The organism is Variovorax sp. Root318D1 (assembly GCF_001424835.1).
GTDB lineage: Bacteria > Pseudomonadota > Gammaproteobacteria > Burkholderiales > Burkholderiaceae_C > Variovorax.
This window is the reverse complement of sequence record NZ_LMCQ01000024.1, coordinates 1-112,687: the sequence shown is the minus strand read 5'-3', so window position 1 is coordinate 112,687 and position 112,687 is coordinate 1. Positions and strand designations below refer to the sequence as shown.

Below are 112,687 nucleotides of genomic sequence, written 5' to 3'. Positions count from 1 at the left end.
GGGGAGAGGGCAGGGGTGAGGGTAGGCGGCGTCCCCACGACAAGCTGCTGCCCCCTCACCCTGACCCTCTCCCCAAGGGGCGAGGGAAAGGAGAAAAAACATGGACATGGCCGTTGAAGCCGGAGTGATCAAGCAGCACCTGATCGACCCCGAGATCTGCATCCGCTGCAATACCTGCGAGGCCACCTGCCCCGTCAACGCGATCACGCACGACGACAACAACTACGTCGTGCGGGCCGACATCTGCAATGGCTGCATGGCCTGCATCTCGCCGTGCCCCACGGGTTCGATCGACAACTGGCGCACGATGCCGCTGGTGCGCGCCTACTCGATTGAAGAGCAGCTCACATGGGAGTCACTGCCCGCAGAGCTTTCGCCCGAAGAGCTCGAAGCCGCGGGCGTGTCCGCCGAAGCGGCTGGCGATGCAGCAGCCGCCGTGCCCGCGCAGACCCAGGCGCAAGCCCAGGCCGCGGTCGAATCCGTCGAGTCGGTTTTCAACTCGGCGCAGTACGGCGCCACCGTGCCCCCATGGTCGGCGGCGCACGCCTACACCAACCTCTTTCCGCCCAAGTCTCCGACAACTGCCACCGTGGTCGGCAACTTCAACTGCACCGAGGCGGGCTTCGACAGCGAGACGCACCACATCGTGCTCGACTTTGGCGTGGTGCCGTTCCCGGTGCTCGAAGGCCAATCCATCGGCATCGTTCCGCCGGGCGTCGATGCCATTGGCAAACGCCACCATGCGCGCCAGTATTCGGTCGCCAGCCCTCGCAACGGCGAGCGGCCCGGCTACAACAACGTCTCGCTCACCGTGAAGCGCGTGACCGAAGACCATCAAGGCCAGGCGGTGCGCGGACTGTGCTCCAACTACGTCTGCGACCTGAAGGTGGGCGACACGGTGCAGGTGGTCGGGCCTTTCGGTTCGTCGTTCCTGATGCCGAATCATCCCAAGTCGCACATCGTGATGATCTGCACCGGCACCGGCAGCGCACCGATGCGCGCCATGACCGAATGGCGCCGGCGCCTGCGCAAGAGCGGCAAGTTCGAAGGCGGCAAGCTCATGCTGTTCTTCGGCGCGCGCACCCAGCAGGAGCTGCCGTACTTCGGCCCGCTGCAGTCGCTGCCCAAAGACTTCATCGACATCAACCTCGCGTTCTCGCGCACGCCGGGACAGCCCAAGCGCTACGTGCAGGACCTCATGCGCGAACGCGCCGCCGACCTGGCCGCGCTGCTGAAAGACGGCGCAAGCCACTTCTACGTGTGCGGACTCAAGAGCATGGAAGAAGGCGTGGTGCTCGCTTTGCGCGATGTCGCCAAGGAAGCCGGGCTCGACTGGGACACAGTTGGTGCCGCATTGAAGCGCGAAGGCCGCCTGCACCTCGAAACGTACTAAGCTGCGGCGAATGAAGTTCGCCGACTTCCATGAGGGCCAGGTCATCGAGGCCGGGCCCTATGTCGTTTCCGAAACGGAACTGATCGGCTTCGCGCAAGCCTACGACCCGCAGTGGTTCCATACCGATCCTGTGGCTGCTGCGGACAGCGCCTTTGGCGGACTCATCGCGAGTGGCTGGCACACCTGTTCGATCGCGATGCGCCTCGTGGTCGAGGCCGCGCTCGAAGGCTCCGAGTCGTTCGCGTCGCCGGGGCTCGAGCATGTGCGATGGCCGCACCCGGTGCGGCCAGGCGATGCCTTGCGGCTGGTGGCCGATGTCATCGAAGCGCGGCGTTCCGAGAAGCGTCCCACGCTCGGCATCCTGCGCTGGCGCTGGCGGCTCTTCAATCAGCGCGAACTCATGGTGCTCGATGTAGAAGTGACGAGCCTGTTCAGGCTCGAGCCGCCCGCCTGATTCGCCGAACAAAAAGAAGCCCGCAACGCGCGGGCGCTGCGGGCTTCATGGGCGCTACGGCCCAAGCGTCTTACTTCGTGACGTCGACGGCGCCCGAGCCCTTCGCCTTGCCGCTGGCCTTCACGCCGGCGCCTGAAGGCTTCACCGCGCCGCCGGCCGAGCCCACAGCGCCGGTTGCGCTGTTCAGCGTGCCGCCCACGGTGTTCGTGACGCCGCCTGCCGCATTGGTGGCGCCGCCGACGGCGCCCGTCGCACCGCTCACAGCCCCGGTGGCACCGCCGACCGTATCGGTCGCTTTGCCCACGGCACCCGTTGCACCGCCCACCACACCGCCGAGCGTGTTGCCCAGCCCGCCTGCTGCACCGCCGGCATTCCCGCCAGTGGAGGTGCCGGAGGTGCCAGCCGTTGCGGCGGTTCCCGCCCCTGCGCCTGCACTGCCCTGGGCCGGTGCGGTCTTGACGGCACCCGAGGTGTTGACATCGGCATTCACGCCCACGCCGACACCCACGCCTTGTGCCTGTGCGAAGCCGCTCATGGCGAGAAGGCCTGCGAGCAAGGCGCCGACGACGATGGACTTGTGTTGTTGTTGCTGCTTCATAGGTGACTTTTCCTTTCGTTTGAAGATGGCCGGTGACTCGGCCAGAACCGGCTTGGGGCCAGTTCGGTCGCTACCGTCGCGGGCCGCTCCTATGTCGCCATGTGCGAGATGGCCGCTCGCTCTTGTGGGACCTCTCCGTCGTCGGAAACCGGGGTTCGTGCGTTAGGGCCGCGGCTCTTGATGGTGTTCGAAACCTGAGCGGTCAAAGGTGCCCCAAAAATCCCTCTATAATTCGACTCCTGAAATGCGGGAATAGCTCAGTTGGTAGAGCGCAACCTTGCCAAGGTTGAGGTCGAGAGTTCGAGACTCTTTTCCCGCTCCACATTTCATGCAAAAGGCCACCTCACCGGTGGCCTTTTCTTTTGGGCGCTGCAAAATCTTCAGCCTCTTGCGGGCAGCACCGTCCCACGGCTTTCGCCGAACCCGATGCGCGCGTGCCCCGGCTTTTCGCACCAGCCGCGCAGCAGCACGGCATCGCCGTCTTCGAGGAAACCGCGCTCTTCGCCATTGGCCAGCGTGACCGGGCTTTGCGCGGCACGCGTCAATTCGATGATGGCGCCGGCCTCTCCCGGACCTGGCCCCGAGATGGTCCCGCTGCCGAACAGGTCGCCCGGATTCAGGCTGCAGCCGCCCACCGTGTGGTGCGCCACCATCTGCGCCACGCTCCAGTACTGGTGCTTGAAGCTCGTGCGCGAAAGGCGAGAAGGCCCGCTCTTCTCATTGCGCGCCTTCTCGCTTTCGAGCCATACCTCGAGGCGGATGTCGATGGCGCCGCTTTCGCGGTTCGACGGGCCTTCCAGGTAACCGAGCGGCTGCGGTTCGTTAGCCGGCCGAGTCCAGGCTTGGCGATACGGCGCAAGCGCCTCCATCGTCACGATCCACGGCGAGATGGTGGTCGCGAAGTTCTTCGCAAGAAAGGGCCCGAGCGGTGCCATCTCCCAGAACTGGATGTCGCGCGCTGACCAGTCGTTGAGCAGGCAGATGCCGAAGATATGTTCTTCCGCGCGTTCGAGCGGAATGGGCTCGCCCGTCGCGTTGCCTTCGCCGACCCACACGCCCAGCTCCAGTTCGTAGTCGAGCCGCGCACAGGCGTGGTACGTGGGCGCCTTTGCGCCCGGCGCCATCGTCTGGCCCATGGGCCGATGAAAGCGCTGGCCGCTGACGCCGATGGTCGATACGCGCCCGTGGTAGGCCGTGGGAATCCAGCGGAAGTTGGGCGTCACATCGCCATCGGGATTCATCAGCCGGCTGATGTTCAGCGCATGGTCGATCGAGGTGTAGAAGTCGGTGTAGTCGCCGATGCGCGCGGGCACCGTGTATTCGACCTCGGCCTGCGGCACCAGGCACTCGCGCACGGCATGCACCGTGGCGGCAGGTGCATCACCCCGCAGCAATGCGAACACCGCGTGGCGCAACGCACGCCATGCGGCGCCGCCGAGCGCGAAGAAATCGTTCAGCGCCGGCAGCGCGGCGGCACGCGCCGCATCGAGCGCGAGACCATCGAGCAATTGGCGTGCTGAGAGCGCCGCCATGTCGAGCACCTGGTCGCCAATGGCCACGCCACCGCGAAATGGCTCCGGACTGCCTGTGCGGCGAAACACCGCGTAGGGCAGGTTCTGGATCGGGAAGTCGGTTCCTTCGATATTCGCCGTGTCGATCCAGCTCTTTGCGCCGGCATCGTGCGTGTGGTTGAGCGCAATCATCTGTCCATGCCTCCCTCTTTCAGACCGACGCCATCAGCGCGTCGTCGAAGATCGCCACCGCGCGCGTCCACCCGGCCGACGCGCCGCGGATCTTGTGCGGAAAGCAGCTGATGAAAAAGCCCGTGGGCGGCAGCACCTCGAGGTTGTGCAGCTTCTCCAAGTGGCAGTAGCCGATGTCGCGGCCGGCCTTGTGGCCTTCCCAGATCAGCGAGGCGTCCTGCGTCTCGCCGTATTTCTTGGCCGTGTGCACGAAGGGCGCATCCCAGCTCCATGCATCGGTGCCCGTGAGGCGCACGCCGCGCTCCAGCAAATACATGGTCGCTTCGTAGCCCATGCCCGCGCCGGCCGAGACGTAGTCGGGGTGGCCGTAGCGCGACCCCGCGCGCGTGTTCACCACCACGATCTCCAGCGGGCTCAGCGTGTGGCCGATGCGCTTGAGCTCGGCCTCGACGTCATCAGCGGTCACCACGTAACCATCGGCGAAATGCCGGAAGTCGAGTTTCACGCCGGGCTGGAAGCACCATTCGAGCGGCACCTCGTGAATGGCGATGGCGGGCTTCTTCTCGCCCAGCGCCTTGTCCATGGTCGAGTGGAAGTGATAGGGCGCATCGAGGTGCGTGCCGTTGTGCGTGGAGAGCTGCACCAGCTCCACGGCCCAGCCTTCGCCATCGGGCAGGTCTTCTTTCTTCAACCCCGGAAAGAAGGGCTCGATCTGCTCGTACGTTTGCTCGTGCGTGAAGTACTGGATCTTCGGCGCGAAGGCCGGCGGGTCGGACAGCACATCGTTTTCGAGAAAGATCGAAAGGTCGACGAATTTGCGTGGCATGGTGGGGGCTCCTTGCAGGGTATTGATGTTGGAGTGAAGAGTTCAGGGCTGCTGCCAGCGCAGCAGGCGCTTCTCGGCAAAGGCCAGCAGCGCGTTGCTCACGAAGCCAATGAGCCCGAGCAGCACGATGCCGGCGAACAGGTCGCTGGCGCGAAACGCGCGCGCCGCAAGAAGAATGGCCTGGCCCAGCCCGCTTTGCGAGGCAATCATTTCGCCCACCACTGCAACGATCAGCGCAATGGTCAGCGCGAGCCGCATGCCGGCCAGGATGTCGGGCATCGCGTTGGGCAGGCCCATCTTCCAGACGAAAGCCGCACGCGACATCTGCAGGCATCGCGCCACCTCCGACAGCCGCGGCTCCACCGCCGCAAAGCCGTGCACCGTGGCCAGCAGCACCGGCCACATTGCGCCGAACGCCACCACGAACAGCACCATGCCGGGGTTCAGCCCGAAGATCGAAATGGCCAGCGGCAGCAGCGCCGAAGCGGGCAGGGGGCGGATGAATTCGAGCGTCGGCTGCACCCATGCGCGCACCGCAGGCGATACGCCGATCGCCGCACCCAGCAGCACGCCGAAGAGCGAGGCCAAAAGCCAGCCCTGCACCATGCGGCCGACGGTGGCCTGTGTGAAGGCGAGCAGCTCGCCGTTGCCCGAACCGCCTGAGAGATTGAGCCCATCAAGCAGGCTTGCGAAAGTGGCTTGCGGTGTCGGCAGGAACACGCGGCTCAACCAGCCCGCGTTGCTTGCCATCCACCAGAGCGCAACGAATGCGCACAGCACGGCGAACGATCCGAGCCAGTTCAAGCCCGCGAAGCGGCGGTTTCCGGCGTTCATGGCTGCACCCCCATGCGCCGCGCGACCACGCGCTGCAGCAGCAGCATGCCCGCGTTGACCGCAAAGCCCACCACGCCGATCCAGCCCAGCCACGCGAGCATCAGCGCGGGATCGAAGCTCTGCTGCGCAATCATCATCGCGTAGCCCATGCCGTTGGGATTGGCGGCGATCTCTACCGTGACCGCCACCACCAGCGCCACAGCCACGCCGAGCCGCAGCGCAACGAACAGGCGCGGCACGATGGCCGGCAGCACGATCTTGAAAGCCCGCTCTCGCGCCGAGAGACCCAGCACGCGGCTCACTTCGAGCAGCCGCGGTTCGATCTGCTGCACCGCCGACTGCACCAGCACCAGCAGCGGCCAGAAGGTGGCGAAGGCGACGATGGCCAGCTCCATGCGCACGCCGAATCCGAAGGTCAGCATCGCGAGCGGAATCAGCGCCACGGAAGGCACGGGTCGCAGCACCTCGATCGACATTGAGCCCAGCTGCGCCGCGCGGCGCGAGAGCCCCAGCACCAGCCCGAATGCGATGCCGAGCACCGCGCCCAGCAGCAGCCCGAGCGCGGCCGTGCCGAGCGTGAAGCCCGTGGCCTGCCAGAGCGAGCCATCGAGCGCTGCGCCGACGAAAGCCTTGGCCGCCGCACTCGGCGGTGCGAGCGCATCGCTGCCCAATGCGGACGCACGGCGCGCATACCACTCGAAGGCGCCGATGAGCACGGCCGGAAAGATCCACGGCCGCAGCCAGCGAAAGAAGCCGCGTTCAGTCATGGCCCTGCTCGATAAAAGCGAACAGCTCACGCCGCAACTGCAGATACTCCGGATGCTCCTTCGTCGTGAGCTGGTCGCGCGGGCGCGGAATCTTCACGTCGATCATCCGCGCGAGGCTCGGCCGGCCCGGCCCCGGATTGGCCTGCAGCGCGATCACGCGGTCGCCGAGGTAGATGGCTTCTTCCAGGTCGTGCGTGACGAACAGCACCGTCAGCCCGTCGTCGCGCACCAGCCGCGCGAGTTCGTCCTGCAGGCTCTGGCGCGTGAGTGCATCGAGCGCGCCGAAGGGTTCGTCCATCATCATCAGCTCGGGCTTCTGCGCCAGGCAGCGGGCAATCTGCGCGCGCTGCTGCATGCCGCCCGAAAGCTGCACCGGAAACTTCTGTGCATGTTTCGAAAGGCCCACCTTGCCGAGCACGTCGGCAATGCGCGGCGCGCGCTCGGCGGCGGGCACGCCGGCCGCTTCGAGTGCGAGGCTCACGTTGCCTTCGACCGTGCGCCAGGGCAGCAGCGCGCGGCCGTAGTCCTGGAACACGAAGGCCACTTCGCGCGAGGGCTCCGTCATCTTGACGCCGTTGCGCCGCACCTCCCCGGCGCTCGCGGTCACGAGCCCGCTGGCGGCACGCAGCAGCGTGGTCTTGCCGCAGCCGCTCGGGCCGACGATGCAGACGAATTCGCCGCGCGCAACGTCGAACGAAGTTGGCGACAGGATCTCGCGGCCCCCGAGCCGGATCGCGACGCCGTCGAAGCGAAGAAAGTCGGCGGCAGCGTTCACTTGGCGATCAACTTCGCGACGTCGATGGGGGTCTTCAGCATGTCCTGGTCCTTCATCAGGCCGACCCAGTAGCCCAGCTGCTTCTCGTTCACCATGGCGCCGGGCGGCGAGATCTGGATCTTCGCGAGCACCTCGGGCGGTAGCTTGATGTACTTGCCGATGGCCGCGCGCACCTTGGCGTCGTTCTTCGGCTGCTGCATGAAGGCCGCGGCCTCGACCAGCGACTCGCGGAATGCGCGCGCGGCGGCGGGGTTCTTCGCCACCCATTCGCGCTTGGCCGCATGCACGATGGTCTGGTTGTTCTCCGGCAGGAAGGTGGAGTAGTACGAAGCCACGTAGCCCGCGCCACTTTCGGTGATGCGGCTCATGAACGGATCGGCCGACACCACCGCATCGACCGAGCCGCCGCGCAGCAGGTCGGCATGCTGCGGAAACGAGGCCTCGACGAAGTTGACCTTGCGGTAGTCCACGCCGCTGTCCTTGAGCCAGGCGCGGAAGGTCACGTGCAGGAACGCGCCGAGCCCGGGCACGCCGATCTTCTTGCCCACGCAGTCCTGCGGGCTCTTGATGCCCGAGCCGGCGCGCGCCACCAGGCCGAAGCCCGTGATGGTCTTCGACGTGAGCCCGCCGCCGGCCACCAGCACCAGGTCTAGCCCGCCGTCCACCGCCTGCAGGAACACCGAAGGCGTGGGCCCGCCGATCTGCAGCGAGTCGGACTGCAGCGCCGCGGGAATGGTGGAGTTGAGCGGAATGAACTTCAGCTCCACGTCGAGGTTGCGCTTCTTGAAGTAGCCTTCTTCGGCGGCCACGAAGACCGAGGCGAAGTCGGACACGGCCGTGTAGCCGAACACGATTTTCGGATTCGATTGGGCGCGTGAAGGCAGCGCCGCGGCGGCCGCTGCGGCGGCCAGCGCCGACAGCAGGGTGCGTCTTTTCATCATGTCTTTTGTCTCCTGGAGGTGGTTTTCTTTGGCGGTGCCTTGGGCCGCGGCAGCGCGGCGCGCAGCCCGCCGACGATGAAGTTCACGAGCATCGGCGCCACGGCCGGGTCGCTGCGCCGGTTCTCGCCGTGCGAGAGCCGCTCGATGCGGCTGTCGTTCAGGTGATGCAGCAGCGCCCCGAGCGAGAACTGGTAGCCCCAGGCGGCCTGCCCGCGCGTGGCGTGCGGCAGCGCGACGTGCAGCGCGTCGATGTAGGCCTCGGCCAGCGGATCGAAGTAGCCGCGCAGCACGCGGTCGGCTTCCTCGGTGGCGTGGTAGAGCTCGCGCGCCACCAGCAGCGCGTAGTACTCGCCCTCGGCGCTCGCGCGCAGCGCCAGCACCGGCCCGGTGAAGGCCTCGATGATGCGCGGCAGCGTGCGCGCGTCGTCGGGGTCGTTGTTCACCGCCTTGAGGCCCGCGAGCCGCTCCTCGATGCTGTGGCTCCAGTGCTCGAAGATGGCGTGGAAGAGCTCGTGCTTGGGCCCGAAGTAGTAGCCCACCAGCGCCAGCGGCACGGCGGCTTCCTCGGCAATCTGCCGGATGGTGACCGCGTGGTAGCCGTGCTGCGCAAAGAGTTTCTCCGCCGCCAGCAGGATCGCGTGGCGCCGGTCGGGCCGGGCCGCTTCGGCGGTTGCGGCCGCGGCACGGTGAGCGCTTCGTTTGACGGTCGGAGTGCGGGCATTCATGGGGCTGTATTGAACGTCTGTACAAAACTATTGAACACACGTACAAACCCTGAGGTCAACCCCGATTGAGCAGCGCGTAGCGCGGCATTACGCTTTACGCATGTCAGCCCCCAACATCCCCCAGATCCGCCTCTACCAAGACTGGCTGCGCGAGAAGCGCGGCCTGTCGTTCGACACCTATGACGCGCTGTGGCGCTGGTCCGTGACCGACCTCGACGCCTTCTGGCAGAGCATCTGGGACTACGTCGGCATGCGCTCGCCCACACCGCACACCGCGGTGCTGGCCGATGCGCGCATGCCCGGCGCCAAGTGGTTCCCCGGTGCACAGGTCAACTACGCACGCGAGGTGCTGCGCCATGCCGATGCGGCCCATGCGGCCGGCATGCCCGCCATCGTGAGCGACAACGAGCTCGGCGAAGTGCGCGAGCTGTCCTGGCCCGAGCTGCGCCGCCAGGTGGCCTCGGCCGCGCTCACGCTGCGCTCGCTGGGTGTGCAGCGCGGCGACCGCGTGGCCGCCTACATGCCCAACGTGCCCGAGACCATGGTGGCGTTTCTCGCGTGCACGAGCATTGGCGCGGTGTGGAGCGTGTGCGCGCCCGACATGGGCACGGCCGCCGTGGTCGACCGCTTCCGCCAGATCGAGCCCACGCTGCTGATTGCCGCCGACGGTGTGTATTACGGTGCCAAGCCTGTCGACCGCAGTGCCGTGGTGCAGGAGCTGCGCGGCGCGCTGCCCAGCGTGCAGAAGCTGCTGCTGCTCCGCACGCCGCATGCCGCGCAGCAGCTTGCCGCCGATGCCGACTGGGATGACGCCATTGCACGCAACGACGCCGAGGTGGCGGCCTTCGAACCCGAATGGCTGCCCTTCGACCATCCGATCTGGATCGTCTATTCGAGCGGCACCACCGGCCTGCCCAAGCCCATCGTGCACGGGCAGGGCGGCATCATCATGACGATGTATGCCTGCGGCATGCACAACGACGTCGGCGCGAGCTACGGCGCCAACAACTTCGGCGAACGCTTTCACTGGTACAGCTCGACCGGCTGGGTCATGTGGAACTGCCAGCTCTCGGGCCTGGCCTTCGGCGCCACCATCGTCATCTACGACGGCCATCCGGCCGGCAGCAAGGAGAAGCCCGACTGGGCCGTGCTGTGGCGCTTCGTCGCGAAGCACCGCATCACCTTCTTCGGCGCCGGCGCGGCCTACTTCACCAACTGCATGAAAGCCGGTGTGGTGGCGTCCGAATGCGGCGACCTGTCGCGCGTGCGCGCGCTCGGCAGCACCGGCTCGCCGCTGTCCGAAGACGTGCAGCGCTGGGGCACGGCGCAATTGCGGGCCGCCGGCGCCAGCGACGTGTGGTGGTGCAACATCTCGGGGGGAACCGACTTTTGCGGCGCCTTCGTGGGAGGCAACCGCGAGCTGCCCGAGGTGCCCGGCCAGATGCAGTGCCGGCAGATCGGCCACGCGGTCGAGGCATGGAACGAAAACGGCCAGCCCGTCATCGGCGAAGTGGGCGAGCTGGTCTGCACCCGGCCCATCCCGTCGATGCCGCTGTACTTCTGGGGCGACGAAGGCAATGCACGCTACCTGTCGAGCTACTTCGACACCTACCCTGGCGTCTGGCGCCACGGCGACTGGATCAAGATCGGCGAAGACGGCGGCTGCGTCATCTACGGCCGCAGCGACGCCACCATCAATCGCCAGGGCCTGCGCATGGGCACCAGCGAGATCTACAGCGCCGTGGAGGCCTTGCCCGAAGTGCTCGACTCGATGGTGGTCGATCTCGAATACCTCGGCCGCGAAAGCTACATGCCGCTCTTCGTGGTGCTGCGACCCGGCGTGGCGCTCGACGACGCCATGCGCGCAAAGATCAACGGCGCGATCAAGACATCGCTCTCGCCACGCTTTCTGCCCAACGACATCTTCCAGGTGGACGAGATTCCGCGCACGCTCACCGGCAAGAAGCAGGAGCTGCCGATCAAGAAGCTGCTGCTGGGCCAACCGATCGAGAAGGTGGTCAACCGCGAGGCCATGGCTAACCCCGCGTCACTCGGTTGGTACGTGGAATTTGCGGCACGGCGCGCGGCGTCGTGAGGCGCTAGCGCGCGTCGTGGAAGATGATGCCCAGGGTATGGCGCCGCCCTGAGCGCACGCGGCTCACGCCATGGCGCATCGTCACGCGGTAGGTGCCGCGCGTGCCCGCCACCGGCCGCTGGTTGACCGCGAAGATCACCGCTTCGCCCTGCGCGAGCGCCACCACCTCGGCGCGTGACTGCATGCGCGGCCGCTGTTCGGTGAGCACGAACTCGCCACCGGTGAAATCTTCGCCCGGCCGGCTCAGCAGCACCGTGAGCTGCAGCGGAAACTGCAGGTCGCCGTACAGGTCCTGATGCAGGCAGTTGTAGTCGCCCTCGCCGTAGCGCAGTAGCAGCGGCGTGGGGCGCAGCTGCCCCGCCGCACGGCAGCGCGCGAGGTAGGCGGCATGGTCCGCCGGATAGTCGGCGGGTTGGCCCATCGCGGCGGCCCACGCATCGGCAAGCGGCGCAAGGCGCTCGTACAGCGCGCTGCGCCATGAGGCCACGACCGGCGGCAGCGGGTTGGCAAAGTACTGGTACTCGCCTTGCCCGAAGCCATGCCGCTGCATCACCACGCGGCTGCGGAAACGGTCCGGTTCCTCATAGAGAGCAGCCAGCGCGCTGCATTCCTCCGGGCTGAAGATCACGCCCGTGGTTGCAGAGCCGCGCGTCGCGAGGTCGCTTTCGATGCGGGGCCAATCGAGGGCAGCAACGGAATGTTCGGCAGAGATCGGCATGCCGCCAGTGTGCGTCCGGCGCGGTTCAGGCGCTCGCTGTTTCCGGACATGGGTGCAGCCCTACAGGCCTACAGCCACTTGCCGCTGCCCGTCGGCATCTGGATGGTCGTTGCCGGGTCGCCGCTGTTCACCAGCGAATCGATCCCGATGCTCAGGAGCGAGATGAAGATGCTCGCGAAGAACGCCGTCCAGAAGCCCGAGAGCTTGAAGCCGCGCACCATTGCGGCCACCAGCATGATCATCAGCGCATTGATCACCAGCAGGAAGAGGCCGAGGGTCAACAGCGTCAGCGGCAGCGTGAGCACGATCAGGAGCGGCTTGACAATGGCATTGGCAAGGCCCAGCAGCAGGGCCGAGATCACGAGCGCGGAAGTGCTCTCGAACTTGATGCCGCGAAAGATCAGGCTGGCCACCCACAGCGACAGCGCGGTGATGGCCCAGTGCACGAGAAAGGGAGCGAGGTTGTTCAGCATGGTGTGTGTGAGGGGCGGAAGACGGTCCGCGGGGCGATGCGGACCATCATATCGACAGCCTCTTACGGCGAGCCGCGCCGCGCTTCGCCCAGCAGCCAGTCGCTGAAGAACTTCAGCAGCGGACGCTGGTCGGCGCGCTCGGGTGTCACGAGGTAGTAGTTGCGCTCGCCCGAGAGCGGCCGCGCGCAGGCCACCACCAGCTCGCCACGCGCAAGCTCGTCGGCCACCAGCATGGTGGGCATCAGCGCCACGCCGAGCCCGTGCGAAGCGGCCGCGGCCAATATGGAAAACAGCTCGTAGCGCGGCCCGCCGCGCGCGTTGGGCGCATCGATCTGCTGCGCATCGAACCACTGGCGCCAGCCGTCGGGCCGCGTGCTCTGCTGCAAGAGCGGCATCTGCGCGATGGCCGCGGGCGACACGGCGTTGCCCTTGCGCCCGGATGACGGCAGCAGCGAAGGACTGCACACCGGCACCACGTCTTCATGCATCAGCAGAAGCGCCCGCGTGCCGGCCCAGTTCTCGACCTGCGCGGGCGTGCCGGCGTACAGCGCGGCGTCGAACTCCGCATCGGCAAAGAGAAAAGGGCGCGTGCGCGTCTCGATGTGCACCACCACGTCAGGCTGCAGCGCCGCAAAGCCCTTCAGGCGCGGCATCAGCCAGCGCGTGGCAAAGGTGGGCACGGCCGCCAGCGAGAGCGAGCCGCCTTCGCCCTGGTGCGCCATGGCATCGAGCGTGTCGCGCTCCATCGCTTCGAGCCGCTTGGTGATCTGCCGCGCATAGGCCGCGCCGCTGGCCGTGAGCGCCACGCCATGGCGGGTGCGGCGGAACAGCGCCACGCCCAGGAAGGCTTCGAGCGTGCCGATCTGGCGCGACACGGCGCTTTGCGTGAGCGCGAGTTCCTGCGCGGCGCGGGTGTAGCTCTCATGGCGCGCGGCCGCGTCGAAGCACACGAGGGTCTGCAGGGGCGGGATCTTGCGGCGCATGTATGCCGGTAGTGTATGACTGGAGTGGTGCTACTACCAATGGAAACGGGATTGCGAGCCCATGCAAGATGTGTGTTCAGCGCATATCTGGGTGAGGATTCATCGTTTGCGCCCGGCCCTTTGCATGGCTAGGATCGACCCCATTCCCCCTCTCTTTCGTTTTTCCCCAATACCGGAGACAGCCACATGGCCGCCAAAGCGCAATTCCACTGGGACGACCCCCTTCTTCTCGACCAGCAACTGACCGACGAAGAACGCATGATCCGCGACGCGGCCAATGCCTACTGCCAGGAGCGCCTCGCGCCCCGCGTCATCGAAGCCTTCCGCACGGGCGAGACCGACCCCGCCATCTTTCGCGAAATGGGCGCGCTCGGCCTGCTGGGCCCGACCATTCCAGAGCAGTACGGCGGCCCCGGCCTCAACTACGTGGCCTACGGCCTGATCGCCCGCGAAGTCGAGCGCGTGGATTCGGGCTACCGCTCGATGGCCAGCGTGCAGAGCTCGCTCGTGATGGTGCCGATCTTCGAATTCGGCACCGAGGCGCAAAAGCAGAAGTACCTGCCCAAGCTCGCCACCGGCGAATGGATCGGCTGTTTCGGCCTGACCGAACCCGACCACGGCTCCGACCCCGGCAGCATGGTCACGCGTGCCAAGAAGGTGCCGGGCGGCTATTCGCTCAGTGGCGCCAAGATGTGGATCAGCAATTCGCCGATCGCCGACGTGTTCGTGGTGTGGGCCAAGGAAGTCAGCGAAAGCGGCACCGTGGGTCCGATCCGCGGCTTCGTGCTCGAGAAGGGCATGAAGGGTCTCTCCGCCCCTGCCATTCACGGCAAGGTCGGCCTGCGCGCCAGCATCACCGGCGAGATCGTGATGGACGGTGTGTTCTGCCCCGAAGAAAACGCATTCCCTGAAGTGCAAGGCCTGAAGGGCCCCTTCACCTGCCTCAACAGCGCGCGCTACGGCATCTCGTGGGGTGCAATCGGCGCCGCCGAAGACTGCTGGCACCGCGCCCGCCAGTACACGCTGGACCGCAAGCAGTTCGGCCGCCCGCTCGCCGCCAACCAGCTCATTCAAAAGAAGCTGGCCGACATGCAGACCGAAATCACGCTGGGCCTGCAAGGCAGCCTGCGCCTGGGCCGCATGAAGGACGAGGGCACGGCCTCGGTCGAGATCACCTCGATCATGAAGCGCAACAACTGCGGCAAGGCCCTCGACATCGCCCGCCTGGCGCGCGACATGATGGGCGGCAACGGCATCAGCGACGAATTCGGCGTGGCCCGCCACCTGGTGAACCTCGAAGTGGTGAACACCTACGAAGGCACGCACGACATCCACGCGCTGATCCTCGGCCGCGCCATCACGGGCATTGCAGCCTTCGCGAACTAAGCACGCATGGCCAAGCCCGCAGCACTCGACGGCATCAAGGTCCTCGATCTGTCCCGCGTGCTCGCGGGCCCGTGGTGCACGCAGATCCTCGCGGACCTGGGCGCCGACGTCATCAAGATCGAGCGCCCCGGCGTGGGCGACGACACGCGCACCTGGGGCCCGCCGTTCATCAAGGACGCGAACGGCAACGACACCGACCAGGCAAGCTACTTCACCGCGTGCAACCGCAACAAGCGCTCGGTCACGGTCGACATGGCCACGGCCGACGGACAAGCCTTGCTGAAGCAGATGGCGGCGCAGGCCGACATCGTGGTGGAGAACTTCAAGACCGGCGGCCTCAAGCAATACGGTCTCGACCACGAGGCCCTGCGCGCGGCCAACCCGCGCCTCATCTATTGCAGCGTGACCGGCTTCGGCCATGACGGCCCCTACGCAGAGCGCGCGGGCTACGACCTGATGATCCAGGCCATGACCGGCATGATGAGCATCACCGGCCGTCCCGACGACGTGCCCGGCGGCGGCCCGCTGCGCGTGGGCGTGGCGCTCACCGACCTGTTCACCGGCGTCTATGCGAGCACCGCCATCCTCGCGGCGCTGCAGGTGCGCGACCGCACCGGCGAAGGCCAGCACATCGACATGGCGCTGCTGGACGTGGGCATGGCCATCCTCGCCAACCAGGCCAGCGCATTTCTCAACACCGGCAAGGCACCCGAGCGCCAGGGCAACACGCACCCGAGCCTGGCGCCTTATCAAGATTTTCCGACGCTGGACGGCTCGATGCTGCTGGCCATCGGCAACAACGGCCAGTTCGCGCGCTTCTGCGAAGCGGCCGGCCACGCGGAGTGGGCGGCCGATGCGCGCTTTGCGAGCAACACGCTACGCGTGAAACACCGCGGCGTGCTCATCCCGATGATGGAAGAGCTCACGCGCACTCGCACCACTGCCGACTGGGTCACGCTGCTCGAGGACAAGGCCGTGCCCTGCGGGCCAATCAACGACATCGCGCAGGCCTTCGACGATGCGCAAGTCAAGTCGCGCGGCCTGGCCGTCACGCTGCCGCGTGATGCGGGTGACGGCATCGAAAGCATCACCGGCGTGGCGAGCCCGCTGCGCCTCACGGCCACGCCGCCCGTGCTGCGCCACGCACCGCCCGCTCTCGGGCAACACACGCGCGAGGTGCTGGCCGAGTTCGGCATCGACGCTGCGCGCTTCGATGCGCTGCGCTCGGCGGGCGTCGTCTGAAGACGAGGGAAGGGAAGCCATGACCGGCTCGATGCGCCCGCCGTTCTCGGTGCTGCGCATCGACCACGTCGTGCTGCGCGTAAAGGACGTCGAGCGCGCCATCGCTTTCTATCGCGACGTGCTGGGCTGCGAGATTGAAAAGCAGCGTGACGACCTGGGGCTCGTTCACTTGCGCGCCGGCTCGAACCTCATCGACCTTGTCACGCACGACGGTCCGCTCGGCCGGCAGGGCGGCGCCTTGGCCGGCAAGGAAGGGCGCAACGTCGATCACTTCTGCCTGCGCATCGAGCCCTTCGATGAAGCAGCGATTCGCGACTTGATGGCACAGCACGGCGTGCCGGTGCACGGCGAGGTGCAGAACAATTTCGGCGCCGAGGGCAACGGCCCGTCGATCTACATCGCCGACCCTGATGGCAACGGCGTCGAACTCAAGGGCGCGGCGGGCTGAGTTCTGTTCGTCGCGGTTTTAGGGTCGGCGCTGGTGTTCGTTCAGGGCGGCGCACCCGCCGACGGGGTACCTTGCTCCGCGAATGTCCCCCGGCCTGCGGCCTCCTCCTTTATTTCGCTGCGCAAGGCACCCCATCGACGGGAGCGTGATTCAGAGTAGTCGTTGATCGGCGGTGCACTGGCAGCGCGCCCATGTGCACAGGGCGCCGGGTGCTCCGCGCAGCGAAATAAAGGAGGAGGGGCGCAGCCCCGGGGGACATTCGCGGAGGGGAGTACCCGGTGTCCTGTGCACACGCCCCGCACCTCGACTGCCGCTCAGCCCCTTGAGCTTCGCGGAGAATCGACGCGCGCCATCGCGCACATCTGCCGCGCAGTATCTGCAGCATGGTGGGTGTCGTGACCTACAAGCTGGGCGAGCGCCAATAAGGAATCCCGGGCGATGACTCATATGGAAAAGGTCGAGGCGGTCGCTGTGCCGACCGCCCTCGATGGCCAGACTACCTGGGAGATCGTGCGTGTCGAGTACGCGCTGCAGCAACTCACAGTCGTCGCCCAGGATGCAAAAAGCGATACGTCGATCAGGGTCAGGTTCGACGGCGTCGTGGCCTATCGGGTCATGGACGAGCGCGACCTGGGCGAATACTGGCCCGCCTGTTCCCTGCCAAACGGATGGGTCTACTCGATTCGATCGGGTGGTTGGCTGTCACAGGAGTCGGTGCGCCCCGGCAGCTGCGTCGGGTTGTTCTACCCCGGTGTCCATGAATACCTGGTGGCCGGATTCACCGATTGCGTCTCCGTTCTTTGCACCAGCGAGCCGCGGGTCGAATTGGACCGCGGCAACAGCTAGCTCGCGCGCCCCAGGATCGCCACCCCGAACACCACCACGCCGAGCGCGAGGTTCAGGCTCACCAGCTTGCGGATCATGTCGAGCCGCCCGGCCGCTACGGGCCATGCACTCTCGTCCACCGCGCGCCGCAGGGCCTTGAACACCGAGGCGCGGATGTACACATAGATTCCGGCCATCACGATGGCGATGCTCATCATGGCCTCGACGCGCCAGTGCACCGTGCGGAAGCCGCCCGTGAGCAGGATCATGGCCACGCCCGTCACGAACAGCAGCGTGACCGCCGCATCCACGCCGACGAAGAAGCGCCGCAGCGCCGCCGCCATGGTGCGCAGGCGCAGCGGCGGCTCCAGCGTGGCCACGGCGGCGGGGCGCACCGCGAAGTGCAGGGTGGCCATGCCGCCGACCCAGAAGGCGGCGGCGAGAAGATGGATGAAGAGCAGGATGACGTTGAGCATGGGGACCGATCAGAACACCGAAAGGTGCAGACGCGCAATGTCCGCCGCGTTGCGTTAAAAACCCATCTTTCGACGCAAGAAAGAAAGACGAGGCTTTCATGACCCGCACCACCGCGCAGAAGCGCGCCGACTTCCGCGCGCTTCACGCGCAAGGCTGTTTCGCCATCCCCAATCCCTGGGACACGGGCAGCGCACGCTACCTGCAGGGCCTGGGCTTCAAGGCGCTGGCCACCACGAGTTCGGGCCATGCGTGGTCGCAGGGCCTGTCCGACGGCGCCCAATCGCGCGACGTCGTGCTGGCGCACCTGCGCGACATCGTCGCCGCGACCGACCTGCCCGTGAACGCGGATTTCGAAAATGGCTTCGGGGCCAATCCGCAAGCCGTGGCAGAGAGCGTGCGGCTGGCGCTCGACACCGGCGTGGCGGGACTGTCGATCGAGGACTCGACCGGCGATGCGGCGAATCCGCTCTTCGAGATCGGCGTTGCGGTCGAACGCTTGCGCGCGGCACGCGGTGCCATCGATGCGGCCGGCGGCGACACGCTGCTGGTGGGCCGAGCAGAAAATTTCTTCGTCGGCCGGCCCGACCTCGACGACGCCATCGCGCGGCTCAAGGCCTATGCCGAGGCGGGTGCCGACTGCCTCTACGCGCCGGGCATCCGCACGCGCGAGCAGATCGCGGCGGTGGTCGCCGCGGTTGCGCCCAAGCCCGTCAACCTGCTGATCGGCTGGGCCAGCGAGCTCACCATGCAGGACATTGCAGAACTCGGCGTGCGGCGGGTCAGCGTGGGAGGCGCGCTCGCACGCGCGGCCTGGGGCGGCTTCGACCGCGCCGCGCGCGCACTCGCCGAGCAGGGGCGCTTCGACGGCTTCGCGGGCGCTGCGGCGGGTGCGGACCTCGATGGGTTCTTCAGGCCGTTCTCCGCGCCCGCTGCCTCCTCCAGGTAGCGCGTTCGCTGGCGTCATGGACGCGCTCCTCGCGGAAATCCGCAACTGCCAAGCCTGCGCCGCGCACCTGCCGCTCGGCCCGCGGCCAGTGCTGCAGGCCAGCGCCAGCGCGCGTCTGCTGATCGTCGGCCAGGCGCCCAGCATGACGGTGCACGCCACCGGCGTGCCGTGGGACGACAAGAGCGGCGAGCAGTTGCGCCGCTGGCTCGGCATCGAGCGCGAGGTGTTCTACGACGCCACGCAGGTCGCGATCATGCCGATGGGCTATTGCTACCCGGGCCGAGGCAGCAGCGGCGATCTGCCGCCGCGCAGGGAATGCGCCGAGCTGTGGCATGAGCGCCTGCTCGCGCAGCTGAAGAACATCGAGCTGACGCTGCTGATCGGCCAGTACGCGCAGCGCCATTTCCTGGGCACGGCGCGTAAGGGCAACGTGACCGAAACCGTCGAGGCCTTTGCAGAGTACGCGCCCCGCTTCATTCCGCTGCCGCATCCGTCGCCGCGCAACACCGGCTGGTTCAAGCACCATCCGTGGTTCGAAAGCGATGTGTTGCCGGTGCTGCGAGAGCGCGTACAGCGGGCGCTCGCTCAACCCTATGGCGCCACCGCGACCGAGGTGCCCGCTGCATCGAAAGGCCGCGCGGCATAGACGACTCGCCCGCCCATCACCGTCATCAGCGACACCGTCTTGCCGATGCGCTCCACCGGCACCGCGAAGAAGTCCTGGTCGAGGATCGCGAAGTCCGCGAGCTTGCCGACCTCCAGCGTGCCGCGCTTCGCCTCGTCGAAGCTGAACCATGCGCTGCCCGCCGTGTAGAGCCGCAGCGCCTGTTCGCGCGTCGGTGTTTCGTCGGGGCCTCGCATGGGCTTGCCGCTCACGGTCTTGCCGTCGAGCATCCATTGCAGCGCGACAAAGGGGTTGTACGACGCCACACGGTGCGCATCGGTGCCGGCGCCCACGTTCACGCCCGCGCGCAATGCGCTGCCGATCGGTGGCATGCGGCGCGCCGCCTCGCCGCGCACCGAGAGTGCACGGTCGCCCTGGAAGTACATCGCGTCCTGCATCGTCCAGCCGATGCCCAGCGCCTTCATGCGCGCCAGGGTTTTGGGCGAGGCGTCGTCGAGGTGGGCGATCGACCAGCGCAGGTCCTTGATCGGCACCTCGGCATTGAGCTTTTCGTACAGCCCGAGCAGATGATCGACCGATCCGTTCTCCTGCCAGTGGATGGTGACGGCCAGCTTGCGCATCGCCGCCCACTTGATCAGTTCGTAAAACTTCTCCTTCGCCGCCCCGTCGGGAAAATTGTTGTTGTACATCGCGAGCGTCACGCGTTCGCCAAGGCCGTTGAACTTCAGCATGTCGTCGCCAAAGCCCATCGGCAGCATCTGCGTCAGCTCGCGAAACTCCTGCAGCTCGGCGCCGGGCTTCTGCGCGAACACGCTGTAGGCCACGCGCAGCGTCAGCGCCTTTTCGCGCCACAGCTCGAACAGCGCCGCATAGTGAGAAGGCGCAATGCTGAAGCCGCCCGGGTCCACCAGGCCGGTGATGCCGAGGCGGTTCAGCTCGCTGAAGAAGGCGCGTGTGCCGGCCACGTTGTCGGCGTAGGTCGGCTTGGGCAGCTTGTCGAACAGGGCCGAGATGCCGATGATGTCCCCCGTCATCCAGCCCGGTGCGCCATCGGCCGCGGGCTTCATGCCGGCCGGCAGCGTGCTCGCGGGAACCCCGAGTGCTTCGAGCGCCTTCGGCGTCATCACCACCGCTTCGTAGAAGAGCTGCACGTACACCGGATGCTCCGGCGCGGCCTCTTGCAGCTCGGCCATGGTGGGACGGCGGCGCTCGGCAAACTGCTGCTCGGTCCAGCCGCCCGCGACGATGAGCCAGCCGCCGGGCCGCGCACGCGAGGCCGCGGTGCGGATGCGCGCCATGGCTTCGGCGATGCTGCCGGCGCCGATCCAGTTGACCTCGGTCGAGTAGCTCAGCGCTGCGCGCACCGCGTGCATGTGGGAGTCGATGAGCCCCGGAATCACGGTACGCCCGCCGGCATCGACCATGCGGGTGTTCGGTCCCGAGAACGCGCGCATCTCGCCGGCACCGCCGACGGCCACGATGCGGCCTTCGCGCACGGCCAGTGCCTGCGCGGTGGTCGAGGCGGCGTCGAGCGTCGCGATCTTCGCGTTGGTGACGATGAGATCGGCCGGCTGTGCCTGCGTGCCGATCGGCAGCAGCAACGCGGTGGCCGCAGCCATCGCCAAAAAGGTGCGCAGCATGCTCAATCCACCTTGATGCTGGCTGCCTTGACCACCTGCTGCGCCTTGGCCGTTTCGTCGGCGATGAACTTGTTGAACTGCGCCGAGGGCATGGTGAAGGGCTCCGCGCCGAGCTTGTCGAGTCGCTCCTTCAGCTCGGGCGAGGCCATGATCTTCGCGACCTCGGCCTGCAGGCGGTCCACCACCGGTTGCGGCGTCTTCCCGGGGGCGAAGAGCCCGACCCAGAACAAATACTCGGAGCCCGGCACACCGGCTTCCACCGTGGTGGGTGCCTCGGGCAGCGCGGGCGAACGCTTGGCCGTGCCGACCGCCAGCGCCTGCAGCTTGCCGGCCTTGATGAGCGGCAGGGCCGACACCATCGGTGCGAAGAACCAGTCGACGCGCCCGGCCATCACCTCGGTCATGGCCTCGGGCGTGCCGCGGAAGGGCACGTGCTGCGCATCGACCCCGCCCGCGAGGCGGAACACTTCGGCGTTCATGTGCGTGGCCGAGCCGTTGCCCGCGGAGCCATAGTTGAGGCTACCCGGCTTGGCCTTCGCCTTGGCGACAAGGTCTTGCACGTTCGCGAAGTGCGAAGGCGCAGTAACCAGCACGTTGGGCAAGCTCGCCATCGGCGTGATGCCTGTGAAGTCCTTGATGGTGTCGTACGACAAACCCTTGTAGATCCACGGATTCACGAGGTGCCCCGCCGAATGCACCAGCAGCGTGTAGCCGTCGGCGGGCGCCTTGGCCGTGATGGCCGCGCCGAGCGTGCCGCCCGCACCGGGCTTGTTGTCGACCACCACGCTGGTGCCCAGCACGGGCCCGAGCTTCTCGGCCACCAGCCGCGCGACGATGTCGGTACCGCTGCCCGCGGTGAAGGGCACGACCAGCTTGATGGGTTGTGTGCCCGGCCATGCGCCCTGCGCGTGGGCGCCGCCGAACGCGCATGCCGCGAGTGCGGCGGCCATCGTGAGCGCCTGCCGGCGGCTCAGGTTGAATGTCTTCTTCATGCGTCTTGTCTCCGTTGATTTGTTTGGGTGAGCGATGAATGACTGGGAAAGAGGAGGGCGCTATGCAGCCGGCGGTGCGTTCGGCATCACCAGCGCCACCAGCACCGGCCGGTTGCCGCGGTTTTCCAGCTGCCGCTTTTCGCCGGGCGCGAATCGGCAGCTGTCGTAGGGGCCGAGCACTTCTTCCTCATGCGCGCCGTCGAGTTCGCCGACCACGTGGAGCTGGCCTTCGAGCACGAGATAAAGTTTTTCCATCGGCGAACCATCCAGGCCCGTGTGGCCCCCGGGCAGGATCTGGCTCATGCCCATCCACATCTGCGTCGAGGGCCCGGCCTCCTTGCCCTGCAGGCGCAGGCAGCGCATGTCGAAATGGTTGGGCGCTTCGTAGTGCGGCGCTTCGCTGAAACGGGTCACGTGCATGGCGGTGTTCCTCTCTGTATTCAGGGGCGCAGCACAACGCGGTCGGTGCTGCCAGAAAGCACGAGCCGGTAGGCGTCCATGGCTTCGTCGAGCGTGAAGTGCCGCGCGACCGGAAAGGGTTTGAGCGTGCCGCGCTCGAAGCCTTCGCGCATCGCGTCGAGCTGCGCGGTGGAGGCCACGCAGTCCATCGCGAGCGAGTCGATGCCCACGAAGGTGTGCATGCCGCGGTAGAACGCGAAGATGTCGAAGGGCACGGCACGTTCGTGCGTGGCGATGAAGATCTGCGTCGCGCCCTTGGCCATCGCCTTGTTGGCGGCCTCGAAGTAGGCGCTGCCCACGGTGTTGTAGACGATGTTCGCGCCGCGCCCGTCGGTGAGTTCACGCACCTGCGCGCCCACGTCGGCATGCTGGCGCGCATCGATCACATCGACAGGCCCGCTTGCAAACCCTTCAAAGGGTCTGGCGCGGCGCTGCACCGCGATCACTCGCGCACCGGCCTGCGAGGCCAGCTGCACGGCGGCCTGGCCGACCTTGCCGTTGGCGCCGAGCACCAGCACGGTCTGCCCGGCCTGCGGCATGCCGCTGCGCCGGAAGCCTTCGTAGGCGGTAACGAAGGGCACGCCCACCGAGCCGGCTTCGTCCATCGAAATGCCTTGCGGCTTGGCGCGCAATGCGGCTTCGGGCAGCACGAGAAAGCGTGCATGCGAACCGTCGCGCGTGATGCCGATGTCGCCGCCCGAGCCGTAGACCTCGCGGCCGATCCATTCGGAGGGACCGCTCACCACGGTGCCCGCGAAGTCGCGCCCCGGGGTGCGCGGCCACACGGCCTGCGGCATGATGCCCAGGGTGGCTTTCACGTCGCTCGGGTTCACTGCGGCGGCGGCGACTTGCACTACGGCATGGCCGGGGGGCGCCGTGGGTTCAGGCTGCGATGCGGCTTCGAGTTGCAGCGCGTCGAGGTTGACGGCTTTTTCGTTTACGCGCAGTGCGCGGGAGGTGTTTGGGGTGTGCATTGGGGCGAGGCTCATCTCAGTGTTCGACCGCGTGTTGTGTTGCGGATCGCTTGTGTTCCGGTGTCGTTCGTTCAGGGCGCGTGCAAAGGCCACCGGGTACTCCCCTCCGCGAATGTCCCCCGCCTTCGGCTCCTCCTTTATTTCGCTGCGGGGAGCACCCGGCGCCCTGCTGAATGACGCTCCCGCTGGCGGGGTGCCTTGCGCAGCGAAATAAAGGAGGAGGCCGCAGGCCGGGGGACATTCGCGGAGCAAGGTACCCCGTCGGCGGGAGCGCGCCCTGAACAGCTCACCTCAAGAACAGAACAAGACGTCATCTCCTAGCTCCCCACACCAGGCAAGCCCAGCATCGCGCGCGCCTCGCGCGGGTTGGCAATCTCGCCGCCCAGGCTCAGCAGGATGTCGCGCGCCTTCGCCACGAGTTGTGCATTGCTTGTGGCGAGCACGCCTTTCTCGAGATAGATGTTGTCTTCCATGCCCACGCGTACGTGGCCGCCCAGTAGCCAGGCTTGCGCGACGATCGGAAACTCCATGCGACCGATGCCGAAGGCACTCCAGAAGGCACCGCGCGGCAGCATGTTGCGCGCATAGAGCAGCGTCTCGGGCGTGGGCGCAAAGCCGTACTTCACGCCGAGCACGAAGGTCCACATCGCGGGCCCCTCGAGCGTGCCGTCGGCAATCAGGTCGAGCGCGAGGTTGATGTCGCCGGAGTCGAAGATTTCCAACTCGGGCTTCACGCCCGCCTCGCGAATCACTTTTGCCATGCGGCGCACGTTCTTCGGCGTGTTCATCACCACGTCGGGACCCGAGTTCATGGTGTTGAGATCGAGCGAGCACACGTCGGGCCTGATGAGCGCGATGTGCTCCACGCGCTTCTCTGGTGGCAGCAGCGTGGTGCCGGGCGCGGCGATCTTCGGATCGTCCTCGCTCGGTATGTAGCGCCCGCCGGGTCCGGTCGTAAGGTTGATGATCAGCTCGCGGTTTTTGCGGCGGATGCGGTCGACCACCTCGCGGTAGAGCTCGACCTCCATCGACGGCTTTCCGGTTTCGGGATGGCGCACGTGGATGTGCACCTGCGCCGCGCCGGCTTCCGCGGCGGCCAGGCATTCGTCGGCGATCTGCACCGGCGTGATTGGCAGGTGCGGCGCCTGCTCGGGCTTCACGAGGTTGCCGGTGACGGCGCAGGTGATGAGAGTTTTGGTGCTCACAGGTGGCGCCCTCCGTCGACCACGATGCGCGTGCCGGTCACGAAGCGCATCGTGGTCGCGAGCGCTTCCACGGTGGCCGCCACGTCGTCGGGCTTGCCGATGCGCCCGAGCGGCGTGGTGCTGGCCATCTTGCTGGCGAACTCCGCGCCACGGCCGGGCACGAAACCCGACTCGACCGCGCCCGGCGACACCGACACCACACGCACCGCCGGCGCCAGCGCCTTGGCCAGCGCGTCGCCGACCACGTCCAGCCCGGCCTTGGCCGCGACGTAGGCGAGGTTACTGCCCACGCCCGTGAAGCCGGCGATGGACGAGATGTTGACCACGAGCCCGTCGCCACTGGCCTTGAGCATCGGTGCGAAGGCGCGGATGGTGGCGAACACGCCGCGGAAGTTGGCGCGCACGATGTCGTCGATGAGCTCGTCGGTCAGCGCGTCGAGGTCCACGGCCGGCACGGGCTGCGTGTGCCCCGCGCTGTTGACCAGGATGTCGCAGCGGCCATGAGTGGCTTTTACCTCTGCGGCTGCGGCTTGCAGGCTCGGTGTATCGACGATGTCTGCGCGGATCGCACTGTGGCGTTGTCCTTGCGCGGAGGGCAGGGCGGCCGCGCGCGCAGCCGCTTCGTCGCCCTTGCGGTGCAGCAGCACGCAGGTAGCGCCGAGCGCGGCCAGCCGCATGGCCGTCGCATAACCGATGGCGCCGAGGCCGCCGGTGATCACGGCAACCTTGCCGTCGAGTCTGGAAACAGGGTCGAAGCTCATGGGGTGAAGAGGAGTTGTGGAATCAGGGGATCGGCGGACGAGGGAACTTCATCTCGCCGGGCTCGAGCTGGAAGTCGTACTGCAGCGTGGCGGCCTGGCCATCGGGTGCCAGCGCGAAGCGGCCGATCAGCCGGCGCGTCACGCCGAAGGTCGGATCGCTCTCCAGGTTCTCGTCGTCATCGGCGAATACCTGGGTGACCAGCACCTTGTGGCCCGGCTTGCTCACCATGAAGTGCAGGTGCGCCGGCCGGTTGGGGTGGCGTTGCTGCGCGCGCAGCAGCACGCCGCACGGCCCGTCGGTCGGCACCGGGTAGCCGGCTGGCCGCACGCTGCGGAAATGAAAATGCCCTTCGGAATCGGTCGTGAAGCGCCCGCGCAGGTTCATGTCTTCCTGCGCCGGGTCCTGGTTTTCATAGAGGCCGATGGGCGAGGCCTGCCAGACGTCGACCATGGCACCCGCGACCGGTTCGCCTCGCGTGTTGCGCACCGTGCCCGATACCGCGAGCGGAACGCCCGGCGTGCCCGAGCGCGCGATGTTGTCGCCCTGCGCGCAGGCCGGCGAATTGGCGCGCCAGAAGGGCCCGAGCAGCGCGGCCGGCGATTCGCCATGCGGGTCCTGGTTGTTCTGCAGCGCCACCACCGTGGACACGCCGAGGATGTCGGCCGCCAGCACCACCTCGTTCTTTTTTTCGCCCGTGGCCTGGCCGATGGCGACGATGAATTCGAGCGCCTGCTCGAACTCTTCCTCCGTCAGCTTCACCTCCTGGACGAAGGCATGCAAGTGGCGCGTGAGCGCATCCATCACGGTGCGCAGCCGCGGGTCGGGTGTGCGTGCCATGGCTTCGAGCGCGAAGCCCAGCACCGAGTCGGGAGAGGTGGCGATGTTCATGCGTGGTTTCTGCAATCGTTTGCATGATATTAGTCCAAAATGCGGAAAAGTAAAATGACCCTGTTCGGAAGGCTGGGAATGGCAAGCGGCCGGTTCTCAGTGCCTCCCTTGCCGACAATCGTTTGCATCAATCAGCCCATGAGCACCAGCCCGCCTTCTTCTCCCGTCACCATCCGCGACGTTGCCCGCGCCGCCGGCGTGCATGTGTCGACCGTCTCGCGCGCGCTCAGCCCGGACAAGCGCTCATTGATCAGCGACGAGGTGCTGCGCGTGGTCGAAGAGGCGGCGCAGCGCCTGGGCTATCGGCCCAACCGCGCGGCCTCGGCCTTGCGCACCGGCCGCACCCACACCATCGGCGTGCTGGTGCCCGACATCACGAACGCGGTGTTCCCGCCCATCCTGCAGGGCATCGAGGCCAGTGCGGCGGCGCGCGGCTACTTCGTGTTCGTCACCAACGTGGTCGACCCTGCGCTCGCGCGGCCCGTGCTCGAGCGCATGCTGGCCCAGCGCGTCGATGGCGTGATCCTGGCCACGGCCACGCGCGACGATCCGCTGGTCGATTTCGTCACCAAGGCCGGCATGACCGCGGTGCTGGTCAACCGCGCCGACGAAACCGGCCGCCTGCCCGCCGTGGTGAGCGACGACCGGCTTGCGATGAAGCTCGCGGTCGACCATCTCGTGGGCCTGGGCCACAAGCGCATCGCGCATCTCGCGGGCCCGCAGAACATTCCCACTGGCGTGGGCCGTCGTTTGGGCGTGGAGCAGGCGCTGCGCGACCACCGCATGAAACCGTTCCGCGTTGTCGAGTGCGCGAGCTACAGCCGCGAGGCCGGCGCGGTGGCGATGCAGCAGATGCTCGAAGCCGGCGCCGCGCCCCAAGCGGTGGTGTGCTGCAACGACCTGGTGGCGCTTGGCGCCTACGACGCGCTGCGCCAGGCCGGCCTGCGCGTGCCGAAGGACATCTCCATCACCGGCCACAACGACATGCCGCTGGTCGACATGGTCGATCCGCCGCTCACCACCATCCGCCTGCCGCACCGCGAACTCGGCTGGCGCGCGGCCGAGATGCTGTTCGAAGAGATCGACGGTCACGCGATGTCGGCATCGACCGTGGTGTTGCGGCCCGAACTGGTGGTGCGCAAGTCGACCGGGGCGCCGGCAGCGCGCTGATCAGCTGTTTGGAAGCGAGGCCTTCTTGCGCGCCGCCGGCCGCCGCGGCGGCTTCGTTTCGAGCACCAGCTCGGCCGGCAAGGTGTCGTTCCACGATTCGGTGAAATAAGCGCGGTCGCTCGGCACCAGCTGCGGCAATGCCTCGCGCAGCGAATCCAGCGACTGCTCTGCCGCCTTCAGGTCGCCCGCATGGGCCGCATACCAGGCGTGCTCGAACAGCAGGCTGCAATGCTGCAGGCCGGGGTAGCGTCGGCGGCCTGCCTGGTGGTCGGCCAGCCGCGCCTGCGCCACTTCGACCCAGCGCGCCGGCCAGTGCTCGGCGTCGAAGGCATCGGCGAGCGGACCGGCGAGCTTGGAGATGGCGGTCGGGTCCAGCGGTTTCTGCGCGCGGAACTGCACGAGCGTGGGTTGCTTCTCGGGCCGGCAGTGGCCGCGCGCGATGCGCATCAGGTAGATCGCATTCCAGGCCGAGCGGCCCTGGCCGTCGGTGTGGCCGCAGAGCCATTCGCTGAAGGCGATCCATTGAACGGCGCGGCGCATGGTGTCGGCGTGTCCGTCGTGCGCGAGAGCCGGCAGGTCCGAGAGGCCCACGCGGTCGAACAGCCACGCAGCCATGCCCATGTTTGCGGCCACGTGCTGGGCCGCATCGAAGGAGTGCGATTCGAAGGCCGCGGCCAAGGCTTCGCCGAAGCGCTGCAGCGATTCTTCGGCGAGCGAGGCTGCTGCGGGCCTGTCGTCGGCGGCGAGCGCCAATGCGCGCGAGCGGCACACCAGGGCCCAGAGGTTGCACCATTCGAAGCGCACGTCGGGGTGGTGCCGCAGCACCAGTCCGCGCGCGGCATGGTCGGCCATGCCGGCAAGGAGCGACTGCGCGAGCGGCAGGTCGCGTGCGGTGTAGGCGCACCAGGCCGAGACGATGCATTCCATCGCGCCGAGGTAGTCGTTGCCCGCCACGTGATGGGCGAGGCGTTGCTTCTTCAAAGCCTGCAGCCGCCGGCGCGCCTGCTCGTTGTCGCCGAGGCGGCGCCACAGCATGGCCTCGTTGAGCGTGACCAGCGCGCGCTGAAAGTCGGTCGCGGCCAATGTGCCGGCGAGGCGGATCGACTCGAGTGCACTGGCTGGCAACCCGGTCGCGCCGCCACCCGCCACAGGCGCCATCAGCCTGCCTTGCCGCGCCGCCTGCTGCGAGGCGACCAGCTGCTTCCAGAAGGCCGCGTCCTGCAGGTGCACCGCGTCAGGTGGCTTCGGCGAGCCGGGCGCTGTCGTCGCACGCGCCCGGCGAGAGCGCAGCCCCAGGAAAGAAGCGACCTCGGCCGCCGTGGCCGCGCGGCCACTCACCAGCATGCGCACGCGCTTCACCTCGGCCGCCGGCAGCCAGAAGGGGCCCTGGCTGCGCCGCTCGGCGTTGAGAAAGCGCGGCTCGCGCTGCGTGTCCTCACCCCAGCCGACCTCGATGTTCCAGGCCTTGAAGTCGCGAAACGCGCGGCTCACGACCATGCGCAGCGTGCTTGCGTCGGACACTTCGCCGCGCAGGTCGGCCAGCCGCACGAGGCCGCCTTCGGCATCGTGCGCGTGCTTCATGCGCGCGAGCAGCCAGAGCGACTGGAACGCCGCGCGCCGGCCGTTGACCGATTGCGGCGAAGTGAGCTCGATGAAAAGGGGGGAGGGGGCAGCAGGCTTTGGCACGACACGGATTGAACCTCAAATTCCGGAGCGGCCAAGCGCGGGTGCTTTCTTCAGAACCTGTCGCGGTTCACCAGGGACTGCACCTGGCTGCGCCCGATGCCGAGGTCGCGCAACTCGTGGTCGCTCATGCCGGCCAGATTCTGCGTGTCCGTGCGGCTGCGGCTGCGCTCCGCGACGCGGCGGCGCCAGCTGCGCAGGGCATGCATCAGGCGTTGATGAAAGGGCGAGTGCGTCGGCGCTGTCACGATGGGCTCCTTGTGGGGGAGCGCTCATCTTGCGGCGATGCATGCTATTGTGGAAGTTGAGATTCCTGACACCTTCAATCAGCTTTCCTGATGCGACAACTCAACCTCGACCAGCTGCGCACGCTCATTGCCATTGCGGACCTGGGCACCTTCTCGGCCGCAGCCAAGGCGCTGCATCTGGCGCAGCCGACCGTGAGCTTGCACATCAGCGAACTCGAATCGCGACTGGGCGCGCCGCTTGTGGTGCGGGGCAACCGCCGCGTCACGCCCACGGCGGCCGGCGCCGCGCTGGTCGAGCGCGGGCGCAAGCTGCTGCGCGACACCGACGATGCCGTCGAGGCGGTCAAGCGCCAGGCCGAAGGCCGCACCGGCCGCGTGCGCCTCGGCACTTCCACCGGCGTGGTGGTCGACCTGCTGCCGCAAGTGCTCGAAGCGCTGGGCGTCCGGCATTCGGGCATCGACGTGGAGGTGAGCATCCTCGGCTCGTACGAAGCCATGGCGCGGCTGGCCGCCGGCACGCTCGACATCGGCCTGGTCGCCATGCCGCAGCCGCCGCTGCGCGACATTGCTGTCACGCCATGGCGCGACCAGGCCATGATGGCCTTCGTGCCGCAGCGCTGGAAGGCGCCCAAGCGCGTCACGCCGGCATGGCTCGCGGCGCAGCCGCTGATCTTCAACGACGCCACCACCCACATGTATCGGCTCTCGATGGAGTGGTTCGCGGCGGCCGGCTTCGCGCCGCGTGCGCGCATCGAACTCAACTACGACGCGGCCATCCGCAGCCTGGTGGCGGCCGGTTACGGCGCGGCGCTGCTGCCGCTGCAGCAGACCACCGACGCGGCGCTGAACGAGCGCATGCAGATCCTGCCGATCACGCCCAGGCTCACGCGACGCCTGGGCATCGCGCACCGCCAGCGGGCCCTTCTCGATGGCGCCACGCAAAGCGTGCTGCAAGTGCTGACGGCTTTCCGTCAGCTCTGACCTCAGTCTTGCGGGGTTCCGTTCGGAAGGCCCTCGATCGGGCATTCGGCCGTGCCGATGGTGCTGCGCGTGATCGACTCCACCTTCTCGCGCGTGCCCTTAGGGTCGTTGATCCACTGAGTGTAGAAGTCGTAGGGGCAGTCCGCCAAGCCGCGGTCGCCGTCGCCCGAGTTGATGACGCCGGTGTAGCCGCGGTGCAGCAGCTTGAAGAGATGGTTCTGCGACTGGCCGTTCTTGCGCGCATCGCGAATCAGGCTGAGGGACATCTCCGCGTAGTTGATGCCCATTTCCTCCTCGCCGCATTCGCCCAGCGTGCGGCCGTCGAAGCCGATGAGGGCCGAGTGCCCGAAGTACGAATACACGCCGTCGAAGCCCGCCGCGTTGGCCACCGCCACGTAGGTGTTGTTCATGAAGGCCATGGCCTTCGACACCAGGATCTGCTGCTCCTTGGCCGGGTACATGTAGCCCTGGCAACGGATGATGAGTTCGGCGCCGCGCATCGCGCAGTCGCGCCAGATCTCGGGGTAGTTGCCGTCGTCGCAGATGATGAGGCTGATCTTCATGCCCTTGGGGCCGTCGCTCACATAGGTGCGGTCGCCCGGGTACCAGCCTTCGATCGGGGTCCACGGCATGATCTTGCGGTACTTCTGGACGATTTCGCCCTGGTTGTTCATGAGGATCAGCGTGTTGTAGGGCGCCTTGTCCGGATGCGACTCGTGGCGCTCGCCGGTCAGCGAGAACACCCCCCACACGTTGGCGCGGCGGCAGGCGTCGGCAAAGATCGCGGTCTCCTCGCCCGGCACGGTGGCGGCCGTGTCGTACATCTCCTTGGCGTCGTACATGATGCCGTGCGTGGAATATTCGGGAAAGATCACGAGGTCCATGCCCGGCAGGCCCTTCTTCATGCCAACCAGCATCTCGCCGATCTTGCGTGCGTTGTCCAGCACCTCGGCCTTGGTGTGCAGGCGCGGCATCTTGTAGTTGACGACCGCGACGCCCACACCATCGTTGCTGCTCGAAATATCACCATGTCTCATGACGCTGCTCCTGGAGGGTAGTTGAGAAAGAGAGAAACAAAAAAGCCCGAGCCGGTGTTCAACCGATTCGGGCTTGTCTCTGGTGCGGCAGTGGATTCGTGTCGTCGGAGCCGATTGTTCTCAGCCCGGTGCGGGCTGCCCATACGTCATTTCGCTGATTGCGGGGCGCGTTCAGCGGGGCCGTGCGTAATCGGATTCGATCCAGGCGGTTGCGCTGGAGCTCGTGAGCCTGAAGGCGGGCGAGACGTTGACGCTGGCAAGCTCGGTGTCGTCGGCATCGTCATGCGCGGTGAGCGTGGCAGAGGGGCTGTCCTCGTCGGGCACGATGGCAAGCGACACGCGCACGCGCTGGTCGCCCTTCGCGGTGACGGTCACGCTCTTGTTGAGCGTGGCGTGCAGCTGCTGCTCATGGCGGCGAATCACTTCGGCGGCGGTCTTCACCAGCGTGGAAAACGCAGGGCCGTCGAGTGGCTTCGGGTTCTTCTTGTCGCGGCCCATCGTCCAGGGGCCGATCAGCGCCGGCTCGGGGTCGCCGTGACGGGTCATCTCGACGGCCCAGCCGTCGTCTTCCTCGTTCTTGATCACGCGAGCGGTCCATTGGCCGTCGCGCCAGAGGCGGGGTTCCTGCAGGGGCAGGGTGTCGGAGTCGGTGGAGTCTGTGGCTTCGGTCATTCGGATGCTTGTGTTCGTGCGCGGGCCATTTTCGCCTGCGCTTGCGAGGCGGCCACTTAGAAGACCGACAACCCAGTGCGCGCCACGAAGAGTTCGAGCGCCTTCATGCCGAGCAGCGAGTTGCCCGTCGCGTCGAGCGCCGGCGACCACACGCACAGCGTGAGCCGGTCGGGCACCACGGCCACGATGCCGCCGCCCACGCCGCTCTTGCAGGGCAGGCCGATCGAAAACGCCACGTCGCCCGCGGCATCGTAGGTTCCGCAGGTGAGCATCAGCGCGTTGATGCGGCGCGTCTGCCGCTCGCCGGTCACTTCGGCCTGGCCGTCGATCGGATGCGCACCGTCGCGGCACAGAAAGGCTGCCGCGCGCGCGAGCTGGCGGCAGCTCATCCGCAACGCGCACTGGTGAAAGTAGGTGTCGAGCACCACGGCCACGTCGTTGTCGACCTTGCCGAAGCTCTTCATGAAATTGGCGAGCGCGATGTTGCGGAAGCCGGTTGCGGCTTCGGAGCGTGCCACTTCGTCGTCGAACGAGATCGGCTCGCCGCACAGGCTGTCCATCAACGCAAGAATGTCGGCCTTCGCGCTGCCGCCCGCCTGCAGTGCCTGGCTCACCAGGCGGTCGGCCACGGCGATGGCACCCGCATTGATGAACGGGTTGCGCGGCTTGCCGTGTTCGTTCTCCAGCTGCACCAGCGAGTTGAAGGGATTGCCCGATGGCTCGCGGCCGATGCGCTCCCACAGTGCCTCGCCCATGCGCTGCATGGCGAGCGTCAGCGTGAAGAGCTTCGACACGCTCTGGATGGAGAACGGGGTTTCGGCGTCGCCGGCAAAAGCTTCGGTGCCGTCGCAGGTGCGCAGCGCAATGCCGAGCTGGCGCGGATCGATGCAGGCCAGCGCGGGGATGTAGCTGGCCACCGTGCCGGCCTGGCCCAGCAGCGGCCGCAGGGTGCCGACGATGTCGTCGAGCACCGGTTGGAAGTCCGCGTCTTTCATGGCCGTGCCCTCCGCCGGTTGACCATCACGATGCCGATCGCCACGCCCGCCAGCGCGAGCATGAGCTGCAGCGTGAGCGGTTCGCCCAGCAGCACCACGCCGAACACCAGCGCGAACAGCGGCGTCAGGAAACTGAACGACGACATCTGCGTGGCGGGATAGTGCCGCAGCAGCCACATCCAGGTGAGATAGCTCGCGAAGGCGCCGACCACGGTCTGCAAGCCGATCGACGTCCACGCCCAGGCCGAATACGAAAAGCTCCATGTTTCGCCCAGCATCAACGACAGCACGGGGCACACGGCGGCGGTCACGCCTACTTGATAGAACAAGGACTTCTCGGCGCTCGCGGTGGCCAGGCGCGTGGTGCGCAGCGCCAGCGTGGTCACGCCCCAAAGCATGCCACCCGCGAGCCCCATCGCGTCGCCGATCAGCTGGCTCGAGCCCGATTGCGCGAAGCCTTCGCTGAACGCGAATATCACGGCCGCAAAGGCGATGGTGAGGCCCAGCCACTGCAAGCCTCGCAGTCGCTCGGAAGGCACCCAGCGCGGCAGCAGGAGCGAGACCCAGAACGGCGCTGTGTACAGGAACACCGTGAGCCGCGAGGCCGAGGTGTACTGCAGGCCCAGGTAGATGCAGGCGAACTCGCCCGCGAACAGCAGCCCCACCAGCAAGCCGCCCGGCAGCGTGCCGTCGCGCTCGAAGAGTGGCACGCGGCGTGACACGCACCAGAGCCACAGCAGCGCCACGGCGCCCACCATGCGGATCGTTGCTTGCCAGAGCGGCGGCACTTCGGCCACGGTCGTCTTGATGAGAATCTGCTGCAGACCCCAGAAGGCGCAGCATGCGATCAGCAGGCCAATGGCGAGGGAGTCGAGGTGGGTCTTGCGCTGGATCATTCGTCGCGTGTCTGTCGTCGTTGTGCAGCCAGCATCACGGCGGACGCGAGTGCGGCCAAGCGGCTCACAAGGGATGTTCCGTGTAGAAGCGTCCGCCGTGGAACAGCAGCGGTGAGGCGCCTGCGTTGTGCGTGCAGCGCTCCACCTCGCCGACGAAGATCACGTGGTCGCCTTCGTCGTAGCGGCTGCGGTTGAAGCACTCGAAGCTGGCTGCCGCACCGGCCAGCACAGGCGCGCCGCCCAAGCCTTCGGTAAAGGCAACGTCGGCCCAGCGGTCGATGTTCTTGGTGGCGAAGCGTTCGGCCAGCTGCTTCTGGTTGGCCGCAAGGATGTTGATGGCGTAGTGCGAGCCGGTGCTGAGCGCCGCCATCGAGGCGGCCGCGCGCGCCAGGCTCCACAGCACCAGCGGTGGCTCGAGCGACACCGAGTTGAATGAATTGGCCGTGAGGCCGACCAGCACGCCCTCGGCCGAGCGCGCGGTGACGATGGTCACACCGGTGGCGAACATGCCGAGCGCGCTGCGGAATTCTTCGGTCGAGAAGGAAGGCGGTTGCGCCTGGGCGGGAGCGTTCACGAGAAAAGCCAAGAGAGGGTGCGCAGAATGACGCCGCTCTATTCTGGCCCAAGGCCGCAATGGCCGCCGTCCTCCCTTCGCGCGCCCTGTCTTATCTTGCTGGTGATTAGATTAATTGTCGCAAGGTCTCCGCCGATACAACCTGATAAGTATAGGGAAAGCTCTCGTATTTCTTTCTTAACTTGACACTGATAAGATTAAAACGCGCCCCGCGATCGACGGGAGCGATCCAGAAACAGGAGACGACATGCTCGGACGACAACTCTCTCGGCGTCTGCTTCGGTGGGCGCCGCTCGCCGCGCTGGCGCTCTTCGGCGCTGCGGCTTCGGCCGCCGGCGCCTACCCGGACCGGCCCATCCGGCTGGTCGTTCCCTATACGGCGGGGGGCATCAGCGACGTGCTGGCGCGGACGCTGGCCGAGCGCATGCGCAAGGAGCTCGGCCAACCCGTGATCGTGGACAACAAGCCCGGCGCCAACACCGCACTGGGCGCGCGCCTCGTGGCCTCGGCCGAGCCAGACGGCTACACGGTGCTCTTTGCCACCGGCGCCACCGCGGTGCTCAACCCGCTGCTCTATCCCAAGCTGTCGTACAACCCCGAGAAGGAGCTGCTGCCGGTGGCCCGCATCGCGGTCACGCCGGTCGTGATGTTGGTGGGCAACAGCTCGCCGCATCGCACGCTGCGCGACTTCGTCGCCGACGCCAAGGCGAACCCGGGCAAGCTCAACTACGCATCCACCGGCACCGGCAGTTCGCTGCACCTGGCCGTCGAGCTGCTGCAAAACGCCACCGGCGTCTCGCTGGTGCATGTGCCCTACAACGGCAGCGCGCCGGCCCAGGCGGCATTGATGGCCGGCGACATCCAGTTCTTTGCCGATTCCACCGGCAGCGCCATGGGCCTGGTGCGCGGCGGCAAGCTGCGCCCGCTCGCGGTCACCACCCGCGAACGGCTGCCGGCCCTGCCCGATGTGCCGACAGTCGCGGAAAGCGGCTACCCCGACTACGAGGTCACCACCTGGTTCGGCCTCATGCTGCCGCGCAACGCGCCGCCCGACGTGGTGAGCCGGCTGAACGCCTCGGTGGCGCAGGCGGTGGCCGATCGCAGCTTCCGCGATCAGTTCGAGGCGCTCGGCCTGGTGGTGCCGCCGGCGCTGACGCCGGCCGAGTTCAACGCCTACATCGGCCGCGAGCGGGACCGCTGGGCGCCGCTGATCCGCGCCAAGAACATCGTCCTCGAGTAAGTCTCGCAGCCTCACTGGAAGCCATTGCATGTTCGAAGCCAACCTGCTGCGCGGCAAGCGCATCCTCGTGACCGGTGGCGGCTCCGGCCTTGGCCGCGAGATCGCCGAGCGCTACCTGCAACTGGGCGCCGAGGTCCACATCTGCGGCCGCCGCCAGCCGATGCTCGACGCCACCGCCGCCGAGCTGACCGAACGCCACGGCGGCGTGGTGCGCGCGCATGCGGTGGACATCCGCCATGCCGACGCGGTCGACGCCATGATCGAGCGCATCTGGGCCGAGCACGGTCCGCTCGACGGGCTGGTCAACAACGCAGCCGGCAACTTCGTCAGCCGCACGCAGGACGTGTCGCCGCGCGGCTTCGACGCGGTCGCCAACATCGTGCTGCACGGCACCTACTACGTCACGCATCACGTCGGGCGGCGCTGGATCGCCACCGGCCACAAGGGCTCGGTGATCTCCATCGTCGTGACCTGGGTGCGCACCGGCGCGCCGTTCGTGGTGCCCTCGGCCATGAGCAAGGCCGGTGTAGACGTGATGACCAAGTCGCTCGCCATAGAGTGGGGCCGCTACGGCATCCGGCTGAACGCCATCGCACCCGGAATCTTTCCGACCGAAGGCGCGAACAGCCGGCTCAGCCCCAAGGCCGCCTGGGAAGACGGCGCGGTGCGCAATCCGATGAACCGGCTGGGCCGCATGCCCGAGCTGCAGAACCTGGCGGTGTTCCTGATGGCCGACGGCGTCGAATGGATCACGGGCGAGACCATCGCCATCGACGGCGCGGGGCATCGGCAGAACGGCGCGTCGTTCACCGAGCTGGCCGATCTGGACGACGAAGCCTGGCGCGGCATGCGCGAGGCGATCCGCGGGCAGGACGCGCGCGACCGGGCATTGCGTGCAGCGGCTTCGGAACCGGACGGGCCGGACGCCGCGGCCAGAGGCCATTCATGAGGATCGATCAGATCGTCGACGAAGTGATCGCAGCAGGCCGCGGCGACCACCCCGCGCTGGTGCTGGAGGGCGGCCGCGCGCTCTCGTATGCGGAACTCGCCGCGCGCATCGGCGAGGCGGCAGCCGCGCTTGCCGAGGCCGGCCTCGCGCCGGGCCAGCGCATGGTGCTGGTCGGCGAGAACAGCGAGGACATGGTGGTGCTGCTGCTCGGTGCGATCCGCGCCGGCGGCTGGGCGGTGCCGCTCAATGCCCGCATGTCGGGCGGCGAGATCGATGCGATCTGCGCGCACTGCGAGCCGAGGCTGGTGTACTTCGCGGCCGGCGCCTCCGGCGAGGCGATGGCCCATGCCGACCGGCGGGGCGCCGCCGGCGTGCTTGCCTGCGCGCCGGGCGGACGCTTGCAGCGCTGCGAAGGACTTGGCACGGCAGCCGAGGTTGCGGCCGATGACGTCGCACTGATGATCTACACCTCGGGCAGCACCGGCCTACCCAAGGGCGTGATGCTGACCCATGGCAACCTCGATTTCGTCACCCGCGCCTCAATGGCGCAGCAAGTGCTGCTGCCGGACGACGTCATCTTTCATGCGCTGCCGATCTCGCATTCCTTCGGGCTGATTTCGGCGCTGCTGTGCGGGCTGCGTGCCGGCGCCACGCTGCGCCTGGTGGGCCGCTTTTCGGCCGGGCTGCTGGCCGAGGCGATCAACAGCGGCCAGGTTACGGTGTTCCAGGGCGTGCCGGCAATGTACACGCGCCTGCATGAATGGGCGCAGCAGCAGGGCCGCCCGCTTACCCCCAACCGGCTGCGCATGGCCTACATCGGCGGCTCGCTGGTCGACGCCACGCGCAAGGCGCAGACCGAGGCGCTGCTCGGCCTGCCGCTGCACCACGGCTACGGCCTGACCGAGTCGGCACCGGCGGCGACCCGCACCTTCGGCCATCCGCCGCCCGTGGACGTGACTGCTGGCTGGCCGATCCCAGGCGTGGAGGTGGTGCTTGCTGACGCGGCCGGGCGGCCGGTGGGTAACGGCGAACGCGGCGAGGTCTTCGTGCGCGGTCCCAACGTGATGAAGGGCTACTTTCGCGACCCCGTGCAGACGCGCGAGGCGGTCGATGCCGAAGGCTGGCTGCACACCGGCGACATCGGCGTCTTCAGCCCTGCAGGCGATCTCTCCATCGTGGGCCGCAGCAAGGAGATGATCATCCGCGGCGGCTTCAACGTGTACCCGGCCGAGATCGAGAAGGCGATCGCCGCCTTTCCGGAGGTCGCGCAGTGCGCGGTGGTCGGGCGCACCGTGCCGGGCGACGAGGAGATCGTCGCCTTCGTCGAGCCGCTGCAAGGCCGCAGCGTCGACACCGCGCGGCTTTGCGCCTTTCTGCGCGAGCACCTCGCGCCCTACAAGGTGCCGGCCGAAGTGCATGTGATGGCGCAACTGCCCGCCAGCCCCACCGGCAAGCTGCTCAAATCACAACTGAAGGCGCTGGCGCAGGCTGCACCGGCGCCGGTGCGGCCATCGCTCGAGCGGCTGCTTGCGCCTCGATCGGTGGCGGTGGTCGGCGCATCCGACAACCCGCACAAGGTGGGCGGCCGGCCGATTCGCTACCTGCTGGAGCAAGGCTTCGGCGGCCGCATCTATCCGGTCCATCCGCGCGCCGGCGAGGTGCAGGGTCTGCAGGCCTACGCGACGCTCGCCCAGCTGCCGGAAGTGCCCGATGCGGTGGTGCTCTGCATCGGCGCCGAGCAGGCCGAGCATCAGCTTGCCGAATGCGCGCGGCTGGGTGTCGGCCATGCACTGCTGTTTGCCTCGGGCTATGCGGAGGTCGGCGCCGAGGGACGTGTCCGGCAGGAAAGCCTGGCCGGTATCGCGCGTGCAGGCGGTGTCCGCCTGGTGGGGCCGAACAGCATCGGCGTCGCCAGCTTCGACAGCGGCGCGGTGCTCTCCTTCGCATCGATCTATAGCGACCACGCGCCGCTCGATGGTCCGGTGGCGATCGTTTCGCAAAGCGGCGCTTTCGGCGTGTCCGCCTATGCGCTGCTGCGAGAGGCCGGATGGGGCGTGCGCTGCGTGGCCGCCACCGGCAATGAGACCGACGTCGATACCGCCGACCTCGTTGATGCGCTGGCGCGGCGGCAGGGCGTGCGGCTGGTGCTGCTCTACGTCGAACACGTGCCCGATCCGGCACGCATGGCCGCGGCGCTCGATACGGCGCGCGAGCGTGGCGTGGCGGTGCTGGCCGTGCGCTCCGGGCGTTCTGCACATGGCCGGCGTTCGGCCGACCTGCACACGGGCTCGTCCGGCGCGGCGGGTGACGGGCTCGACGCCCTGTTCGAGGCGCACGGCTGCCGCACCGTGGGCGGCCTGGTCGAACTGGTCGGCGCGGTGCCGCTGTACCTCGGGCCGGCGCCCGGTGCCGGCGGCGCAGGCGGGTTGCCGCGGCTTGCGCTCGTCAGCAACTCCGGTGCGTCCTGCGTGCTCGCGGCGGACGAGGCGCAGGCCCGCGGGCTTCCGCTGGCGCCGCTGTCGACGGACGCGGAGCAGCGCCTGGCCGAGCTGCTGCCCAATTTCTCGCTCAACCGCAATCCGGTCGACCTGACGGCGATGCTGCTGGCCGAACCGGCATTGCTCGGCGCGGTGATGCAGGTGGTGCTGCAGGACAAGGCCGTGGATGCCGCCACGCTGGGTCTGCTGGCCGTCGGCGGACCGAGCTACGACCTGCCGCGTTTCGTGCGCGAATGCCGCGCCGTGGTGGACGGCGCGGGCAAGCCGCTGGCGGTCTACAGCCCGCATGCGCACGTGCGCGAGGCCTTCGCCCGCAGTGGCTTCGCCGTGTTTCCGGGCGAGGCCGAAGCCATGCAGGCTTTGCAGGCCTTCGCGATACACCGCGGCCAATCGGCCGGAGCCCGCGCGGCGCTTGCGCTCGATCTTCCGGAAGCGAGCCGCGCTCTGGCCGAAGTAGCGCCGGGCTAGGCTGCCGCGGGCTGGTGGTCCAGCCCCGCGATAAAGATCGAGAAAACGTCGTGCCCGATCTTCATCGGGTCCTTGCCGACGATGTCCCAGGCGTTCTGGCGGTCGACCATCACGGTGGCCAGGCCGTGGCAGGCGGTCCACGCAGCCAGCGCCGCGGGGCGCACGCGGGCCAGCGGCACGTTGCGGTGGCTCAGGTAGTCGCCCACGCAGGTCTCCAGGATGCCGTAGGAGCGCGTGGCGGCTTGTTCCAGGTCGGGGAACTGCAGCTTCTGCGGAATGGCCGGGCCGTACATCAACTGGAACAGCGCGGGCCGCTCGATCGAGAACTGCAGGTGCGCGAGCATCACGCTGAGCAGCCGTTCGCGCGGATCGCTGAGGCTGCGCAGCGCGCGGATGCGCTGCTCGAACATCATGCGAAAGCCCTGCGCGGCAATGGCCGCGAGGTAGCCCGACTTGCCCTCGAAGTGGTGCAGCGGCGCGGTCTGCGACACGCCCACATCGCGCGCCGCCTGGCGCAGGCTCAGCGCGGCCAGCCCCTGCGCATCGAGGATCTCGATGCCGCGCATCACCAGCGCGTCGCGCAGGTTGCCGTGGTGGTAGGTGGTGCGCTTGGCCTCCGCATCGGGCGCCGGCGCATCGGCGCCCGGTGCCGCCGCAACGGTGCGCGATCCGGCTTGCGACCTGGAGGCGGAGGAGCTTTTCTTCATAGGCCTCTGAGCTTAAACCGGCGGTTTGCGCGCGGACCGCTCAGCCGAAGAACCAGTAGCAGACCGCGATTGCCGCCACCACGCCCGCGAGTTCGGCGGCCAGTGCACAAGACACCGCGTGCCTCGTACGCTGGATGCCGACTGCGCCGAAGTACACGGCCAGCACGTAGAAGGTGGTTTCGGTGCTGCCCTGGATGGTGGCGGCCACCAGCGCGGGGAAGCTGTCCACGCCCTGGGTCTTCATGGTTTCGATCAGCATGGCACGTGCCGCGCTGCCCGAGAACGGCTTGACCAGCGCGGTCGGCATGGCGTCGACAAAACGCGAATCCCACCCGCCCGTGTCGACCAGCCAGCGCAGCCCGCCGAGCACGAAGTCGAGCGCGCCCGAGGCACGCAGCACGCCCACCGCGCACAGCATGGCGACGAGATAGGGCAGCAGGTTCTTCGCGATGTCGAAGCCTTCCTTCGCGCCCTCGATGAAGCATTCATAGACCTTGATGCGCCGGATCGCACCGGCCAGCAAGAACACGATGATCACGCCGAACAGCGCGAGGTTGCCCATGAGCGAGGAGAGCGATGCAATCGCCGCCGCCGACAAGGTGCCTAGCAGTGCCATAAAGCCGCCCAGCAGCAGCGCGCCCGGCACCAGGTAAGCCAGCACCACCGGATCCCACAGCCGCAGGCGCTGAGCCACGGCCACCGTGAGCAGGCCCACCAGCGTCGATGCGCTGGTGGCGAGCAGGATCGGCAAAAACACCATCGTCGGATCGCTCGCGCCCTGCTGCGCGCGGTACATGAAGATGGTCACCGGCAACAGCGTGAGCGACGAGGCGTTGAGTACCAGGAACAGGATCTGCGCATTGGTGGCCGTGACCGGGTCGGGGTTGAGGCGCTGCAGCTCGCGCATGGCCTTGAGGCCGATGGGCGTGGCCGCGTTGTCGAGCCCGAGCGCATTGGCCGCGAAATTCATCGTGATGAGGCCCAGCGCCGGATGCCCCGCCGGCACGCCCGGCATCAGCCGCCGAAAGAGCGGACCGAGCAGCCGCGCGAGCCAGCCGACCAGCCCCGCTGCCTCGGCGATGCGCAGGAAGCCGAGCCACAGCGTGAGCGTGCCGAACAGCAGCACCATCACCTCGACCGCGAGCCGCGCCATCGCAAAGAGGCTCTCGACGATTGCCGCAAAGACGGCCGGGTCGCCGCCCACGAGCCAGCGCCCGAGCGCGGCCAGCATCGCCATTCCGAAGAAACCCAGCCACAAGCCGTTGAGCACGCGTGTTCTTTCCCTTTTTTGTGAGCGCGATCATAGGGCTACGCCCGCGCCTGCTTCGGGCTACAGTGCGGCCATGGCAGCCTCTCCCCTGATCCGCAGGCTCGCGGCCCTGGTGTGGGCCGCCGTGGCTTCGGCATGGCTGGTGGGGTGCGCGGGACTGCCGCCGCCGCAACCGCGCACGCCGACTGCGGCCATCACCGACGTGGGCGGCACCGCGCTCGGCCAGTTGGTGCGGCCGGGCCCGCCCGATGAAGCCGCATCGCGGTCGGGCTTTCGGTTGCTGCCTGAAGCGGCCTTTGCCTTCGACGCTCGCATCTCGCTCGCACGGCACGCCGAGAAGTCGCTCGACGTGCAGTACTACCTGATCGAAAAGGACGACGTCGGCCTGCTGCTGCTGCGCGAACTGCGCGATGCGGCGGCGCGCGGCGTGCGGGTGCGCCTGCTCGTGGACGACCTCTACACGGCCGGCGAGGACGAGCTGTTCGCCACGTTCTCGGCGTTTCCGAACGTCGAAGTGCGGCTGTTCAATCCGCTGCCTTCGCGGGCCGACTCGCTCGCGCTGCGTTTGCTGCTCTCGATTGCGGATTTCGGCCGCATCAACCACCGCATGCACAACAAGTTGCTGGTGGCCGACAACAGCTTTGCCGTCTCGGGCGGCCGCAACATCGCCAACGAATACTTCATGCGCGGCACGGCGGCCAACTTCATCGACATGGACGTGCTTTCCAGCGGGCCGGTGGTGCGCCAGATGTCCGAAGGCTTCGACCGTTACTGGAACAGCGAGCATGCGTGGCCCATCGAGCGCATCGCGCCGCTGCGCATGACGGTGGAAGAGGCGCAGAAGCGCTTCGATGCCGTCGCCAGCACGGCGCAGCCCGACGTGCCGATTCGCCAGCGCGACGTGATGGACAAGTCGCCGGTGGGCGAGCAACTCACCACCGGCAAGGTCGATCTGCGCTGGGCGCCGTTCACGCTGTACGTGGACGACCCCGCAAAGATCACGCGCGCGCCCGAAGCCGCCTATGCGGGCAGCGTGAACGAGGGCGCGCTGGCCGTCATCAATTCGGGCAAGCGCGAGGTCAAGATCGCCTCGCCGTACTTCATTCCCGGCCCGCCCGGCATGGCCATGATGAAGGCGGCCATCGCGCGCGGCGGGAAGATCACCGTGGTGACCAACTCGCTGGGCGCCACCGACGAGCCGCTGGCCTATGCGGGCTATGAGCGCTATCGGGCCGACATGCTGAAGATCGGCGTCAACATCTACGAGATTGCGCCGATGCTCACCGGGCGCTCGGGGCACTTCGGCGACTTCGGCCAGTCGATCAGCCGCCTGCACGCCAAGATCGCGGTGATCGACGACCAGCGTTTTTTCATTGGCTCGATGAATCTCGATCGCCGCTCCGCCGCGGTCAACACCGAGATGGGCCTCGTCATCGACAGTCCCGAACTGGTGGCCGACTACGAAAAGCTCCTGAGCGGCCAGCGCGTGAGCCTGGGCTACCGGCTGCGGCTCGCACCCAACGGGCGCCGCGTGCAATGGCTGGAATACGACGACGCTGGCGGGGACATCGTCCACGAGGACGAGCCCGGTGAATTTCTCTGGCTGCGCTTCAAGAACTGGCTGCTGCTGCCGATCGTGGGCGAAGACCTGCTCTAGCGTCAGGGCACTTCGATCAGCAGGTTCGGGCGAAAGCCTTCCTGCTCGCCCTTGCCCTTGTAGCCGAGCGGGTTGGCCACCACGCGGCAGCCGTCCTTCACGTAGTCGAAGGGGCAGTGCAGGTGGCCGTGCAGCCACAGCCGGGCGCGGGGCAGCAGCGCATCGAGCGAATTGCAGAACCCGGCCGTGCCCGGCGTGAGGCCGTAGCGCGGATCGGCACTGGCCAGGCTGGGCGCGAAATGCGTGATGGCCACCGTGGTGCCGTCGAACGGCTCGGCCAGCGCCGCTTCGAGCCAGGCCTGGCATGCCAAGCCCTGTTCACGCATGGTGCCGGCCATGAAGGGCTGGCCATGGCGCACCGTGGCGGCTTTTTCCAGATAGAAATCGGCGGCCCGCATGGCCTTGCCGCGCTTCTTGAGCGCGTCCGCCAGTCCGTCGGTGGGCGTCACCAGCGCGTCGAAGTCGGCCCAGAGGGTGGTGCCGATGAAGCGGATGCCGTCGATGGCCGCTGTTTCCCGCTCGAGCCAGAGGATGTCGAGTTCCTTGCAGAGCGAGCGCAGGCGTTCGTGGGTCAGGTCGAAATCGGCGTTGTCGTATTCGTGGTTGCCCGGCACGTACATCACCGGCACCGGCCAGCCATTGCGGGGCGAGAAGCGGCCCAGCCCGAAGTCGGTATCGGTCAGGCGGGAGCCCTGCTGGTAGGAGCCGATGTCGCCCGCCAGCACCAGCATGTCGGCGCCGGGCGCGGGCTCGGCCTGGAACCGCGGATGGGACTCCAGGTGCAGGTCGGAGAGCAGTTGCAGCTTCATCGCGGGTCAGTCTAGAGGAATCAGCCCATGCATAAAGCGCATGAGGTGGGGCTTTCAATATTAGGGATAACCCCTATTCTTAGGACATCAACCACTCCAGCGCAGCCAAAAGCAGCGCACTGTCATGTTCAGCCTCATTGCCCAAGTGGCCCGTTTCTTCCGTTCTTCCAATGCCAGCGCCCCGGCCAGCCATGCCGCGACGCTGATGGAAACCGCCGATGTCCGTGCCGGCCTCGACGCCCACCACGCGCAGGAACTGCGCGTTGCGGCCTCCGCCTACCTGTCGGTCGTTCGCTAAAAAGCCCCCGGTCAGCCGGGCACCTTCTGCCCGAGGACCGAATCCGCGAAAGCTGCCGCGGCCGAACGCAGCAGCGACGTGCGCAGCCATTCGTGCGCGTGCCCATGCTGCGCACGCCGATGCCAGATGGCGTCGACGTGCACCATCGGCTGGTCAAAGGGCAGGTCGCGCAGCACCAGCTGGTCGTCGATGCCGGTCACGGTGACGAAATGGCGCGGCAGCACCGTCAGCAGGTCTGAGTTCGCGACCACCCTGCCCGCCGTGAAGAACTGGTTCACGGTCACGACGATGCGCCGTTCGCGTCCCAAGGCGCCCAGCGTCTGGTCGATGAAGCCGTACGGGCGCCCCGAAAAACTCACGAGCAGGTGCCGGGCCGCGCAATAGTCGTCCAGCGTGAGCGGCGCCTCCGCGAGCGGGTGCCCGCGCCGCATCACGCAGACATACTGGCCCAGATAGAGCCTCTGCGTCTCGAATGCCACCCCCACGCCCGATTGCCCGCGCGCCGCAAGGCTGGCAATCACGGCCGGAAAGTAGCCGATCGCCATGTCGACTTCCTCCTGCTCCAGCATCCGCCGCGGATCGCGAGTGGTCAGCGGCAGAACGCGCAGCGAGATAGCGGGCGCTTCCTTCTCCACGATTTGCACCAGCCCCGGAATGAGCTCGGCGGCCGTGGCGTCGGCCATGGCCAAGAGAAAGGTGGTGTCGGCCGTCGAAGCATCGAACTCGCCCGGCGCGAGCGTGTGCTGCAGCTGCCGCAGCGCATCACGCACCGTGGGCCAGAGTGCCAGCGCGCGCGGCGTGGGCTCGACGCCCGCGCCCGACCGGCTCACCAGGTCGTCGCCGAGCACTTCGCGCAGGCGGCGCAGCGCGTTGCTCACTGCGGGCTGGGTGATCGACAGGTTGCGCGCGGCGCGCGTGAGGTTGCGCTCCGCCATCACCTCGTCGAAGACGCGGAGCAGGTTGAGGTCGAAGGTGCGAAAGTTGACGTCCATCAGTGATGTGAATGATAAACATCAGAAAGATAAAGTGGATAAACACTAGGGCAAACCCTAATATCTCTACATCGGCACTCAGCCATTCATCCCCGGAGGGATTCATCATGACCAGCTTTGTCCACGTAGACCAACCCACTGTGCACCCCGGCGTCCATCGCGCCGAAGTGCTGTTCGGCCAGATCCAGGCCGCCCGCGCCGGCGCGAACGGTTCGCGTCCGCTGATTGTCCTGCTGATTGTCGCCGTGGCTTCCGCGGTGCTGGTGGTGGCCGACACGCTCGTTTCCCATTGGGACGAAGGCGCGCTGCTTGCCGCCTGGGCCGTGCTCTGCGTCGCCGCTTTCGGCATCGCCGCGCTGTTTGCCGGCTCGCTGCGCAACGCGGCCGCCAAGGTTGTCGGCGTGTTGAGTGCAGCCGCCCAGCGCCGCGCCGCCGACCGCGCCGACGAGCGCTTTCTGGCCACGGCGCACAGCGACCCGCGCGTGATGCAGGAACTGCAAGCCGCCGTCTGGCGCCAGCAGTCGGAAGGCAATGCTTCCATTGCCGACGCCGCCAAGGTCGATGCGCTGGCTCGCCAGGTCGCACGTGCCAACGACGCCCGCATGCCGACGCTCTACGAAGCCATGCGCCGCATGAACAGCTCGCGCTACTACTGATCGACCCGTTCGATTCTTCAGCCGAGTCATGAAAAAGCCGCCCACGAGGGCGGCTTTTTCGTTGCTGCGGCCCGGTGGCCGCACAAAGGTTGGCGTCAGGCCGCCAGGCGCTGCTCGATCGCTGCCTTGGTTTCCGGCAGCTCCTTCGGCAGGTGGTGCGCCAGCTGTTCGAACAGCTCGGTGTGCAGCTTCAGCTCGGCCTGCCACGCGGCCTTGTCGATGTTGGTGACGGTGGCGTACTGCTCGGCGCTGAAATCCAGGCCGGTCCAGTTCAGGTCTTCGTAGCGCGGGCTAACGCCGAAGACATGGTCCACACCCTCGGCCTTGCCTTCGATGCGGTCGATGATCCACTTGAGCACGCGCATGTTCTCGCCGTAGCCAGGCCACACGAATTTGCCGTCCGGACCCTTGCGGAACCAGTTGGTCGTGTAGATCTTCGGCTGCTTGGCGCCCGATGCTTCCAGCTTCTTGCCCAGGTCGAGCCAGTGCTGGAAGTAGTCGCTCATGTTGTAGCCCATGAAGGCCAGCATGGCGAAGGGATCGCGGCGCACCACGCCCACCTGGCCGACGATGGCGGCGGTGGTTTCCGAGCCCATGGTGGCGGCCATGTAGACGCCTTCGGTCCAGTTGCGGCCTTCGGTCACCAGCGGCACCGTGGTCGAGCGGCGGCCGCCGAAGATGAAAGCGTCGATCGGCACGCCGGCCGGGTCGTCCCAGGCCGGGTCGAGCGCCGGGTTGTTGGTGGCGGCCACGGTGAAGCGCGAGTTCGGGTGCGCGGCCTTGGCGCTGGTTTCCTTGGCGATCTGCGGCGTCCAGTCCTTGCCCTGCCAGTCGATCAGGTGCTCGGGCAGCTTCTTGCCGGGCACGTCGTCTTCCAGGCCTTCCCACCACACGTCGCCGTCATCGGTGAGCGCCACGTTGGTGAAGATCACGTCGCGGTCCAGGCTCTTGAGGCAGTTGGGGTTGGTCTTGAGGTTGGTGCCGGGGGCCACGCCGAAGTAGCCAGCCTCGGGGTTGATGGCGTACATGCGGCCATCCTTGCCGGGCTTGATCCAGGCAATGTCGTCGCCGATGGTGGTGACTTCCCAGCCGTCGAAGCCGGCGGGCGGCACCAGCATCGAGAAATTGGTCTTGCCGCAGGCCGACGGGAAGGCGGCGGCCACGTGGTACTTCTTGCCCTGCGGCGAGGTCACGCCCAGGATCAGCATGTGCTCGGCCAGCCAGCCCTCGTCGCGGCCCATGGTGGAGGCGATGCGCAGCGCGAAGCACTTCTTGCCCAGGAGCGCGTTGCCGCCGTAGCCCGAGCCATAGCTCCAGATCTCGCGCGTCTCGGGGTAGTGGACGATGTACTTGGTCTTGTTGCAGGGCCAGGACACGTCCTTCTGGCCGGGCTCGAGCGGCGCGCCCACGGTGTGCACGCAGGGCACGAACTCGCCATCGGTGCCGAGCACCTCGTACACGTCCTTGCCCATGCGGGTCATGATCTTCATGTTGACCGCCACGTAGGGGCTGTCGGAAAGCTCGATGCCGATGTGCGCGATGGGCGAGCCGAGCGGGCCCATGCTGAACGGCACCACGTACATCGTGCGGCCCTTCATGCAGCCGTCGAAGAGCGGCTGCAGCGTGGCGCGCATTTCGGCCGGGGCCATCCAGTTGTTGGTCGGGCCGGCGTCGTCCTTCTTCTGGGAGCAGATGAAGGTGCGGTCCTCGACGCGCGCCACGTCGCTCGGGTCGGATGCCGCGAGGAAGGAGTTGGGGCGCTTGGCGGGGTTGAGCTTCTTGAAGGTGCCCGCGTCGACCAGTTTCTGGCACAGGCGGTCGTACTCTTCCTGGCTTCCGTCGCACCAGTAGATGGCCTCGGGTTTGCAGAGCGCGGCCATGTCGGCCACCCAGGCCACCAGTTTTGCGTTCTTGACGTATGAGGGTGCCTGAATGGCGAGGCCCTGCATCGCGGGTGCGTTCATCGGAAATCTCCTAAGTTGAAAAATCGTCTTTCCGAACGGGACGCCGCGCCTAGGTGGGCGCGGAGGTCCGTTTGAGAAAACGTTTCGCCTTGGGGAGACTGCGTCAACGCGGGCCGCAAAACCCGCGGACGAAGACGCGAATGGCTGTCAGGCCAAATAGACAGCGATGGACGCGAGCAGCAGCATCAGCACGCCGCCGGCCAGCGGCAGCACGATCGGCATCAGGTGCACGACCGATTCGACGGCGTCTTTTTCAACGGCGGCGGCGTGATGGGGCTCGACGGGAGTGGGGTTGGACATTGATTACCTCGAATACTCAGATTCAAAAACTGGGGGGCATTTTACGGGTCGGGCCCGCCAGACCGGTCTAGGGGGTTGCCAACCCCCTTCAATGCTGCTCTTCGGCCTCGAAGCCGGCGTCGTGCAGCGCGCCCAGCACGCTGGCCAGATGGGCCCGTCCGCGGGTCTGCAGCACCAGCTCGATGTCGACGTTCTGAGCTGCCAGCATGGTAAACGCCCGCTGATGGTGGACCTCATCGACGTTAGCGCCCGCTTCCGCCACAGTGGCCGTGATTTGGGCCAACGAGCCCGGAACGTCGCGCGCGCTGACCCGCACGCGGGCCAGCCGGCCGGCCCGCACCATGCCGCGTTCGATGATCGCCGCGAGCAGCAGCGGATCGATGTTGCCGCCCGAAAGCACCAGCCCCACGCGCTTGCCCTTGAAGCGCTCCGGATGCCGGATCAGCGCCGCCAGGCCGGCCGCGCCCGCGCCTTCGACCAGGGTTTTCTCGATTTCCAGCAGCATCAGCACGCCCTGCTCGATGTCGCCTTCGTCGACCAGCAGCAGGTCGTCCACGTGTTTGGCGATGATTTCCCGCGTCAGCACCCCCGGCGTGCCGACGGCGATGCCTTCGGCGATGGTGCTCTTGCCTTGCAGGTGCTGGGTGTTCTTTACGGCATTGACCATGCCCGGAAAGCGCGTGGTCTGCACGCCGACGATCTCGATGCCGGGCCTGCGGTCGCGTGCGGCAATGGCCATGCCGGCAATCAGCCCGCCGCCGCCGACCGACACCACCAGGGTGTCGAGATCGGGCACCACGTCGAGCATTTCGAGCGCCACCGTGCCCTGGCCCGCGATGATGGCCTCATCGTCGTAGGGGTGGACGAAGGTCAGGCCTTCGCGTTCGGCCAGTTCCAGCGCATGGGCGCGCGCCGCGTCGAGCGTGTCGCCGTGCAGCACTACCTCGGCGCCAAAGCCGCGCGTGCGCTCGATCTTTACGCCGGGCGTGAAGCGCGGCATCACGATGAGCGCGCGCAGGCCGAGCCGCTGCGCGTGATAGGCCACGCCCTGGGCATGGTTGCCGGCCGACATGGCCACCACGCCCCGCGTGGTTTCCTGGCCGTCGCCTTTTGGCCCGTTCTCCGAAAGATCGACCAATTTGTTGCACGCCCCGCGTTCCTTGAACGAGGAGGTGAACTGCAGGTTTTCGAACTTCAGGAACACTTGCGCGCCCACGATTTCCGAAAGCGTGCGCGATTCGACACAGGGCGTGTTGAGCACCTGACCCTGCAGGCGCGCCGCGGCGCGCCGTATTTCTTCGATTCCGACCATGGCGGGCATTGTGGCTGGAATCGCATCATCAGGGTTTTTACCGTTCCAGCGTCTTCCCGAAGGCAAAAGTCTGCGTTATGGTCGCCCCAGGAATTCCCTCGTCTGGAGGTCGTCTGATGGTCAAGCGTGCGGGTGTCGATGTCGTGGCTGCTGCGGTGCGCGGGCAGGCCTTGCCATCGCCCGGGCTCAAGGGAGCGCCGGTGCTCGAGCTGATGTGCTCGCACTTCGTGCTCACGCTGGCCGCCAAGCAGGGACCGCGCTTCAACGTGCGCCGCGACATCAACGGCCTGCTCTCGCTGACCGGGCGCCACCTGGTGTGGCCGGCGGCGGTGCTGCATCGGCTCCGCGAGTTTCTCGGCCGCCGCTGCGCGGGCAACGAGGTCTGGAAGGGTGTGGAGAACTTCGACGGACGCACGCTGCTGGAGCGCCACGGCGTGTGGCGCGGGCCCTACGAGGAAGGCACGCTCTTCTTCTACCTGGACGAATACGCCAAGGACCAGCCCAAGGACCTGCTCTCGGTGCTGGCCGTCACGCGCGACTGGCTCACGCATGCGTTGCGCAAGCAGTCGACGCTGGTCGAGAAGAACATCGATGCGCTCGCGGGCCTCTTGCAGCTCAACAAGGCCGAGCGCGCGCTGCTGCTCTACGGCACGCTCGCGCGCTACCAGCGCGATCTGCGTTCGCTGCTGGTGGAGTTCAAGGTCAACAATGCGCCCGAGGCCTATGCGGCCATTGCCGACATTGCGGGCGTCAATGCAAGCGAGGTGGGCGAAGCATTGCGCGCGGGCTCGCGGCTGGAGCGCATCGGCCTGGTCGAGAACCTGATCTCCGAGCACAACATCACCGACCTGGCCGACCTCATGAAGGTCAGCGAAAAGCTGCCGCCGGTGCTGATGCGTGAATACCGCGACCACAACGAACTGATGGCCGTGTTCACGCGGCCCTCGGCCAAGAGCGCGCTCACCACGCAAGACTTTTCCTTTGTCGAGGAAGACGCGCAGATGCTCGTCACGCTGCTGCGCGCGGCAGTGGCGCGCAAGGAGCCGGGCGTCAACGTGCTGCTCTACGGGCCGCCCGGCACAGGCAAGACCGAACTCGCCAAGGTGGTGGCACAGGCTGCGGGGCTTGAGCTGTTCGAGGTCGAATATGCCGACCGCGACGGCAACTCGCTGAGCGGCCGCGACCGCTACCGCTCGCTGCAGATCGCGCAGGTGTTCCTCAAGGGCAGCGCGCAGGCCGCGCTGCTGTTCGACGAGGTGGAGGACGTGTTCCCGCCCATCAGCACCGAGGCCGCGCAGTTCATGGCGCGCGCCGAGCAGATTCCGGCACCCACCAGCGGCAGCGTGAGCGGCAAGGCCTGGGTCAACCAGATCCTCGAAGCCAACCCGGTGCCCACGCTGTGGGTGACCAACCGCATCGAGCAGATCGACCCGGCATTCAGGCGCCGCTTTGCCTATCACCTCGAACTCAAGTCGCCACCCCCCGGCGCGCGCGAGCAGCTGGTGAAGAAAACGCTCGAAGGCATCGTGGTGTCCGAAGCCTTCACCGCCAAGCTGGCCGAGCGCAAGGGACTCACGCCCGCGCAGATCCGCACCGCGGTGCGGTTTGCCGGCCTGGCGCAGACGGAGGACGGCGCCTCGATGGAAACGTTGATCGAACGGCAACTCAAAAACGCCGATCTCGCACTCGGCACGCTCGACACCGGCCTGGGCATGCGCCGCAGCGTGACCACCTACGACCTGGACATGCTCAACGTCGAGACCCGCTTCGAGATTCCGCGCGTCGTGGCGGCGCTCAAGGCGCGCGGCCACGGCACGCTGTGCTTCTACGGCGCGCCCGGCACCGGCAAGACCGCGCTGGCCGAGCACATCGCCAAGGCCATCGGCCGGCCGCTGATCATCAAGCAGGCCAGCGACCTCATGAGCAAGTACGTCGGCGAAACCGAGCAGAACATGGCCGCGATGTTCAAGGAGGCGGAGGCCGAAAAAGCCGTGCTGCTGCTCGACGAGGCCGACAGCTTCCTGCAGGACCGGCGCGGCGCCCAGCGCACCTACGAAGTGACCGAGGTCAACGAGATGCTGCAAGGCATGGAGCGCTTCAACGGCATCTTCGTCTGCACCACCAACCTGCTGGACCGGCTCGACCAGGCGGCGCTACGGCGCTTCACCTTCAAGATCAAGTTCATGCCGCTCACCGCGGCGCAGCGCGAGCGCATGTTCGTGACCGAGGCGCTGGCCGGCGATGCCGCGCTGCTCACCGGAGAGATCAAGGCACGCCTCGCGCAATTGCGCCAGCTGTGTCCGGGCGATTTCGCGGCCGTGAAGCGGCAGACCGACATTCTCGCGGTCGAGTTTTCGGCCGCTGAATTCCTCGATCAGCTTGAAGCCGAGCATCGCATCAAGCCAGAGGTGCGCGAATCGCGCGGCATCGGTTTCATGCAGTAGTTGGACAGGAACAGTCGTCCGCCGGCACACGGCAAACAAAAAAACCCGGTCCGCCGCGGCGGACCCTGAGGAGGGGCTCGATGAACTCAGGCAAGGCGAACGCGCGGGAGGTGCCGCGTTCCACCGCATCGGCCACGGCCGTATTCGTGCTGGCCTGCGCGGCCCTCGTCCTTGCGGGCTGTGGAGGCGGTGGTGGCGGCGGAGGAGGGGGCGGCGCGTTCCCGATCATTGCGCCAACCGCCATTGCACCCCCGGCCAGCAGCGGCGACGACGACGCCATTCTTGCCTCGTCCACCGTGGCGGGCTTGTGCGCCGCGCCGCGCGGCGGCATCAATCCCGAAACCGGGCTGGCCTACCCCGACAAGTCCGGCACCCTGACCGACGAGAAGCGCTGGGTGCGCGGCTGGATCGACGAAACCTATCTCTGGTATGGCGAGGTGCCGACCACGCTCAAGGCGGCCGACTACGCCACGCCGGTTGCGTATTTCAGCGTGCTCAAGAGCCCGCTCGTCACCGCATCGGGCCGCGCGAAGGACCGCTTTCACTACGTGTACGACACCGAGCGCTATCGGCAGCTGTCGCAGAACGGCGTGGCGCCGGGCTACGGCATGGAGTTCGCGTTCGTGCGCAACTCGCGCCCGCGCGATCTGCGCATCGCATTCACCGAACCCGGCTCGCCCGCGGCAGCCGCGGGCATCTCGCGCGGCGCGAAGGTGCTCGAAGTCGACGGCGTCGACGTGATCGACGGCACCAATACCGCGGTCATCAACCGCGGCATCTCGCCCACCACCATCGGCGAGTCACACACCTTCAAGCTGCAGGAAGGCGGCGCCACGCGCACCGTGACGCTGGCGGCCGCGAGCGTCACGCGCACGCCGGTGCAGAACGTGAAGACCATCGACACCGGCAGCGGCCGCGTGGGCTACCTGCTTTTCAACGACCACATCACGACTTCGGAAGCGCAGCTCATCGACGCAATCAACCAGTTGAAGGCCGGCGGCGGCATTCAGGACCTCGTGCTCGACATGCGCTACAACGGCGGCGGCCAGCTCAACATCGCGAGCCGGCTCGCCACGATGGTGTCGTCGTCCGGCGCCACTTCCGGCAAGACCTTCGAGCGCCTCGTCTTCAACGACAAGAACCCGTTTCGCCTGACCGCGGCCCAGTCGATCATTCCGTTCTACGGCACCAGCCGCAACGGCGCGCCGCTGCCGGGGCTCGGCCTTTCGCAGGTCACGGTGCTGGTCGGGCCCGACACCTGCTCAGCGAGCGAATCGGTCGTCAACGGCCTGCGCGGCATCGACGTCAAGGTCAATCTCGTCGGAGGCGCCACCTGCGGCAAGCCCTACGGCTTCTTCCCGCAGGACAACTGCGGCACCAGCTACTTCGCGATCCAGTTCCAGGGCGTCAACGCCAAGGGCTTCGGCGACTACGGCGATGGCTTTGCACCCGACTGCAGCGTGGCCGACGATTTCGACCACGCACTCGGCGACCCTGCCGAGGCACGTCTGGCGGCTGCGCTGGCGATGCGCAGCGGCGGCGCGTGCCCGGCCTCGAGCTCGGCCAAGACCCAGCCGGGGCTCGAGAAATCCGGAGCAGCCGACGAGCAGCCCTACCTGCTTCATCGCACGCCGCTGCGGGAAATCCGGCTGCTCGAACCCGCGCCCGCGCCGGGCTGAGCGGCCGCGGCCTCCACCGCCGTTACCCCTTGAAACCTTGCCTTTCTCCACGCCCGTGGCATGCGCTTTAGAGTCCTAGCAAACGTTTGCGCAAACGTTTGGCATTTAGTTCTACATCAAGCAAAACCACTCGAAAAGGAGCCGGGATGAAGATTCGGATTCAGCGACGCAAATGGATGGCGGCGGCTTTGCTCGCCACGGTGCTCTCGGCTTGCGGTGGTGGCGGCGGGGACGGCAGCAGCGGCATTGGGCTAGCCCCGGGCTTCGGCGCGGCACCGCCGCCGGCGCAGAAGATCATCATCGACAGCGACTACAACACCATGAGCGACGACGGCCAGCTCGGCGTGATGGCCGCGCAGCTGCAGGCGTCGGGCAAGGTGCAGGTCATGGGCATCAGCGTGGTGTCGGGCAACCAGTGGCTCAAGCAGGGCGTGGCCGATGCGCTGAAGTCGGTCGAGCGGCTGGGCGTGGGCGACCGCATCGGCATCTATGCGGGTGCGAACTACGCGTTCAACCACGACTACGCGACCATCGAGGCCGAGATGGCGGCCGGCTCCGGCGGCGACGGCTACCTGGGCGCCTGGAGCTCGCCAGAGCCCAAGAGCGATGCCGACCTGAAGCCCTCGCCCGACGGCTTTGCCACGCATACGCCGGTGCAGGGCAAGAGCGCGGTCGACTTCATCGTCGACACGGTGAAGGCCAACCCCAACGAGATCACCATCCTGGCCATTGGCCCGCTCACCAACATCGCGCTCGCGGTCAAGCAGAACCCCGAGATCGTGCCGCTGATCAAGAGGATCATCTACATGGGCGGCGCCATCGACGTGGCGGGCAACACCACCAAGTTTGCCGAGTTCAACTGGTGGTTCGATCCCGACGCCGCGCAGTTCGTGGTGCGGCTGCCGATTCCGCAGGTGGTGGTGCCGCTGGACGTGACCGACACCGTGTTCCTCACCAAGCCCATCTACGACCGCATTGCGCATACGGCCAAGCCGACGGCCGTGACCGAGGTGTTCAGGCAGCTCAACGGCTATGGCTTCAGCGGCACCAATGGCTTCGAGAACAACCCCAGCTACACGCAGAACATCTGGGACACGCTCACGCTCGCCTACCTCATCGATCCGAGCTACGCCACGCAAACGGTGGAGCGCTATGTCGACGTGGTCGCCAAGCCCGGCGCCGCCGACAACGGCCGCTCCATCGGCTACAGCTCGCAGCCCGCGGGGCCCACGCTGCAGAAGATGACGGTGGTGAAGAAGTTCGACAACGCGCGATTCTTCGAGCTGTATGTCGACCTGCTCACGCGGCCGGTGCCGATCACGCTGCCTGCCGCGACGAACTGAGTGTCATAAGCCGCGCTTATCCAAACGCAACCAGGAGACGCATTCCCAACAGGTTTTGCCTTGCGGATACTCGCCCACGTTCGCTCCCGAACGCACAACGATTCCGACCGAGACAAGCGCCGTGCCCCCTGCCGCCATCACAGCCATCGACAGCCATGCCCATGTGTTCGCGCATGGGCTGCCCTTGGCGGCGGCGCGCCGGCATGCACCCGACTACGAGGCCACGCTGGCCGAATACCTGGCGCTGCTCGACGCGCACGGCGTCTCGCATGGCGTGCTGGTGCAGCCCAGCTTCCTGGGCCTGGACAACAGCTTTTTGCTCGGCGCCCTGCGCGCCTGCCCGGGGCGGTTGCGGGGCGTGGCGGTGGTCGACCCGACCGCGGACGACGCCATGCTGCATGCCATGGCCGAGGCCGGCATCTGCGGCATCCGCCTCAACCTCGTGGGCCTGCCGCTCCCCGATTTCTCCAGGCCCGAGTGGCACCGGCTTTTCGCCCGCGCGCGGGCGCTCGGCTGGCATGTGGAACTGCACCGCGAATCCCGCGACCTGGCACTCGCAGCGCAGGCCGTGCTCGATGCCGGATGCGCGCTGGTGGTGGACCATTTCGGCCGGCCCGCGTCGGCGCCGGCCACCGCCGATGAAGGATTTGCGTGGCTGCTCGGCGCCGCAGCCAGCGGGCGCATCTGGGTCAAGCTGTCGGCCGCCTACCGAAACTGGCCCGCGGCAACGACCGGCACCGCCGCGCGCGATGCCGCCCGCGCGCTGCTGAAAGCCTTCGGCCCCGGGCGCCTGGTGTGGGGCAGCGACTGGCCTCACACCCAGCACCGCGAGGTCGCGAACTACGCCGCCACGCACGCGGCGCTGGCCGACTGGGTGCCCGACGAAACGGCACGCCGGCGCATCCTGGTCGACACGCCCGCGCAATTGTTCAAGTTCAAAACCGGAGACATCAATGACGACCAATGAGCTCTCGCGCGCACGCCTGCTGCGCGCCATTCCCCGTGCCCTTGCGGGCGCGGCTCTGTTGCTGGCCGGGCTTTCAGCGCACGCCGGCGCGTGGCCGGAAAAGCCCGTGAGGCTGGTCGTGAGCTATCCGCCGGGCGGCACCGTCGATGCGGTGGCGCGCATCATCGCGCCCAAGCTCTCGGCGAAGCTCGGCCAGCCAGTGGTGATCGACAACCGCGGCGGCGCCGGCGGTGCCATCGGCGGCGACCTGGTCGCCAAGAGCGCGCCCGACGGCTACACCGTGATGCTCGACGCCTCCAACCACGCCCAGAACCCTGCGCTGCGCAAGATGCCCTTCGACACCTTGCGCGACCTGGCGCCGGTGTCGCTGCTGGTGAAGGTGCCCAACGTGCTGGTGGTGAATCCGTCGGCGCCGATGAAGAGCGTCGCCGACCTGATCGCCCAGGCCAAGGCGAAGCCGGGCGGCATCAACTACGCCTCGTCGGGCAATGGTTCGGCGCAGCATCTGGCCGGCGAGTTGTTCGCCTCGATGGCCGGCGTCCAGATCACGCACGTGGCCTACAAGGGCGGCGGTCCGGCGCTCACCGACGTGATGTCGGGGCATGTCCCCGTGTTCTTCGCCAGCCTGGCGTCCAGCCTGCCCTTCATCCAGGGCGGCAAGCTGCGCGCGCTGGCCGTGACCGGCAAGACGCATTCGCCTGCATTGCCGCAGCTGCCCACAGTGGCCGAGGCCGGCCTGCCCGGCTACGAGGTCTACGAATGGAATGCGGTGTTCGTGCCGGCCGGCACCCCCGCGCCCGTGGTGGAGCGGCTGTCGAAAGAGTTCGCCGCCACGCTCAAGGACCCCGAGGTGCGCACCCGGCTCGAAGCGCTCGGCGCCGAGGTGATCGGCTCCAGCCCGGCCGAGCTCGACAGCTTCCGCCGTGCCGAGATCGCCAAGTGGACCCGGCTCGCGAAGGACAACAAGATCCAGGTGGACTAGGCCGGCGCCGGGCCGCTCCCAAGCAGGCCTGCGGCCCCCTCGGGGGGAAGCGAGGACACGAAGTGCCGGAGCGTGGGGGTCAACTAGGCCGGCGCCGGGCCGCTCCCAAGCAAGGCAGCGAAAGCGTCGGCGAACGTCGGGCGCGAGCGCGCCAGCCACAGCGCCGACAACTCGAAGGCCGGCAGTCCTGCGCCGTCGCGCACCTCGGCATAGCGCACGCCCTCGTGCCGAAGCGCGCGTACCGAGCGCGGCAGCAGCGACCAACCCAGGCCCGCCGCCACGCAGGCCAGCACCGTCAGCGTGCGGTTGGCGTCCTGCACCACCCGCGTCTCGTGGCCCGCGCGGCGCAGCGCGCCGAGCAGCTGGGCGCGCAGGGCGGGAATCTGTTCTTCCGGAAACCACACCAGTCCGTGCCGGGCGATATCGGCGAGCGACACGCATCCGTCGTCGGCCAGCGGCCAGTCGGCCGGCAGCGCGGCGACCATCGCCTCCTCGCCCAACCGCAATTCATGCACCCGGGCGGTAACCGACACCGGGGGATGCAGCAGCGCGATGTCGATGCGGCCGCCCTCCAGCGCCGCCACCTGCTCGGCATTGCTCATTTCGCGCAGCACCACGTCGAGCTGCGGATGTTCGGCGCGCAGCCGGCGCAACGCGTTCGGCAGCACCTCGTAGACCGCATGCGTCACGAAACCCACGGTCAGCCGGCCCGCACGCCCGGCGCCCATGGCCCGCGCGCGTTCGGCCGCCGTGTCGCTGTAGGCGAGGCTGGCGCGCAGGTCGTCGATCACCGCGAGGCCGGCCTCCGTGAGCGTGGCGCCGCGGCGCGTGCGGGTGAACAGGCGCGTGCCGATCTCCTGCTCCAGCCGGTTCAGCGTTTGCGTGAGCGCCGGCTGTGCCAGGCCGAGCCGCTCGGCAGCCCGCGTGAGACTGCCCGCCTCGGCGACCGCGACAATGCAGCGCATCTGGCGGGTGTCCATGGCCGCGCCCGTGTCAGAACGCCTTGCAGACCCGCAGCACCTCGGCGCCGTAAGCCTCGAGCTTCTTGGTGCCGATGCCGCTGATGCCCTGCAGGTCTTCGAGCGTCGCCGGTGCGCGCTCGGCAATCGACGCCAGCGTGGCGTCGTGGAAGATCACATAGGCCGGCAGGTTGTGTTCCTTTGCCACCTCGGCGCGCCAGGCTTTGAGCGCCTCGAAGCGCTTCTTGCCGGTGTCGTCGAGCTTGGCGGCAGCCGGCGAAGGCGCGCCCTTGGCGACCTTTTCGCGGCGGGGCTTGCGCTCCGCCGGTGACGAGATGGATTCGCGCAGCGTCACGTTCGATTCGCCCTTGAGCACCGCGCGCGAGCCTTCGGTGAGCTTCAACGTGTTGAAGGCTTCCGCATCGACAGCCAGCGCGCCCGTGGCGATGAGCTGGCGCAGCACGCCGCGCAGCTGCACTTCGCTGAACTCCGCGCCCAGCCCGAAGGTGCTGATGCGCTCGTGCCCGAACTGCTTCACCTTCTCGGTTTCCTTGCCGCGCAGGATGTCCATGATGTGGCCAGCGCCAAAGCTGATGCCGCTCAGCTGCTGCACCCGGTAGATGGTGGAGAGCAGTTTGCGCGCGGCGTCGGTCCCATCCCACACCTGCGGTGGGTTCAAGCAGTTGTCGCAATTGCCGCAGGGGGTGCTCTTCTCGCCGAAATAGCCCAAGAGGCGCACACGCCGGCAGTCGCTTGCCTCGGCCAGCGAGAGCAGCGCATCGAGCTTGCCGCGCATCACCTGCTTGAACTCTTCGCCGGCCGGGCTCTCGTCGATCATGCGGCGCTGGTTCACCACGTCCTGCAAGCCGTAGGTCATCCACGCATCAGCCGGTGCGCCATCGCGGCCCGCGCGGCCTGTTTCCTGGTAGTAGCCCTCGATGTTCTTGGGCATGTCCAAGTGGCCGACAAAGCGCACGTCGGGCTTGTCGATGCCCATGCCGAAGGCGATGGTCGCCACCATCACGATGCCTTCTTCGCGGAGGAACCGGTCCTGATGCCGCTGGCGCACCGCCGCATCCAGGCCGGCGTGGTAGGGCAGCGCATTGATGCCTGCACCCTGCAGCATCACGGCGACGTCTTCCACGCGCTTTCGAGATTGGCAATAGACCACGCCCGCATCGCCTTCGTGCTCGCGCTCGATGAAACGCAGCAGCTGCGTGGTCGCGTCCTTCTTCTCGACGATGGTGTAGCGGATGTTCGGCCGGTCGAAGCTGGAGACGAACTGGCGCGCCTCCTCGAGCTGCAGCCGCTCGACGATGTCGGCGCGCGTGAGCGCATCGGCGGTGGCCGTGAGCGCAATGCGTGGCACGCCCGGGTAGCGCTCGTGCAGCACCGTGAGTGCGCGGTACTCGGGCCGGAAGTCGTGGCCCCACTGGCTCACGCAATGCGCCTCGTCGATCGCGAACAGCGAGAGCTTGCCGCGCTCCTTAAGCGAATCGAGCTGCGACAGAAAGCGCGGCGTGTTCACGCGCTCGGGCGCCGCGTACAGCAGCGTGATCTCGCCGCGCAGCATGCGGCGCTCCACGTCCTGCGTCTGTTCCCAGTCGAGTGTCGAATTCAGGAAAGCCGCGTTCACGCCGGCCTCGTGCAGCGCGCCGACCTGGTCGTGCATCAGTGCGATCAGCGGCGAGACCACCACCGACACGCCACGCCCCGCGCGTTGCCGCGCAATGGCCGGGATCTGGTAGCACAGCGACTTGCCGCCGCCCGTGGGCATCAACACCAAGGCATCGCCGCCTCCCACCACGTGATTGACGATCTCCTGCTGCGGCCCGCGGAACTGGGAGTAGCCGAAGACTTCATGAAGGATGTCGGCGGGTGCGCTGCTGCTGCCGGGGGCGTCGAGGGGGAGGGGAGCGAGCGAGGACACAGGCAGCGGTGCGAAGGGCGGGGATGGGCTGGGAAAGAGGGAGACGTCGATTGTCCCCCACCCACCCGGATATGACTGTGGCATGAGGTTTGCAAAGGTGAAGGCCGTCCCGCCACCCTTCCTGTATAGACAGCAATCTGGTGCATTTTCCTGAAGGATGCACCGGAAATGGTCCTTCCGGGTTATCCTGTATATACAAGTTGGGGCGCTTGGCAACAATGCGAGGTTCGTGCGGCCCGGTCACCGGAGCGCATCGCCGAGCTTTTTCCCAGAGAACAGAACCAGGAGTACCCATGGTCAAGACGGTAGTTGTGAAATTCGCCTCCCTGCTGGCCGCAGGCGCATGTGCAGCCGGCATGGCTGGAACGGCCGCCGCGCAGGAAACAAAAATTGCGCTCGGCATGTCCGGCTGGACCGGCTTCGCGCCGCTCTCGCTGGCCGACAAGGCCGGCATCTTCAAGAAGAACGGGCTGGACGTCGAACTCAAGATGATTCCGCAGAAGGACCGCCATCTGGCCCTGGCCTCGGGCGCCATCCAGTGCGCGGCCACCACGGTGGAAACGCACGTGGCCTGGAACGCCAACGGCGTGCCCATCGTGCAGATCTTCCAGATGGACAAGTCCTACGGCGCCGACGGCCTCGCGGTGCGCAACGACGTGAAGGGCTTTGCCGATCTCAAGGGCAAGACCATCGGCGTGAGCGCCCCCGGCACCGCGCCTTACTTCGGCCTGGCCTGGATGCTCAACAAGAACGGCATGACGCTGAAGGACGTGAAGCTGGTCTCGCTCGAGCCGCAGCCCGCCGCCCAGGCCTTCGTGGCCGGCCAGAACGACGCCGCCATGACCTACGAGCCCTACCTGTCGACCGTGCGCGCCAACCCCACCGCCGGCAAGATCCTGGCCACCACGCTCGACTACCCGATGGTGATGGACACCGTGGGCTGCGCGCCCACCTGGCTCAAGGCCAACGCCAAGGCCGCGCAGGCGCTCACGCAGTCGTACTTCGAGGCACTCGAAATGATCAAGGCCGACCCGGCCAAGGCCAACGAACTCATGGGCTCGGCTGTGAAGCAGACCGGCGAGCAGTTCGCCAAGTCGTCGGCCTACCTGCGCTGGCAGGACAAGGCGGCCAACCAGAAGTTCTTTGCGGGCGAACTCACCAGCTTCATGAAGGAAGCCACTTCCATCCTGCTGGAAGCCGGCGTGATTCGCAAGGCGCCTGAAGACTACGCGGCGATGTTCGATGCAAGCTTCGTCAAGTAAGGCCCTGCCGCAGGTGCCGCCGCGTTCGGCGGCGCCCGCACCGGCCGTCTCCCCCCAAGCCGCTGCGCCCGCGCGGCGCCGTTCGTTCGCGCCGCTCGAGCCCATCAGCGGGCGCGCCCGCGTACTGCTCGGGCTAGGCTTCTTCGTGGCCTTCGTGCTCGTGTGGTCCATCGCCACCATCGGCGGTTTCGTGCCGCCGACCTTCCTCGCCAGCCCGCCGGCCATGCTCAAGGAAGGCTGGATGCTCTTTGCGGAGTTCGGCTTCATCGGTGACGTGGGCATGACCGTGTGGCGTGTGTTCGGCGGCTTCCTGCTGGCGGCCGTGCTCGCGGTGCCGCTCGGCATCGCCATGGGCACGTGGAAAACCGTCGAGGCCTTCTTCGAGCCCTTCGTCTCGTTCTGCCGCTACCTGCCTGCGTCGGCTTTCATCCCGTTGCTCATCCTGTGGGCGGGCCTGGGCGAGATGCAGAAGCTGCTGGTGATCTTCATCGGTTCGTTCTTCCAGATCGTGCTGATGGTGGCCGTGACCGTCGGCGGCGCGCGGCGCGACCTCGTCGAGGCGGCCTACACGCTGGGCGCCAAGAGCCGCGGCATCGTGGCGCGCGTGCTCATTCCGGGTGCCGCACCCGGCATTGCCGAAACGCTGCGCCTCGTGCTCGGCTGGGCCTGGACTTACGTGATCGTCGCGGAACTCATCGGCTCCTCGTCGGGCATCGGCCACATGATCACCGACAGCCAGGCGCTCCTGAACACCGGGCAGATCATCTTCGGGATCATCGTGATCGGCGTCATCGGGCTGGTGTCCGACTTCGCTTTCAAGGCGCTGAACCGCCGCATGTTTGCTTGGGCTGCGCTGTGATGACGAACAACCAACTCTCCATCCAGGGCGTGTCGCGCGTCTTCACCGGCACCAAGGGGCAGAGCACGCAGGCGCTGCTGCCCATCGACTTCGAGGTGAAGGAGAACGACTTCGTCACCATCCTCGGCCCCTCGGGCTGCGGCAAGTCGACGCTGCTGCGCATCGTCGCGGGGCTCGACTTTCCGACCACCGGCCAGGTGATGCTCGACGGCGAGCGCATCGAAGGCCCGGGCGCCGACCGCGGCGTGGTGTTCCAGAGCTACACGCTGTTCCCATGGCTCACGGTGGCGCAGAACATCCGCTTCGGCCTGCGCGAGCGCGGCATGAGCGAAGCCGACCAGAAGGAGCGCAGCGAGTTCTTCATTGCCAAGGTGGGCCTGCGCGGCTTCGAGAATCACTTTCCGAAGCAGCTCTCGGGCGGCATGCAGCAGCGCACGGCCATTGCGCGCGCGCTCGCCAACGACCCCAAGATGCTGCTGCTGGACGAGCCCTTCGGCGCGCTCGACAACCAGACGCGCGTGCTGATGCAGGAGCTCTTGCTCGGCATCTGGGAGTCGGCTCGCAAGACGGTGCTGTTCGTCACGCACGACATCGACGAGGCGATCTTCATGGCCAACCGCGTGGCGGTGTTCAGCGCGCGGCCCGGCCGCATCAAGACCGAGATCGCAGTCGACTTTCCGCATCCGCGCAGCTACACCATCAAGACCTCGCCGGAGTTCATGGACATCAAGGCGCGGCTGACGGAAGAGATTCGCGCCGAATCCATGGCTGCGGTAGAACACTGACATGAAACGCGACCTGCCGTCCCTCGCGCTCTATGCGCAAGTCAAGGATCACATCTCCCGCAAGATCCAGGACGGCACCTGGCCGGCCGGCCACCGCCTGCCGTCCGAAAGCGAACTGGTCGCGCAGTTCGGCATCTCGCGCATGACGGTGAACCGCGCGCTGCGCGAGCTGATGGAGCAGGGCCGCATCGTGCGCGTGGCCGGCGTCGGCAGCTTCGTGGCCGAGAACAAGCCGCAGTCCACGCTCCTGCAGATTGCAAACATCGCAAGCGAAATCCGCCAGCGCGGGCATGACTACCGCTGCGAGATGCTCGCCGTGGAGCGCGTTGCCGCATCGCCCGACGTGGCGGCCTGGCTCGACATGCGCGCGGGCACCTCGGTGTTCCACAGCGTCTGCCTGCACCTGGAGAACGACACGCCGGTGCAGCTCGAAGAGCGCTACGTCAATCCGCTGGTGGTGCCCGATTTCCTCGAGCAGGATTTTGCCGCCGTACCGCCCAGCGAGTACCTGGTGCGCAACGTGCCCTTCGACCAGATCGAACACGTCGTCGATGCCGTGCTGCCCACTGCGGAGCAGGCGAGCCGGCTCGCGATGGAGCCCACCGACCCCTGCCTGCTGCTCACGCGCCGCACGTGGACGCGCAACACGCCGGTCACCTGGGTGCGCTGCCTGCATCCCGCGTCGCGCTACAGCCTGGGCAGCCGCTTCAAAGCCGACGGCAACCCCAGCTTCGGCTGATTTTTTCGTCACGGAAACCGAAGGTTTTCTCTCGCAACCACTTGTATAGACAGGTTCACATGCCAAGCAATCACACAACCGCCACTCTGACCCTCACGCCCGGCAAGGTGGACCTCGCGATGCTGCGCCGCATTCAGGCTGGCGGCGTGCGGCTGGCGCTCGACCCTTCCGTGCAAGAAGGCATGGCGCGCGCCGAAGCGGCGGTGCGCCATATCGTCGACAACGACCAGGTGGTGTACGGCATCAACACCGGCTTCGGCAAGCTCGCGAGCACGCGCATCGGCAACGACCACCTCGCCGACCTGCAGCGCAACCTCGTCCTTTCGCACAGCGTGGGCACTGGTGAGGCGCTGGCCGCGCCCGTCGTGCGCATGGTGCTGGCCACCAAGGCCGTGAGCCTGGCGCGCGGCCATTCGGGCGTGCGGCCCGCGCTGGTCGATGCATTGCTGGCCTTGTTCAATTCGGGCGTCATGCCGCGCATTCCGTGCAAAGGTTCGGTCGGCGCCTCGGGCGACCTCGCGCCGCTCGCGCACATGGCTTGCGTGCTCATCGGCGAGGGCGAGGCGACCACGGCTGATGGCACAGTGGTCAGCGGCGCCGAGGCCATGCGCCTTGTTGGCCTGGAGCCCTTCGTGCTCGGTCCCAAGGAAGGCCTGGCGCTGCTCAACGGCACGCAGGTGTCGACCGCGCTCGCGCTCGCCGGCCTGTTCGGCGCAGAGGACGTGTTCGCCTCGGCCTTGATGTCGGGTGCGCTCTCGCTTGAAGCCATCCAGGGTTCGATCAAGCCTTTCGATGCGCGCATTCACGCAGCGCGCGGCCAGCCGGGACAGATCGCGGTGGCCGGCGCCGTGCGCACGCTGCTCGAAGGCAGTGAGATCGTGCCCTCGCACGCCGACTGCGGCCGCGTGCAAGACCCGTATTCGGTGCGCTGCATCCCGCAGGTGATGGGCGCCTGCCTCGACAACCTCGCGCATGCCGCACGCGTGCTGGTGATCGAGGCGAATGCCGCATCGGACAACCCGCTGGTGTTCACTGACACTGGAGAAGTGATTTCGGGCGGCAACTTTCACGCCGAGCCCGTGGCCTTTGCGGCCGACATCATCGCGCTGGCCGTGAGCGAAGTCGGCGCCATTGCAGAACGCCGCATCGCGCTCCTGCTCGACACCGGCCTCTCGGGACTACCGCCTTTCCTGGTGCACGACGGTGGCCTGAACTCGGGCTTCATGATCGCGCAGGTCACGGCCGCGGCCCTAGCATCGGAGAACAAGTCGCTCGCGCATCCCGCCAGCGTCGACAGCCTGCCGACCTCGGCCAACCAGGAAGACCACGTGTCGATGGCCACTTTTGCGGCGCGCCGTCTGGGCGACATGGTCAACAACACCGCAGTCGTCGTGGGCATCGAAGCCATGGCGGCCGCGCAAGGCATCGAACTCAAACGCGGGCTCAAGAGCTCGCCGCTGGTCGAAGCCGAATTCGCGAACATCCGCCGAAAGGTCGCCTTTCTCGAACGCGACCGCTACCTCGCGCCCGACATCGAAGCCATGCGCCAGTGGGCGCTGAAGGCCGAGATGCCGGCCGCGCTGCTGGACATCCTGCCCAGCCATTCGTAAGAACCGACATACCGATTAGGAGAACCGATCCATGAACGCTCCGGAAAAATTCGCGCTGAACGCCAACAACAACTCCGACGCCACCGATCCGCGCCACGACCCCACGCGCGTGATCCGTGCTCCGCGCGGCAGCACGCTCAACTGCAAGAGCTGGCTCACCGAAGCGCCGTTCCGCATGCTGCAGAACAACCTCGACGCCGAGGTGGCCGAGCGCCCGCAAGACCTCGTGGTGTACGGCGGCATCGGCCGTGCCGCGCGCAACTGGGCCTGCTACGACCAGATCCTTGCGTCGCTGAAAGAACTCAACGACGACGAGACCTTGCTCATCCAGTCGGGCAAGCCGGTGGGCGTGTTCAAGACGCACGAGAACGCACCGCGCGTGCTGCTTGCCAATTCGAACCTCGTGCCCAAGTGGGCCAACTGGGAGCACTTCAACGAACTCGACCGCCAGGGCCTCTTCATGTACGGCCAGATGACCGCTGGCAGCTGGATCTACATCGGCAGCCAGGGCATCGTGCAGGGCACCTTCGAGACTTTTGTCGAAGCCGGCCGACAGCACTACAACAACAGCCTCGCGGGCAAGTGGATCCTCACGGCCGGCCTCGGCGGCATGGGTGGCGCGCAGCCGCTCGCGGCCACGCTCGCGGGTGCGGTGTCGCTCAACATCGAGTGCCAGCAGACCAGCATCGACTTTCGCCTGCGCACGCGCTATGTCGACAAGCAAGCGCGCGACATCGACCATGCGCTCGAACTCATCCAGCAGCACTGCGACGCGAAGGAAGCCGTGTCGATCGCGCTGCTCGGCAACGCGGCCGACATCCTTCCGGAGCTGGTGAAGCGTGCGAAGGCCGGCGGTATCAAGCCCGACCTCGTGACCGACCAGACGTCAGCGCACGATCTGATCAACGGCTACCTGCCTTCGGGCTGGAGCGTTGCGCAATGGCAAGCCGCGATGAAGGACGCCTCGCAGCACGATGCGCTCAAAACCGCGGCCGCCAAGTCGTGCGCCGTGCACGTGCAGGCCATGCTCGACTTCCAGGCCATGGGCATCCCTACGGTCGACTACGGCAACAACATCCGCCAGGTCGCTTTCGACGAAGGCGTGAAGAACGCGTTCGACTTTCCGGGTTTCGTGCCGGCCTATATCCGTCCGCTGTTCTGCGAAGGCAAGGGCCCGTTCCGCTGGGTGGCGCTCTCGGGCGACCCGGAAGACATCTACAAGACCGACGCCAAGATCAAGGAGCTGTTCCCCGAGAACACCCACACGCACCGCTGGCTCGACATGGCGCGCGAGCGCATCGCGTTCCAGGGCCTGCCCGCGCGCATCTGCTGGCTCGGTCTGGGCGAGCGCCACATCGCGGGCCTGGCCTTCAACGAGATGGTCAAGAACGGCGAACTCAAGGCGCCCATCGTCATCGGCCGCGACCATCTGGACACCGGCTCGGTTGCCAGCCCCAACCGTGAGACCGAAGCCATGAAGGACGGCACCGATGCGGTGAGCGACTGGCCGCTGCTCAACGCGCTGCTCAACACCGCGGGCGGGGCCACGTGGGTGAGCCTGCATCATGGCGGCGGTGTCGGCATGGGCTACTCGCAGCACTCGGGCGTGGTCATCGTTTGCGATGGCACCGATGCCGCCGCCAAGCGCATCGAGCGCGTGCTGTGGAACGACCCGGCCACCGGCGTCATGCGCCACGCCGATGCGGGCTATGACATTGCGGTGGCCACTGCGAAGAAGCAGGGGTTGAACCTGCCGATGGTGCGATGACGCTCGTATTTCTCCCTCCCCTTCCGGGGGAGGGCCGGGGTGGGGGCACGACGGCCTTTACCCTCGCGCAGCGCTCATTGGGCGCTACCCCCATCCCAGCCTTCCCCCAGAGGGGGAAGGAGCAAGAGACCCCGTCATGAAGAACGTGCGGCGTTTCTCGCGCGTCTCCCTGCCGGCCACGCCCTGGAAGAACGGCGGCGGCACCACGCAGGAAATCGTCAGCTGGCCCCAAGGCGTCGGGCTCGACGGCTTCGGTTGGCGCGCAAGCATCGCGACCATCGCGGCGGCTGGACCTTTCTCCCTATTCGCGGGTGTCGACCGCAGCATCATGCTGCTCGAAGGCGACGGCGTGCGGCTGTTCACGCATGACGGGCGCGTGGAGCACCGGCTCGACGTGCCCCATCGGCCCTTCGCATTCAGCGGCGACGACGCGATCGATTGCACGCTGCTGGGCGGTGCCTCGAATGATTTCAATGTGATGACGCGACACGGCCACTGGCGCGCCGACGTGCAGGTGCTGGACCACGCATCGGCGATAGAGAGCGCACCGCATGGCGTGCTGCTGGCGCTGCGCGGCGCATGGCGCTTGAACGACGAGGCATGCGCCGAAGGCGAGGGGCTGCACTGGGCTGACGCGGCCCTGGCCTGGCGCGCAGTTCCGGAGAGCGAAGACGCGCGGCTGGTGGCGGTTCGCATCGTGTCGGCGTAACCTGCGAAAAAGAAAGAGGACGATGAAACCCGCCAACGAATATCCATCGGCAGACGGGCTCTGGACCGGTCTGCGGCTTGCAACCGACGCGGGCGTCGAAGCCGCCATCGCGGTGACGGACGGCATGATCCGCTGGGTCGGCGCCCGCGATGTGCTGCCCGCCGAGTTTGCCGCCCTCGCGCCGCACGACGGCGGCGGCGCACTCGTCACGCCGGGCCTGGTCGATTGCCACACGCACCTGGTCTACGGCGGCCAGCGCGCCAACGAGTTCGCGATGAGGCTTGCCGGCGCCACCTATGAAGAAGTGGCAAAGGCCGGCGGCGGCATCGTCTCGTCAGTGCGCGCCACGCGCGAAGCCGACGAAGACACGCTCTTCAGAGAAGCCGCGCCGCGGCTCGAGCAGCTGCTGGCCGATGGCGTGTGCGCCATCGAGATCAAGTCGGGCTACGGCCTGTCGCTGGAACACGAGCGCAAGCAGCTGCGCGTGGCGCGGCGGCTTGGCGACGCGTACGGCGTCACCGTGCGCACTACGTTCCTCGGCGCGCATGCGCTGCCGCCCGAATACGCAGGCCGCAGCGGCGACTACATCGACCTTGTCTGTGATCAGATGCTGCCCGCGCTCACGGCCGAAGGGCTGGTCGACGCGGTGGACGTGTTCTGCGAACGAATCGCCTTTTCGCTCGCGGAAACCGAGCAGGTCTTCAAGGCCGCGAAGGCGCTCGGCCTGCCGGTCAAGCTGCATGCCGAGCAGCTCTCCGACATGGGCGGCGCCGCGCTGGCCGCCCGCTACGGCGCGCTCTCGTGCGACCACATCGAACACCTGTCGGCCGAAGGCATCGAGGCCATGCGCCAGTCGGGCACCGTGGCCGTGCTACTGCCGGGCGCCTACTACACGCTGCGCGACACGCACCTGCCGCCCATCGAGGCGCTGCGCGCTGCCGGCGTGCCGATGGCCGTGTCGACCGACCACAACCCCGGAACCTCGCCGGCACTGAGCCTGCTGTTGATGATGAACATGGCATGCACGCTGTTCCGCCTCACCGTGCCCGAAGCGCTGGCCGGCGTCACGGTGCATGCGGCCCGCGCACTGGGCCTTCAACAAACACACGGCGTGATCGCCGAAGGCATGCCCGCCAACTTCGTGCTGTGGAACGTGCGCGAAGCAGCCGAACTCGCCTACTGGTTCGGTCAGCGGCCGGTGCGCAGCATCGTGCGCCAAGGCCGCATCGCCGTGGGAGCCGCAGCATGACGCGCACACTGTTCGCGGCTGATGCATTGCTGCCCGGCGGCTGGGCCAGCAACGTTCTCTTGTCGTGGAACGATGCCGGCCAGCTCACGCAGGTGCAGTCCTCCGCGCAGCCTGTCTCCAGCGCACAGGTGGCAAACGGCCCCGTGATCCCCGGCATGCCCAACCTGCATTCGCATGCCTTCCAGCGCGCCTTTGCAGGCCTCACCGAGCACCGCGCCGAGCAGCAGGACAGCTTCTGGAGCTGGCGCACGCTGATGTACCGCTTTGCCGCGCGCCTGGGCCCGCAGCACATGGAGGCCATTGCCACCTGGCTCTATGCCGAGATGCTCGAGGCGGGCTACACCAGCGTGTGCGAGTTCCAGTATGTGCACCACGACACCGACGGCCGCCCCTACGCCGACGATGCAACGCTGAGCCTCGCATTGCTGCGCGCCGCGCAAACGGTGGGCATCGGCTTCACGCTGCTGCCCGTGCTCTACCAGACCAGCGGCTTCGGCGGCCTGCCGCCCAATGAAGGGCAGCGCCGCTTCATCCGCTCGACCGATTCGATGCTGCGCCTGCTCGACACGCTCAAGCCCGCTTGCGATGCAGCGGGCGCGCGGCTCGGGCTGGCGCCGCACTCGCTGCGCGCCGTGCCGCCCGATGCGCTGCGCGAAGCCGTGGCGGGACTCGAGGCCATCGACCGCAGCGCGCCCATTCACATCCACATTGCCGAGCAGACCAAGGAAGTCGACGACTGCGTGGCGTGGAGCGGCCAGCGTCCGGTGGCCTGGCTGCTCGACCATGCGCCGGTCGATGCGCGCTGGTGCCTCGTGCATGCCACGCACATGGACGCGGCCGAATACGCAGGCGGCGCAAAGAGCGGCGCGGTGGCCGGCCTGTGCCCGACCACCGAAGCGAATCTGGGCGACGGCATCTTCGATTTCCCGGCATGGCGTCACCATGGCGGCGCCTGGGGCGTGGGCTCCGACAGCCATGCCACGGTCAACGCGGCGGAAGAGTTGCTGATGCTCGAATACAGCCAGCGCCTGGGCAAGCGGCAGCGCAACGTCGGCGCCAGCGCGGCGCAGCCGCACGTGGCCACCGCCCTCACGCTCGAAGCGGTGCGCGGCGGCGCGCAGGCATCGGGCCGGGCCATCGGCGGTCTGGCGGTGGGGGAGCAAGCCGACTTTGTCGTGCTCGATGCCGCGCAGCTCGCGCTGCAGGGCCTCGCCGCGCCCGACATGCTGTCGTCGCATGTCTTTGCCAGCCACCGCACGTCGGCCATCGACGCCGTCTGGGTGTCCGGCCGACCGCGCGTCGTGGCGGGCCGCCACGCATTTCACAACGAGGCCGCCGCCGCATTCGTCGCGGCGCGCAGCCAGCTTCTTCTGGAAAATTGAGCCCATGAGCTTCACCACCACCGAACCGCCGTTCCGCTTTCGCCAGGGCACTCGTCCCTTGCTGATCTCGATGCCGCATGTCGGCACCTACGTGCCGCCCGCGCTCGCCGCCCGCTTCACGGAAGAGGCGCGCCACGTGCCCGACACCGACTGGCACCTCGAGCGGCTCTACGACTTTGCCGACGAACTCGGCGCCTCGGTGCTCGTCGCCACGCATTCGCGCTACGTGATCGACCTGAACCGTCCGCCGGATGGCGCCAGCCTGTATCCGGGCCAGAGCGTCACCGGCCTCTGCCCTATCGACACCTTCGACGACACGCCGGTCTACGCATCCAGCGACGAGCTGCCGGGCGACGAAGAAATCGCCGCGCGGCGCGACGCGATCTGGCGGCCCTATCACCAGCAGCTGCAGGCCGAACTCGATCGCCTGAAGGCCGCGCACGGCACCATCGCGCTGTGGGACGCGCACTCGATCCGTTCCGTGCTGCCGCGCTTCTTCGAGGGCAAGCTGCCCGACCTGAACCTGGGCACAGGCAACGGCACGAGCTGCGACCCGGCGCTGGCCGCCACGCTGCTCGATATCGCCAAGTCGGCCGAATCGGCCACCGGCTACACCGGCGTGCTCAACGGCCGCTTCAAGGGCGGCCACATCACGCGCCAATACGGCAACCCGGCCGCCGGGGTGCATGCGGTGCAGCTGGAGATGACGCAGTCGAGCTACATGCAGGAGACGCTGCCCTTCGACTACCTGCCTGATGTGGCAGCCGGCGTGCAGCCGCACGTGCGGCGCATGATTGAAGCGGTGCTGGCCTTCGTCGAACGCCGCTAAAGCACCGACGGCCGCCAAGGGCAGCCCCGCTTCCTACAATCAGGGGCTATGAAGCCCGTCATCTACACCCGCGGCCAGGCACTCGCCGGCATCCTCGAAAAGCGCATCGCCATCCTCGACGGCGCCATGGGCACGATGATTCAGCGCTTCAAGTTGACCGAAGAGCAGTACCGCGGCGAGCGCTTCAAGGATTTCGAGCGCGACGTGAAGGGCAACAACGAGCTGCTGTCGCTCACGCGGCCCGACGTGATCCGCGACATCCACGAGGGCTACCTCGCGGCGGGCGCAGACCTGATCGAGACCAACACCTTCGGCGCGACCACCATCGCGCAGGAGGACTACAAGATGGCGCATCTCGCGCGCGAGATGAACCTCGAGTCGGCCAAGCTCGCGCGCGCGGCCTGCGACAAGTTCAGCACGCCCGACAAGCCGCGCTTCGTGGCCGGCGCCCTGGGCCCGACGCCCAAGACCGCGAGCATCAGCCCCGACGTGAACGACCCCGGCGCGCGCAACGTCGACTTCGAGCAGCTGCGCGCGGCCTATTACGACCAGACCGAGGCGCTGGTCGAAGGCGGTGCCGACGTGATCCTGGTCGAGACGATCTTCGACACGCTCAACGCCAAGGCCGCGCTGTTCGCGGTGGACGAGTATTTCGACAACAGCGGCCAGCGCCTGCCGCTGATCATCAGCGGCACAGTGACCGACGCGTCCGGCCGCATCCTCAGCGGCCAGACCGTGACCGCGTTCTGGCACAGCGTGCGCCATGCGCAGCCGCTGGCCGTGGGGCTCAACTGCGCGCTGGGTGCAGCGCTGATGCGACCCTACATCCAGGAACTGGCGAAGGTGGCGGGCGACACCTTCATCAGCTGCTACCCGAACGCAGGCCTCCCCAATCCGATGAGCGAAACCGGCTTCGACGAGACCCCCGACGTCACTTCGCGGCTGCTGCACGAGTTCGCGGCCGAAGGGCTGGTGAACATCGTCGGTGGCTGCTGCGGCACCACGCCGGACCACATCGCGGCCATCGGCAAGGCCGTGGCGCCGGTGCCCGGACGGTTGTTGAACAACAGCGCCGGCTTCTACCGCGAAGCAGCCTAGCTGCATTCGACCACGGGCTTCGCGCTCCCGGCTGATTGACGGCACCTTTCCCGCCGCCTAGGCTGGCGGCGCAAGGAAGCCTATTCATGAACTACACATTTCCCATGCGCTGGATCGGCGTCGGCGCGGTTGCGCTGGCCCTGCCGCTCGCAGCGGCAGCGCAACAGGCCTTCACGCGCGGCGCCGTCAATTTGCGGGCCGGCCCCTCGGGCGACTATCCGCTGGTGGCGCGGCTCGCGCCGGGCCAGCCGCTGGACGTGCTCGGCTGCACCGGGGGCTACAGCTGGTGCGACGTGGTGCTGCCCGACGGCGGACGCGGCTGGGTCTGGGCCAGGAGCCTGGACTACGCCTACCAGGAGCGGCGCGTACCGCTGGCGACCTATGGGGCGGTGATCGGCGTGCCGATCGTGACCTTCGTGATCGGCAGCTACTGGGCCGACTACTACCGCGACCGGCCCTGGTATGGCGAACGGCGCTGGTGGGGCGGCCGGCCGCCGCCTCCACCGATGCCCGGTTGGCGACCACCGCCGCCGGTGCGTCCCGCCTGGCAACCCAAGCCATGGCCTGGCCCTGGTTTCAAACCCGCACCGGGGCCCGGCGTCCGACCGCAACCAGGGCCGGGCTACCGCGCCCCGCAACCCGGTCCCGGCTACCGCGCGCCGCATCCGGGCCCTGGCTACCGCGCGCCGGCGGACCCCGGCTTCAAGCCGCCGCGGCCGCAGCCGTCCGTCAGGCCCGGCCCACCGCCTGGCCAGCCACAAATGCATCAGCGCGGCGGGCGGCCTGAGGCCGGCGGAGGCGGGCGCGCGCATGGCGGTGGTGAAGGCGGCGGCAAGGGTGGAGGCCATGGCGGGGGTCACGGCGGCGGTGGCGGCGGTGGCGGCGGTGGCAAGGGCGGTGGCCACGGCCATCGCGACTAGCTAACCGGGGGCCGCAAGGCCCGCCGCGGCCTGCCGGTCGCGCGCAATCAGCGCCACGAAGCGCTGCGCCCCCAGGCCCAGCGGCCGCTCGCGCGACCACACCACGTCGACCCACAGGTCCAGCCCGTTGCTGAGGTTCTCGAACGGAATCTCGACCAGGGCGCCCGCGGCCACGTGGGGCTTGGCAAAGTTGCGCGGCAGCCAGCCCCAGCCGAGGCCGGCGGTGATCAGGCTGAGCGCGGCCAGCGCGTTGTCGGTGCGCCAGACGTGGCGCGCGAACACGAAGCGCGGGTCGCTCGTTGCCAGGTCGCGCCCCGCCACGACGATCTGCCGGGTGTTCGTGAGGTGTTCTTCGCGCAGGCGCTCGCCGGCGGCCGCCAGCAGCACGGGGTGATGCGGAGCCATCACGGCCACCATGGTGTCGCTGCCCACTTCCTGGAAACCTTCGCGCCCGTCGAGGCTCGGGCGCTCGAACACCAGCGCCAGTTGCGCGCGGCCGCTGTGCAGCAGCGCCAGCGCGTCGGCTTGGGGGGCGGCCAGCACCTCGACCTGCAGCAGCGGATATTCCTCGGCCAGCGCGGCCAACGGTCCGCTCCAGGGTGCGGCGAGCAGCTCGGGCGCAATCGCCAGCGTGAGGCGGTTTTCGAGCCCTTGCGTGAGCGCCAGCGCCTGAACCTGCAATTGCTTGAGCTGGGCGGCCAAAAGCCTCGCCTGGGGCTCCAGCGAACGGGCGGCGGCGGTCGGCTGCGGCTCGCGGCCGATGCGATCGAAGAGGGGCAGGGCCAGCTCGGCCTCGAGGTTGGCAATGGCCATGCTCACGGCCGAGGGCACCTTGTGCAGCGCCCGCGCCGCGGCGGAAAAGGAGCCGTGGTCGATCACGGCCAGGAAGACTTCGACGTTGTCGCTGGAGAAGGCCACGGCCGCACCTCATCTATCAATAAAGCTGAAACAAGTTAACTTTTTATATCAGCAAACAACAAATAAAGTCCAGCCATCGCCTTCATTCGCAGAGGAACAGAGCCATGCAGGGGTTTCAGCGTCGCGTCGTCTACATCACCCTTTACGAAGGGATCGCCATCGTGGCCGCCAGCGCCGGCCTGGCGCTGATGACAGATGCCGGGCTCGGCCATTCCGGCGTGCTGGCGGTGGCCGCCTCGGTCATTGCGGTGATCTGGAACCTGGTTTTCAACGCCCTGTTCGAGCGTTGGGAGTCGCGCCAGGTGGTGCGCGGGCGCAGCGTGCGCCGCCGCGTGGTGCATGCCATCGGCTTCGAGGGCGGGCTGATCGCCTTCCTGGTGCCGCTTTTTGCCTGGGGCCTGGGCGTGTCGCTTTGGCAGGCACTGGTGATGGACCTGGGGCTGGTGGTGTTCTTCCTGGTCTACACCTTCGTCTTCAACTGGGCCTTCGACCGGGTGTTCGGGCTGCCGGCTTCGGCCGCGCCTCGGGGGCCAGCATCCGTGGCCGGACAGGGGGCCTGAACGCCCCTGGCGGCCGCGGCCCTTGCCGCAGCCGGTAAAATTGCGCTCCCTTCCAAGGAGCGTTGCAGCGGCGGCCCGCATCAAGAGGCCCGCCGTCAGGCTTGGAAGGCGCCCCGTCGGCCGGGGCGCAAGCCGCAAACGACGCTCACCTGACGTTTTTTCCTGCACAGGTGAGCCCCCCAATGAGCGATGTTCCCACGCCCTCCGTTCCCCCGATGAAGCTGTCCGGCCTCGAGCCCGTGGCCATCGATGCCGGATCGCTGTTCGTCAACATCGGCGAGCGCACCAACGTCACCGGCTCCAAGGCCTTCGCCCGCATGATCCTGAACGGCCAGTTCGAAGAGGCCCTGGCCGTGGCGCGCCAGCAGGTCGAGAACGGCGCGCAGGTGATCGACATCAACATGGACGAGGCCATGCTCGACAGCAAGGCCGCGATGGTCCGCTTCCTGAACCTGATTGCCAGCGAGCCCGACATCGCGCGCGTGCCGGTAATGGTCGACAGCTCCAAGTGGGAAGTGATCGAGGCGGGTCTGCGCTGCATCCAGGGCAAGGGCATCGTCAATTCCATCTCCATGAAGGAGGGGGTCGACAAGTTCAAGCACGAGGCCAAGCTCGTGAGGCGCTATGGCGCCGCCGCGGTGGTGATGGCCTTCGACGAGAAGGGCCAGGCCGACACCTACGAGCGCAAGATCGAGATCTGCGAGCGGGCCTACCGCATCCTGGTCGACGAGGTGGGCTTTCCGCCCGAGGACATCATCTTCGACCCCAACATCTTCGCCATTGCCACCGGCATCGAAGAGCACGACAACTACGCGGTCGACTTCATCAACGCCGTGCGCTGGATCAAGGAGAACCTGCCGGGCGCCAAGGTGTCGGGCGGCGTCTCGAACGTGAGCTTCAGCTTCCGCGGCAACGACCCGATGCGCGAGGCCATCCACACCGTGTTCCTGTACCACGCGATCCAGGCGGGCATGGACATGGGCATCGTCAACGCCGGCATGGTCGGCGTCTACGACGACCTGGAGCCGAGCCTGCGCGAGCGCGTGGAAGACGTGGTGCTCAACCGTCGTCCAGACGCCGGCGAGCGCCTTGTCGAAGTGGCCGAGACCGCCAAGAGCGGCGCCAAGGACGAAAGCAAGCGCCTCGAATGGCGCGGCACGCCTTCGACGCCGGTGCACGTCAACCAGCGCCTCTCGCACGCCATGGTGCATGGCATCACCGACTTCATCGTCGAAGACACCGAGGAGGCCTACCAGCAGATCCTCGCGACGGGCGGCCGTCCGCTGCACGTGATCGAAGGCCCGCTCATGGACGGCATGAACATCGTGGGCGACCTGTTCGGCGCCGGCAAGATGTTCCTGCCGCAGGTGGTCAAGTCGGCGCGCGTGATGAAGTCGGCCGTGGCCCACCTCTTGCCCTACATCGAGGCGGAAAAGCTGCGCGACGAGGCGGCTGGCCGCGACGTGCGCACCAAGGGCAAGATCATCATCGCCACCGTGAAGGGCGACGTGCACGACATCGGCAAGAACATCGTCACCGTCGTGCTCCAGTGCAACAACTTCGAAGTGGTGAACATGGGCGTGATGGTCCCGTGCCATGAGATCCTGGCGCGTGCCAAGGTCGAGGGCGCGGACATCGTGGGCCTGTCGGGCCTCATCACGCCCAGCCTGGAAGAGATGCAGTACGTGGCCGGCGAGATGCAGCGCGACGACCATTTCCGCATCAAGAAGATCCCGCTCCTGATCGGCGGCGCCACCACCAGCCGCGTGCACACCGCCGTCAAGATTGCGCCGCACTACGAAGGCCCGGTGGTCTACGTGCCCGATGCGTCGCGCAGCGTGAGCGTCGCGCAGTCGCTGTTGTCCGAGCAGGCCACCGCGTACATCGACGAGATCAACGCCGACTACGAGAAGGTGCGCACGCAGCACGCCAACAAGAAGCAGGTGCCGATGTGGCCGCTGGCCAAGGCGCGCGCCAACAAGACGCCGATCGACTGGTCCGGCTACACGCCGCCCGCGCCCAAGTTCATCGGCCGCCGCGTGTTCAAGAACTTCGATTTGACCGAGCTCGCCAAGTACATCGATTGGGGCCCGTTCTTCCAGACGTGGGACCTGGCGGGACCGTTCCCGGCCATCCTGAAGGATGAGATCGTCGGCACCGAAGCCGTGCGCGTGTATGCCGACGGCCAGCGCATGCTCAAGCGCCTGATCGAAGGGCGCTGGCTCAGCGCCAGCGGCATCGTCGGCTTCTGGCCCGCCAACACGGTGAACGACGACGACATCGAGCTCTACACCGACGAGACGCGCAGCGAGGTCGCCATGACCTGGTATGGCATGCGCCAGCAGACCGAGAAGCAGATGATCGACGGCGTGATGCGGCCCAGCCGCTGCCTCGCCGACTTCGTCGCGCCGAAGGACAGCGGGCTGAAAGACTACGTGGGCGTGTTCGCGGTCACCGCGGGCCTGGGTGTCGAGAAGAAGGAGAAGTACTTCATCGACGACCTGGACGACTACTCCGCCATCATGCTCAAGGCGCTGGCAGACCGGCTGGCCGAGGCCTTTGCGGAGTCGCTGCACCACCGCGCGCGCACCGACCTCTGGGGCTATGCGCCCGACGAAGGCTTGAGCAACGAAGACATGATCGCGGAGAAATACCGAGGCATCCGCCCCGCGCCCGGCTACCCGGCCTGCCCGGATCACAGCGTGAAGCGCCCGATGTTCGACCTTCTGAACTGCGCGGACATTGGCATGACCCTGACGGAAAGCCTCGCTATGATGCCCGCCGCCAGCGTCAGTGGTTTCTACCTGAGCCACCCCGACTCGACGTACTTCAACGTCGGCAAGATCGGACACGACCAGTTGCAGGACCAGGCGGCGCGGCGCAAGGAGAGCGAATCCGATCTCGAGCGCCTGCTGGCGCCGAACCTTTGAACCTGCCGGCCGGCATGGCCGACCGGCGCCGGGAGTTGTTATTCAGAAGTTGATGTTTGCCGCCGCGCACTACGCGGCATTGGCTGTCTTTGTCCTCGCCTGCTGGGGTTTGGGCCGCGCGCTGCTGGTGCGCCTGGCTCCGCCGCCGCGCCGGGATGCATGGCTCGAAGCGGCCATGGCCGCGACCCTGGGCGTCGGGCTCTTCATCTGCGCGTTCCAGGTGCTGGCGATCTTCGGCGCGTTCAAGATCGGCGCGACGGTGGCGCTGATCGCTGCCGGCGTCGTGGCCGCCGCGCTGCAGCTGCTGCCCTGGTGGCGCACTGTTCGCGCTTCAGCGGCGCCCGCCGCGCCGTGGACTCGCGCCGACAAGATCGCGGCCATTGCGTTGGCCCTGGTGGCGCTGCCCGCACTTGTCGCGCCGCTCGCGCCACCCGCCGCCTTTGACGAGCTGATGTACCACCTCCCCTATGCGCGCCAAGTGGCGCAGCAGGGCTCCCTCGGCATCCACGAGTGGCTGCGATACCCCTGGTTTCCGTACAACTACAACCTGCTCTATGCCGCTGCGCTGCAGGTGGGCGGCGACGTGCTGCCGCATTTTCTCAATGCGCTGGCGGGCCTGCTTTCGGCTGTCATGGTCTTGCGCCTCGGCATGCAGCACACCAACCGGCTCACGGCCTTGATCGGCACGGCCATCTGGATCGGCATCGGCGACTATTCGAATGCGCTGATCGACATGGGCGTGGCGCTCTTCGTGCTTGGCGCCTGCGTGGCGCTGTGGTGGTGGCGCGAGTCGCAGCCGGTGCAGGCGGGCATGCGCTGGTTGGGCCTTGCGGCGTTCTGCCTTGGCGTGGCGGCGGGTTCGAAATACCAGGCCCTCACCTTCCTGCCGCTGGTGGCGCTGTTCGTCGTCTGGCACGAGCGCCGGCCCAAGGCGTGGGCGCTGGCGCTGTTTTGCTTTCTGATTCCGTGCGTGTATTGGTATGCGCGAAACGCCATCATGACCGGCGATCCGTTCAACCCCATTGGTGCGCGCGTGTTCGGTTTTACCGAGTGGATTCCGGCCGACTACGTGCAGCAGGTGGCCGACGTGCGCGACCATGCGGCGCGGCCCAACGCGCTGATCTGGGCGGTGTTCCTTGCGCCGTTCAGCGTGTTGTGGAAGCGCTCGGCCGCCGTGCGCGCAGCGGGCTGGTTCTGTTTCTATTCGGTGGCCGTGTGGCTTCTGACCTCGCGCTACCCACGCTATCTCACGGCGTCGTTTCCGTTGCTCGCGCTGATGGCGGCCATCGGCTGGCAGGTGCTGTTCGGCTGGATCGCCACGGGCGTGCGCCGCGCGTTCGGTGGCAAGGGTGCAGCGGCGGCCGCCGCCGATGCAGGCGCTGACGCATCTGCCGCCGCAGCGCCTGTCGGGCGCCTCGGCCTTGCCGGCGACTGGATCGTCGTGCTGCTCGTGGCCGCCCTGGCCGCGGTGTCGCTGAAGCAGACGGCCGTCAAGGTGGCGATGATCTCGCCCACGCCCGAAACGCGCGAAGCCTTCCTGCGCCAGCACGTGCCGGGCTATGCCGCCATGGACTATCTGCGCCTGCATGCCAACGGCCGCGTCTACCAGATTGCGCTGAACGAAGCGATCTATTACGGACCCAATCCGATCTGGGGCGATACGCTCGGCCCGTGGCGCTACCGCGATTTCCTGCTGCTGCCTCCGGGCGACATGGCGGTCAAGCTCGCAGGGCTGGGTTTCACGGCCATCGTCATGCCCACCTCGATGGTGCCCACGCTCGCCACCCGGCCTGGCTTCGACCAGCATTTCGCCCTGCTGTACGAAAAAGACGGCGGCCGGGCCTATCGCATTCTTTCGACCGCACCATGACCGACGACAACCAATTCGCCGCAGCCCGTGCACCCCTGCGCATTGCAGCGGTGATCCCCTGCTACAACGAGGCGCTGTCGATCGCGCAGGTGGTCGCGCAATTCCGCGCGGCGCTGCCAGATGCCGAGATCCACGTCTTCGACAACAACTCGAGCGACGACACCGCCGCCATCGCGCGCGAGAGCGGCGCCTTCGTGACGCACGTGGCGGCGGCCGGCAAGGGCAACGTCGTGCGGCGCATGTTCGCCGACGTCGAGGCCGACGTGTACGTCACGGTCGATGGCGACGCCACTTACGACGTGGCCAGCGCCCCACGCTTGGTGGACCTGCTGGTTGAGCGCAACCTCGACATGGTGGTGGGCTGCCGCGTCGACGATGGGCAGAACGCACTCACCTACCGCGCCGGCCACCGCTTCGGCAACCGCATGCTCACTGGCGCCGTGGCGCAGCTGTTCGGCGGCGGCCTGACCGACATGCTGTCAGGCTACCGCGTGTTCTCGCGGCGCTATGCCAAGTCGTTTCCGGCGCTCTCGCACGGCTTTGAGATCGAGACCGAGCTCACGGTGCACGCGCTCGAGTTGCGCATGCCTTATGCCGAGCTCGACACCACCTACAGCACGCGGCCCGAGGGTTCGCACAGCAAGCTCTCGACCTACCGCGACGGCTGGCGCATCCTGCGGACCATCTGCAAGCTGTTCATCAGCGAACGGCCGCTGCAGTTCTTCACGATCCTTGCGGCCGCGCTCGCGTTGGGGGCCATCGCGCTGGTCATTCCGCTGCTGGTCACCTATCTGCACACCGGGCTGGTGCCCCGGCTCCCCACCGCGGTGCTGGCGACCGGCGCCATGCTGGCCGCGATGCTGTCGATGGTCTGCGGCGTCGTGATGCACGCCATCCGGCTCGGCCGCCGCGAGGCCAAGCGGCTGCGCTACCTGGCGACGCCCGGCGTGCGCCACTTCGCCGGCAAATGAAGCTTGGCCGGCAGTTTCTGTCGTTCGCGGTGGTGGGCGCGATCGGCTTCGTCGTCGACGTGGCCGTGCTGTACCTGATGGCGCCGCTGCTGGGCTGGTACGGCGCGCGGGTACTGTCGTTTCTTGCGGCGGCCACGGCCACCTGGGCGTTGAACCGGCGCTATACCTTCCGGCGTTCCGAAGCTTCGGTGCTGCGCGAGTACCTCGGCTACCTCGTGACCATGCTGGGCGGGGCGGTCGTGAACTACGGCGCGTATGTGCTGGTGCTGAACTGGGCTTCAGGGCCTTGGGCGCCTGCCGCCGGCGTGGCGCTGGGCAGCTGCGCGGGGCTTGTCGTGAACTTCCTGTCGGCGCGGTACCTGGTGTTTCGCGCGAAGTAGCAGTGTTGCTCCCTCCCCCTCTGGGGGAGGGCTGGGGTGGGGGCACGCGGCGCATCCATCGGGCGCTCTGCCTGCCCCCATCCCGACCTTCCCCCAGAGGGGGAAGGAGAAAGGGAAGCGCGGGCGCTCAGTGCGCGCCCGACACCACCACCGGAATCTCGGTCGCGGGCGGCGTGTTGCGGCTGCGGCCGCAGCGCACGATGCCGTCGATCATCACCATGCCGACGCCCGGAATGTCGCCGAGCTGCACGCTCTCCAGCAGGCCCGGCGCCGGTGAATGCTGCGCGCGGTCCATGAAGACGAAGTCGGCGTCGCGGCCCACTTCGATCAGCCCGCAATTCAGCTTGCGGATGCGCGCCGTGTTGCCGGTGGCAAAGCAGAACACCAGCTCCGCCGGAATGTTGGCGATGGACGACAGCATGGCCACCATGCGCAGAATGCCCAGCGGCTGCACGCCGGACCCCGCGGGCCCGTCGGTGCCGAGGATCACGCGGTGCGGGCACTTGAGTTCGAGCGCGGCCTTGGCCGCGGCAATGGCGACCTTCTCATTGCCGTTGTGCACGATCTCGATCGCGCGCGAGCTCTTCTCACACAGCTCGCACACATGCGCCTCGGGCAGCGAGGTGTGGCCACCGTTGATGTGTCCGATGATGTCGGCGTCGGCCTCCAGCACCACGTCCTTGTCAATCAGGCCCGAGCCCGGAATCGAAGGCCCACCGGTGTGGATGGTGCTCTGGATGCCGTACTTGCGCGCCCAGGCCACCATCTCCTTGGCCTCGTAGCCGGCCTTCACCGAGCCCAGGCCCACTTCGCCGAGCAGGCCCACGCCGGCTTCGGCGAGCTCCTTGAAGTCGCTCTCGACCATGCCTTTCTCGATGACCGGCGCGCCCGCCAGCACCTTCACGCCGCCGGGGCGAAAGTTGTCGAACGCGCGCTGCGCGGTGATAGCCAGCGCCTTCAGTCCCACGATGTCCTTCGGCCTGCCCGGCAGGTGCACTTCGCCGGCCGAGATCATCGTCGTCACCCCGCCGTGCATGGTGGAGTCGATCCAGCCGATCTGGCCCTGGCGCGGCGTCCAGTCGCCGAACACCGGGTGCACGTGGCTGTCGATCAGGCCCGGCGCCACGCAGGTCTGCTTCGCATCGATGACGGTCTTTGCGCCTTCGAGGTCGCAGTCTTTTTCCATGCCCACCGCGACGATCAGGCCGTCGTTCACCACGATGGTGTCGGCGTCCAGGATGGGCTTGTCGATGTCGCCCGAGAGCAAGAGCCCGATGTTCTTTATGACGACTTTGCCCGACTTGCCGCCGGCTGCGATTTCTGCCATTTCGTGTGGTCCTGGTCGTGGGGTGGGGTGTTGTCTTGTTCCTGGATGTCGTCCGCGCGCACGGTGCGCAGCACGGTCTCGATCACGAAGTCTTCCCAGTGCGTGATCGCCTCGGGCGACTCCAGCGGCTCGCCGAGAAAAGCCGTGAGCGTGTGCCGGTTCGAGGTGTAGAAGTAGCCGGTGGACGCGATCAGCAGGTAGATGTCGCGTGCAATCAGGTTGCTGCGAAACAGGCCCTGCGCCGTGCCGCGCGCCAGGATTTCCGCAATGATCGCCACCGCCCGCGACGAGTATTCGCGCGCCCGCAGCGATTTGGAGATGTGCCGCCCCTTGTGCAGGTTCTCGGTGTTCAGGAGCGTGACGAACTCGGGGTTCTTGCGGTAGTAGCCCAGCACGAAGCGGATGACTTCGGTGAGCGCCTCCACGGGCCGCGAGGCATCGAGCGCAATCGCGGCCTCGGCATCGTCCATGCGCTTGTAGATGCCTTCGAGCACCGCAATGAAGAGGCCTTCCTTGCTGCCGAAGTAGTAGTAGATCATCCGGTCGTACGACTTGGCGGCCTTGGAGATTTTTTCCACGCTGCCGCCGTCGTAACCGTACCTGGCGAACACCTTGGTCGCCGACTTCAGGATGCTGTCGCGCGTGGCCTGCGCCGCGGCCTCGCGCACGCCGGTGCGGCGCTGGGGCTTGCTGCTGGCGGAGCGGCTGTCGGCCATCGTGCGTGCGGCGTTCCGCTTATTTTTCGGCGAACGCGCGTTCGACCACGAAGTCGCCCGGCGTCGAGGTATTGCCTTCCTTGAAGCCGCGTGCCTCGAGGATGTGCTTCAGATCCACCAAGAGGCCAGGGCTGCCGCACAGCATCACGCGGTCTTCCACCGGGTTGAGCGGGGGCAGGTCGAGATCGTCGGTGAGCTTGTTGGTGGAGATCAGGTCGGTGATGCGGCCCTGGTTGCGGAACTCCTCGCGCGTGACCGTCGGGTAGTAGAGCAGCTGCTTTTCGACCATCTCGCCGAGGAATTCGTGCTTGGGCAGGTGGTCGGTCACGAGGTCGTGATAGGCCAGCTCGTCGACCTGGCGCACGCCGTGCACCAGGATGACCTGCTCGAACTTCTCGTAGGTCTCCGGGTCGCGGATGATGCTCATGAACGGTGCAAGGCCGGTGCCCGTGCCGAACAGGTACAGGCGCTTGCCTGGCAGCGTGTAGTCGATCAGCAGCGTGCCGGTGGGCTTGCGGCCCACGATGATGGTGTCGCCCACCTGGATGTGCTGCAGCTTCGAGGTGAGCGGGCCTTCTTCCACCTTGATGCTCAGGAACTCGAGATGCTCCTCGTAGTTCGGGCTCACGATGCTGTAGGCGCGCAACAGGGGCTTGTTGTTGACCTTCAGGCCGATCATCGTGAAATGACCGTTCGAGAAGCGCAGCGCCGGGTCGCGCGTGGTGGTGAAGGTGAACAGGCGGTCGGTCCAGTGGTGGACGCTCAGGACGCGTTCTTCGCTGAATGCACTCATACGGAACTCAAGAGTTGGTTGAACAGTGGGAAGCTGGCTGGGCCGAAATGCACGCCCCTGGGGCGCGAGCCTTCGGCCGGCTGCGAACCCTCCATTGTCGTTGGTCGGAAAAGCCCCCGATGGATACCGCGAGAAAACACCATTGCAAGCATCGGGCCTGTTTGCTACATTGACCGCGAATGTAGTGAACGCAACATGAAAGTGTAGGGAATGCTACACAAACGGAAGGCGGCGCACAAGCGGGCAGACGGCACGTTTGTTGCAACCCTTCTCAGACCGAGAGTCCCGACGCCGACCTGCACCACACGCCTACCGAGATCGCCCCGATGACAGAACACACCAAGACAGACGGACTGCCCGGCATGGACATGCCGATGGTTGCAGATGCCGGCGGCAGCGCCTTCGGCAAGGCGCCGCCGCGCAACGAGCGCATGAGCACCGCCAAGGTCGAGTGCAACGCCTGCCCGGTGCTGTGCCAGATCTCCGACGGCCGCACTGGCGCCTGCGACCGCTATGCCAACAGGGAGGGCGTGCTGGTGCGCGTCGACCCCGTGGTCTTGCTGCGCCGCGAAATCGCGAACGAGGCCCCCGTGCTGGTGCCCTTCGACCGGCCCGCCGCGGAGAAGGCCGAAGCCGGCGCGCCCGACTGGAGCGGCGACCTGCTGCACGCCGACGAAGTCTTCGTGACCGGCGTGGGCTCGTCCACCACCTATCCCGACTACAAGCCGGCCCCCTTCATCGTGGCTTCGAAAGCCCAGGGCGTCGACATGGTCACCGTCGTCACCGAAGGCATCTTCAGCTACTGCAGCTTCAAGGTGAAGATCGACACCGACCGCTTCCTCGGCTCCGAGCAGGCCAACGTGCGCTACCGCGGCGAAGTGGTCGGCCACGTCACCACGGCCGAATACGGCTCGCAGATGCTCTCGCTCGGCGGCGTGCACCACCTCACCGGCGGCAGCAAGAAGGAAGGCCGCATGACGGCCGAGCTGATGCAGCTCCTTGGCAACAAGAAGGCCGTCGAGTGCACCATCGACGGCGGCTCCACGCTGGTTATCCAGGCCGGCAAGGCGCCCGTCGTCAACGGCGTGGAAGAGCAGCGCATGCGCGTGGGCTGCGGCTCGGCGGCCGTGGGCATCTTCGCGCGCCAGTTCGCGGGCGTGGCCGACGAAGTGGTGGTGGTCGACGACCACATCACTGGCGTGCTCACCGAGCACCAGGCCGGGCGCTGCCTTGACATGGCGCCTTCGGGCATCCAGATGCTGGGGCGCAAGTCCACGCCGGGGCGCTACTTCCAGGTGGCGAATCCGGGCAACGGCTGGGGCGGCACCGACATCGCCGATCCGCTCTCGATCATCGAGGGCTGGGAAGACGGCGTGGCGCGACCGGGCCTTCGCCTCTTGATGACATCGACCACCGGCGAGCACGCGCAGTGGTATGTGCTGGACGAGGCGCTCAAGCCCGTCGAACAGGAGATGCCCGCCGAAGTGAAGCGCATCGTCGAGCGCATTGGCGAGAACTGCGAGCCGTCGCTGTGCACCGTGCTGTTCCTCGGCGGTGCGGGCGGGTCCTTGCGCGCCGGCGTGACCGAAAACCCGGTGCTGCTGACGCGTGCCATCAAGCGCGCGCTCGTCAACGTCACGTGCGGCGGCGCGCCGGCCTATGTGTGGCCCGGCGGCGGCATCACCGTGATGGCCGACGTCATGCGCATGCCCGACAACAGCTTTGGCACCGTGCCCACGCCAGCCATCGTGGCGCCCATCGAATTCAGCATGCGGCGCGATGACTACCAGGCGCTCGGCGGCCACATGGAGCACATCTTCTCGCTAGAGCAGGCGCTTGCGCGCGGCGCGTGGCAGGAAGACGGCGCTCCCTTGGCACGCCAGTGGGTCGTCATGGACGACGCCAATCCGTGGCCGCTCGGCCACCCACCCATGCTGGGTTGAACCATGACCGCTCAACGCGCCGCGCTCGACAAGAACCGCTGGCACTTCAACCACGGCCCGATCGACATCGTGGCCGAGGCGCATGGCGACCCGTACGCCGTGGCCGCCGCGCACGACGCCGCATGGGCGCGCTTCGGCCATGTGCTGCACGAACTGGTTCGCGAACTGCCGCTGCTGCGCCTGCCCGCCAGCGACAACATGCGCCCGCGCGGCGTGGTCGGCAGGCGCATGTGGGACGCCTGCGCCGCGTTCTCGCCGATGTTCATCACACCCATGGCGGCCGTGGCCGGCTCGGTGGCGCAGGAGCTGATCGCGTTCTATGAGCGCCCGGGTATCGAGCGCGCCTGGATTAACAACGGTGGCGACATTGCGCTGCACCTCGCGCCAGGGCAGTCGGCGCGCGTGGGCGTCTATGCCGACTTGGCGCGCTTCGACTGGCAGGGCAGCGGCATCCTCACCACCGACGGCCAGTTTGAAATCAGCGCCGCGCAGCCGGTGCGCGGCGTGGCCACCAGCGGCTGGCGCGGCCGCAGTTTCTCGCTGGGCATCGCCGACAGCGTGACCGTGCTCGCAGCGACCGCGGCAGAGGCCGATGCCGCCGCCACCGTGATTGCCAATGCGGTGGATGTGGACGATGCCGCCATCGAGCGGCGCCCCGCCAACGAGTGCAAGGACGACACCGACCTCGGCGACCTTCCGGTCACGGTCGACGTTCCACCGCTGGCGCCCGCGCAGGTGAAAAGTGCGCTCGACACCGGTACCGTGTGCGCCAAGGTGCTGCAAAAAGGCGGGCTCGTCTGGGCGGCTTTGCTCGTTTGCCAGGGGCAGTGGCGACTTGTCGAACCCTTATCCTCGAAAGCGCTGCCACAATCGCCATCCGGTGCAGTTGGTTCAGTATTTGCTTAACGAAAAGCAAGGTTCTTTTTCATGATCGATATACGCCGCGTCTTCACCCATGTCGAGCACATTCACCACGAGTTCGGGCCGCGCGCCAAGACTCCGCTGGTGCGCGGTGCCATCGGCGCGGTGCTGACCAATCCGTTCGCAGGCCGCTACGAACCCGACATCCTGCCGATGATGGCGCTGCTCGACCCCGTGGGCGTCGACATGGCGCACAAGCTGCACGCCGCCATGGACGTGCCGCTCGAGCAGATCGCCACCTACGGCAAGGGCGCCATCGTGGGCGCCGCCGGCGAGCTCGAGCACGGCGCGCTCTGGCATGTGCCCGGCGGTTACGCCATGCGCGAACTGCTCGGCTGGAAGGGCGACCGCGCGGCCTACACCGCCGGCAAGGCTGAGGAAAAAACCGGCCAGCCCGGCAATGCGCTGTCCATCGTGCCCTCGACCAAGAAGGTCGGCCCGCCCGGCGCCGCGCTCGACGTGCCGCTCACCAACATCAACGCCAGCTACGTGCGCGGACAGTTCGACGCCATCGAAGTGCGGGTGCCCGGCGCGCCGGCGGCCGACGAGATCGTCTTCATCCTGGCCATGAGCACCGGCTACCGCATCCATGACCGTGTCGGCGGTCTTCGCGCCGAAAACATCAGCAAGTGGGACGGCCTGCGCTGAGCTGCCCGCACCGAGACAAGAAGGAACACAAGACATGACCGCCAACATCCGCAAGCTCGTCATCCAGGTCGACGAGACCCGCAAGGAAATGGGCCAGACGATCGACCCGCCCACGCGCCGCGCGGTGGCCATCGCGGTGATCGAGAACCCCTATGCGGGCCGCTTCAGCGAGAACCTCGACGAACTGATCGCCATCGGCGAAGAGCTTGGCGCGCTCCTGGGCCAGAAGGCCGTGAAGGCACTTGGCATCGAGCCCGGTCAGGCGCAGAGCTATGGCAAGGCCGCCATCGTCGGCGAAAGCGGCGAGCTCGAGCACGCGGCCGCCATCCTGCACCCCAAGCTCGGCGCGCCGCTGCGTGTGGCGGTTGAAAAGGGCGCGGCACTCGTGCCCTCGGCCAAGAAGCGCGGCACGCTGGGCACGGCCATCGACGTGCCGCTCGGCCACAAGGACGCGGCCTTCGTGCGCAGCCACTTCGACGCCGTCGAGGCGCGCGTCTCCGACGCGCCGCGCGCCAACGAGATCGTGGTGGCGGTTGCCGTCACCGACAGCGGCCGTCCGCTGCCCCGCATTGGCGGGCTGCAGGCTAACGAAATCAAAGGCGAAGACGGGCTGCGTTGAATCCGTCCATCACCATTCAGCGCCTGTGCATTCACTTCGTTTCTTCTTTCCTCTTTCGATCCCAAGGAGCTTCCTCATGAACCCATTGCGTCACGTCTTCAGCGCCGCGGCCATTGCCACACTGGCCACGGCCCTCGTTCCTGCCCATGCCCAGGGCGTGATCAAGATCGGCGAGGTCAACAGCTACAAGGCCCAGCCCGCCTTCCTCGAGCCCTACAAGAAGGGCATGGAGCTGGCCGTGGAAGAGATCAACGCCAAGGGCGGCGTCAACGGCCGCAAGGTCGAGCTCATCACGCGCGACGACAACGCGAACCCCGGTGACGCCGTGCGCGTGGCCGAAGAGCTGGTGGCGCGCGAGAAGATCGACGTGCTCACCGGCACCTTCCTGTCGAACACCGGCCTGGCCGTGGCCGACTTCGCCAAGCAGAAGAAGATTTTCTTCCTGGCCGGCGAACCGCTGACCGACAAGATGACCTGGCAGGGCGGCAACGAATACACCTTCCGCCTGCGCCCCGGCACCTACATGCAGGCCGCGATGCTGGTACCCGAAGCGGCCAAGCTCAAGAAAAAGCGCTGGGCCATCGTGTACCCCAACTACGAATACGGCCAGTCGGCCGTGGCCGCATTCAAGACGCTCCTGAAGGCCGCGCAGCCCGACGTGGAGTTCGTCGCCGAACAGGCGCCGCCGCTCGGCAAGGTCGATGCGGGTGCCGTGGTGCAGGCGCTGGCCGACGCCAAGCCCGACGCGATCTTCAACGTGCTGTTCGGCGCCGACCTTTCCAAGTTCGTGCGTGAAGGCAACACCCGCGGTCTCTTCAAGGACCGCACGGTGGTGAGCGTGCTCACCGGCGAGCCCGAGTACCTCGACCCGCTGAAGGACGAAACGCCCAACGGCTGGATCGTGACCGGCTATCCCTGGTACGGCATCCAGACGCCCGAGCACAAGGCCTTCTTCCTTGCGTACCACGGCAAGTACAAGGACTACCCGCGCCTGGGCTCGGTGGTTGGCTACACCATGATCAAGTCGGTGGCGGCCGGCATCGAAAAAGCCAAGAGCACCGAGACGCCCAAGCTCATTGCCGCCTTCAAGGGCCTGCAGGTTGACTCGCCCTTCGGCAAGATCAGCTATCGCGCCGAAGACCACCAGTCGACCATGGGCGCCTTCGTCGGCAAGACCAAGAACGACAACGGCAAGGGCGTGATGGTCGACTACACGTACTTCGACGGTGCCAAGTTTCAGCCGAGCGCGGCCGACGTGAAGAAGTCCCGCGCCGCGGACTGATCTTTTTTTCTCTTCGGAACGCTTGCACCCATGAGCCTCTCGTCCCTGCTGCTTCAGTTCCTGACCGGGCTGTCGTCTGCTTCGTCGCTGTTCCTCGTGGGGGCCGGCCTTTCGTTGATCTTCGGCGTCACGCGCATCGTCAACTTTGCGCATGGCTCCTTCTTCATGGTGGGCATCTACCTTGCCTACACGCTGGTCGACAAACTCGGCACGCTCGGCTTCTGGCCGGCCGTGCTGATTGCTGCCCTCGCGGTGGGCGTGATCGGCGCGCTGATCGAAATGGTGCTGCTGCGCCGCATCTACAAGTCGCCTGAGCTGTTTCAGCTGCTGGCCACTTTTGCACTGGTGCTGGTCATCAAGGATGCGGTGCTGTATGTGTGGGGACCGGACGAATTGCTCGGCCCGCGCGCGCCGGGCCTGTCGGGCTCGGTCGACATCCTGGGCCGGCAGTTCCCAACCTACGACCTGTTTCTGATCGTCGTCGGACCCGTGGTGCTCGGCCTCATGTGGCTGCTGCTCACGCGCACCCGCTGGGGCACGCTGGTGCGCGCCGCCACGCAAGACCGCGAGATGGTCAGCGCGCTGGGCGTGAACCAGGCCTGGCTGTTTACCGCGGTGTTCGCGCTCGGCGCCACGCTTGCGGCACTCGGCGGCGCCTTGCAGCTGCCGCGCGAGCCGGCCACGCTCGCAATGGACCTCAACACCATCGGCGCAGCCTTCGTGGTGGTGGTGGTCGGCGGTATGGGCTCGATTCCCGGCGCCTATGTGGCGGCGCTGCTGCTCTCCGAAATCAAGGCGGTGTGCATCTGGCTCGGCGTGGTCGAGATCTTCGGCTACAGCGTGTCGTTTTCCAAGCTCACGCTGGTGGTCGACTTCATCGTGATGGCCATCGTGCTGGTGTGGCGCCCCTGGGGCCTGCTCGGCCGGCCGCAGGCGCCGAGCCGCTACGTGGGCATGCAGGAAGAGCCGCTGCGGCGCGCGAGCAAAGGCTATTTGTGGCTCGTGGCCGCGCTCGGCTTGGCGCTCATGGCCATGCCGCTGCTCACGGCCGATTCGCCCTACACCACGGTGCTGATGATCGACCTGCTGATTGCGGCGCTCTTTGCGGCCAGCCTGCACTTCATCATGGGCCCGGCCGGCATGCACTCGTTCGGCCACGCGGCCTACTTCGGCTTGGGTGCCTACGGCGCCGCTCTGCTGGTACGCGCAAGCGGCATGCCGATGGAGCTCGCGCTCGTCGTCGCGCCGCTGGTGGCTGCCATCGGCGCATTCGTCTACGGCTGGTTCGCGGTGCGGCTTTCGGGCGTGTACCTTGCGATGCTCACGCTGGCCTTTGCGCAGATCACCTGGGCCGTGGTCTACCAGTGGGATTCGTTCACCGGCGGCAGCAACGGGCTCACGGGTGTCTGGCCTTCGGAGTGGCTGTCGGACAAGCGCACCTATTACTGGCTCACGCTGGTGCTCGTTGCGGCGGGCATCTTGATGCTGCGGCGCGTGCTGTTTTCGCCATTCGGCTATGCGCTGCGCGCAGGGCGTGATTCGGTGTTGCGGGCGGATGCGATCGGCATCGATGTCAAGCGCATGCAGTGGACGGCTTTTGTCATTGCCGGTGCTGCTGCGGGACTTGCCGGGTCGCTCTATGCTTTTTCGAAGGGCAGTATTTCGCCTGAAAGCCTGAGTGTGGACAAGTCGGTGGATGGGTTGGTGATGGTGCTGCTGGGCGGCATTCAGACGTTGGCTGGGCCGGTGGTGGGGGCTGTGACTTTCAGTTGGCTGCACGACACTGTGGCGCGCAATACGGACTATTGGCGGGCTACGTTGGGGGCGATCATCTTGTTGTTGGTGTTGCTGTTTCCGCAGGGGATTGCTGGGTTTGCTAAGCAGTTGAGTGAACGCTTGTTGCGGGGGCGTCGCCGTTCGGAGGTGGATGTTGCATTGAAGGAGAAGCGGACTTGAGGCGCGGTCGTCTTTCGTCGTGCAGGGGCTTTTTTTCTTCCCGAGGCCGGGATATCCGCCCGGCGGCGGACTTACTTTCTTTTGCTTCGCCAAAAGAAAGTAAGCAAAGAAAAGGCGACCCTACTGTCTGCGTCCCTTCGCTGCGCTACGGGGAACCTGCGGTGNTTTCCCGAGGCCGGGATATCCGCCCGGCGGCGGACTTACTTTCTTTTGCTTCGCCAAAAGAAAGTAAGCAAAGAAAAGGCGACCCTACTGTCTGCGTCCCTTCGCTGCGCTACGGGCAACCTGCGGTGCTCGACTCCGGCGGGGGTCCGCAGAACTCGCTTCGCTCAAACAGCTGCGGCCCTGATCCCGCCTGCATCTGCGCTCCTCGGCGCATACAGAAGGGGNAACCTGCGGTGCTCGACTCCGGCGGGGGTCCGCAGAACTCGCTTCGCTCAAACAGCTGCGGCCCTGATCCCGCCTGCATCTGCGCTCCTCGGCGCATACAGAAGGGGTGGGAGCGGGCAGCCTTCGCTCTCGCTCGGCCCAAGACCAAACCCAATTCAATACCAACCATCGCAGGCGCTGCGCGCCTGCGRTGGCCTGGTGGCCGAGCGAAGCAAAGGCCCGTGTGGATTCCCCGCCCCTCTGTATGCGCCGAGGAGCGCAGGGTTTCGCGGATCAGGGCTCGCAGCTGTTTGAGCGAAGCGAGTTCTGCGAGACCCCGCGAAACTCGAGCACCGCAGGTTGCCCCGTAGCGAAGCGCAGGGGTCGCAGACAGTGGGGTCGCCTTTTCTTTGCTTACTTTCTTTTGGCGAAGCAAAAGAAAGTGAGTCGCCCGCCGGGGCGACACCCGGCCTCGGGAAGCAATCACTCGACAACGATCGAAAGACCTGCAGAGTTCGAAGGCCGCTCGCCCTCACCCCAACCCTCTCCCAAAGGGAGAGGGGGTAAATCCAAATGACCCTTCTCAAAGTAGACAACCTCGGCAAATCGTTCGGCGGCGTCAAGGCCGTGGACGGCATCAGCTTCGAGCTAAAAGCAGGCGAGCTGCTCGCCCTCATCGGCCCTAACGGCGCCGGCAAGTCCACCACCTTCAACATGGTGAACGGCCAGCTCAAGGCCGACCAGGGTTCGATCGTGTTCGACGGCCACGAGCTCGTGGGTCAGAAGCCCCGCGAGATCTGGCGCAAGGGCGTGGGCCGCACCTTTCAGATCGCCGAAACCTTTGCATCGCTCACCGTCGCCGAGAACGTGCAGATGGCGATGCTTTCGCATGACGGCAAGCTGTTCTCGATGTGGCGCCGCGCCGCGGACCACAAGCGCGACGAAGCGCTGGCGCTGCTCGACCAGGTCGGCATGAAGGCACAGGCCGACCGGCCCTGCAGCGAACTTGCCTATGGCGACGTCAAGCGCGTGGAGCTTGCGATCGCGATGGCCAATGCGCCCAAGCTGCTGCTGATGGACGAGCCCACCGCCGGCATGGCACCGAAGGAGCGCAACTCGCTGATGGCGCTCACCAAGGAACTCGTGGTGCAACGTGGCCTCGCGGTGCTGTTCACCGAGCACAGCATGGATGTGGTGTTCGCGTATGCCGACCGCATGATCGTGCTGGCGCGAGGCCGCCTCATCGCGCAGGGCAAGCCGCTCGAGATCCGCGACCATCCGAAGGTGCAGGAGGTGTACTTCGGCAGCGGCAAGACATTCGAGAAAATTGCAGAAAAAGCCGCCGCTGTGAACGCGGCCGTGGGAGCAACCGTATGAGCACGCACGAAACACTGCTGCAGGCGAACGCACTCTGCGCCTGGTACGGCGCCGCACAAATCCTGTACGACGTCGATCTCGAAGTGCGCCGCGGGGAGGTGGTTGCGCTCATGGGTCGCAACGGCGCGGGCAAGTCGACCACGCTCAAGACGCTGATCGGCATGCTCTCCAAGCGCAAGGGCAACGTGAGCTTCCTCGGCCACGACATCTCCAAGAGCGAGCCTCATCATGCGGCGAAGCTCGGCCTGGGTTTCGTGCCCGAAGACCGCCGTGTGTTCACCGACCTCACGGTGATGGAAAACCTCGAAGTCGGCAAGCAGCCGCCGCGCCGCTGGGCCGACGGCACCGAGGCGCCGCTGTGGACGCCCGAGCGGCTGTTCAAGCTCTTTCCCAACCTGGGCGAAATGCCCAACCGCCCGGGCGGCCGCATGAGCGGCGGCGAACAGCAGATGCTCACCGTGGCGCGCACGCTCATGGGCAACCCGTACTTGGTGCTGCTCGACGAGCCTTCGGAAGGCGTGGCGCCGGTCATCGTCGAGCAGATGGCCAACATGATCCTGGAGCTCAAGGCGCAGGGCGTGAGCATCCTGCTGTCGGAACAGAACATGCATTTCGCCGAGCTGGTGTCCGATCGCGCCTATGTGCTCGAGAAGGGCCAGATCCGCTACCACGCCACCATGGCAGAGCTCGCGGCCAACGAAGAGGTGCGCCGCGCCTACCTGAGCGTCTAGCGCGCGGACGCGTACGCCCTTGTTTTTCATCAACCACCGGAGCACACCATGCATGACTCGCACCGCAGATCCCTTCTGAAGTCCACGGCCGCATTGAGCTTGCTGGGTGCAACCGGAACGCTGTTCGCGGCTGCCAAGCTCAAGCCGAATGACAAGTCTGCGCTGATCGTGATCGACGTGCAGAACTGCTTCGTCGACGGTGGCACGCTGCCCGTCAAGGGCGGTGCCGAGGTGGTGCCGGTGATCAACAAGCTGGCCGAGTCGTTCGAGAACATCGTCGTCACGCAAGACTGGCACACGCAAGGCCATGCGTCGTTCGCGAGCGCGCACCCCGGGCAGAAGCCGTTCAGCAGCATCAAGCTCTCGTATGGCAACCAGGTGCTCTGGCCTGATCACTGCGTGCAGGGCACCGACGACGCGGCGCTGCACAAGGACCTGAAGCTGCCCACTGCGCAGGTCATCGTCCGCAAGGGCTTCCACAAGGGCGTGGACAGCTACTCCGCCTTCGAGGAGGCCGACCGCAAGACCGCCACCGGCCTGGGCGGCTACCTCAAGCAGCGCGGTATCAAGACGGTCTACGTGGCGGGTCTTGCAACGGACTTCTGCGTGGCCTGGACTGCACTCGATGCGCGCAAGGCCGGCTTCGAGGTCTACGTGATCGAAGACGCCACGCGCGCCATCGACCTGAACGGATCGCTCGCCGCCGCATGGAAGCAGATGACGGCCAAGGGCGTCAAGCGCATCCAGTCCACCGACATCGTGGCCGCCTGAGCACCTTCGCTGCCACCGCGTTCACCACCCGCTTTCATAACAACGACAGCAAAGAGCTTGACGACGCAATGACGATTTCGATTTCAAGGCGCGCCCTGGTGGCGGGCGGCGCAGCCCTGGCCATGGGCCCCGGTCTTCTGCGTTCGGCGCGCGCCGACAACGGCGTGACCGACAGCCTTATCCGCATCGGCCAGTCGGCCGTGTTCAGCGGCCCGGCCAAGGACTTCGGTGTGGATTACCGCGCGGGCATCAAGCTTTACTTCGACCGCGTCAACAAGTCCGGCGGCGTCAACGGCCGCAAGATCGAACTTGTCTCCTACGACGATGCCTACGATCCCGCTAAAACCGCCGTCAACACGGCCAAGCTGATCGATGAGGACAAGGTCTTCGCGCTCGCGGGCTTCGTGGCCACCGGCAACCTGGTGGCCGCGATGCCGCTGGCCGAGAAGGCCGGCGTGCCCATGTTCGCACCGCTGGTGGGCACCAGCTCGTTCCGTGCCAAGGTCAACCGCCTGCTATTCCATGTGCGCGCCGGCTACGACGTGGAACTGCGCAAGATCATCAGCCATCTTTCGACCATCAGCCTTTCGTCGATTGCGGTGGTCTACCAGGACAGCGCGTTCGGCAAGTCGAATCTTGCCACCTGCGAGCAGCTCGCGGCCGACTACAAGGTGCAGGTCGTGAAGACGCTGCCGCTGGCCATTACCGCCGAAGACGCCAAGCAGGTGGTCGCCAGCCTGGCCGAGGCCAAGCCCGGCGCGGTGGTGATGATCATGGCGGGGCGCATGGTCGAGGTCTTTATCCGCGACTACCGCGCGAACGGCGGCGCTGCCCCGCTCTACACGCTGTCGGTCGGCATTACCGATGCGCCGGGGTCCGCCAAGCGGCTCGACGGCAAGCTCGCGGGGCTGGTCACCGCCAGCATCGTGCCGCCGCCCGAGGCGTTGCGCGTGCCGATCGTGGCCGACTACCAGCGCGACCGCGCCGAGTTCGGCGAGAAGATCGACGGCTACACGACGCTCGAGGGTTACATCGCTTCGCGCGTGATGGTCGAAGGCCTGCGCCGCGGGGGCAAGACGCTCACGCGCGACAGCTTCATTGCGGGTCTGGAGAGCATCGGCAACACGCGCTTCGGCGATTTTCCGGTCGAATACAGCGCGAAGAACCACAACGGCTCGACGTTCGTGGACCTGGAGATGTACACCCGTGACGGTCACCTGCGGCGCTGAGCCGCTGCAACTTGAGGTCAACGGACAGGCCTGTTCGATCCCGGGCGTGCCGCGCGAGGCCACGCTGCTGCACTTGTTGCGCAATGACCTGGGCCTGAACGGGCCCAAGTACGGCTGCGGCCTGGGTCAGTGCGGCGCCTGCACCGTGCACGTCGATGGCGTGGCGGCGCGTGCCTGCGTGATTCCCGCGCATGGCGTGGCGGGCCGCGCAGTCACTACGCTCGAAGGTCTTGGCACGCGCGGCCATTGGCATCCGGTACAGGCAGCTTTCGAAGACGCACAGGCCGCACAGTGCGGCTATTGCCTGAACGGCATGGTGATGCAGGCCGCGGCGTTGCTCGCGCGCGATCCGCATGCGAGCGAGGCGCGGATTCGCAGCGAGTTGTCGGGGAACCTGTGCCGCTGCGGGACGCATATCGAAATTCTGGATGCGGTGCAGCGGGCCGCGGTACGCATGCAAGAGGTGGTGCGTCCATGAGCGCGGCCCTGTCTTGTCCCCTCTCCCTCTGGGAGAGGGCCAGGGTGAGGGCATCGGCCTTCACACAAGCACGGCCTTTGCCATCGCCGCCAGCCCTCACCCCAACCCTCTCCCAGAGGGAGAGGGAGCAAGACCAGGGGCAGAGACGATGACGCGGCGCGCCGATCTTCCGCAGACACGCGCGGACTTTCTCTCGGCCAACGGCGTCCTGCTCGTCGTGCGCGAGACCCCGCCCGCACCACCACCCGCCAAGGGCCAGCCCACAGCCATCGCCGGCAACCCCATCGAAGGCGACGAAGTCCTGCTCGCAGTTTGGGACGACGGCAGCGCATCGGCGCTCAACGGCCACGTCGACCTGGGCACCGGCATCCAGACAGCGCTGGCGCAGATCGCGGCCGAAGAACTCGACCTCGGCATGCCCTGCGTGCGCATGATGCTCGGCGACACCGCCCGCGCGCCCAACCAGGGCGCAACCATCGCAAGCGCCTCGATCCAGATCCATTCGCAGCCACTGCGCCTGGCTGCCGCACAGGCGCGTGCATGGCTGCTCGCGCGCGCGGCCGAGCGGCTCGGAGTCGCAGGGGAAGCGCTGCAGGTGCGCAACGGCGTCGTGCGCGTGGCAGAGGAGCCCGATCGCCACATCAATTACGCCGACCTTGTCGCGGGCCAGCGCACCGTGCTGCGCCTCGACCCGGCCGCAGAGCTCAAGGCACCGGCCGACTACCGCATCGTCGGCACGCGCCAGCCGCGCGTGGATATCCCCGCCAAGCTCGCGGGCGAGAGCGTCTTTGTGCACGACATGCGCGTGCCCGGCATGCTGCATGGCCGCGTGGTGCGACCACCGTATGCCGGTGCGGACCATGGCGACTTCATCGGCAACACGCTCGAAGCGGTGGACGAATCGTCGATTGCGCACATTCCCGGCATCCGCGCGGTGGTGGTGATCCGCGACTTCGTCGGCATCGTGGCCGAGCGCGAAGAGCACGCCGAGCAAGCGCTGCGCCAACTGCGTGTCACGTGGAAAAGCTGGCCCGGCATGCCCGATCTTTCCAACCTGGCGCAGGCCCTGCGCGACAACCCGTCGACGCAGCGCCTGCTGGTCGATGAAGGCGATGTCGATGGTGCAATGGCCGCGGCCGCGCAGCCGATGCATCGCACCTACGTCTGGCCCTACCAGATGCACGCGTCCATCGGACCTTCGTGCGCGCTGGCCGAATGGCAACCGCAGGATGGCGGGGGCGTCGGTTCCGCCGCCGGGCCGCTCCCAAGGCGGAACGCGCCCCCTTCGGGAGGCAGCGACCCACATGCAGTGGGGGAGCGTGGGGGCATTGTCTTGCGCTGCTGGGCCGGCTCGCAAAATCCCCACGTGCTGCGCGCTGATCTTGCAAAGCTCATGGGCGTGGACGACGTGCAGGTCGACGTCATCCGCATGGAAGCGGCGGGCTGCTACGGCCGCAACGGCGCCGACGACGTGGCGGCCGACGCCGCGCTGCTGGCCCGCGCCGTGGGCGCACCGGTGCGCGTGCAGCTCACGCGCGAGCAAGAACATGCCTGGGAGCCCAAGGGCGCCGCGCAACTGATGGAGGTGGATGGCGGCTTGATGGCCGACGGCCGCATCGCGGCCTACGACTTCGAGACCTCGTATCCGTCGAACGGCGCACCGACACTCGCGCTGCTGCTCACGCGCACCATCGAACCGGTGGCGCAAGCCTTCGAGATGGGCGACCGCACGGCACGCCCGCCCTACAGCGTCGACAACCTGCGCGTGAAGGTCAACGACATGGCGCCGATCGTGCGCGCCTCTTGGCTGCGCGGCGTCTCGGCGCTGCCGAGTTCGTTCGCGCACGAGTCGTACATCGATGAACTGGCCACTGCCGCGGGCGTTGATCCGGTGCAGTTCCGCCTGCGCCATTTGAACGATCCGCGCGCCGTCGAACTCGTGCAGGCCACCGCGCAGAAAGCCGGCTGGCGCATGCGCACCGGTCCGCAAGAGAACGCCGACGGCGGACTGGGCGAGGGCGGAGACATCCTCTTTGGCCAGGGCTTTGCCTATGCGCGGTACATCCACAGCAAATGGCCCGGCTTCGGCGCCGCTTGGGCCGCATGGGTGGCCGACGTCGAGGTCAACCGCAAGACCGGCGAGGTGCACGTGCGCCGCGTGGTGGTGGGGCACGACGCGGGGCTCGTGATCAACCCCGCGGGCGTCGAGCACCAGGTGCACGGCAACGTGATCCAGACCACCAGCCGCGCGCTGATGGAAGAGGTGCAGTTCGCGCCGCAGCAGCAGGGCGCTGCAAAGTGTGGTCCGCAGCTGCCCGGCGTGCTGCCCTCGGGCGTGGTCGCGAGCCGCGAGTGGGGCAGCTACCCGATCATCAACTTCCGCGAAGTGCCGGTGGTCGAGATCATGCACATGCCGCGGCCGGGCGAGCCTTCGCTCGGCGCGGGCGAATCGTCATCGGTGCCGGGCACGGCGGCGATCGCGAATGCGATCTTCGATGCGACGGGGGTGCGGTTTCGGGAGCCGCCGTTCACGGCGGAGAAGGTGCTGGCTGAGCTGAACCGGGCTTTGCTCCCTCCCCTTCCGGGGGAGGGCGGGGGTGGGGGCGAGCGGCGCTTGAATGGTGACGCTGCCGTGCCCCCATCCCAACCTTCCCCCAGGGGGGGAAGGAGCAAGACCGATGCGCCATGGCCCACCAGCAAAGGCCTCTGGGCCACCGGCGCTGCCCTCTTCATAGGCGGCATCGGCCTCATCGCCGGCCTGCTCGGCTGGCGCTCTTCCATCGCCCCGGTCTCGCTCACCGCACCGGTCTACAGCCAAGCCACCATCGAACGCGGCCGAGTGCTGGCCGCGCTCGGCGACTGCGCCGTGTGCCACACCGCACCGGGCGGCGCGCCCAACGCGGGCGGCCGCGCGATGGAGACGCCCTTCGGCACGCTCTACACCACCAATCTCACGCCCGATGCAGAAACGGGCCTGGGCCGCTGGTCGTTCAGCGCCTTCCAGCGCGCCATGCGCGAAGGCGTCTCTCGCGATGGCCATCACCTGTATCCGGCTTTCCCATACACGGCATTCGCCAAGACCAGCGATGACGATCTGCAGGCGCTTTACGCCTACTTCATGTCCATGCCCGCGGTGCGCGCCGAAACGCCGAAGGCCGAACTGAAGTTTCCGTTCAGCATGCGTCCATTGATGGCCGGATGGAATGCGCTCTTCCATGACCCGGCGCCGTTGCAGCCGGTAGCCGCGCAAAGCGCGGAATGGAACCGCGGCGCCTATCTCGTCAACGGCCTGGGCCACTGCGGCGCGTGCCACACGCCGCGCAACGCGCTCGGCGCAGAGCAGGGCGGCAGCGCCTTCTTGTCGGGCGCCATGGTCGACGGTTGGGAGGCTCCTGCGCTCACCGGGCTTTCGAAGTCGGCGGTGCCATGGGACACCGACGAGCTGTACCGCTACCTGCGCCAAGGCCATACGCAGCGCCATGGCATGGCTGGCGGCCCGATGGCGGAGGTGGTGCGCGAGCTGGGGCAGGTGCCCGATGCCGACGTGCGTGCCATGGCCACGTACCTCGCGTCATTCAATCCCGCGCCTGTGGCCGAGCCGCAAGCCTTGGCACAGCAGATCGTCGACACCGCCGCGCGCACGCAGGGCCGGCTGCTCGGCCCCGCGCAGCGCATGTTCGACAGTGCCTGCGCCTCGTGCCATCACGATGGCGACGGCCCCACGTTGCTCGGCGTGAACACGCCGCTCGCGCTCAACAGCAACCTCACGAGCGCGCGACCCGACAACCTGCTGCGCACCATCCTCGACGGCGTGCGCGAGCCCGCGAGCCGTGATATCGGCTTCATGCCGGCCTTCCGCGATGCGCTCGACGACCGTCAGATTGCAGAACTCGCGGGCTACATGCGCGCGCGCTTCGCACCGCAGGAGCCGGCGTGGAAGAACCTGCCGGCCGACGTGGCGCGCGTGCGCGCGGCTCGCGGCCACGGCGCCGAATAGCGCACCAGTCTCCGGCCCGGCAGCGGCAAGGAAGACATTCATTCAGAATGTCCGTTCCCTGAACCACAAGTGCCTCCGGAGACAACATGCCCCTAGACCTTTCCACCGCCACCAGCCTTCCCCGCGACGCCGAGCGCGCCACACTCGTCGGCCGCATCTGGCAGCCCGGCGTGGGCCCCGTTCTCGTGGCGGTGCATGACGGCGGCTTGCACGATCTCTCCAAGCTGGCGCCGACCATGAGCGACTTGCTCGAGCGCACCGAGTCTCCTTCGGCCAGCGTGCGCGACGCGGTGACTGCCGGCAAGGCTCCGCGCATCGCCGATCTGGCCACAGTGCTCGCCAACAGCGACCTGACCGTGCGCGATGAAGCGAAGCCATGGCTGCTCGCGCCCTGCGACCTGCAGGCCGTCAAGGCCAGCGGCGTGACCTTTGTCGAGAGCCTGCTCGAACGCGTGATCGAAGAGCAGGCGCGCGGCGATGCATCGCGCGCAGAGGCCACGCGCGCGGCGCTCAGCGGCGTGCTCGGCGACAACCTCGCGGGCATCGTGCCCGGGTCGGCCGAAGCCGCGAAGGTCAAGGAAGTCTTGATCTCGCAGGGCGCATGGTCGCAGTACCTCGAGGTCGGCATCGGGCCCGACGCCGAGATCTTCACCAAGGCGCCGGTTCTCTCGGCCGTGGGCACCGGCGCCGACGTGGGCATCCATGCCGCATCGGTGTGGAACAACCCCGAGCCCGAGGTGGTGCTCGCGGTCAACAGCCGCGGCGAGACACTCGGTGCGGCGCTCGGCAACGACGTCAACCTGCGCGACTTCGAAGGCCGCAGCGCATTGCTGCTCGGCAAGGCGAAGGACAACAACGCCTCCTGCGCCATCGGTCCGTTCATCCGCTTGTTCGATGCGCATTTCGGCATCGACGACGTTCGCCGCATCACGGTGGCACTCGAAGTGACGGGGCCCGAAGGCTTCACGCTCGAAGGCTCGAGCTCGCTCGCGAAGATCAGCCGCGATCCGCTCGACCTGGTCTCGCAAGCTATCGGCGCGCACCATGACTATCCCGACGGCTTCATGTTGTTCCTCGGCACGATGTTCGCGCCGACACAAGACCGTCATGGTCCTGGGCAAGGATTCACCCACGTCGTCGGCGACCGCGTGCGCATTGCGGCACCGGAACTCGGCGCGCTCGTGAACCGCGTGGTCCATTCGGATAAAGCGCCACGGTGGACTTTTGGACTAAGTGCGCTGATGCGCAATCTTGCGAGCCGCGGATTGCTGTAAACGTTCCTTCTACGCTTTAAAAGGAGTTGTACTCCTTTGTGATTCATAGGCAGCACGTAGCAATGTGTTGCTGTTGACCGCGCTTCCCGTTCCCCTCAAGATAACCATTGTTGGTGGTTGTTAATAAATAGGGAGATGGGGTTGTCGCCGAGCGAGATAGAACTATTGCAGTCGCCTGTTGAAGGCCCGCTTCCGTGCGGCGAAGACCTCGAATACGACCCCGACTTCATGGCGCTGCAGCAGGCTGCGACAGGAAAGCGGGAGCAGCAGTTCGGCTCCACCATCATTCCCGCGGAGCCGCCTGACTGGGCCCGTGTCGAGCGCATCGCAAAGCAGCTGTGCCAACGCACGCTCGACGTGCGCGTTCTGGTTCTGTTGACGCTGGCATGGACCGAGAGCCGCGGACTTCCCGGCTATGTCGATGGGTTGCGCGTGGTGGACGGCATCCTGCAAAAGTATTGGGACGACGTGCATCCGCGCGTGGTCGATGGCGATTTCGAAGACCCGCTGCCGCGCATGAATGCGCTGGCTGCATTGGCCGAAGCCGAGGGACTCGGACGCAGCGTGCGCGACGCACGCCTGCTCGAGGATGGCGCATCGATGAGCCTGCGGCAGGTCGAGGCACTGCTTGAATCAAGCAAGGCCGACCAGATCGATTACCCGGGCGGCATCGGCCGGCTGCGGGAAGTGGCGCGCCGCGCGCAGGAAAAAGCGGCAGCGCCGGTAATGGCGTTGCATGCAGCGCTGGAGTTGCTGCAGCGGATTCGCGAGACCTCGGAGCGCGCGCTGGGGCAAAGCTGGGCGCCCGACTTCTCGCGGCTCGAGCGCTCGCTTCGCACCGTGGTCCAGCTGCTGCCCGAGCAGGCGCAGCCGGCACCGGTCGAAGCATTGAAGGCGGCAAGCGGCAATGAGCCGGCGCCAGCGGACGCATCGGGACCAGGCATTGCGAGACCTTTGAATGGCGCCTCCGGCCCGCGGTTAGCGAGCATTAAAGATATTGAAATATCGACTCGTGATGATGTGCAGGTTTTGCTGGAAAAGGCGTGTCAATACATGGAACGCACCGAGCCCAGCCACCCGGCACCGATGCTCATCCGAAGGGCGCAAAGACTGCTGGACCTCAACTTCTTCCAGATCATCGAAGAACTCGTACCCGAGGGCTTGCAGAAGATTGAAAGCCTGGCGGGACGCTCACTGAGCAGCGGCACGGCCGAATAGAGCGAAGCAAGGCGCCGGCGCGAGAACACAAGGACAGACAGTCAGGGCAGGTCCGACCCACACGCATCAGAGATTCAAGAGGAAGCTTATGGCAGACAACCGTGTCAGAAACAGTGGTCAGAAGTTCATCGCGCGCAACCGCGCGCCGCGCGTGCAGATCGAGTACGACGTGGAGATCTACGGCAGCGAACGCAAGATCCAGCTGCCCTTCGTGATGGGCGTGATCGCCGATCTCGCGGGCAAGCAGGTCGACCCGATGCCCGATCTCGCGGATCGCGATTTCATGGCGGTTGACATCGACAACTTCGACGACCGCATGAAGTCGATCAAGCCGCGCGTGGCCTTCCAGGTGCCCAACACGCTCACGGGCGAAGGCCAGATGAATGTCGACATCACCTTCGACAGCATGGACGACTTCTCGCCCGCGCGCATTGCACGCCAGGTGGGCGCGCTGCAGCACTTGCTCGAAGCCCGCACCGAGCTTTCCAACCTGCTGTCCTACATGGACGGCAAGAACGGCGCCGAGCAACTGATTGCCCAGGCGCTGCAGAACCCGGAACTGCTCAAGTCGCTCGCGTCCGCACCCAATCCGGCCGTGGCCAAGGCGGTGGAAGCGGCGAACGAAAAGTCCGGCGGCGCCGGCACCATCCCTTCCGAATAAGCCGAGCAAGTCGACCAAGCCGACAGGACCTCCACCATGAGCACCGCATCCAAACAGACAGCAGCGCGCGCGCAGACCGCCACCATCGAGGCGCTCGAGCCCAACGAGTTCTCCGACCTGCTGCAGCGAGAGTTCAAGCCCAAGACCGACCAGGCCCGCGAGGCGGTGCAAAGCGCCGTCAAGACCTTGGCGGTGCAGGCGCTCGAAAGCACCGTCACCATCTCGAACGATGCCTACCGCACCGTGCAGGCGATCATTACCGAGATCGACCGCAAGCTCTCCGAGCAGATCAACCAGATTCTTCACCACGAAGACTTCCAGCAGCTCGAAGGCGCATGGCGCGGCCTGCACTACCTGGTCAACAACACCGAGACCGACGAGCAGCTGAAGATCCGCGTGATGTGCGCGTCGAAGCGCGAAGTGGCGCGCTCGCTCAAGCGCCACAAGGGCATCGGCTGGGACCAGAGCCCGCTGTTCAAGAAAATCTACGAACACGAATACGGCCAGTTCGGCGGTGAGCCCTTCGGTGCACTCATCGGCGACTTCCACTTCGACCACAGCCCGCCCGACGTCGAGATGCTCGGCGAAATGGCGAAGATCGCCGCGGCCGCGCACTGCCCCTTCATTGCCGGCGCATCGCCCACCGTGATGCAGATGGATTCGTGGCAGGAACTCTCGAACCCGCGCGACCTGACCAAGATCTTCCAGAACACCGAGCACACCGCTTGGCGGTCGCTGCGCGAGTCGGAAGACGCGCGCTACATCGGCCTGGCCATGCCGCGCTTTCTTGCGCGCCTGCCCTACGGCGCGCGCACCAATCCGGTCGATGAGTTCGAGTTCGAGGAAGAAACCGACTCAGCCTTGCACAACCGCTACACCTGGGCCAACTCGGCCTATGCCATGGGCGTGAACATCAACCGCTCGTTCAAGCAGTACGGCTGGTGCACCTCCATTCGCGGCGTGGAGTCGGGCGGCGCGGTCGAGAACCTGCCCACGCACACCTTCCCGACCGACGACGGCGGCGTGGACATGAAGTGCCCGACCGAGATCGCCATCAGCGACCGGCGCGAAGCCGAGCTGGCCAAGAACGGCTTCATGCCGCTGGTGCACCGCAAGAACTCCGACTTCGCGGCCTTCATCGGGGCGCAGTCGCTGCAGCAGCCGGCCGAGTACTACGACGCCGACGCCACGGCCAATGCCAACCTGGCGGCGCGCCTGCCGTACCTGTTTGCATGCTGCCGCTTCGCGCACTACCTGAAGTGCATCGTGCGCGACAAGATCGGTTCGTTCCGCGAGCGCGAGGACATGGAGCGCTGGCTCAACGACTGGATCATGAATTACGTGGACGGCAGCCCAGGCACGTCGTCACAGGACACGAAGGCAATGAAGCCGCTGGCGGCGGCCGAAGTCCAGGTGGAAGCCATCGAGGACAACCCGGGCTACTACGCCGCCAAGTTTTTTCTCCGGCCGCACTATCAGCTCGAAGGGCTGACTGTGTCGTTGCGGCTGGTTTCGAAGCTGCCATCCAACAAGAAGGACAGCAGCTAGTTCAACGGTGTCCCGCAATCGGGCAAATATAACTTTGGGGGTTAATCATGGCAGTAGACATGTTCATGCGCGTCGAGGGCGCAAACGGCGAATCCAAGGACTCGAACCACAAGGACTGGACGGATATCAAGTCGTTTGCATGGGGAGCGACGCAGCCTGGAAACATGGTCAGNGAGGGCGCAAACGGCGAATCCAAGGACTCGAACCACAAGGACTGGACGGATATCAAGTCGTTTGCATGGGGAGCGACGCAGCCTGGAAACATGGTCAGCGGCGGTGGCGGCGGTGTGGGCAAGGCGAGCTTCAACGACCTGCAGGTCATTGCGCGCATCGACAAGGCGGCCCCGTCCGTCATGAAGAACTGCGCCAGCGGCAAGCACCTGAGCAAGGTCGAGGTGTCGTTGTGCAAGGCCGGTGGCTCGCAGATCGAATACACGCGCGTCACGCTGGAAGAAGTGCTGGTNCGCCAGCGGCAAGCACCTGAGCAAGGTCGAGGTGTCGTTGTGCAAGGCCGGTGGCTCGCAGATCGAATACACGCGCGTCACGCTGGAAGAAGTGCTGGTCACCTCGGTGCAGTACACGGCTGAGCAGAGTGGCGATGCGGTTCTGGTGCAGTTCGCGTTCCAGGCCGCCAAGGTCAAGCAGCAGTACTGGGAGCAGACGGACAAGGGCGGCAAGGGCGCCGAGACCGTGCTGGCCTGGAACATCAAGGAAAACCGGGAATCCTGATTCCCGCGTGTCCCGGCCGGACCCGCGCGCGCCGCTTTTTTTGCGGCGTGCCGCGGGCCGGCCTCCCGCAGATATTCACCGGCGGCCCTGCGGCCGCGCACAAGTCATTGAGGAAGCTACATGGGCGATGGGTTTGCAGTGCTGGGCGAGCGCTCCGTGGCCGAGCACACCGAATGGGTGCAGCGGCAGATTCGCGCGAGTCCCCAGAACGCCAGCCTGCGGCTCGCCCTCTGCCACTTTCTTGCGCTCAGGGGCGAGTGGCAGCGGGCTGAAGACCAGCTCAAGCTGGCCGCAAAGATCGACCCTTCTTTCGCTCCCGCCAGCGCCACCTGTGCAATGGCATTGGCAGCCGAGCGCCACCGAACCGAATTCTGGAATGGCGGCCGTGCGCCGGCCATCATCGCGGGCGAGGTCGATTGGGTGGCGCAACTGATCGCCGCCGCGGCGCTGCCGCTCGAGCACGCCACCGAAGCGGCCGACCTGCGCGAAGGCGCGCGGCTGGCTGCGCCCGGATTGCAGGGCACCTTGAGCTGCGTCGACAGGTCGGATGCAAGAACCGCGCAGGCCATCGATGGCGAACCGGTGCAAAGCATCGAGTTCGGCTGGCTGTGCGACGGCGACGTGCGCATTGGCGCCGTGCTCGAACTTCTCACGCCTTCGGGCTACGCGTGGCTGCCGCTGCCGGCAGTGCGGCGCCTGAAGTTTTCCCGCCCGCAGCATCTGGTCGACCTGCTCTGGGCGCCGGCCGAGATCGTGCTGCAGGACGGCCGCGGACTCAACGGCCTGGTGCCGGTCCGCTACCCGGGCGCGCTCGATGCGCTCGACGATGAAACCATGCTGGGCCGCCGCACCGACTGGCAGCCGTTGGCCGGCGAAGAGCAGTATGCCGGCGTGGGCCAGCGCACGTTCATCAGCGAAGCTGGCGACCACTCGCTGCTCGACATCCGGCTCGTTGAGTTCGCTCCCGCCGAGAGTGCCGCGCAGTGAGTTCCGTATTGCCCGCCAGCCGCCCGGCCTTGGAGGTCGACGGCGACCAGCAAGAGAGCGTTGCACGCGACCGCCTGCAGCCGGTGCTGCTCGACCGCCTGACCGACAAGCAGCCGCAAAGTCGCCAGGAGCGCGCCGGTGCGTTCCTGATGAGCGGCAAGCTGCTGCGCGATTCGGTGCTGCGCGATCTGCAGTGGCTGCTCAACACCACTAACTTCGGTGCCGGCCACACCATCAACGCCATGCCGCGCGCGCGGCGCTCGGTCGTCAACTACGGCGTGCGCGGCTGGGCCGGCGGGCGCATGTCGGAGGTCGACTTCGCGGATGTGGAGGCGGCCATCCGCACGGCCATCATCGACTTCGAGCCGCGCATCATGAAGGACAGCATCGACGTGCGCTGCGTCACCGATGCCACCGACCTCGAGCACCACAACCTGCTCGCGCTCGAGATCCGGGGCACGCTGTGGTCGGTGCCTTACCCCATCGAATTCATCTTGCGCTCCGAGCTCGACCTCGAGAGCGGCCACATGGTCCTTCGCCCGACAGGGGGGCTCTGAATGGACGCCAGGCTGCTGGACTATTACAACCGCGAGCTCACGTACATGCATGAGCTCGGTGCCGAGTTCGCGCAGCGCTACCCGAAGATCGCGGGCCGGCTGGGCATGCGCGGCATCGAGGTCAGCGACCCGTACGTGGAGCGCCTGCTCGAAGGCTTCAGCTTTCTCACGGCGCGCATTCAGCTCAAGATGGATGCGGAGTTTCCGCGCTTCTCGCAGCGGCTGCTGGAGGTGGTGTACCCGAACTTTCTTGCGCCGCTGCCTGCCATGGGCGTGGTGCAGATCGACGGCAACCTCAATGAAGGTTCGCTGAAGGCCGGCTATGAACTGCCGCGCCACACCATCCTGCGCGGCCGCATGATCAAGGGCGAGCAGACGGCCTGCGAATTTCGTACCGGGCATGCGGTCACGTTGTGGCCCATCAAGATCACACAGGCGGGCATCGGCCCCGTGCCCGCCGAGATCGCGCATGCAATGCCGGCTGTAGCGCGCCAGGCCAAGAGCGCGATCACCATCAAGCTCGAAGCGGTGGGCGGCGCGCGCTTTGCCGAGATGCCGCTCGACCGGCTCGAGTTCTTTCTTTCGGGCGCCGAGCTCCATGCGCTGCGCGTGCTCGAACTCGCGGTGCACCACAGCGTGGGCACCGTGTGCCGCAGCGGGCCGGGCAGCACGGCGCGCATCGTGCCGCTCGGCGACGAGGCGATTCGCCACGAAGGTTTCGACCCCGACCAGGCGCTGCTGCCCTACGACGCACGTTCGTTCCAGGGCTACCGGCTGCTGCACGAGTACTTCGCTTTCCCGGACCGCTACCTGTTCTTCAGCGTGAAGAACCTGCGCGCGGCGGCCGCGGCCATGAGCGGCACCACGATGGAAATCGTGATCCTGCTCGACCGTGCCGACAGCGACCTGGAGCGGCTGGTGGATGCGCGGCATTTCTCGCTCTTCTGCACGCCCATCATCAATTTGGTGCCGCGCCGCAGCGATCGCATCCCGGTCGGGCCCGGGCAGCACGAGCACCACGCCGTGATCGACCGCACGCGTCCGCGCGACTTCGAAATCTTCACCGTCGAGCGTGTCACGGGCCACATGAGCAGCGGCTCGGAAGAACGCGAGTTCAGGCCTTTCCTCGGCTCGTTCGCGGCCGACGACGGCGACTTCGGCTCGTACTTCTCGCTGCGCCGCGAGCCGCGCCTGGTGTCCGACCGCGCACGCGCGCAGGGCACCCGCACCAGCTACACCGGCAGCGAGGTGTATGTGTCGCTGGTCGACCAGCACGACGCGCCTTTTCCGCACAGCCTGCGGCACATCACGATCGATGCGCTGTGCACCAACCGCGACCTGCCGCTGCTGCTGCCCACGGGGCTGGAGTCTGATTTCACCTTGCGGGTGTCCGCGCCCGTGCGCGCCGTGCGCATCCTGCGCGGGCCGTCGCGGCCGTATCCCGCGCTGGCCGAAGGCGCGCTCACCTGGCGCCTCATCAGCCATCTGGGACTCAACTACCTGAGCCTGACCGACGTCGACGCGACGCAGGGTGCGGCCGCGCTGCGCGAGATGCTCGACCTGTACGGCAATCTGGCCGACCCGGCGGTGCGCCGGCAGATACAGGGCGTGCGCTCGATGGCGCTGGCGCCCGTGTTCCGCCGCCTGCCCGAACCCGGGCCCATCGTCTTCGGGCGCGGCGTGGAAATTGCGCTCAAGATCGATGAGGTCGCCTTCTCGGGCTCGAGCCCTTATCTTTTCGGCGCCGTGCTGGAGCAGTTCTTCAGCCGGCATGTGTCGCTGAACGCGTTCACCGAGTTCGCGCTCTCCAGCCTGCAGCGCGGAGAAATCGCGCGATGGATGCCGCGCATTGGACGCCGCCCCGCCGTATGAGTGCGCTGGACGTCACCGACGATTCACTGGCGCCATCGGCAATGCCCGATTTGGCAGAGGCCATCACGGCCTCCGCGCGCCGCGGCGTTCCCGAGGGCGACCCGGTCCTGTGGGCGGGCCTGATCGACCAGCCCTTCGAGCATGACCTGTTCATGCTGCTGCGCCGGCTCGATGCGCAGGGCGGCCATCCCTTGCTGGGCCGCGCACCACGCCCGCTCGACGAGCCGCTGCGCCTCGGGCAGGAGCCCTCGATGGCGTTTGCGCCATCGAACGTTTCCGGCGTGGACGTCGACGGCGACGGACCGCCGCGCATCTCCATCTACGGCTTCGGCCTGTTCGGTCCCAACGGGCCGTTGCCGCTGCACCTGACCGAGTACGCGCGCGAGCGCAAGCGGCATCACGGTGACGACACGTTCAGCGTATTCGCCGACCTGTTCCACCATCGGCTCATCCTGCTGTTCTACCGCGCCTGGGCAGATGCGCAGTCCGTCAACAGCCTCGACCGGCCCGACGGCCACCGCTTCGTCGATTACGTAGCGAGCCTCATGAACATGGGGCAGCCGGGGCTCAAGGAGCGCGACCGCATCGCGGACCATGCGCGCACCTTCATGGCCGGGCACCTGGTGCGCCAGACGCGCAATCCGGAAGGGCTGATCCAGATCCTCAAGCTGTACTTCGACGTGCCGGTGCGTGTCGAAGAATTCGTGAGCGACTGGGTGATGCTCGACGAGCGGCAGGTGAGCTGCATCGGCCTCTTCGGGCGCAACCATCAGCTGGGCGGCGGCGCCACCATCGGCCTGGCGGTGCGCGATGCACAGAGCAAGTTCCGCCTCGAACTGGGGCCGCTTTCGCAGCACGAGTTTCGCGACTTTCTACCGGGCAGCAAGCGGCTCCGGCAGGTGGTCGACTGGGTGCGCCAATACGTCGGCATCGAGTTTGCCTGGGAGCTCCGGCTCGTGCTGAAGAAGCAGGAGGCCCGCGGCATGCAACTGGGCGGCGACCACCGCCTGGGCTGGGGCAGCTGGCTCGGCGCGCGGCTGTCGGACACCGACGCCGGCGACATGGTGTTCCAGCCCGAAGCATTGTTTTCCCGTTCCGCATCGGCAGCTTCCGTGGCGGCTGAAGTTTCTTCCATGGCCTTATGACCGATATTCGCCGCGTCTCTCTTTTCTCGAAACTGAACCCGATGCTCTACAAGGCATTGGAAACCGCCACCGCATTCGCCAAGCTGCGCGGCAATGCCTATGTGGAGCTGGTGCACTGGCTGCACCAGATATTGCAATTGCAGGACAGCGACCTGCTGCGCATCGTCAAGCGCGCGGGCCTCAACCTCGATGCGGTCGAGCAGGACCTGGTGCGTGCGCTCGACCGCCTGCCGCACGGCGCCACGTCGATCAGCGACATTTCCGAGCATGTCGACAACGCCGTCGAACGCGCCTGGGTTTATGCGAGCCTGCGCTTCGAGGCCACCTCGATCCGCGGTGCCTACCTGCTCGCGGGCATCGTGAAGACGCCGGGGCTGCGGCAGGTGCTCTCGGGCATCTCGCGCGAGTTCGACAAGATCGTGCCGGACGTTCTCATTGCCCAGCTTCCCGCGTGGACCGAAGGATCGCCCGAGGACGATTTCGATGCGGCGCCGAGCGGTGGCGCAGGCAGCGCTCCAGCTGTCGCACACCAGGGCGAGGGCGCCGCAGCTGGTGGCTCCGCGCTCGCCAAGTACGCGAGCGACCTGACGGCCAAGGCGCGTGCGGGCGAGCTCGATCCGGTCTATGGCCGCGACGACGAGATTCGCCAGATCATCGACATCCTGATGCGGCGCCGGCAGAACAATCCGCTGCTCACCGGAGAGGCGGGCGTGGGCAAGACAGCGGTGGTCGAGGGCCTGGCTTCGCGGCTCGCGGCGGGCGACGTGCCGCCCTCGCTCAAGGACGTATCGCTGTGGGTGCTCGACCCCACGCTGCTGCAGGCCGGCGCGGGCGTGAAGGGCGAGTTCGAGCAGCGCCTGCGCCAGGTGATCGATGAAGTCGAGAAGAGCCCCAAGCCCATCGTGCTGTTCGTCGACGAGGTGCACACGCTGGTCGGTGCGGGCGGCACCGCCGGCACGGGCGATGCCGCCAACCTGCTGAAGCCGGCGCTCGCGCGCGGACGGCTGCGCACCATCGGCGCCACCACGTGGTCGGAGTACAAGAAATACATCGAGAAAGACCCGGCGCTCACGCGGCGCTTCCAGACCATCCAGGTGCACGAGCCCACCGAGCCCAAGGCCGTGATCATGCTGCGCGGCATTTCAGCCGAGCTGGAAAAACACCACGGCGTGCTTATTCTCGATGCCGCGCTCGAAGCGGCCGTGAGCCTGTCGCACCGCTACATTCCGGCGCGGCAGCTGCCCGACAAGGCCGTGAGCCTGCTCGACACGGCCTGCGCGCGCGTGGCCCTGAGCCAGCATGCGCTGCCCGCCGCCATCGAAGATTTGCAGCGCCGCATCGAGGTGCTGGGCATCGAGTCGGGCATTGCGGGGCGCGAGGCCGCGATCGGGGTGGGTGAGCACAAGCGAGTGGAAGACATCGCGGCCCAGGTGGCTGCGGCGCAGGCCGAACTCGATCTCCTGGAAAAGCGGCGTGTCGAAGAGGCTGCGCTGGTCGAGCGCATCGTCGCGCTGCGCAAGCTGCTGTCGCCTGCGGCGGTGCCGGTGCAGACCGACGAGGCGGTGACGGAAGAAAACCCGTCCGCCGTCGACATAGACCCGGCCGAACGCGAGCGCACACCCGAAGCGATCCGCGCTGAGCTCAACGAGGCGCAAGACAAGCTCGCGCAACTGCAGGGCGAATCGCCGCTCATCCTTGCCGCTGTCGACGCGCAGGCCATTGCCACCGTGGTGGCCGACTGGACCGGCATTCCCATCGGCCGCATGGTGCGCGACGATGCGCAGTCGGTGCTGCGCCTCGGCGAAATTCTCTCGGCTCGTGTGGTGGCCCAGCCCGATGCGCTGGAGACCATCTCGCGGCGCATTCGCACCGCGCGCGCGCGGCTCGACAACCCGAACAAGCCGGTGGGCGTGTTCCTGCTGTGCGGCCCTTCGGGCGTGGGAAAGACCGAGACCGCGCTCGCACTGTCCGAGGCGCTGTACGGCGGCGAGCAGAACCTCGTCACCATCAACATGAGCGAGTTCCAGGAGTCTCACACTGTCTCCACGCTCAAGGGCGCGCCGCCGGGCTACGTGGGCTACGGCGAAGGCGGCGTGCTGACCGAGGCGGTGCGCCGCAGGCCCTACAGCGTGGTGCTGCTCGACGAGATCGAGAAGGCGCACACCGACGTGCACGAGATCTTCTTTCAGGTGTTCGACAAGGGTTGGATGGAAGACGGCGAGGGCCGCCACATCGATTTTCGCAACACCGTGATCATCATGACCTCGAACGTCGGCACCGACCTGGTCATGCAGCTGTGCGAAGACCCGACCCTGCGGCCCGACCCGGAACCACTGGCGGCCGCACTGCGCGAACCACTGCTCAAGGTGTTTGCGCCGGCGCTGCTCGGGCGGCTGGTTGTAGTGCCTTATTACCCGTTGCAAGCCGATGCGTTGCATCGCATCATTCGCCTTCAGCTCGACCGCATTGCCGCTCGCCTCGAGGCGAACCATGGCATCGCGTTGGACTACGACGGCAGCGCCGTCGAACTGGTGGCGCGCCGTTGCACCGCCATTGAGTCGGGTGGACGGATGATCGATGCGATCCTCACGCACACCATCCTGCCGCGATTGAGCGAGGAAGTCATCGGCGCCACGGTCAGCGCGCGCAAGCTCGCGGGGGTGCGGCTGTCTGCAGCGGAGGACGACTTCAGGTACGAATTTTCCGAAGCGTAGGAAGCATAAGAATGCAAGGAGACAAACTGCATGACGAGAGTCGTCAAGGCCCACACGCCACTGGGTGAAGATCAGCTTCGGTTCCGCTCGATGGCGGGCACTGAGGGACTGTCGCAGCTGTTCGAGTTCGAGGTCGACCTGCTGAGCCCGAG

100 protein-coding genes, 1 tRNA gene, 2 pseudogenes and 1 riboswitch are annotated in these 112,687 nt (G+C 67.1%); of the genes and pseudogenes, 64 read left to right on the top strand and 39 right to left on the bottom strand.

The features are described 5' to 3' along the window. Positions 1–100 precede the first annotated feature (100 nt). Positions 101–1,393 (top strand): benzoyl-CoA 2,3-epoxidase subunit BoxA, encoded by a 1,293-nt coding sequence (boxA, locus tag ASC78_RS23340; protein WP_055807048.1) that lies wholly within the window; start codon positions 101–103, stop codon positions 1,391–1,393. Positions 1,394–1,403: 10 nt separating this feature from the next. After that, positions 1,404–1,847 (top strand): MaoC family dehydratase, encoded by a 444-nt coding sequence (locus tag ASC78_RS23335; RefSeq protein ID WP_055807044.1) that lies wholly within the window; start codon positions 1,404–1,406, stop codon positions 1,845–1,847. 70 nt (positions 1,848–1,917) lie between these two features. Here the strand turns inward: ASC78_RS23335 and ASC78_RS23330 are convergent, their stop codons facing one another. Continuing rightward, positions 1,918–2,445 (bottom strand): hypothetical protein, encoded by a 528-nt coding sequence (locus ASC78_RS23330; protein WP_055807041.1) that lies wholly within the window; start codon positions 2,443–2,445, stop codon positions 1,918–1,920. 246 nt (positions 2,446–2,691) lie between these two features. Here ASC78_RS23330 and ASC78_RS23325 point away from each other — a divergent pair. Continuing rightward, positions 2,692–2,767 (top strand) — tRNA-Gly (locus ASC78_RS23325). A gap of 58 nt (positions 2,768–2,825) precedes the next feature. Here the strand turns inward: ASC78_RS23325 and fahA are convergent. The 7 genes from fahA to ASC78_RS23290 are packed head-to-tail and all read right to left on the bottom strand — an operon-like array spanning position 2,826 to position 9,016. After that, a complete protein-coding gene (fahA, locus tag ASC78_RS23320; protein ID WP_082517639.1) occupies positions 2,826–4,148 on the bottom strand; it encodes a fumarylacetoacetase in 1,323 nt (440 codons plus the stop codon). Positions 4,149–4,167: 19 nt separating this feature from the next. Further along, positions 4,168–4,974 carry a cyclase family protein gene (locus tag ASC78_RS23315; RefSeq protein WP_055807038.1) on the bottom strand — a complete coding sequence of 269 codons (807 nt, stop codon included), beginning with the start codon at positions 4,972–4,974 and terminating at the stop codon, positions 4,168–4,170. Between the two features lie 42 nt (positions 4,975–5,016). After that, on the bottom strand, positions 5,017–5,808 hold the full coding sequence (locus ASC78_RS23310) for an ABC transporter permease (RefSeq protein WP_055807035.1): 792 nt from the start codon (positions 5,806–5,808) through the stop codon (positions 5,017–5,019). Further along, complete coding sequence (locus ASC78_RS23305; RefSeq protein ID WP_055807032.1) at positions 5,805–6,575, bottom strand: ABC transporter permease; 771 nt, start codon at positions 6,573–6,575, stop codon at positions 5,805–5,807. Before ASC78_RS23305 ends, ASC78_RS23310 begins: the two co-directional genes overlap by 4 nt. Continuing rightward, on the bottom strand, positions 6,568–7,350 hold the full coding sequence (locus ASC78_RS23300) for an ABC transporter ATP-binding protein (RefSeq protein ID WP_055807030.1): 783 nt from the start codon (positions 7,348–7,350) through the stop codon (positions 6,568–6,570). The genes ASC78_RS23305 and ASC78_RS23300 overlap by 8 nt, the downstream gene beginning before the upstream one ends. Beyond that, the gene (locus ASC78_RS23295; RefSeq protein ID WP_055807027.1) at positions 7,347–8,291 is read right to left on the bottom strand and encodes an ABC transporter substrate-binding protein; all 945 of its coding nucleotides are present in this window, start codon (positions 8,289–8,291) and stop codon (positions 7,347–7,349) included. The genes ASC78_RS23300 and ASC78_RS23295 overlap by 4 nt, the downstream gene beginning before the upstream one ends. Further along, positions 8,288–9,016: a TetR/AcrR family transcriptional regulator gene (locus tag ASC78_RS23290; RefSeq protein ID WP_055807024.1), complete on the bottom strand. Its 729-nt coding sequence runs from the start codon at positions 9,014–9,016 to the stop codon at positions 8,288–8,290. Before ASC78_RS23290 ends, ASC78_RS23295 begins: the two co-directional genes overlap by 4 nt. Before the next feature lie 100 nt (positions 9,017–9,116). Here ASC78_RS23290 and ASC78_RS23285 point away from each other — a divergent pair, with 100 nt between their 5' ends. Further along, positions 9,117–11,111 carry an acetoacetate--CoA ligase gene (locus ASC78_RS23285; RefSeq protein WP_055807021.1) on the top strand — a complete coding sequence of 665 codons (1,995 nt, stop codon included), beginning with the start codon at positions 9,117–9,119 and terminating at the stop codon, positions 11,109–11,111. 4 nt (positions 11,112–11,115) lie between these two features. On the opposite strand, the gene ASC78_RS23280 is transcribed toward ASC78_RS23285, so the two are convergent. From ASC78_RS23280 to ASC78_RS23270, 3 genes are all read right to left on the bottom strand, one after another. After that, positions 11,116–11,829 (bottom strand): 2OG-Fe(II) oxygenase, encoded by a 714-nt coding sequence (locus tag ASC78_RS23280; protein WP_055807018.1) that lies wholly within the window; start codon positions 11,827–11,829, stop codon positions 11,116–11,118. A gap of 68 nt (positions 11,830–11,897) precedes the next feature. Continuing rightward, positions 11,898–12,302: a phage holin family protein gene (locus ASC78_RS23275; protein ID WP_055807015.1), complete on the bottom strand. Its 405-nt coding sequence runs from the start codon at positions 12,300–12,302 to the stop codon at positions 11,898–11,900. Positions 12,303–12,364: 62 nt separating this feature from the next. Continuing rightward, positions 12,365–13,285 (bottom strand): LysR substrate-binding domain-containing protein, encoded by a 921-nt coding sequence (locus ASC78_RS23270; RefSeq protein WP_055807012.1) that lies wholly within the window; start codon positions 13,283–13,285, stop codon positions 12,365–12,367. A gap of 186 nt (positions 13,286–13,471) precedes the next feature. Between ASC78_RS23270 and ASC78_RS23265 the strand changes: the two genes are divergently transcribed. The 4 genes from ASC78_RS23265 (at position 13,472) to ASC78_RS23250 (ending at position 17,207) form a co-directional block, all read left to right on the top strand. Next, entirely contained in the window at positions 13,472–14,671 is a 1,200-nt protein-coding gene (locus ASC78_RS23265; protein ID WP_055807009.1) for an acyl-CoA dehydrogenase, read from the top strand. Positions 14,672–14,677: 6 nt separating this feature from the next. Beyond that, complete coding sequence (locus ASC78_RS23260; protein WP_055807007.1) at positions 14,678–15,913, top strand: CaiB/BaiF CoA transferase family protein; 1,236 nt, start codon at positions 14,678–14,680, stop codon at positions 15,911–15,913. A gap of 19 nt (positions 15,914–15,932) precedes the next feature. Then, the gene (locus ASC78_RS23255) at positions 15,933–16,361 is read left to right on the top strand and encodes a VOC family protein (RefSeq protein WP_055807003.1); all 429 of its coding nucleotides are present in this window, start codon (positions 15,933–15,935) and stop codon (positions 16,359–16,361) included. A 438-nt stretch (positions 16,362–16,799) separates the two neighbouring features. Beyond that, a complete protein-coding gene (locus ASC78_RS23250; protein WP_157634516.1) occupies positions 16,800–17,207 on the top strand; it encodes a hypothetical protein in 408 nt (135 codons plus the stop codon). On the opposite strand, the gene ASC78_RS23245 is transcribed toward ASC78_RS23250, so the two are convergent. After that, positions 17,204–17,662, bottom strand: a complete 459-nt coding sequence (locus ASC78_RS23245) for a CopD family protein (protein WP_055806998.1) — start codon at positions 17,660–17,662, stop codon at positions 17,204–17,206. The two genes, ASC78_RS23250 and ASC78_RS23245, sit on opposite strands and share 4 nt — an antisense overlap. 98 nt (positions 17,663–17,760) lie before the next feature. Here ASC78_RS23245 and ASC78_RS23240 point away from each other — a divergent pair, with 98 nt between their 5' ends. Next, positions 17,761–18,609 (top strand): isocitrate lyase/PEP mutase family protein, encoded by an 849-nt coding sequence (locus ASC78_RS23240; protein WP_055806995.1) that lies wholly within the window; start codon positions 17,761–17,763, stop codon positions 18,607–18,609. A 16-nt stretch (positions 18,610–18,625) separates the two neighbouring features. After that, entirely contained in the window at positions 18,626–19,255 is a 630-nt protein-coding gene (locus tag ASC78_RS23235) for a uracil-DNA glycosylase family protein (protein WP_055806992.1), read from the top strand. Here the strand turns inward: ASC78_RS23235 and ASC78_RS23230 are convergent. The 7 genes from ASC78_RS23230 to ASC78_RS23200 form a co-directional block, all read right to left on the bottom strand. Continuing rightward, positions 19,201–20,874 (bottom strand): amidohydrolase, encoded by a 1,674-nt coding sequence (locus ASC78_RS23230; protein ID WP_055806990.1) that lies wholly within the window; start codon positions 20,872–20,874, stop codon positions 19,201–19,203. The two genes, ASC78_RS23235 and ASC78_RS23230, sit on opposite strands and share 55 nt — an antisense overlap. Before the next feature lie 2 nt (positions 20,875–20,876). Further along, positions 20,877–21,866 (bottom strand): tripartite tricarboxylate transporter substrate binding protein, encoded by a 990-nt coding sequence (locus tag ASC78_RS23225; protein ID WP_055806987.1) that lies wholly within the window; start codon positions 21,864–21,866, stop codon positions 20,877–20,879. A 60-nt stretch (positions 21,867–21,926) separates the two neighbouring features. Beyond that, entirely contained in the window at positions 21,927–22,286 is a 360-nt protein-coding gene (locus ASC78_RS23220; RefSeq protein WP_055806985.1) for a cupin domain-containing protein, read from the bottom strand. A gap of 20 nt (positions 22,287–22,306) precedes the next feature. Beyond that, positions 22,307–23,299, bottom strand: a complete 993-nt coding sequence (locus tag ASC78_RS23215; RefSeq protein ID WP_055807854.1) for a quinone oxidoreductase family protein — start codon at positions 23,297–23,299, stop codon at positions 22,307–22,309. Positions 23,300–23,616: 317 nt separating this feature from the next. Further along, positions 23,617–24,504 (bottom strand): 3-keto-5-aminohexanoate cleavage protein, encoded by an 888-nt coding sequence (locus tag ASC78_RS23210; protein ID WP_055806982.1) that lies wholly within the window; start codon positions 24,502–24,504, stop codon positions 23,617–23,619. Next, positions 24,501–25,265, bottom strand: a complete 765-nt coding sequence (locus ASC78_RS23205; protein WP_055806980.1) for an SDR family NAD(P)-dependent oxidoreductase — start codon at positions 25,263–25,265, stop codon at positions 24,501–24,503. The genes ASC78_RS23210 and ASC78_RS23205 overlap by 4 nt, the downstream gene beginning before the upstream one ends. A gap of 22 nt (positions 25,266–25,287) precedes the next feature. Then, positions 25,288–26,154, bottom strand: coding sequence for a dioxygenase family protein (locus ASC78_RS23200; RefSeq protein WP_055806978.1), 867 nt, complete (start codon positions 26,152–26,154; stop codon positions 25,288–25,290). Positions 26,155–26,292: 138 nt separating this feature from the next. On the opposite strand from ASC78_RS23200, the gene ASC78_RS23195 reads away from it, so the two are divergent. Beyond that, complete coding sequence (locus tag ASC78_RS23195) at positions 26,293–27,324, top strand: LacI family DNA-binding transcriptional regulator (RefSeq protein WP_055806974.1); 1,032 nt, start codon at positions 26,293–26,295, stop codon at positions 27,322–27,324. Here ASC78_RS23195 and ASC78_RS23190 read toward each other — a convergent pair whose 3' ends face one another. After that, entirely contained in the window at positions 27,325–29,010 is a 1,686-nt protein-coding gene (locus ASC78_RS23190; RefSeq protein WP_055806971.1) for a hypothetical protein, read from the bottom strand. A gap of 50 nt (positions 29,011–29,060) precedes the next feature. Next, positions 29,061–29,255 carry a DUF1127 domain-containing protein gene (locus tag ASC78_RS23185; RefSeq protein WP_055806968.1) on the bottom strand — a complete coding sequence of 65 codons (195 nt, stop codon included), beginning with the start codon at positions 29,253–29,255 and terminating at the stop codon, positions 29,061–29,063. A gap of 90 nt (positions 29,256–29,345) precedes the next feature. Here ASC78_RS23185 and ASC78_RS23180 point away from each other — a divergent pair, with 90 nt between their 5' ends. Further along, positions 29,346–30,236: a LysR family transcriptional regulator gene (locus tag ASC78_RS23180; RefSeq protein WP_055806965.1), complete on the top strand. Its 891-nt coding sequence runs from the start codon at positions 29,346–29,348 to the stop codon at positions 30,234–30,236. 2 nt (positions 30,237–30,238) lie between these two features. Here ASC78_RS23180 and ASC78_RS23175 read toward each other — a convergent pair whose 3' ends face one another. The 5 genes from ASC78_RS23175 to ASC78_RS23155 all read right to left on the bottom strand — a co-directional run bounded on the left by ASC78_RS23175 (position 30,239) and on the right by ASC78_RS23155 (position 34,344). Further along, the gene (locus tag ASC78_RS23175) at positions 30,239–31,273 is read right to left on the bottom strand and encodes an aliphatic amidase (RefSeq protein WP_055806961.1); all 1,035 of its coding nucleotides are present in this window, start codon (positions 31,271–31,273) and stop codon (positions 30,239–30,241) included. 171 nt (positions 31,274–31,444) lie between these two features. Continuing rightward, positions 31,445–31,945: a hypothetical protein gene (locus tag ASC78_RS23170; RefSeq protein WP_055806959.1), complete on the bottom strand. Its 501-nt coding sequence runs from the start codon at positions 31,943–31,945 to the stop codon at positions 31,445–31,447. Between the two features lie 56 nt (positions 31,946–32,001). Next, positions 32,002–32,940: a glutaminase gene (locus tag ASC78_RS23165; protein WP_055806956.1), complete on the bottom strand. Its 939-nt coding sequence runs from the start codon at positions 32,938–32,940 to the stop codon at positions 32,002–32,004. Then, the gene (locus ASC78_RS23160) at positions 32,937–33,836 is read right to left on the bottom strand and encodes a DMT family transporter (RefSeq protein ID WP_055806954.1); all 900 of its coding nucleotides are present in this window, start codon (positions 33,834–33,836) and stop codon (positions 32,937–32,939) included. Before ASC78_RS23160 ends, ASC78_RS23165 begins: the two co-directional genes overlap by 4 nt. Positions 33,837–33,900: 64 nt before the next feature. After that, positions 33,901–34,344, bottom strand: a complete 444-nt coding sequence (locus ASC78_RS23155; protein ID WP_254787564.1) for a flavin reductase family protein — start codon at positions 34,342–34,344, stop codon at positions 33,901–33,903. A gap of 313 nt (positions 34,345–34,657) precedes the next feature. Here ASC78_RS23155 and ASC78_RS23150 point away from each other — a divergent pair, with 313 nt between their 5' ends. Genes ASC78_RS23150 through ASC78_RS23140 form a run of 3 tightly spaced genes read left to right on the top strand, consistent with a single transcriptional unit; the run spans position 34,658 to position 39,565 of the window. After that, a complete protein-coding gene (locus ASC78_RS23150; protein ID WP_082517638.1) occupies positions 34,658–35,650 on the top strand; it encodes a Bug family tripartite tricarboxylate transporter substrate binding protein in 993 nt (330 codons plus the stop codon). Positions 35,651–35,678: 28 nt separating this feature from the next. Then, the gene (locus ASC78_RS23145; protein ID WP_055806951.1) at positions 35,679–36,599 is read left to right on the top strand and encodes an SDR family oxidoreductase; all 921 of its coding nucleotides are present in this window, start codon (positions 35,679–35,681) and stop codon (positions 36,597–36,599) included. Further along, positions 36,596–39,565 carry an AMP-binding protein gene (locus ASC78_RS23140; RefSeq protein ID WP_055806948.1) on the top strand — a complete coding sequence of 990 codons (2,970 nt, stop codon included), beginning with the start codon at positions 36,596–36,598 and terminating at the stop codon, positions 39,563–39,565. Before ASC78_RS23145 ends, ASC78_RS23140 begins: the two co-directional genes overlap by 4 nt. On the opposite strand, the gene ASC78_RS23135 is transcribed toward ASC78_RS23140, so the two are convergent. Together ASC78_RS23135 and ASC78_RS23130 are read right to left on the bottom strand one after the other, a co-directional pair. Then, positions 39,562–40,272 carry a TetR/AcrR family transcriptional regulator gene (locus ASC78_RS23135; RefSeq protein WP_055806945.1) on the bottom strand — a complete coding sequence of 237 codons (711 nt, stop codon included), beginning with the start codon at positions 40,270–40,272 and terminating at the stop codon, positions 39,562–39,564. The genes ASC78_RS23140 and ASC78_RS23135 overlap by 4 nt on opposite strands. A gap of 40 nt (positions 40,273–40,312) precedes the next feature. Continuing rightward, positions 40,313–41,542 carry a nucleoside recognition domain-containing protein gene (locus tag ASC78_RS23130; protein WP_055806942.1) on the bottom strand — a complete coding sequence of 410 codons (1,230 nt, stop codon included), beginning with the start codon at positions 41,540–41,542 and terminating at the stop codon, positions 40,313–40,315. 73 nt (positions 41,543–41,615) lie between these two features. Here ASC78_RS23130 and ASC78_RS23125 point away from each other — a divergent pair, with 73 nt between their 5' ends. Continuing rightward, positions 41,616–43,199, top strand: coding sequence for a phospholipase D family protein (locus ASC78_RS23125; RefSeq protein ID WP_055806939.1), 1,584 nt, complete (start codon positions 41,616–41,618; stop codon positions 43,197–43,199). 2 nt (positions 43,200–43,201) lie between these two features. Here ASC78_RS23125 and ASC78_RS23120 read toward each other — a convergent pair whose 3' ends face one another. Beyond that, positions 43,202–44,008, bottom strand: a complete 807-nt coding sequence (locus ASC78_RS23120; RefSeq protein ID WP_055806936.1) for a metallophosphoesterase — start codon at positions 44,006–44,008, stop codon at positions 43,202–43,204. 124 nt (positions 44,009–44,132) lie between these two features. Here ASC78_RS23120 and ASC78_RS27785 point away from each other — a divergent pair, with 124 nt between their 5' ends. Beyond that, a complete protein-coding gene (locus tag ASC78_RS27785; protein ID WP_200934358.1) occupies positions 44,133–44,306 on the top strand; it encodes a hypothetical protein in 174 nt (57 codons plus the stop codon). A gap of 11 nt (positions 44,307–44,317) precedes the next feature. Here the strand turns inward: ASC78_RS27785 and ASC78_RS23115 are convergent, their stop codons facing one another. Beyond that, positions 44,318–45,298 carry a LysR family transcriptional regulator gene (locus tag ASC78_RS23115; protein WP_055806933.1) on the bottom strand — a complete coding sequence of 327 codons (981 nt, stop codon included), beginning with the start codon at positions 45,296–45,298 and terminating at the stop codon, positions 44,318–44,320. A gap of 107 nt (positions 45,299–45,405) precedes the next feature. Here ASC78_RS23115 and ASC78_RS23110 point away from each other — a divergent pair, with 107 nt between their 5' ends. Further along, complete coding sequence (locus tag ASC78_RS23110; RefSeq protein ID WP_055806931.1) at positions 45,406–45,954, top strand: hypothetical protein; 549 nt, start codon at positions 45,406–45,408, stop codon at positions 45,952–45,954. Between the two features lie 95 nt (positions 45,955–46,049). Here ASC78_RS23110 and ASC78_RS23105 read toward each other — a convergent pair whose 3' ends face one another. The 3 genes from ASC78_RS23105 to ASC78_RS23100 all read right to left on the bottom strand — a co-directional run bounded on the left by ASC78_RS23105 (position 46,050) and on the right by ASC78_RS23100 (position 49,530). Beyond that, positions 46,050–47,918, bottom strand: a complete 1,869-nt coding sequence (locus ASC78_RS23105) for a phosphoenolpyruvate carboxykinase (GTP) (RefSeq protein WP_055806928.1) — start codon at positions 47,916–47,918, stop codon at positions 46,050–46,052. Positions 47,919–48,065: 147 nt separating this feature from the next. Beyond that, positions 48,066–48,218: a hypothetical protein gene (locus ASC78_RS27780; RefSeq protein WP_185868078.1), complete on the bottom strand. Its 153-nt coding sequence runs from the start codon at positions 48,216–48,218 to the stop codon at positions 48,066–48,068. An 88-nt stretch (positions 48,219–48,306) separates the two neighbouring features. Next, positions 48,307–49,530: a threonine ammonia-lyase gene (locus ASC78_RS23100; protein WP_200934357.1), complete on the bottom strand. Its 1,224-nt coding sequence runs from the start codon at positions 49,528–49,530 to the stop codon at positions 48,307–48,309. Positions 49,531–49,646: 116 nt separating this feature from the next. On the opposite strand from ASC78_RS23100, the gene ASC78_RS23095 reads away from it, so the two are divergent. The 5 genes from ASC78_RS23095 to ASC78_RS23075 all read left to right on the top strand — a co-directional run bounded on the left by ASC78_RS23095 (position 49,647) and on the right by ASC78_RS23075 (position 56,945). Further along, positions 49,647–51,974, top strand: a complete 2,328-nt coding sequence (locus ASC78_RS23095) for an ATP-binding protein (protein ID WP_055806923.1) — start codon at positions 49,647–49,649, stop codon at positions 51,972–51,974. Positions 51,975–52,054: 80 nt separating this feature from the next. Then, on the top strand, positions 52,055–53,653 hold the full coding sequence (locus ASC78_RS23090; RefSeq protein WP_055806920.1) for a S41 family peptidase: 1,599 nt from the start codon (positions 52,055–52,057) through the stop codon (positions 53,651–53,653). Between the two features lie 146 nt (positions 53,654–53,799). Then, complete coding sequence (locus ASC78_RS23085; RefSeq protein WP_055806917.1) at positions 53,800–54,996, top strand: nucleoside hydrolase; 1,197 nt, start codon at positions 53,800–53,802, stop codon at positions 54,994–54,996. Positions 54,997–55,117: 121 nt separating this feature from the next. Beyond that, positions 55,118–55,963: an amidohydrolase family protein gene (locus tag ASC78_RS23080; protein WP_055806914.1), complete on the top strand. Its 846-nt coding sequence runs from the start codon at positions 55,118–55,120 to the stop codon at positions 55,961–55,963. Next, entirely contained in the window at positions 55,950–56,945 is a 996-nt protein-coding gene (locus tag ASC78_RS23075) for a tripartite tricarboxylate transporter substrate binding protein (RefSeq protein WP_055806911.1), read from the top strand. The genes ASC78_RS23080 and ASC78_RS23075 overlap by 14 nt, the downstream gene beginning before the upstream one ends. 83 nt (positions 56,946–57,028) lie before the next feature. Here the strand turns inward: ASC78_RS23075 and ASC78_RS23070 are convergent, their stop codons facing one another. Further along, complete coding sequence (locus ASC78_RS23070) at positions 57,029–57,925, bottom strand: LysR family transcriptional regulator (RefSeq protein ID WP_055806909.1); 897 nt, start codon at positions 57,923–57,925, stop codon at positions 57,029–57,031. Between the two features lie 13 nt (positions 57,926–57,938). After that, complete coding sequence (recQ, locus tag ASC78_RS23065; RefSeq protein ID WP_055806906.1) at positions 57,939–59,834, bottom strand: DNA helicase RecQ; 1,896 nt, start codon at positions 59,832–59,834, stop codon at positions 57,939–57,941. 293 nt (positions 59,835–60,127) lie between these two features. Between recQ and ASC78_RS23060 the strand changes: the two genes are divergently transcribed. The 12 genes from ASC78_RS23060 to ASC78_RS23005 all read left to right on the top strand — a co-directional run bounded on the left by ASC78_RS23060 (position 60,128) and on the right by ASC78_RS23005 (position 73,044). Beyond that, positions 60,128–61,096, top strand: a complete 969-nt coding sequence (locus ASC78_RS23060) for an ABC transporter substrate-binding protein (protein WP_055806904.1) — start codon at positions 60,128–60,130, stop codon at positions 61,094–61,096. Beyond that, a complete protein-coding gene (locus ASC78_RS23055; protein ID WP_055806901.1) occupies positions 61,077–61,955 on the top strand; it encodes an ABC transporter permease in 879 nt (292 codons plus the stop codon). The genes ASC78_RS23060 and ASC78_RS23055 overlap by 20 nt, the downstream gene beginning before the upstream one ends. Continuing rightward, positions 61,955–62,740: an ABC transporter ATP-binding protein gene (locus ASC78_RS23050; protein WP_055806898.1), complete on the top strand. Its 786-nt coding sequence runs from the start codon at positions 61,955–61,957 to the stop codon at positions 62,738–62,740. Before ASC78_RS23055 ends, ASC78_RS23050 begins: the two co-directional genes overlap by 1 nt. Position 62,741: 1 nt before the next feature. After that, complete coding sequence (hutC, locus tag ASC78_RS23045) at positions 62,742–63,479, top strand: histidine utilization repressor (protein WP_055806896.1); 738 nt, start codon at positions 62,742–62,744, stop codon at positions 63,477–63,479. A gap of 59 nt (positions 63,480–63,538) precedes the next feature. Then, positions 63,539–65,089, top strand: coding sequence for a histidine ammonia-lyase (gene hutH / locus ASC78_RS23040; protein WP_055806893.1), 1,551 nt, complete (start codon positions 63,539–63,541; stop codon positions 65,087–65,089). Between the two features lie 31 nt (positions 65,090–65,120). Then, a complete protein-coding gene (hutU, locus tag ASC78_RS23035; RefSeq protein ID WP_055806890.1) occupies positions 65,121–66,857 on the top strand; it encodes a urocanate hydratase in 1,737 nt (578 codons plus the stop codon). A gap of 136 nt (positions 66,858–66,993) precedes the next feature. Continuing rightward, the gene (locus tag ASC78_RS23030; protein ID WP_082517637.1) at positions 66,994–67,566 is read left to right on the top strand and encodes a HutD/Ves family protein; all 573 of its coding nucleotides are present in this window, start codon (positions 66,994–66,996) and stop codon (positions 67,564–67,566) included. Positions 67,567–67,588: 22 nt separating this feature from the next. After that, positions 67,589–68,815 (top strand): imidazolonepropionase, encoded by a 1,227-nt coding sequence (gene hutI / locus ASC78_RS23025; RefSeq protein ID WP_055806887.1) that lies wholly within the window; start codon positions 67,589–67,591, stop codon positions 68,813–68,815. After that, entirely contained in the window at positions 68,812–70,197 is a 1,386-nt protein-coding gene (locus tag ASC78_RS23020; protein WP_055806884.1) for a formimidoylglutamate deiminase, read from the top strand. Before hutI ends, ASC78_RS23020 begins: the two co-directional genes overlap by 4 nt. A 4-nt stretch (positions 70,198–70,201) precedes the next feature. Then, positions 70,202–71,026, top strand: a complete 825-nt coding sequence (gene hutG / locus ASC78_RS23015) for an N-formylglutamate deformylase (protein ID WP_055806881.1) — start codon at positions 70,202–70,204, stop codon at positions 71,024–71,026. 48 nt (positions 71,027–71,074) lie between these two features. Further along, positions 71,075–72,124 carry a homocysteine S-methyltransferase family protein gene (locus tag ASC78_RS23010; RefSeq protein WP_055806878.1) on the top strand — a complete coding sequence of 350 codons (1,050 nt, stop codon included), beginning with the start codon at positions 71,075–71,077 and terminating at the stop codon, positions 72,122–72,124. 86 nt (positions 72,125–72,210) lie between these two features. Then, positions 72,211–73,044, top strand: a complete 834-nt coding sequence (locus ASC78_RS23005) for an SH3 domain-containing protein (RefSeq protein WP_055806876.1) — start codon at positions 72,211–72,213, stop codon at positions 73,042–73,044. Here the strand turns inward: ASC78_RS23005 and ASC78_RS23000 are convergent, their stop codons facing one another. Then, the gene (locus ASC78_RS23000; protein WP_055806873.1) at positions 73,045–73,962 is read right to left on the bottom strand and encodes a LysR family transcriptional regulator; all 918 of its coding nucleotides are present in this window, start codon (positions 73,960–73,962) and stop codon (positions 73,045–73,047) included. Positions 73,963–74,066: 104 nt separating this feature from the next. Here ASC78_RS23000 and ASC78_RS22995 point away from each other — a divergent pair, with 104 nt between their 5' ends. From ASC78_RS22995 to ASC78_RS22975, 5 genes are all read left to right on the top strand, one after another. Continuing rightward, positions 74,067–74,522 carry a PACE efflux transporter gene (locus ASC78_RS22995; protein WP_055806871.1) on the top strand — a complete coding sequence of 152 codons (456 nt, stop codon included), beginning with the start codon at positions 74,067–74,069 and terminating at the stop codon, positions 74,520–74,522. A 48-nt stretch (positions 74,523–74,570) separates the two neighbouring features. Continuing rightward, positions 74,571–74,676, top strand: a riboswitch (S-adenosyl-L-homocysteine riboswitch). Positions 74,677–74,737: 61 nt separating this feature from the next. Beyond that, positions 74,738–77,452 (top strand): methionine synthase, encoded by a 2,715-nt coding sequence (metH, locus tag ASC78_RS22990; RefSeq protein ID WP_157634522.1) that lies wholly within the window; start codon positions 74,738–74,740, stop codon positions 77,450–77,452. A 52-nt stretch (positions 77,453–77,504) separates the two neighbouring features. Then, a complete protein-coding gene (locus ASC78_RS22985; protein ID WP_055806868.1) occupies positions 77,505–79,322 on the top strand; it encodes an ArnT family glycosyltransferase in 1,818 nt (605 codons plus the stop codon). Then, complete coding sequence (locus ASC78_RS22980; RefSeq protein ID WP_055806865.1) at positions 79,319–80,293, top strand: glycosyltransferase family 2 protein; 975 nt, start codon at positions 79,319–79,321, stop codon at positions 80,291–80,293. Before ASC78_RS22985 ends, ASC78_RS22980 begins: the two co-directional genes overlap by 4 nt. Next, positions 80,290–80,673, top strand: a complete 384-nt coding sequence (locus ASC78_RS22975; RefSeq protein ID WP_055806862.1) for a GtrA family protein — start codon at positions 80,290–80,292, stop codon at positions 80,671–80,673. Before ASC78_RS22980 ends, ASC78_RS22975 begins: the two co-directional genes overlap by 4 nt. A 127-nt stretch (positions 80,674–80,800) precedes the next feature. Here the strand turns inward: ASC78_RS22975 and ASC78_RS22970 are convergent, their stop codons facing one another. The 3 genes from ASC78_RS22970 to ASC78_RS22960 are packed head-to-tail and all read right to left on the bottom strand — an operon-like array spanning position 80,801 to position 83,509. After that, the gene (locus tag ASC78_RS22970; protein WP_055806859.1) at positions 80,801–82,000 is read right to left on the bottom strand and encodes an amidohydrolase family protein; all 1,200 of its coding nucleotides are present in this window, start codon (positions 81,998–82,000) and stop codon (positions 80,801–80,803) included. Further along, complete coding sequence (locus ASC78_RS22965) at positions 81,955–82,716, bottom strand: TetR family transcriptional regulator (RefSeq protein ID WP_055806857.1); 762 nt, start codon at positions 82,714–82,716, stop codon at positions 81,955–81,957. Before ASC78_RS22965 ends, ASC78_RS22970 begins: the two co-directional genes overlap by 46 nt. Positions 82,717–82,735: 19 nt before the next feature. After that, a complete protein-coding gene (locus tag ASC78_RS22960; RefSeq protein ID WP_055806854.1) occupies positions 82,736–83,509 on the bottom strand; it encodes a ferredoxin--NADP reductase in 774 nt (257 codons plus the stop codon). A gap of 326 nt (positions 83,510–83,835) precedes the next feature. On the opposite strand from ASC78_RS22960, the gene ASC78_RS22955 reads away from it, so the two are divergent. From ASC78_RS22955 to tssH, 24 genes and pseudogenes are all read left to right on the top strand, one after another. Beyond that, positions 83,836–85,452, top strand: coding sequence for a hypothetical protein (locus ASC78_RS22955; RefSeq protein ID WP_055806851.1), 1,617 nt, complete (start codon positions 83,836–83,838; stop codon positions 85,450–85,452). A 3-nt stretch (positions 85,453–85,455) separates the two neighbouring features. Beyond that, positions 85,456–86,358: a UPF0280 family protein gene (locus ASC78_RS22950; RefSeq protein ID WP_055806848.1), complete on the top strand. Its 903-nt coding sequence runs from the start codon at positions 85,456–85,458 to the stop codon at positions 86,356–86,358. A 21-nt stretch (positions 86,359–86,379) separates the two neighbouring features. Then, entirely contained in the window at positions 86,380–87,021 is a 642-nt protein-coding gene (locus tag ASC78_RS22945; RefSeq protein WP_055806846.1) for an amino acid synthesis family protein, read from the top strand. Positions 87,022–87,055: 34 nt separating this feature from the next. Further along, a complete protein-coding gene (locus ASC78_RS22940; protein WP_055806843.1) occupies positions 87,056–87,640 on the top strand; it encodes an amino acid synthesis family protein in 585 nt (194 codons plus the stop codon). 76 nt (positions 87,641–87,716) lie between these two features. Next, positions 87,717–88,922, top strand: coding sequence for an ABC transporter substrate-binding protein (locus tag ASC78_RS22935; RefSeq protein ID WP_055806840.1), 1,206 nt, complete (start codon positions 87,717–87,719; stop codon positions 88,920–88,922). 30 nt (positions 88,923–88,952) lie between these two features. Beyond that, positions 88,953–90,878: an ABC transporter permease gene (locus ASC78_RS22930; protein WP_055806837.1), complete on the top strand. Its 1,926-nt coding sequence runs from the start codon at positions 88,953–88,955 to the stop codon at positions 90,876–90,878. A gap of 942 nt (positions 90,879–91,820) precedes the next feature. Further along, positions 91,821–92,624: an ABC transporter ATP-binding protein gene (locus tag ASC78_RS22925; protein ID WP_055806834.1), complete on the top strand. Its 804-nt coding sequence runs from the start codon at positions 91,821–91,823 to the stop codon at positions 92,622–92,624. Then, on the top strand, positions 92,621–93,355 hold the full coding sequence (locus ASC78_RS22920; protein ID WP_055806831.1) for an ABC transporter ATP-binding protein: 735 nt from the start codon (positions 92,621–92,623) through the stop codon (positions 93,353–93,355). The genes ASC78_RS22925 and ASC78_RS22920 overlap by 4 nt, the downstream gene beginning before the upstream one ends. A gap of 48 nt (positions 93,356–93,403) precedes the next feature. Further along, on the top strand, positions 93,404–94,126 hold the full coding sequence (gene pncA, locus ASC78_RS22915) for a bifunctional nicotinamidase/pyrazinamidase (RefSeq protein ID WP_055806828.1): 723 nt from the start codon (positions 93,404–93,406) through the stop codon (positions 94,124–94,126). A gap of 68 nt (positions 94,127–94,194) precedes the next feature. After that, complete coding sequence (locus tag ASC78_RS22910; RefSeq protein ID WP_082517635.1) at positions 94,195–95,355, top strand: ABC transporter substrate-binding protein; 1,161 nt, start codon at positions 94,195–94,197, stop codon at positions 95,353–95,355. Further along, complete coding sequence (locus ASC78_RS22905; protein ID WP_055806823.1) at positions 95,333–95,833, top strand: (2Fe-2S)-binding protein; 501 nt, start codon at positions 95,333–95,335, stop codon at positions 95,831–95,833. Before ASC78_RS22910 ends, ASC78_RS22905 begins: the two co-directional genes overlap by 23 nt. Positions 95,834–95,981: 148 nt before the next feature. After that, on the top strand, positions 95,982–99,830 hold the full coding sequence (locus ASC78_RS22900) for a molybdopterin cofactor-binding domain-containing protein (RefSeq protein ID WP_055806820.1): 3,849 nt from the start codon (positions 95,982–95,984) through the stop codon (positions 99,828–99,830). 86 nt (positions 99,831–99,916) lie between these two features. After that, positions 99,917–101,104 carry a fumarylacetoacetate hydrolase family protein gene (locus tag ASC78_RS22895; protein ID WP_055806817.1) on the top strand — a complete coding sequence of 396 codons (1,188 nt, stop codon included), beginning with the start codon at positions 99,917–99,919 and terminating at the stop codon, positions 101,102–101,104. A gap of 135 nt (positions 101,105–101,239) precedes the next feature. Further along, on the top strand, positions 101,240–102,322 hold the full coding sequence (gene tssA, locus ASC78_RS22890; protein ID WP_055806814.1) for a type VI secretion system protein TssA: 1,083 nt from the start codon (positions 101,240–101,242) through the stop codon (positions 102,320–102,322). 88 nt (positions 102,323–102,410) lie between these two features. Continuing rightward, the gene (gene tssB, locus ASC78_RS22885; protein ID WP_055806810.1) at positions 102,411–102,983 is read left to right on the top strand and encodes a type VI secretion system contractile sheath small subunit; all 573 of its coding nucleotides are present in this window, start codon (positions 102,411–102,413) and stop codon (positions 102,981–102,983) included. Between the two features lie 36 nt (positions 102,984–103,019). Beyond that, a complete protein-coding gene (tssC, locus tag ASC78_RS22880; protein WP_055806808.1) occupies positions 103,020–104,531 on the top strand; it encodes a type VI secretion system contractile sheath large subunit in 1,512 nt (503 codons plus the stop codon). A 47-nt stretch (positions 104,532–104,578) separates the two neighbouring features. Beyond that, a pseudogene (locus ASC78_RS28405) lies at positions 104,579–104,703 on the top strand (type VI secretion system tube protein Hcp); the annotation flags it as partial. A gap of 1 nt (position 104,704) precedes the next feature. Next, a pseudogene (locus ASC78_RS28145) lies at positions 104,705–104,994 on the top strand (Hcp family type VI secretion system effector); the annotation flags it as partial. 1 nt (position 104,995) lies between these two features. Beyond that, the coding region (locus ASC78_RS28140; RefSeq protein WP_235505183.1) for an Hcp family type VI secretion system effector at positions 104,996–105,260 on the top strand (265 nt) is incomplete at its 5' end. A gap of 120 nt (positions 105,261–105,380) precedes the next feature. Beyond that, the gene (locus tag ASC78_RS22870; RefSeq protein ID WP_055806805.1) at positions 105,381–106,247 is read left to right on the top strand and encodes a type VI secretion system accessory protein TagJ; all 867 of its coding nucleotides are present in this window, start codon (positions 105,381–105,383) and stop codon (positions 106,245–106,247) included. Positions 106,248–106,276: 29 nt separating this feature from the next. Further along, positions 106,277–106,804, top strand: coding sequence for a type VI secretion system baseplate subunit TssE (gene tssE / locus ASC78_RS22865; protein ID WP_055806802.1), 528 nt, complete (start codon positions 106,277–106,279; stop codon positions 106,802–106,804). After that, the gene (gene tssF / locus ASC78_RS22860; protein WP_055806799.1) at positions 106,805–108,676 is read left to right on the top strand and encodes a type VI secretion system baseplate subunit TssF; all 1,872 of its coding nucleotides are present in this window, start codon (positions 106,805–106,807) and stop codon (positions 108,674–108,676) included. It begins immediately after the preceding gene. Next, positions 108,673–109,821: a type VI secretion system baseplate subunit TssG gene (gene tssG / locus ASC78_RS22855; RefSeq protein ID WP_055806796.1), complete on the top strand. Its 1,149-nt coding sequence runs from the start codon at positions 108,673–108,675 to the stop codon at positions 109,819–109,821. Before tssF ends, tssG begins: the two co-directional genes overlap by 4 nt. Continuing rightward, on the top strand, positions 109,818–112,535 hold the full coding sequence (gene tssH / locus ASC78_RS22850; RefSeq protein ID WP_055806793.1) for a type VI secretion system ATPase TssH: 2,718 nt from the start codon (positions 109,818–109,820) through the stop codon (positions 112,533–112,535). Before tssG ends, tssH begins: the two co-directional genes overlap by 4 nt. The last annotated feature ends 152 nt before the right edge of the window (positions 112,536–112,687 follow it).

What these genes read in the sequence shown, in the direction of transcription:
- boxA (WP_055807048.1), top strand. Translation starts at nt 101, where the DNA reads ATGGACATGGCCGTTGAAGCCGGAGTGATCAAGCAGCACCTGATCGAC.
- ASC78_RS23335 (WP_055807044.1), top strand. Translation starts at nt 1,404, where the DNA reads ATGAAGTTCGCCGACTTCCATGAGGGCCAGGTCATCGAGGCCGGGCCC.
- ASC78_RS23330 (WP_055807041.1), bottom strand. Translation starts at nt 2,445, where the DNA reads ATGAAGCAGCAACAACAACACAAGTCCATCGTCGTCGGCGCCTTGCTC.
- fahA (WP_082517639.1), bottom strand. Translation starts at nt 4,148, where the DNA reads ATGATTGCGCTCAACCACACGCACGATGCCGGCGCAAAGAGCTGGATC.
- ASC78_RS23315 (WP_055807038.1), bottom strand. Translation starts at nt 4,974, where the DNA reads ATGCCACGCAAATTCGTCGACCTTTCGATCTTTCTCGAAAACGATGTG.
- ASC78_RS23310 (WP_055807035.1), bottom strand. Translation starts at nt 5,808, where the DNA reads ATGAACGCCGGAAACCGCCGCTTCGCGGGCTTGAACTGGCTCGGATCG.
- ASC78_RS23305 (WP_055807032.1), bottom strand. Translation starts at nt 6,575, where the DNA reads ATGACTGAACGCGGCTTCTTTCGCTGGCTGCGGCCGTGGATCTTTCCG.
- ASC78_RS23295 (WP_055807027.1), bottom strand. Translation starts at nt 8,291, where the DNA reads ATGATGAAAAGACGCACCCTGCTGTCGGCGCTGGCCGCCGCAGCGGCC.
- ASC78_RS23290 (WP_055807024.1), bottom strand. Translation starts at nt 9,016, where the DNA reads ATGAATGCCCGCACTCCGACCGTCAAACGAAGCGCTCACCGTGCCGCG.
- ASC78_RS23285 (WP_055807021.1), top strand. Translation starts at nt 9,117, where the DNA reads ATGTCAGCCCCCAACATCCCCCAGATCCGCCTCTACCAAGACTGGCTG.
- ASC78_RS23280 (WP_055807018.1), bottom strand. Translation starts at nt 11,829, where the DNA reads ATGCCGATCTCTGCCGAACATTCCGTTGCTGCCCTCGATTGGCCCCGC.
- ASC78_RS23275 (WP_055807015.1), bottom strand. Translation starts at nt 12,302, where the DNA reads ATGCTGAACAACCTCGCTCCCTTTCTCGTGCACTGGGCCATCACCGCG.
- ASC78_RS23270 (WP_055807012.1), bottom strand. Translation starts at nt 13,285, where the DNA reads ATGCGCCGCAAGATCCCGCCCCTGCAGACCCTCGTGTGCTTCGACGCG.
- ASC78_RS23265 (WP_055807009.1), top strand. Translation starts at nt 13,472, where the DNA reads ATGGCCGCCAAAGCGCAATTCCACTGGGACGACCCCCTTCTTCTCGAC.
- ASC78_RS23260 (WP_055807007.1), top strand. Translation starts at nt 14,678, where the DNA reads ATGGCCAAGCCCGCAGCACTCGACGGCATCAAGGTCCTCGATCTGTCC.
- ASC78_RS23255 (WP_055807003.1), top strand. Translation starts at nt 15,933, where the DNA reads ATGACCGGCTCGATGCGCCCGCCGTTCTCGGTGCTGCGCATCGACCAC.
- ASC78_RS23250 (WP_157634516.1), top strand. Translation starts at nt 16,800, where the DNA reads ATGACTCATATGGAAAAGGTCGAGGCGGTCGCTGTGCCGACCGCCCTC.
- ASC78_RS23245 (WP_055806998.1), bottom strand. Translation starts at nt 17,662, where the DNA reads ATGCTCAACGTCATCCTGCTCTTCATCCATCTTCTCGCCGCCGCCTTC.
- ASC78_RS23240 (WP_055806995.1), top strand. Translation starts at nt 17,761, where the DNA reads ATGACCCGCACCACCGCGCAGAAGCGCGCCGACTTCCGCGCGCTTCAC.
- ASC78_RS23235 (WP_055806992.1), top strand. Translation starts at nt 18,626, where the DNA reads ATGGACGCGCTCCTCGCGGAAATCCGCAACTGCCAAGCCTGCGCCGCG.
- ASC78_RS23230 (WP_055806990.1), bottom strand. Translation starts at nt 20,874, where the DNA reads ATGCTGCGCACCTTTTTGGCGATGGCTGCGGCCACCGCGTTGCTGCTG.
- ASC78_RS23225 (WP_055806987.1), bottom strand. Translation starts at nt 21,866, where the DNA reads ATGAAGAAGACATTCAACCTGAGCCGCCGGCAGGCGCTCACGATGGCC.
- ASC78_RS23220 (WP_055806985.1), bottom strand. Translation starts at nt 22,286, where the DNA reads ATGCACGTGACCCGTTTCAGCGAAGCGCCGCACTACGAAGCGCCCAAC.
- ASC78_RS23215 (WP_055807854.1), bottom strand. Translation starts at nt 23,299, where the DNA reads ATGCACACCCCAAACACCTCCCGCGCACTGCGCGTAAACGAAAAAGCC.
- ASC78_RS23205 (WP_055806980.1), bottom strand. Translation starts at nt 25,265, where the DNA reads ATGAGCTTCGACCCTGTTTCCAGACTCGACGGCAAGGTTGCCGTGATC.
- ASC78_RS23200 (WP_055806978.1), bottom strand. Translation starts at nt 26,154, where the DNA reads ATGAACATCGCCACCTCTCCCGACTCGGTGCTGGGCTTCGCGCTCGAA.
- ASC78_RS23195 (WP_055806974.1), top strand. Translation starts at nt 26,293, where the DNA reads ATGAGCACCAGCCCGCCTTCTTCTCCCGTCACCATCCGCGACGTTGCC.
- ASC78_RS23180 (WP_055806965.1), top strand. Translation starts at nt 29,346, where the DNA reads ATGCGACAACTCAACCTCGACCAGCTGCGCACGCTCATTGCCATTGCG.
- ASC78_RS23175 (WP_055806961.1), bottom strand. Translation starts at nt 31,273, where the DNA reads ATGAGACATGGTGATATTTCGAGCAGCAACGATGGTGTGGGCGTCGCG.
- ASC78_RS23170 (WP_055806959.1), bottom strand. Translation starts at nt 31,945, where the DNA reads ATGACCGAAGCCACAGACTCCACCGACTCCGACACCCTGCCCCTGCAG.
- ASC78_RS23165 (WP_055806956.1), bottom strand. Translation starts at nt 32,940, where the DNA reads ATGAAAGACGCGGACTTCCAACCGGTGCTCGACGACATCGTCGGCACC.
- ASC78_RS23160 (WP_055806954.1), bottom strand. Translation starts at nt 33,836, where the DNA reads ATGATCCAGCGCAAGACCCACCTCGACTCCCTCGCCATTGGCCTGCTG.
- ASC78_RS23155 (WP_254787564.1), bottom strand. Translation starts at nt 34,344, where the DNA reads ATGTTCGCCACCGGTGTGACCATCGTCACCGCGCGCTCGGCCGAGGGC.
- ASC78_RS23150 (WP_082517638.1), top strand. Translation starts at nt 34,658, where the DNA reads ATGCTCGGACGACAACTCTCTCGGCGTCTGCTTCGGTGGGCGCCGCTC.
- ASC78_RS23145 (WP_055806951.1), top strand. Translation starts at nt 35,679, where the DNA reads ATGTTCGAAGCCAACCTGCTGCGCGGCAAGCGCATCCTCGTGACCGGT.
- ASC78_RS23140 (WP_055806948.1), top strand. Translation starts at nt 36,596, where the DNA reads ATGAGGATCGATCAGATCGTCGACGAAGTGATCGCAGCAGGCCGCGGC.
- ASC78_RS23135 (WP_055806945.1), bottom strand. Translation starts at nt 40,272, where the DNA reads ATGAAGAAAAGCTCCTCCGCCTCCAGGTCGCAAGCCGGATCGCGCACC.
- ASC78_RS23125 (WP_055806939.1), top strand. Translation starts at nt 41,616, where the DNA reads ATGGCAGCCTCTCCCCTGATCCGCAGGCTCGCGGCCCTGGTGTGGGCC.
- ASC78_RS23120 (WP_055806936.1), bottom strand. Translation starts at nt 44,008, where the DNA reads ATGAAGCTGCAACTGCTCTCCGACCTGCACCTGGAGTCCCATCCGCGG.
- ASC78_RS27785 (WP_200934358.1), top strand. Translation starts at nt 44,133, where the DNA reads ATGTTCAGCCTCATTGCCCAAGTGGCCCGTTTCTTCCGTTCTTCCAAT.
- ASC78_RS23115 (WP_055806933.1), bottom strand. Translation starts at nt 45,298, where the DNA reads ATGGACGTCAACTTTCGCACCTTCGACCTCAACCTGCTCCGCGTCTTC.
- ASC78_RS23110 (WP_055806931.1), top strand. Translation starts at nt 45,406, where the DNA reads ATGACCAGCTTTGTCCACGTAGACCAACCCACTGTGCACCCCGGCGTC.
- ASC78_RS23105 (WP_055806928.1), bottom strand. Translation starts at nt 47,918, where the DNA reads ATGAACGCACCCGCGATGCAGGGCCTCGCCATTCAGGCACCCTCATAC.
- ASC78_RS27780 (WP_185868078.1), bottom strand. Translation starts at nt 48,218, where the DNA reads ATGTCCAACCCCACTCCCGTCGAGCCCCATCACGCCGCCGCCGTTGAA.
- ASC78_RS23100 (WP_200934357.1), bottom strand. Translation starts at nt 49,530, where the DNA reads ATGGTCGGAATCGAAGAAATACGGCGCGCCGCGGCGCGCCTGCAGGGT.
- ASC78_RS23095 (WP_055806923.1), top strand. Translation starts at nt 49,647, where the DNA reads ATGGTCAAGCGTGCGGGTGTCGATGTCGTGGCTGCTGCGGTGCGCGGG.
- ASC78_RS23090 (WP_055806920.1), top strand. Translation starts at nt 52,055, where the DNA reads ATGAACTCAGGCAAGGCGAACGCGCGGGAGGTGCCGCGTTCCACCGCA.
- ASC78_RS23085 (WP_055806917.1), top strand. Translation starts at nt 53,800, where the DNA reads ATGAAGATTCGGATTCAGCGACGCAAATGGATGGCGGCGGCTTTGCTC.
- ASC78_RS23075 (WP_055806911.1), top strand. Translation starts at nt 55,950, where the DNA reads ATGACGACCAATGAGCTCTCGCGCGCACGCCTGCTGCGCGCCATTCCC.
- ASC78_RS23070 (WP_055806909.1), bottom strand. Translation starts at nt 57,925, where the DNA reads ATGGACACCCGCCAGATGCGCTGCATTGTCGCGGTCGCCGAGGCGGGC.
- ASC78_RS23060 (WP_055806904.1), top strand. Translation starts at nt 60,128, where the DNA reads ATGGTCAAGACGGTAGTTGTGAAATTCGCCTCCCTGCTGGCCGCAGGC.
- ASC78_RS23055 (WP_055806901.1), top strand. Translation starts at nt 61,077, where the DNA reads ATGCAAGCTTCGTCAAGTAAGGCCCTGCCGCAGGTGCCGCCGCGTTCG.
- ASC78_RS23050 (WP_055806898.1), top strand. Translation starts at nt 61,955, where the DNA reads ATGACGAACAACCAACTCTCCATCCAGGGCGTGTCGCGCGTCTTCACC.
- hutC (WP_055806896.1), top strand. Translation starts at nt 62,742, where the DNA reads ATGAAACGCGACCTGCCGTCCCTCGCGCTCTATGCGCAAGTCAAGGAT.
- hutH (WP_055806893.1), top strand. Translation starts at nt 63,539, where the DNA reads ATGCCAAGCAATCACACAACCGCCACTCTGACCCTCACGCCCGGCAAG.
- hutU (WP_055806890.1), top strand. Translation starts at nt 65,121, where the DNA reads ATGAACGCTCCGGAAAAATTCGCGCTGAACGCCAACAACAACTCCGAC.
- ASC78_RS23030 (WP_082517637.1), top strand. Translation starts at nt 66,994, where the DNA reads ATGAAGAACGTGCGGCGTTTCTCGCGCGTCTCCCTGCCGGCCACGCCC.
- hutI (WP_055806887.1), top strand. Translation starts at nt 67,589, where the DNA reads ATGAAACCCGCCAACGAATATCCATCGGCAGACGGGCTCTGGACCGGT.
- ASC78_RS23020 (WP_055806884.1), top strand. Translation starts at nt 68,812, where the DNA reads ATGACGCGCACACTGTTCGCGGCTGATGCATTGCTGCCCGGCGGCTGG.
- hutG (WP_055806881.1), top strand. Translation starts at nt 70,202, where the DNA reads ATGAGCTTCACCACCACCGAACCGCCGTTCCGCTTTCGCCAGGGCACT.
- ASC78_RS23010 (WP_055806878.1), top strand. Translation starts at nt 71,075, where the DNA reads ATGAAGCCCGTCATCTACACCCGCGGCCAGGCACTCGCCGGCATCCTC.
- ASC78_RS23005 (WP_055806876.1), top strand. Translation starts at nt 72,211, where the DNA reads ATGAACTACACATTTCCCATGCGCTGGATCGGCGTCGGCGCGGTTGCG.
- ASC78_RS22995 (WP_055806871.1), top strand. Translation starts at nt 74,067, where the DNA reads ATGCAGGGGTTTCAGCGTCGCGTCGTCTACATCACCCTTTACGAAGGG.
- metH (WP_157634522.1), top strand. Translation starts at nt 74,738, where the DNA reads ATGAAGCTGTCCGGCCTCGAGCCCGTGGCCATCGATGCCGGATCGCTG.
- ASC78_RS22985 (WP_055806868.1), top strand. Translation starts at nt 77,505, where the DNA reads ATGTTTGCCGCCGCGCACTACGCGGCATTGGCTGTCTTTGTCCTCGCC.
- ASC78_RS22980 (WP_055806865.1), top strand. Translation starts at nt 79,319, where the DNA reads ATGACCGACGACAACCAATTCGCCGCAGCCCGTGCACCCCTGCGCATT.
- ASC78_RS22975 (WP_055806862.1), top strand. Translation starts at nt 80,290, where the DNA reads ATGAAGCTTGGCCGGCAGTTTCTGTCGTTCGCGGTGGTGGGCGCGATC.
- ASC78_RS22970 (WP_055806859.1), bottom strand. Translation starts at nt 82,000, where the DNA reads ATGGCAGAAATCGCAGCCGGCGGCAAGTCGGGCAAAGTCGTCATAAAG.
- ASC78_RS22965 (WP_055806857.1), bottom strand. Translation starts at nt 82,716, where the DNA reads ATGGCCGACAGCCGCTCCGCCAGCAGCAAGCCCCAGCGCCGCACCGGC.
- ASC78_RS22960 (WP_055806854.1), bottom strand. Translation starts at nt 83,509, where the DNA reads ATGAGTGCATTCAGCGAAGAACGCGTCCTGAGCGTCCACCACTGGACC.
- ASC78_RS22955 (WP_055806851.1), top strand. Translation starts at nt 83,836, where the DNA reads ATGACAGAACACACCAAGACAGACGGACTGCCCGGCATGGACATGCCG.
- ASC78_RS22950 (WP_055806848.1), top strand. Translation starts at nt 85,456, where the DNA reads ATGACCGCTCAACGCGCCGCGCTCGACAAGAACCGCTGGCACTTCAAC.
- ASC78_RS22945 (WP_055806846.1), top strand. Translation starts at nt 86,380, where the DNA reads ATGATCGATATACGCCGCGTCTTCACCCATGTCGAGCACATTCACCAC.
- ASC78_RS22940 (WP_055806843.1), top strand. Translation starts at nt 87,056, where the DNA reads ATGACCGCCAACATCCGCAAGCTCGTCATCCAGGTCGACGAGACCCGC.
- ASC78_RS22935 (WP_055806840.1), top strand. Translation starts at nt 87,717, where the DNA reads ATGAACCCATTGCGTCACGTCTTCAGCGCCGCGGCCATTGCCACACTG.
- ASC78_RS22930 (WP_055806837.1), top strand. Translation starts at nt 88,953, where the DNA reads ATGAGCCTCTCGTCCCTGCTGCTTCAGTTCCTGACCGGGCTGTCGTCT.
- ASC78_RS22925 (WP_055806834.1), top strand. Translation starts at nt 91,821, where the DNA reads ATGACCCTTCTCAAAGTAGACAACCTCGGCAAATCGTTCGGCGGCGTC.
- ASC78_RS22920 (WP_055806831.1), top strand. Translation starts at nt 92,621, where the DNA reads ATGAGCACGCACGAAACACTGCTGCAGGCGAACGCACTCTGCGCCTGG.
- pncA (WP_055806828.1), top strand. Translation starts at nt 93,404, where the DNA reads ATGCATGACTCGCACCGCAGATCCCTTCTGAAGTCCACGGCCGCATTG.
- ASC78_RS22910 (WP_082517635.1), top strand. Translation starts at nt 94,195, where the DNA reads ATGACGATTTCGATTTCAAGGCGCGCCCTGGTGGCGGGCGGCGCAGCC.
- ASC78_RS22900 (WP_055806820.1), top strand. Translation starts at nt 95,982, where the DNA reads ATGACGCGGCGCGCCGATCTTCCGCAGACACGCGCGGACTTTCTCTCG.
- ASC78_RS22895 (WP_055806817.1), top strand. Translation starts at nt 99,917, where the DNA reads ATGCCCCTAGACCTTTCCACCGCCACCAGCCTTCCCCGCGACGCCGAG.
- tssA (WP_055806814.1), top strand. Translation starts at nt 101,240, where the DNA reads ATGGGGTTGTCGCCGAGCGAGATAGAACTATTGCAGTCGCCTGTTGAA.
- tssB (WP_055806810.1), top strand. Translation starts at nt 102,411, where the DNA reads ATGGCAGACAACCGTGTCAGAAACAGTGGTCAGAAGTTCATCGCGCGC.
- tssC (WP_055806808.1), top strand. Translation starts at nt 103,020, where the DNA reads ATGAGCACCGCATCCAAACAGACAGCAGCGCGCGCGCAGACCGCCACC.
- ASC78_RS22870 (WP_055806805.1), top strand. Translation starts at nt 105,381, where the DNA reads ATGGGCGATGGGTTTGCAGTGCTGGGCGAGCGCTCCGTGGCCGAGCAC.
- tssF (WP_055806799.1), top strand. Translation starts at nt 106,805, where the DNA reads ATGGACGCCAGGCTGCTGGACTATTACAACCGCGAGCTCACGTACATG.
- tssG (WP_055806796.1), top strand. Translation starts at nt 108,673, where the DNA reads ATGAGTGCGCTGGACGTCACCGACGATTCACTGGCGCCATCGGCAATG.
- tssH (WP_055806793.1), top strand. Translation starts at nt 109,818, where the DNA reads ATGACCGATATTCGCCGCGTCTCTCTTTTCTCGAAACTGAACCCGATG.